General features: G+C 42.5%; 94 protein-coding genes, 12 tRNA genes, 3 rRNA genes, 3 pseudogenes and 1 other annotated feature (2 of these 113 cut by a window edge). Of the genes and pseudogenes, 68 read left to right on the top strand and 44 right to left on the bottom strand.

Features of this window, described 5'->3' with window-relative positions; genetic code table 11:
* The 5 genes in view from hemW to BDD26_RS05700 are tightly spaced (at most 33 nt apart) and all read right to left on the bottom strand, a layout consistent with a single transcriptional unit that may run on beyond the window.
* On the bottom strand, positions 1–15 hold the start of the coding sequence (gene hemW, locus BDD26_RS05680) for a radical SAM family heme chaperone HemW (RefSeq protein WP_115825808.1). Its footprint begins 1,116 nt before the window's first position; only the first 15 of its 1,131 coding nucleotides appear in the window; its start codon is at positions 13–15; its stop codon lies beyond the left edge, outside the window.
* Complete coding sequence (locus BDD26_RS05685) at positions 8–601, bottom strand: XTP/dITP diphosphatase (protein ID WP_038263322.1); 594 nt, start codon at positions 599–601, stop codon at positions 8–10. The genes hemW and BDD26_RS05685 overlap by 8 nt, the downstream gene beginning before the upstream one ends.
* A gap of 28 nt (positions 602–629) precedes the next feature.
* Positions 630–1,193 carry a YggT family protein gene (locus tag BDD26_RS05690; protein ID WP_038263320.1) on the bottom strand — a complete coding sequence of 188 codons (564 nt, stop codon included), beginning with the start codon at positions 1,191–1,193 and terminating at the stop codon, positions 630–632.
* Between the two features lie 33 nt (positions 1,194–1,226).
* A complete protein-coding gene (gene proC, locus BDD26_RS05695) occupies positions 1,227–2,048 on the bottom strand; it encodes a pyrroline-5-carboxylate reductase (protein ID WP_115825809.1) in 822 nt (273 codons plus the stop codon).
* A 26-nt stretch (positions 2,049–2,074) separates the two neighbouring features.
* The gene (locus BDD26_RS05700) at positions 2,075–2,791 is read right to left on the bottom strand and encodes a YggS family pyridoxal phosphate-dependent enzyme (RefSeq protein ID WP_115825810.1); all 717 of its coding nucleotides are present in this window, start codon (positions 2,789–2,791) and stop codon (positions 2,075–2,077) included.
* A 22-nt stretch (positions 2,792–2,813) separates the two neighbouring features.
* Between BDD26_RS05700 and BDD26_RS05705 the strand changes: the two genes are divergently transcribed.
* Entirely contained in the window at positions 2,814–3,830 is a 1,017-nt protein-coding gene (locus BDD26_RS05705; protein ID WP_038263313.1) for a type IV pilus twitching motility protein PilT, read from the top strand.
* Between the two features lie 54 nt (positions 3,831–3,884).
* Here BDD26_RS05705 and ruvX read toward each other — a convergent pair whose 3' ends face one another.
* The 4 genes from ruvX to rsmE all read right to left on the bottom strand — a co-directional run bounded on the left by ruvX (position 3,885) and on the right by rsmE (position 6,697).
* A complete protein-coding gene (ruvX, locus tag BDD26_RS05710) occupies positions 3,885–4,307 on the bottom strand; it encodes a Holliday junction resolvase RuvX (RefSeq protein ID WP_038263311.1) in 423 nt (140 codons plus the stop codon).
* On the bottom strand, positions 4,307–4,870 hold the full coding sequence (locus tag BDD26_RS05715; protein WP_038263309.1) for a YqgE/AlgH family protein: 564 nt from the start codon (positions 4,868–4,870) through the stop codon (positions 4,307–4,309). The genes ruvX and BDD26_RS05715 overlap by 1 nt, the downstream gene beginning before the upstream one ends.
* A 126-nt stretch (positions 4,871–4,996) precedes the next feature.
* A complete protein-coding gene (gshB, locus tag BDD26_RS05720) occupies positions 4,997–5,956 on the bottom strand; it encodes a glutathione synthase (protein WP_038263307.1) in 960 nt (319 codons plus the stop codon).
* A gap of 9 nt (positions 5,957–5,965) precedes the next feature.
* Positions 5,966–6,697 carry a 16S rRNA (uracil(1498)-N(3))-methyltransferase gene (gene rsmE / locus BDD26_RS05725; RefSeq protein WP_115825811.1) on the bottom strand — a complete coding sequence of 244 codons (732 nt, stop codon included), beginning with the start codon at positions 6,695–6,697 and terminating at the stop codon, positions 5,966–5,968.
* A 358-nt stretch (positions 6,698–7,055) separates the two neighbouring features.
* Between rsmE and BDD26_RS05730 the strand changes: the two genes are divergently transcribed.
* Positions 7,056–7,586 (top strand): prepilin peptidase, encoded by a 531-nt coding sequence (locus BDD26_RS05730; RefSeq protein WP_244922669.1) that lies wholly within the window; start codon positions 7,056–7,058, stop codon positions 7,584–7,586.
* Between the two features lie 328 nt (positions 7,587–7,914).
* Here the strand turns inward: BDD26_RS05730 and BDD26_RS05735 are convergent, their stop codons facing one another.
* The 4 genes and pseudogenes from BDD26_RS05735 to BDD26_RS05750 form a co-directional block, all read right to left on the bottom strand.
* A complete protein-coding gene (locus tag BDD26_RS05735) occupies positions 7,915–8,808 on the bottom strand; it encodes a DMT family transporter (RefSeq protein WP_115825812.1) in 894 nt (297 codons plus the stop codon).
* 270 nt (positions 8,809–9,078) lie between these two features.
* Positions 9,079–9,618, bottom strand: a pseudogene (locus BDD26_RS20785) (DUF6024 family protein); the annotation flags it as partial.
* Positions 9,619–9,724: 106 nt separating this feature from the next.
* The gene (locus BDD26_RS05745) at positions 9,725–10,075 is read right to left on the bottom strand and encodes an NUDIX hydrolase (protein WP_115825814.1); all 351 of its coding nucleotides are present in this window, start codon (positions 10,073–10,075) and stop codon (positions 9,725–9,727) included.
* A gap of 26 nt (positions 10,076–10,101) precedes the next feature.
* Positions 10,102–10,785: a hypothetical protein gene (locus BDD26_RS05750; protein WP_038263294.1), complete on the bottom strand. Its 684-nt coding sequence runs from the start codon at positions 10,783–10,785 to the stop codon at positions 10,102–10,104.
* 503 nt (positions 10,786–11,288) lie between these two features.
* On the opposite strand from BDD26_RS05750, the gene BDD26_RS05755 reads away from it, so the two are divergent.
* Positions 11,289–12,155 carry a LysR family transcriptional regulator gene (locus BDD26_RS05755; RefSeq protein ID WP_072022006.1) on the top strand — a complete coding sequence of 289 codons (867 nt, stop codon included), beginning with the start codon at positions 11,289–11,291 and terminating at the stop codon, positions 12,153–12,155.
* A 949-nt stretch (positions 12,156–13,104) separates the two neighbouring features.
* On the opposite strand, the gene BDD26_RS05760 is transcribed toward BDD26_RS05755, so the two are convergent.
* Positions 13,105–13,935, bottom strand: a complete 831-nt coding sequence (locus BDD26_RS05760; RefSeq protein ID WP_425330437.1) for an MBL fold metallo-hydrolase — start codon at positions 13,933–13,935, stop codon at positions 13,105–13,107.
* A 194-nt stretch (positions 13,936–14,129) separates the two neighbouring features.
* On the opposite strand from BDD26_RS05760, the pseudogene BDD26_RS05765 reads away from it, so the two are divergent.
* Positions 14,130–15,044 (top strand): annotated as a pseudogene (locus BDD26_RS05765) (LysR family transcriptional regulator).
* Here the strand turns inward: BDD26_RS05765 and BDD26_RS05770 are convergent.
* A complete protein-coding gene (locus BDD26_RS05770) occupies positions 15,027–15,956 on the bottom strand; it encodes a LysR family transcriptional regulator (protein WP_115825816.1) in 930 nt (309 codons plus the stop codon). The pseudogene BDD26_RS05765 and the gene BDD26_RS05770 sit on opposite strands and share 18 nt — an antisense overlap.
* A 120-nt stretch (positions 15,957–16,076) precedes the next feature.
* On the opposite strand from BDD26_RS05770, the gene lysA reads away from it, so the two are divergent.
* Entirely contained in the window at positions 16,077–17,360 is a 1,284-nt protein-coding gene (gene lysA / locus BDD26_RS05775) for a diaminopimelate decarboxylase (protein ID WP_244922670.1), read from the top strand.
* A 65-nt stretch (positions 17,361–17,425) separates the two neighbouring features.
* On the opposite strand, the gene fadE is transcribed toward lysA, so the two are convergent.
* On the bottom strand, positions 17,426–19,873 hold the full coding sequence (fadE, locus tag BDD26_RS05780) for an acyl-CoA dehydrogenase FadE (RefSeq protein ID WP_038263281.1): 2,448 nt from the start codon (positions 19,871–19,873) through the stop codon (positions 17,426–17,428).
* Between the two features lie 258 nt (positions 19,874–20,131).
* On the opposite strand from fadE, the gene lpcA reads away from it, so the two are divergent.
* Both lpcA and BDD26_RS05790 read left to right on the top strand, forming a co-directional pair.
* Positions 20,132–20,713: a D-sedoheptulose 7-phosphate isomerase gene (lpcA, locus tag BDD26_RS05785; protein ID WP_038263280.1), complete on the top strand. Its 582-nt coding sequence runs from the start codon at positions 20,132–20,134 to the stop codon at positions 20,711–20,713.
* 34 nt (positions 20,714–20,747) lie between these two features.
* Entirely contained in the window at positions 20,748–21,515 is a 768-nt protein-coding gene (locus tag BDD26_RS05790; protein WP_038263278.1) for a class II glutamine amidotransferase, read from the top strand.
* Here BDD26_RS05790 and BDD26_RS05795 read toward each other — a convergent pair.
* On the bottom strand, positions 21,486–22,226 hold the full coding sequence (locus BDD26_RS05795; protein ID WP_170140379.1) for a L,D-transpeptidase family protein: 741 nt from the start codon (positions 22,224–22,226) through the stop codon (positions 21,486–21,488). The genes BDD26_RS05790 and BDD26_RS05795 overlap by 30 nt on opposite strands.
* Positions 22,227–22,657: 431 nt before the next feature.
* Between BDD26_RS05795 and BDD26_RS05800 the strand changes: the two genes are divergently transcribed.
* The 8 genes from BDD26_RS05800 to nqrM all read left to right on the top strand — a co-directional run bounded on the left by BDD26_RS05800 (position 22,658) and on the right by nqrM (position 29,889).
* Positions 22,658–24,001, top strand: a complete 1,344-nt coding sequence (locus BDD26_RS05800) for a Na(+)-translocating NADH-quinone reductase subunit A (protein WP_115825818.1) — start codon at positions 22,658–22,660, stop codon at positions 23,999–24,001.
* A gap of 3 nt (positions 24,002–24,004) precedes the next feature.
* Positions 24,005–25,243, top strand: a complete 1,239-nt coding sequence (locus BDD26_RS05805; RefSeq protein WP_115825819.1) for an NADH:ubiquinone reductase (Na(+)-transporting) subunit B — start codon at positions 24,005–24,007, stop codon at positions 25,241–25,243.
* Entirely contained in the window at positions 25,236–26,030 is a 795-nt protein-coding gene (locus BDD26_RS05810; RefSeq protein WP_115825820.1) for a Na(+)-translocating NADH-quinone reductase subunit C, read from the top strand. The genes BDD26_RS05805 and BDD26_RS05810 overlap by 8 nt, the downstream gene beginning before the upstream one ends.
* Positions 26,023–26,652: an NADH:ubiquinone reductase (Na(+)-transporting) subunit D gene (locus BDD26_RS05815; RefSeq protein WP_038263262.1), complete on the top strand. Its 630-nt coding sequence runs from the start codon at positions 26,023–26,025 to the stop codon at positions 26,650–26,652. The genes BDD26_RS05810 and BDD26_RS05815 overlap by 8 nt, the downstream gene beginning before the upstream one ends.
* Positions 26,653–26,660: 8 nt before the next feature.
* A complete protein-coding gene (gene nqrE / locus BDD26_RS05820; RefSeq protein WP_038263259.1) occupies positions 26,661–27,257 on the top strand; it encodes an NADH:ubiquinone reductase (Na(+)-transporting) subunit E in 597 nt (198 codons plus the stop codon).
* Positions 27,258–27,272: 15 nt separating this feature from the next.
* Positions 27,273–28,499, top strand: coding sequence for an NADH:ubiquinone reductase (Na(+)-transporting) subunit F (gene nqrF / locus BDD26_RS05825; protein ID WP_115825821.1), 1,227 nt, complete (start codon positions 27,273–27,275; stop codon positions 28,497–28,499).
* Positions 28,500–28,601: 102 nt separating this feature from the next.
* Positions 28,602–29,624 (top strand): FAD:protein FMN transferase, encoded by a 1,023-nt coding sequence (locus BDD26_RS05830; protein ID WP_115825822.1) that lies wholly within the window; start codon positions 28,602–28,604, stop codon positions 29,622–29,624.
* Between the two features lie 40 nt (positions 29,625–29,664).
* A complete protein-coding gene (nqrM, locus tag BDD26_RS05835) occupies positions 29,665–29,889 on the top strand; it encodes a (Na+)-NQR maturation NqrM (protein ID WP_038263252.1) in 225 nt (74 codons plus the stop codon).
* A gap of 96 nt (positions 29,890–29,985) precedes the next feature.
* Here the strand turns inward: nqrM and BDD26_RS05840 are convergent, their stop codons facing one another.
* Entirely contained in the window at positions 29,986–30,501 is a 516-nt protein-coding gene (locus BDD26_RS05840) for a sigma-70 family RNA polymerase sigma factor (protein WP_038263250.1), read from the bottom strand.
* 131 nt (positions 30,502–30,632) lie between these two features.
* A complete protein-coding gene (locus tag BDD26_RS05845) occupies positions 30,633–32,948 on the bottom strand; it encodes a TonB-dependent hemoglobin/transferrin/lactoferrin family receptor (protein ID WP_244922671.1) in 2,316 nt (771 codons plus the stop codon).
* 233 nt (positions 32,949–33,181) lie between these two features.
* Here BDD26_RS05845 and BDD26_RS05850 point away from each other — a divergent pair, with 233 nt between their 5' ends.
* Complete coding sequence (locus BDD26_RS05850) at positions 33,182–33,703, top strand: YtxH domain-containing protein (protein WP_115825824.1); 522 nt, start codon at positions 33,182–33,184, stop codon at positions 33,701–33,703.
* A gap of 197 nt (positions 33,704–33,900) precedes the next feature.
* Positions 33,901–34,338 carry a GNAT family N-acetyltransferase gene (locus tag BDD26_RS05855; RefSeq protein WP_038263245.1) on the top strand — a complete coding sequence of 146 codons (438 nt, stop codon included), beginning with the start codon at positions 33,901–33,903 and terminating at the stop codon, positions 34,336–34,338.
* 154 nt (positions 34,339–34,492) lie between these two features.
* Here BDD26_RS05855 and betA read toward each other — a convergent pair whose 3' ends face one another.
* From betA to betI, 3 genes are read right to left on the bottom strand one after another with little or no spacing between them, the layout of a single operon-like run.
* Positions 34,493–36,178: a choline dehydrogenase gene (gene betA, locus BDD26_RS05860; protein ID WP_115825825.1), complete on the bottom strand. Its 1,686-nt coding sequence runs from the start codon at positions 36,176–36,178 to the stop codon at positions 34,493–34,495.
* A 29-nt stretch (positions 36,179–36,207) separates the two neighbouring features.
* Positions 36,208–37,686: a betaine-aldehyde dehydrogenase gene (gene betB, locus BDD26_RS05865; protein WP_115825826.1), complete on the bottom strand. Its 1,479-nt coding sequence runs from the start codon at positions 37,684–37,686 to the stop codon at positions 36,208–36,210.
* A 35-nt stretch (positions 37,687–37,721) separates the two neighbouring features.
* Entirely contained in the window at positions 37,722–38,303 is a 582-nt protein-coding gene (gene betI / locus BDD26_RS05870) for a transcriptional regulator BetI (RefSeq protein WP_038263238.1), read from the bottom strand.
* Positions 38,304–38,511: 208 nt separating this feature from the next.
* Here betI and BDD26_RS05875 point away from each other — a divergent pair, with 208 nt between their 5' ends.
* A complete protein-coding gene (locus BDD26_RS05875) occupies positions 38,512–40,554 on the top strand; it encodes a choline transporter (protein ID WP_115825827.1) in 2,043 nt (680 codons plus the stop codon).
* Between the two features lie 169 nt (positions 40,555–40,723).
* Positions 40,724–41,779 (top strand): DNA polymerase IV, encoded by a 1,056-nt coding sequence (gene dinB / locus BDD26_RS05880; protein ID WP_115825828.1) that lies wholly within the window; start codon positions 40,724–40,726, stop codon positions 41,777–41,779.
* Positions 41,780–41,849: 70 nt separating this feature from the next.
* On the opposite strand, the gene pepD is transcribed toward dinB, so the two are convergent.
* Positions 41,850–43,310 carry a beta-Ala-His dipeptidase gene (gene pepD, locus BDD26_RS05885; protein WP_115825829.1) on the bottom strand — a complete coding sequence of 487 codons (1,461 nt, stop codon included), beginning with the start codon at positions 43,308–43,310 and terminating at the stop codon, positions 41,850–41,852.
* Positions 43,311–43,571: 261 nt separating this feature from the next.
* Here pepD and gpt point away from each other — a divergent pair, with 261 nt between their 5' ends.
* From gpt to luxS, 25 genes are all read left to right on the top strand, one after another.
* Positions 43,572–44,027, top strand: a complete 456-nt coding sequence (gene gpt / locus BDD26_RS05890) for a xanthine phosphoribosyltransferase (protein WP_038263228.1) — start codon at positions 43,572–43,574, stop codon at positions 44,025–44,027.
* Positions 44,028–44,207: 180 nt separating this feature from the next.
* A complete protein-coding gene (gene frsA, locus BDD26_RS05895; RefSeq protein WP_115825830.1) occupies positions 44,208–45,455 on the top strand; it encodes an esterase FrsA in 1,248 nt (415 codons plus the stop codon).
* A gap of 73 nt (positions 45,456–45,528) precedes the next feature.
* Positions 45,529–45,918: a sigma factor-binding protein Crl gene (gene crl, locus BDD26_RS05900; protein WP_038263221.1), complete on the top strand. Its 390-nt coding sequence runs from the start codon at positions 45,529–45,531 to the stop codon at positions 45,916–45,918.
* Between the two features lie 235 nt (positions 45,919–46,153).
* The gene (gene proB, locus BDD26_RS05905; RefSeq protein ID WP_115825831.1) at positions 46,154–47,257 is read left to right on the top strand and encodes a glutamate 5-kinase; all 1,104 of its coding nucleotides are present in this window, start codon (positions 46,154–46,156) and stop codon (positions 47,255–47,257) included.
* Between the two features lie 10 nt (positions 47,258–47,267).
* Positions 47,268–48,521, top strand: coding sequence for a glutamate-5-semialdehyde dehydrogenase (proA, locus tag BDD26_RS05910; protein ID WP_115825832.1), 1,254 nt, complete (start codon positions 47,268–47,270; stop codon positions 48,519–48,521).
* A gap of 179 nt (positions 48,522–48,700) precedes the next feature.
* Positions 48,701–49,231, top strand: coding sequence for a shikimate kinase AroL (aroL, locus tag BDD26_RS05915; RefSeq protein WP_038263211.1), 531 nt, complete (start codon positions 48,701–48,703; stop codon positions 49,229–49,231).
* Between the two features lie 144 nt (positions 49,232–49,375).
* Entirely contained in the window at positions 49,376–51,523 is a 2,148-nt protein-coding gene (aas, locus tag BDD26_RS05920) for a bifunctional acyl-ACP--phospholipid O-acyltransferase/long-chain-fatty-acid--ACP ligase (RefSeq protein ID WP_038263353.1), read from the top strand.
* Positions 51,524–51,527: 4 nt separating this feature from the next.
* Entirely contained in the window at positions 51,528–52,724 is a 1,197-nt protein-coding gene (lplT, locus tag BDD26_RS05925; protein WP_115825833.1) for a lysophospholipid transporter LplT, read from the top strand.
* Between the two features lie 25 nt (positions 52,725–52,749).
* Positions 52,750–53,253: a nicotinamide-nucleotide amidase gene (pncC, locus tag BDD26_RS05930; RefSeq protein WP_038263205.1), complete on the top strand. Its 504-nt coding sequence runs from the start codon at positions 52,750–52,752 to the stop codon at positions 53,251–53,253.
* 124 nt (positions 53,254–53,377) lie between these two features.
* Positions 53,378–54,454, top strand: a complete 1,077-nt coding sequence (recA, locus tag BDD26_RS05935) for a recombinase RecA (protein ID WP_115825834.1) — start codon at positions 53,378–53,380, stop codon at positions 54,452–54,454.
* Between the two features lie 314 nt (positions 54,455–54,768).
* Positions 54,769–57,396 (top strand): alanine--tRNA ligase, encoded by a 2,628-nt coding sequence (gene alaS, locus BDD26_RS05940; protein ID WP_115827502.1) that lies wholly within the window; start codon positions 54,769–54,771, stop codon positions 57,394–57,396.
* 247 nt (positions 57,397–57,643) lie between these two features.
* A complete protein-coding gene (gene csrA / locus BDD26_RS05945; RefSeq protein ID WP_010845367.1) occupies positions 57,644–57,829 on the top strand; it encodes a carbon storage regulator CsrA in 186 nt (61 codons plus the stop codon).
* Between the two features lie 445 nt (positions 57,830–58,274).
* A tRNA-Ser gene (locus tag BDD26_RS05950) sits at positions 58,275–58,367 on the top strand.
* A 9-nt stretch (positions 58,368–58,376) separates the two neighbouring features.
* Positions 58,377–58,453: transfer RNA gene (locus BDD26_RS05955), tRNA-Arg, on the top strand.
* Between the two features lie 87 nt (positions 58,454–58,540).
* A tRNA-Arg gene (locus BDD26_RS05960) sits at positions 58,541–58,617 on the top strand.
* A gap of 87 nt (positions 58,618–58,704) precedes the next feature.
* Positions 58,705–58,781, top strand: a tRNA-Arg gene (locus tag BDD26_RS05965).
* A gap of 87 nt (positions 58,782–58,868) precedes the next feature.
* Positions 58,869–58,945, top strand: a tRNA-Arg gene (locus tag BDD26_RS05970).
* A gap of 87 nt (positions 58,946–59,032) precedes the next feature.
* Positions 59,033–59,109: transfer RNA gene (locus BDD26_RS05975), tRNA-Arg, on the top strand.
* A gap of 87 nt (positions 59,110–59,196) precedes the next feature.
* Positions 59,197–59,273: transfer RNA gene (locus BDD26_RS05980), tRNA-Arg, on the top strand.
* Positions 59,274–59,360: 87 nt separating this feature from the next.
* A tRNA-Arg gene (locus BDD26_RS05985) sits at positions 59,361–59,437 on the top strand.
* Positions 59,438–59,524: 87 nt separating this feature from the next.
* Positions 59,525–59,601: transfer RNA gene (locus tag BDD26_RS05990), tRNA-Arg, on the top strand.
* A gap of 87 nt (positions 59,602–59,688) precedes the next feature.
* Positions 59,689–59,765: transfer RNA gene (locus BDD26_RS05995), tRNA-Arg, on the top strand.
* Between the two features lie 87 nt (positions 59,766–59,852).
* Positions 59,853–59,929: transfer RNA gene (locus tag BDD26_RS06000), tRNA-Arg, on the top strand.
* Between the two features lie 199 nt (positions 59,930–60,128).
* Entirely contained in the window at positions 60,129–61,688 is a 1,560-nt protein-coding gene (gene gshA, locus BDD26_RS06005; protein WP_115825835.1) for a glutamate--cysteine ligase, read from the top strand.
* Positions 61,689–61,859: 171 nt separating this feature from the next.
* Positions 61,860–62,375: an S-ribosylhomocysteine lyase gene (luxS, locus tag BDD26_RS06010; protein WP_038262412.1), complete on the top strand. Its 516-nt coding sequence runs from the start codon at positions 61,860–61,862 to the stop codon at positions 62,373–62,375.
* A gap of 133 nt (positions 62,376–62,508) precedes the next feature.
* Here luxS and BDD26_RS06015 read toward each other — a convergent pair whose 3' ends face one another.
* Together BDD26_RS06015 and BDD26_RS06020 are read right to left on the bottom strand one after the other, a co-directional pair.
* Positions 62,509–63,801, bottom strand: coding sequence for an HlyC/CorC family transporter (locus tag BDD26_RS06015; protein WP_115825836.1), 1,293 nt, complete (start codon positions 63,799–63,801; stop codon positions 62,509–62,511).
* Between the two features lie 54 nt (positions 63,802–63,855).
* Positions 63,856–64,648: pseudogene (locus BDD26_RS06020) on the bottom strand (cytochrome C assembly family protein).
* 215 nt (positions 64,649–64,863) lie between these two features.
* Between BDD26_RS06020 and ffh the strand changes: the two are divergent.
* The 5 genes from ffh to rplS all read left to right on the top strand — a co-directional run bounded on the left by ffh (position 64,864) and on the right by rplS (position 68,383).
* Positions 64,864–66,225, top strand: a complete 1,362-nt coding sequence (ffh, locus tag BDD26_RS06025; protein ID WP_115825837.1) for a signal recognition particle protein — start codon at positions 64,864–64,866, stop codon at positions 66,223–66,225.
* Between the two features lie 137 nt (positions 66,226–66,362).
* Positions 66,363–66,611 carry a 30S ribosomal protein S16 gene (gene rpsP, locus BDD26_RS06030; RefSeq protein WP_010845359.1) on the top strand — a complete coding sequence of 83 codons (249 nt, stop codon included), beginning with the start codon at positions 66,363–66,365 and terminating at the stop codon, positions 66,609–66,611.
* Between the two features lie 18 nt (positions 66,612–66,629).
* Positions 66,630–67,178: a ribosome maturation factor RimM gene (gene rimM / locus BDD26_RS06035; protein ID WP_038262420.1), complete on the top strand. Its 549-nt coding sequence runs from the start codon at positions 66,630–66,632 to the stop codon at positions 67,176–67,178.
* Positions 67,179–67,212: 34 nt separating this feature from the next.
* Positions 67,213–67,965, top strand: coding sequence for a tRNA (guanosine(37)-N1)-methyltransferase TrmD (gene trmD / locus BDD26_RS06040; RefSeq protein WP_038262422.1), 753 nt, complete (start codon positions 67,213–67,215; stop codon positions 67,963–67,965).
* 64 nt (positions 67,966–68,029) lie between these two features.
* Positions 68,030–68,383 carry a 50S ribosomal protein L19 gene (gene rplS, locus BDD26_RS06045; RefSeq protein ID WP_038262425.1) on the top strand — a complete coding sequence of 118 codons (354 nt, stop codon included), beginning with the start codon at positions 68,030–68,032 and terminating at the stop codon, positions 68,381–68,383.
* Positions 68,384–68,520: 137 nt separating this feature from the next.
* Here the strand turns inward: rplS and BDD26_RS06050 are convergent, their stop codons facing one another.
* The gene (locus BDD26_RS06050) at positions 68,521–69,864 is read right to left on the bottom strand and encodes an anaerobic C4-dicarboxylate transporter (protein ID WP_115825838.1); all 1,344 of its coding nucleotides are present in this window, start codon (positions 69,862–69,864) and stop codon (positions 68,521–68,523) included.
* A gap of 498 nt (positions 69,865–70,362) precedes the next feature.
* Here BDD26_RS06050 and BDD26_RS06055 point away from each other — a divergent pair, with 498 nt between their 5' ends.
* Together BDD26_RS06055 and tyrA are read left to right on the top strand one after the other, a co-directional pair.
* Complete coding sequence (locus tag BDD26_RS06055; RefSeq protein WP_115825839.1) at positions 70,363–71,457, top strand: 3-deoxy-7-phosphoheptulonate synthase; 1,095 nt, start codon at positions 70,363–70,365, stop codon at positions 71,455–71,457.
* Between the two features lie 5 nt (positions 71,458–71,462).
* A complete protein-coding gene (gene tyrA, locus BDD26_RS06060; protein ID WP_115825840.1) occupies positions 71,463–72,584 on the top strand; it encodes a bifunctional chorismate mutase/prephenate dehydrogenase in 1,122 nt (373 codons plus the stop codon).
* Positions 72,585–72,635: 51 nt separating this feature from the next.
* Here the strand turns inward: tyrA and pheA are convergent, their stop codons facing one another.
* The 3 genes from pheA to bamD form a co-directional block, all read right to left on the bottom strand.
* Positions 72,636–73,790: a bifunctional chorismate mutase/prephenate dehydratase gene (gene pheA, locus BDD26_RS06065; RefSeq protein WP_038262443.1), complete on the bottom strand. Its 1,155-nt coding sequence runs from the start codon at positions 73,788–73,790 to the stop codon at positions 72,636–72,638.
* A gap of 90 nt (positions 73,791–73,880) precedes the next feature.
* Positions 73,881–74,002 (bottom strand) — a sequence feature (Phe leader region).
* A 198-nt stretch (positions 74,003–74,200) separates the two neighbouring features.
* Positions 74,201–74,533: a ribosome-associated translation inhibitor RaiA gene (gene raiA / locus BDD26_RS06070; protein WP_038265809.1), complete on the bottom strand. Its 333-nt coding sequence runs from the start codon at positions 74,531–74,533 to the stop codon at positions 74,201–74,203.
* A 314-nt stretch (positions 74,534–74,847) separates the two neighbouring features.
* Positions 74,848–75,579, bottom strand: coding sequence for an outer membrane protein assembly factor BamD (bamD, locus tag BDD26_RS06075; protein WP_038265806.1), 732 nt, complete (start codon positions 75,577–75,579; stop codon positions 74,848–74,850).
* Between the two features lie 138 nt (positions 75,580–75,717).
* Here bamD and rluD point away from each other — a divergent pair, with 138 nt between their 5' ends.
* The 11 genes from rluD (at position 75,718) to BDD26_RS06130 (ending at position 93,066) form a co-directional block, all read left to right on the top strand.
* Positions 75,718–76,695: a 23S rRNA pseudouridine(1911/1915/1917) synthase RluD gene (rluD, locus tag BDD26_RS06080; RefSeq protein ID WP_038265803.1), complete on the top strand. Its 978-nt coding sequence runs from the start codon at positions 75,718–75,720 to the stop codon at positions 76,693–76,695.
* 3 nt (positions 76,696–76,698) lie between these two features.
* Positions 76,699–77,430 (top strand): purine nucleoside phosphorylase YfiH, encoded by a 732-nt coding sequence (yfiH, locus tag BDD26_RS06085; protein ID WP_038265799.1) that lies wholly within the window; start codon positions 76,699–76,701, stop codon positions 77,428–77,430.
* A 129-nt stretch (positions 77,431–77,559) separates the two neighbouring features.
* Entirely contained in the window at positions 77,560–80,133 is a 2,574-nt protein-coding gene (gene clpB / locus BDD26_RS06090) for an ATP-dependent chaperone ClpB (protein WP_115825841.1), read from the top strand.
* 537 nt (positions 80,134–80,670) lie between these two features.
* Positions 80,671–82,215: ribosomal RNA gene (locus BDD26_RS06095) — 16S ribosomal RNA — on the top strand.
* Between the two features lie 83 nt (positions 82,216–82,298).
* Positions 82,299–82,374, top strand: a tRNA-Glu gene (locus BDD26_RS06100).
* 189 nt (positions 82,375–82,563) lie between these two features.
* Positions 82,564–85,574 (top strand): 23S ribosomal RNA (locus tag BDD26_RS06105).
* A gap of 96 nt (positions 85,575–85,670) precedes the next feature.
* Positions 85,671–85,786, top strand: a 5S ribosomal RNA gene (gene rrf, locus BDD26_RS06110).
* The 16S, 23S and 5S rRNA genes sit together here with 1 tRNA gene alongside, the layout of an rRNA operon.
* 367 nt (positions 85,787–86,153) lie before the next feature.
* On the top strand, positions 86,154–87,614 hold the full coding sequence (locus BDD26_RS06115; RefSeq protein WP_115825842.1) for a DUF3375 domain-containing protein: 1,461 nt from the start codon (positions 86,154–86,156) through the stop codon (positions 87,612–87,614).
* Positions 87,615–87,645: 31 nt separating this feature from the next.
* Positions 87,646–88,497, top strand: a complete 852-nt coding sequence (locus BDD26_RS06120; protein ID WP_115825843.1) for a DUF4194 domain-containing protein — start codon at positions 87,646–87,648, stop codon at positions 88,495–88,497.
* Positions 88,481–91,855 (top strand): ATP-binding protein, encoded by a 3,375-nt coding sequence (locus tag BDD26_RS06125; protein ID WP_244922672.1) that lies wholly within the window; start codon positions 88,481–88,483, stop codon positions 91,853–91,855. The genes BDD26_RS06120 and BDD26_RS06125 overlap by 17 nt, the downstream gene beginning before the upstream one ends.
* Positions 91,856–91,866: 11 nt before the next feature.
* Positions 91,867–93,066 carry a DUF3322 domain-containing protein gene (locus BDD26_RS06130; protein WP_115825844.1) on the top strand — a complete coding sequence of 400 codons (1,200 nt, stop codon included), beginning with the start codon at positions 91,867–91,869 and terminating at the stop codon, positions 93,064–93,066.
* Positions 93,067–93,105: 39 nt separating this feature from the next.
* Here BDD26_RS06130 and actP read toward each other — a convergent pair whose 3' ends face one another.
* The 3 genes from actP to acs form a co-directional block, all read right to left on the bottom strand.
* A complete protein-coding gene (actP, locus tag BDD26_RS06135) occupies positions 93,106–94,767 on the bottom strand; it encodes a cation/acetate symporter ActP (RefSeq protein WP_115825845.1) in 1,662 nt (553 codons plus the stop codon).
* Positions 94,764–95,075 (bottom strand): DUF485 domain-containing protein, encoded by a 312-nt coding sequence (locus BDD26_RS06140; RefSeq protein WP_038260009.1) that lies wholly within the window; start codon positions 95,073–95,075, stop codon positions 94,764–94,766. Before BDD26_RS06140 ends, actP begins: the two co-directional genes overlap by 4 nt.
* A 181-nt stretch (positions 95,076–95,256) precedes the next feature.
* Positions 95,257–97,212, bottom strand: a complete 1,956-nt coding sequence (gene acs / locus BDD26_RS06145) for an acetate--CoA ligase (protein WP_115825846.1) — start codon at positions 97,210–97,212, stop codon at positions 95,257–95,259.
* 393 nt (positions 97,213–97,605) lie between these two features.
* On the opposite strand from acs, the gene sodA reads away from it, so the two are divergent.
* The 4 genes from sodA to BDD26_RS06165 all read left to right on the top strand — a co-directional run bounded on the left by sodA (position 97,606) and on the right by BDD26_RS06165 (position 100,658).
* Positions 97,606–98,232, top strand: coding sequence for a superoxide dismutase [Mn] (gene sodA, locus BDD26_RS06150; RefSeq protein WP_115825847.1), 627 nt, complete (start codon positions 97,606–97,608; stop codon positions 98,230–98,232).
* Between the two features lie 209 nt (positions 98,233–98,441).
* Complete coding sequence (gene yiiM, locus BDD26_RS06155) at positions 98,442–99,113, top strand: 6-hydroxyaminopurine reductase (RefSeq protein ID WP_115825848.1); 672 nt, start codon at positions 98,442–98,444, stop codon at positions 99,111–99,113.
* Between the two features lie 332 nt (positions 99,114–99,445).
* Complete coding sequence (locus BDD26_RS06160) at positions 99,446–100,033, top strand: TcdA/TcdB catalytic glycosyltransferase domain-containing protein (RefSeq protein WP_342353477.1); 588 nt, start codon at positions 99,446–99,448, stop codon at positions 100,031–100,033.
* The gene (locus tag BDD26_RS06165; RefSeq protein WP_147299002.1) at positions 100,008–100,658 is read left to right on the top strand and encodes a hypothetical protein; all 651 of its coding nucleotides are present in this window, start codon (positions 100,008–100,010) and stop codon (positions 100,656–100,658) included. Before BDD26_RS06160 ends, BDD26_RS06165 begins: the two co-directional genes overlap by 26 nt.
* A 102-nt stretch (positions 100,659–100,760) precedes the next feature.
* Here BDD26_RS06165 and trpS read toward each other — a convergent pair whose 3' ends face one another.
* From trpS to pilM, 11 genes are all read right to left on the bottom strand, one after another.
* Positions 100,761–101,795, bottom strand: a complete 1,035-nt coding sequence (trpS, locus tag BDD26_RS06170; protein WP_038260017.1) for a tryptophan--tRNA ligase — start codon at positions 101,793–101,795, stop codon at positions 100,761–100,763.
* A gap of 4 nt (positions 101,796–101,799) precedes the next feature.
* Positions 101,800–102,504 (bottom strand): phosphoglycolate phosphatase, encoded by a 705-nt coding sequence (locus BDD26_RS06175; RefSeq protein ID WP_038260058.1) that lies wholly within the window; start codon positions 102,502–102,504, stop codon positions 101,800–101,802.
* A gap of 14 nt (positions 102,505–102,518) precedes the next feature.
* Positions 102,519–103,193: a ribulose-phosphate 3-epimerase gene (gene rpe / locus BDD26_RS06180; RefSeq protein ID WP_115825851.1), complete on the bottom strand. Its 675-nt coding sequence runs from the start codon at positions 103,191–103,193 to the stop codon at positions 102,519–102,521.
* 57 nt (positions 103,194–103,250) lie between these two features.
* Positions 103,251–104,069, bottom strand: a complete 819-nt coding sequence (gene dam / locus BDD26_RS06185) for an adenine-specific DNA-methyltransferase (RefSeq protein WP_038260021.1) — start codon at positions 104,067–104,069, stop codon at positions 103,251–103,253.
* Between the two features lie 85 nt (positions 104,070–104,154).
* Positions 104,155–105,150: an SPOR domain-containing protein gene (locus BDD26_RS06190; RefSeq protein WP_115825852.1), complete on the bottom strand. Its 996-nt coding sequence runs from the start codon at positions 105,148–105,150 to the stop codon at positions 104,155–104,157.
* Positions 105,151–105,350: 200 nt separating this feature from the next.
* Positions 105,351–106,439 (bottom strand): 3-dehydroquinate synthase, encoded by a 1,089-nt coding sequence (gene aroB, locus BDD26_RS06195; RefSeq protein ID WP_115825853.1) that lies wholly within the window; start codon positions 106,437–106,439, stop codon positions 105,351–105,353.
* 45 nt (positions 106,440–106,484) lie between these two features.
* Positions 106,485–107,006 carry a shikimate kinase AroK gene (aroK, locus tag BDD26_RS06200; protein ID WP_038260059.1) on the bottom strand — a complete coding sequence of 174 codons (522 nt, stop codon included), beginning with the start codon at positions 107,004–107,006 and terminating at the stop codon, positions 106,485–106,487.
* 400 nt (positions 107,007–107,406) lie between these two features.
* Positions 107,407–108,477, bottom strand: coding sequence for a secretin N-terminal domain-containing protein (locus tag BDD26_RS06210; RefSeq protein WP_084766375.1), 1,071 nt, complete (start codon positions 108,475–108,477; stop codon positions 107,407–107,409).
* The gene (locus BDD26_RS06215) at positions 108,477–109,019 is read right to left on the bottom strand and encodes a hypothetical protein (protein ID WP_038260029.1); all 543 of its coding nucleotides are present in this window, start codon (positions 109,017–109,019) and stop codon (positions 108,477–108,479) included. The genes BDD26_RS06210 and BDD26_RS06215 overlap by 1 nt, the downstream gene beginning before the upstream one ends.
* The gene (locus tag BDD26_RS06220; protein WP_115825855.1) at positions 109,009–109,563 is read right to left on the bottom strand and encodes a PilN domain-containing protein; all 555 of its coding nucleotides are present in this window, start codon (positions 109,561–109,563) and stop codon (positions 109,009–109,011) included. The genes BDD26_RS06215 and BDD26_RS06220 overlap by 11 nt, the downstream gene beginning before the upstream one ends.
* Entirely contained in the window at positions 109,560–110,450 is an 891-nt protein-coding gene (gene pilM / locus BDD26_RS06225; protein WP_115825856.1) for a pilus assembly protein PilM, read from the bottom strand. The genes BDD26_RS06220 and pilM overlap by 4 nt, the downstream gene beginning before the upstream one ends.
* 148 nt (positions 110,451–110,598) lie before the next feature.
* Between pilM and mrcA the strand changes: the two genes are divergently transcribed.
* Positions 110,599–113,127: a peptidoglycan glycosyltransferase/peptidoglycan DD-transpeptidase MrcA gene (mrcA, locus tag BDD26_RS06230; RefSeq protein ID WP_115825857.1), complete on the top strand. Its 2,529-nt coding sequence runs from the start codon at positions 110,599–110,601 to the stop codon at positions 113,125–113,127.
* An 857-nt stretch (positions 113,128–113,984) separates the two neighbouring features.
* On the opposite strand, the gene nudE is transcribed toward mrcA, so the two are convergent.
* Positions 113,985–114,536 carry an ADP compounds hydrolase NudE gene (nudE, locus tag BDD26_RS06235; protein ID WP_038260037.1) on the bottom strand — a complete coding sequence of 184 codons (552 nt, stop codon included), beginning with the start codon at positions 114,534–114,536 and terminating at the stop codon, positions 113,985–113,987.
* A gap of 355 nt (positions 114,537–114,891) precedes the next feature.
* Between nudE and BDD26_RS06240 the strand changes: the two genes are divergently transcribed.
* A protein-coding gene (locus BDD26_RS06240) for an IgaA/UmoB family intracellular growth attenuator (protein ID WP_244922673.1) crosses the window boundary here: on the top strand, positions 114,892–115,343 show its 5' end (the start). It continues 1,618 nt past the right edge of the window; the window shows 452 of its 2,070 coding nt (coding positions 1–452); it begins with the start codon at positions 114,892–114,894; the stop codon falls past the right edge of the window.

A 115,343-nucleotide genomic window follows, 5' to 3' on the forward strand; every position in this document is an offset into this window, starting at 1 on the left:
TGGTAATTTAAGCATTACGCATAGCTTCCAACAGCATTTTCAAGGCTTGCCCACGATGTGAAACAGCACTTTTTTGCTCACGACTCAGCTCTGCTGCTGTACAGCCAAATTCAGGTACATAAAAAATGGGATCATAACCAAAACCTCCACTTCCGGCAGGCTCCCGGGTGATAACACCAGACCAGCGACCGTGGAAAACCAGGGGAGTTGGATCTTCTGCATGATCTAAATAGACCAGAACGCAATTAAATTGTGCCTGACGTTGTTCGTCAGGTACATCGCGCATAGCTTCCAGCAGTTTTTCCAGATTATCTTGGTCGGAGGCATCAGCTCCCGCATAACGGGCTGAGTAGATGCCCGGAGCACCACCTAACGCATTGACTGACAGCCCTGAATCGTCAGCAATGGCGGGTAAACCTGTGACAGCCGCAGCATGACGAGCTTTGATGATGGCATTTTCAATAAAGGTCAGACCCGTTTCATCTGCCGAGTCCACGCCTAATTCAGTTTGGGCTACGATATCCAAACCAAAGTCAGCCAGCAAACCAGCCAGTTCACGTACTTTGCCTGCATTTCCCGTAGCGAGAACAACTTTCTGCATTGTTATTATCCAATTAATTTATTATTTATTAACCAATTAGGGCCGGAACTAACCACGCCAAAACATCATAACGAAGAGCGTTTAGCGCATACAGGATCAATATAACAATCATGGCTGAGAAATCGATCCCCCCCATTGCAGGGATAATCCGACGGATCGGCGCCATCAGTGGTTCTGTCAGTTGGAACAGAACATAATCAACAGGATTACGTCCCTGGCTGATCCAACTCAATAATGCGCGGGCGATGACAAGCCAAAATACCAATTTTCCGGCGGCGGTAAGCAGTTCGATTAGCCCGAGCAGGAATATCATGGCAGAAGGCAGTAAGAATTGTCCTGCTGCTAACCAGAAAGGGAGTAACATTTTGATAAGGACAAGCAAGTAAGCTAAAACAACTGAGGCTGTATCAATGGGGCCAATAGCGGGAATAACTCTGCGCAATGGGCGCACTACAGGTTGGGTAATTTTGACGATAAATTGTGAGAATGGATTATAAAAATCGCAACGTGCCCACTGCATCCAGACCCGAAGCAGTAAAACTGCGGTGTATAAGTCCAGAACCGTAAAAAAGAGAAAGTTTAAGAATTGCATGTAGCAGCCCTGATTAAATTACATTTGATTGATTTAAAATAATTTTTCCATTTCCTGCGCCCGGCGGATTGCTCCTTGCATGGCTTGGGATACAATTTCCGGCAGATTGCTTTCGTAAAAAATACGTAATGCTTCAGCGGTTGTCCCCCCTTTAGATGTTACCTGTTCGCGCAGGAGAGAAAAAGGAAGTTCTGTCTGTGATTCAGCAAGTTTAGCTGAACCAATGGCCGTTTGCAGGACAAGTTCTCTGGCTGTCTGGCTGTCAAAGCCCAGACGTTCAGCTTCCTGCTGCATCGATTCCATAAACAGGAAGAAATAAGCCGGGGCACTTCCTGCAACCGCAATAATATTGTTGATACGATCCTCATCCTCAACCCAGCAGATTTTACCGACACTATTCATCAATGATTCAGCAAATTGGCGATCAGACTCGTTGACCTGTTCAGGAGCGAACATTCCGCTGATCCCTTGCCCAATCAGAGCAGGGGTATTTGGCATGATACGGATAATATTGAGATTATCTTGCAGAAATGAGTAAAAGCGGGAAACAGGAATACCGGCAGCAATGGAAAGAACGAGTTTTTGGTCGAGATTTACCTGTGAACGCAAGGGGCCACAAACTTCTTTCATCATTTGAGGTTTAACTGCTAACACAATAACATCTGCCTCTTGAGCATAGCGAATATTGTCACTTTGGCTGTTAATACCATATTTTTCAGCCAAAACATCACGACGAGTCGTACTTGGTGAGCAGACAGTGATAAGTTCGGCAGGATAACCTTTTTTGACCAATCCGGCGATGATGGCATGAGCCATATTTCCAGCACCGACAAAAGTGATTTTTTTATTTTCCATGAATAATCACCTCGAATATTATCTGGTTAATTTTGTTCAGTTAATTTGGCAGAGCTATATTGGCGGGCACCGAAAATTGCTGTTCCAATACGTACTAAAGTTGAGCCACAAGCGATAGCTGCTTCCATATCATCAGTCATTCCCATAGAAAGTGTATCTATTTGTGAATATTGTGCCTTTAATTTAATAAATGCTTGTTCCATTTGGCGAAAAACGTCTGTTTGTCGTTCAAAATCACTTTCTGGGGCAGGGATAGCCATCAAACCACGCAATACCAGATTAGGCAGGGAATTAATAATTGCTGCCAGTTCCTCCAGTTCTCCCAAAAGAATACCTGACTTACTGTTTTCCCCGCTGATATTAATTTGGATCAGGACATTCAGTGGGGCCATATTTTCAGGTCGTTGTTCGCTCAAGCGCCGGGCAATTTTCAAACGGTCAACCGTATGACACCAGTCAAAATGTTCGGCTACCAGACGGCTTTTATTAGACTGCAAAGGACCGATAAAGTGCCACACTAAATCGTCGTGGTTAGCAAGCTGTTGAATTTTTTCAACACCTTCCTGAACGTAATTCTCACCAAATTCCCGTTGGCCTGTAGCTATAGCTTCTGTGATGGCTTCCACAGGTTTGGTTTTACTGACTGCAAGTAACGTAATTTCTTCTGGAGAACGTCCGCATTTTTGAGCAGCAAAGATGATGTGGTTCCTGACATCGTGAAGATTTTGTTCGATATTGTGCATAAGAAACTCAGGAGATTAAAAAATGAATATGGAAAAATTAGTGGCCCTTAGTGTAAAGCATAATGCTTCCGATCTGCATCTTTGTGTCGGTCAAGTGCCAATTTTGCGCATCAATGATATGTTGTATCCGCAAACACAACTATCAGAAATTGATAGTAATTTCATTATGGCATGGAACAAAGCAGTATTGTCCGAAGAACAGCAGCAACAGTTACGGATAGTCGGACATGTCGATTTTGTCGTAGAAATGCCGGATAAACGGCGGCTAAGAGGAAATCTATTCTATCAACAAGATCATATTTCATTGGTGTTACGGTTAATTCCTGATAAGTGCCCGACGTTGGAACAGCTATATGCTCCAGAAATTATTCAGCACCTTATTTTACAGGAAAAAAATAATCTGACAGAAAATGGCTTGATATTAGTGACAGGAGCAACCGGAAGCGGTAAATCGACAACATTGTCAGCAATGATTAATGCTCTCAACAATCACGTCAGAAAACACATCGTCACGTTGGAAGACCCGATAGAATTTGTGCACCATAGCCGGAATTGTTTGATACAGCAAAGGCAAATCGGGAAGGATGTACCAGATTACCAAACTGCATTAAAAGGGGTATTACGGCAAGATCCTGATGTGATCCTGCTTGGAGAATTGCGCGATAAGGAAACGATCCGATTAGCGTTGACAGCTGCTGAAACCGGGCACCTGGTTCTGTCAACGCTACATACTCGCGGAGCAATTCAGGCCATAGATCGTCTGGTGGATGTTTTTTCCGCTGACGAAAAGGGATGGATATGCAGTCAACTGGCGGGTAGTTTAAAGGCGGTCATTGCCCAACAACTTCTTCCTGCTAAAAACGGAGGCAGGGTGGCTATTTATGAAGTTCTGGTCGTCAACCAGGCAGTCAGCCATTTGATCAGGGAAGGAAAAAATCACCAGATAGCAACACTAATGCAGACAGGATCTGCCTGCGGTATGCAAACTTACGAGCAAAGCCGCCAACAACGCAAATCGTCGGGGTTGCTAGTGGAATAATGGCATGATGGAAAATTCATCATGACCAGAATTCACAGTGATCGCTGTTTTTGGCTATGAATACCGTTGCTCAAACCAGCTTTCCAGAATGACGACAGCAGAAGCGGAATCAACTTTGCCTTTATCAAGAGCACGATATCCACCATGATCAAACAAGTTAGATCGTGCTTCTACCGTGGTTAGGCGTTCGTCGTGTAGCTCAACCTGAACGCCAAAACGACCGTGTAAACGGTTAGCAAATTTGCGTGCCTGTGCTGTAACCAGTTGTTCTGTACCATCCATATTGAGTGGCAGACCAACAATGACCAGATCGGGTTGCCATTCTTTGAGGAGCTTTTCAATCATATCCCAATTGGGAGAACCTTCTTTTGCTTTGAAAGAATCTAATGCTCTGGCTGTGCCGGTTATTTCCTGCCCGATAGCTGCACCAATACTACGAGTACCAAAATCGAATGCAATCACTGTGCGGTTTTTCATCAGGCATGTCCTGCTTGTAATGCGAGATTGTAGATATTAATTCCCAGCAAGGATGCGGCTTCACGCCAGCGGTCGGCAACAGGGGTATTGAAGATAATGGAAGCTTCTGCACTGACGGTAAGCCAGCTATTTTCCATAATTTCTTTTTCCAGTTGGCCTTTTTCCCAACTTGAATATCCAAGAGTCATTAAAACATTTTTCGGTTGGCGTGGTGTACCTAGTGCTTCCAGCATATCTTTGGAAGTGGTAATCATCGTTTCATCAGAGATTTGGATGCTGGAACTGAAGCCGGATTGTGGTGTGTGTAAAATAAAACCATGCTCTTCAGACAGTGGTCCGCCAGCCATTACAGGCTTTTTCAGATTGATATTATCGTCTCTGTCTTCGGGGGCGATACCCAACTTTTTCAAGATCCCTTGAATAGAAATCTGAGCTATCGGTTTATTAATAATTAACCCCATTGCCCCGTTTTGATCATGTTCGCAGATATAAACTACAGAACGATTGAAATAAGGATCAGTGAGCGAAGGCATGGCGATGAGAAAATGATGCTGTAGATTCATGTGATTTCTGATAGTTATTTTTACAGTGAGTTATTTTTTTAATGTATGAATAAGTTGGCCCACACAGTATGTGGGCTCACATGATAAATGGCAAATGCTGTCAGGAAATGGAAGCTATTTAACCGATTATACTGTCTGTTTTTCCAATCGTTTTTCAATCGCATCCATTAACATGCCTGTAACCGAGATTTCAGGGAAAGCGGCTTCTATTTCACGTACACAAGTTGGGCTGGTAACGTTGATTTCAGTCAAACGGTCACCAATGATATCAAGCCCAACGAAAATTAATCCTTTCGCTTTTAAGACAGGAGCGACGGCGCGTGCGATAGCCCGGTCACTTTCTGACAGTGGACGAGCTTCTCCACGCCCGCCTGCTGCAAGGTTACCACGGGTCTCACCCTGAGCGGGGATACGGGCAAGGCAATAAGGCACAGGCTCGCCATCAACAACCAGTACTCGTTTATCTCCATCCTTAATGGCTGGCAGAAAATTTTGTGCCATACAGAAGCGGCTGCCATGTTCAGTCAGGGTTTCAATAATCACACCGATGTTCGGATCATCTTGCTTCAGGCGAAAAATGGAAGCACCACCCATACCGTCCAGTGGTTTAAAAATAACATCACCATGTTTTTGGTGAAATTCACGCAGAGTTTTTGCGTTGCGAGTTACCAGAGTATCTGGTGTCAATTCAGGGAACCATGCGGTAAACAGTTTTTCATTACAGTCACGCAGGCTCTGTGGTTTATTGACGATCAGGCTGCCCTTGGCTTCAGCTCTTTCCAGAATATAAGTGGCGTAGATATACTCAGTATCAAAAGGAGGGTCTTTGCGCATCAGGATAACATGCAGTGTATCGAGGGCAATATCCTGTTCGCTGCCAAACTGATACCATTGTTGAGGGTTCTCTTCCACTGTAAGCAAACGGGTTCGTGCACGACCTTCTCCCTGATGCAGATAGAGGTCATTCATCTCCATGTAATGGATTTCCCATCCGCGTTTCTGTGCTTCTAGCAGCATGGCAAAACTAGTGTCTTTCTTAATTTTGATGGATGAGATTGGATCCATCACTATACCGAGCTTGATCATTCTTTCTCCTTAACCCAGATCACCAAAACGCACTTGTAAAGCTGTAATTGCAGTGAGTGCCGCAGTCTCTGTCCGCAGGACGCGAGGGCCTAACAGGATATCAGTAAATTGGTGATTTGCCGTCATTTCTATTTCTTCGGCGGACAATCCCCCTTCTGGGCCAATCAACAGACGAACTTTTTTCACTGGCAATGGCAGTGTATTGATACTTTGGCTGGCTCGAGGATGTAAATTTAATTTTAGGCTGCTATCGTTTTCTGCACACCATGTTTCGAGTGACATAACTGGACGGATTTCAGGGATCTGATTGCGTCCGCATTGCTCACAGGCAGAAATTGCGATTTTTCTCCATTGTTGTAATTTTTTTTCCAGCCTTTCTGCATCCAGTTTCATACCACAGCGTTCAGAAAGTAATGGCGTAATAGTATTAACGCCTAATTCAACGGATTTTTGAATTGTGAATTCCATTTTTTCACCACGGGACATGACTTGCCCCAGATGCAGATCCAATGGTGATTCGCGGTTAGACAATTTGCCTTCAAGGATGCGCACTTTGACTGCTTTTTTACTGGCTTCAGTAATTTCTGCATCAAAAATCTGATTACTACCATCAAAGAGTTGCAACTGTTGTCCATTACTCATTCTGAGCACACGGCCAACATGATTGGCTGCATCATCACTCAGGTTGATTATGGTTCCTACAATGAGTGACTCAGGATGATAGATGCGGGGAATTCGCATATTTTTTCTTTCCTTCTTTTTTCCGGACAGTTCCTTTCCAGATAGTTCAGATATAGCCTAGCGCTATAGCATAAAGTTGATTTATCGCCATGATAAATGAGCGCTGATTGCATGATCAAGCTATCTCTCAGACTAAAAGAAACCTGAGGTACAGTTGCGAGCTGGCTCGCAGATTTATTGCATCATGACTGTTTTAATGCGTTTTTCATTGCCAATAACCTGAACGGGAATTTAATATTCACCGTGTTCTGATTAATATCAGAAAATAAATAAGGAATATCGTGTGCCTTGTGGATTTCAAAGTGTAGCCCAAAAGCTGCAATTTGAAAGACGTCGGGGATAACAGGGATGTTATTTTATGGAAACTATATTGAACATTCTCATGGATGAGAAAAATGAATGGCCCAATAATTTAGTCAGTATAAATGAAATAATCATTTTATTTTTCTGCATTGTTTTGTTTTTCTTAGCAGTTATCGATATAAAAACTTATCAGCTACCAGATATTTTCACTCAACCTTTATTATGGCTTGGATTGGTACTTAATAGTAATAATGATGTAGTTCCAATAAAGAGTGCGATATATGGCGCCATATCAGGGTATTTATTTTTATGGGTATTATATTGGTTTTGTTGGTATATGTTGAAGAAAGAGGGGATAGGTTACGGTGATTTAAAGTTGACTGCCGCAATTGGTGCATGGATTGGTGTAGAAATGATACCCGTGTTGATGTTATTGGCTTCATTATCTGGTCTATTAGGGTTTGTTATGATTTGGCTAAAAAGAAAAAACTATCCTGAATTTATCGCTTTTGGGCCTTATCTCTGTTTTTCTGCCATACTCTTGATAGTTTTTAATTTGCATAGAAACAGTGTGATTCAACTTTAATAACATTAGATAGTTATCACAAAAAAGAAAATATGCAACATTTTTATGTTTGTTACTGTAGTGGTATATAGGAACAGTTATGGTTGCCGAATGCCAGGGATCTTTTTACAGGACAGTCTATTGAACTTGATTGATGTTAGATAAATTATATGGATACTGACTCAATTCGAGTTGATGTTCATATAAGTTATTTAAAATATAAATAATATTACAAAATTGTAGATAACTTCCTTACTTCTCGCGGCGCGTGGAGTAAGGAATTTCCAAAAATTGAGTGTATCACTATGATGAAAACCTATTTAATTCCTGCTATTATGTTAAAATTAACTTATTTTTTTGCTATTTCTGACTGTAATATTCGGATGGAATGTATACTATTCGCAATTAAGGCAGTCAGAATAATACCACCACCTATAAGTGTATAAATATTTGGGCGGTCGCCAAAAACAAGCCATATCCAAATTGGGCCAAATACTGTTTCTAGTAGAAGGAAAAAACCAAGATGAGAAGAAGGTATTAATTTTGAAGACTTAGCAATCAAAGTTAGAGCCAAGAATACAATGACAGAACCTTCTATTAAAATTAGGAAAAAATTGAATAATGAAATATCAAAATTAATATCAAAGTAAAGATATAACAGTATAAAAGAAAATATTGCGCCAATGGAAGGTGTTAAAGATAAATCCTGTTTACTAACGCGTCCAACAACGAAAGCAGCAGCCATAGACATCGCTGTTAATAAAGCGCTAATATCCCCGAATGATACTGAAAAATCAGCACTAGAGCCAGACATTACAATAGTTACTCCAGCTATCGAAATAACGAACGCCAATATTGTCATACGGTTTACAACTTCTTTAGTGACAAACCATGAAAGTATCGCAGCCCAAAGTGGAGCGGTACTGATTATAAATAGCATATTTGCGATAGACGTTGTCATTGCTGAAACAGGAAATAATATTGCTGATAAACCATAAAAAAAAGAGGCCAGAAAAAAATCCTTACCATATTTTTGGGTTTTTTTACTTTTATTTTTTCTTTTAAGTAAAGAAAAAAATATAATAATTATCATGGGAAGGGACATAGAAAAAGAGCGCCAAAATGCAATTTGCTCTGGGGTAAAGTTTATGGCTCGTATAAGTACGGTATCGAAACTTAGAATGGTTCCACCTAAAAGAGCAAATAGATAACCTGTTTTGGCTATATGATTTATATTGTTCATAATAACTCTTTGATATATTTAATTAATTTAAAATTACAATTTACTGATGCTGAATTTATTGTTCCACTCTTATAGCAACTGAATCTGTAAATCATTGCTCCTATTTTTTTCATAGTTATAACAGATTTTTTATTGCAAGGTGATTTATCTAAATCAAAATTAGACTGTAAAATAATAAATGGAGTTTTAGATTGCAAAGGTGTAATGCATTTAAATCCTAATTTCTCTAACTCATTTGCCTCTTTATTCGTTAAATCGAAATAAGCAATGTTAAAAAAGCTTAGGATCGTCTATGAATCTATTCAGAGCATCATTATATGATCTGAGATCAACCGTGCCAGATTCAGATATTTTGGCAATATTAGATATTTCGGGATAATGATCTTTATTTTGAATGCAAAGAACCCCTATTCCTGCCTGAATAGCCAAGTGTTTATGTAATGGAAAAAACACTATCTTAGAGGAAATGGCTGCTTTGTGATGCCATATAGTACCTATTGACTGAGCTGCGTCTAAAACGAAGTCAGCATTTTTTAGTGAACAAACTACCCCGGTCTGAGGGTCAATATGTGTTAATAGAGGTATGGAGTATGGAAAATAACTAGTTGTGATATTATCATATAGTTTATAGCAACCTTCTTCAATGGATATAGAAACCGAATGCCTGTTTAACCCATAGATGACATTCAGTAAACAGTGAGTACTATTATTCAGCAAAAATATTTCTTCGTGTTCTAAACACAGATGTTTTCTGAGGTTTTGTTTTATTTCTTTTCTGATTGTGCTTAACTGTTTATAGTAGTTGTTATCACTGTTATTTTTGAAAACTAAACTCTGAAATTTTTGAGTTTATCGACGAATCATCTAGATAATTCATTATTCTATCAAACCAATATTTTTGAGCTTGGGAATGATGCTATTTTTTAAAAACGCTTCCTATTTGTATTTTTTCTGCTTCTTTTGATGTAATCCATTTTACATCAATTATTTCTGAACATGGAAAAGGCTCCCCGATTATATCGATCAACCATGAATTAATTTCTATTGATTCCCCTTCAAAAGCCGATTTTGCGTAGTCGATACTAAAATGAGTAGGATTGGTAAATGTGACTCCAATTTCTTCCTGAATCTCACGGATCAAACATTCAATTTGAGTCTCATTTTCTTCAATTTTACCGCCTGGCGATATGTACATGGAGGTTTTATGTTTCCTGACTACAAGTAATTTTTTATTGTTGATAATTATTGCCGCACATTTTCTGATCATAAAACCTCTGTTAGATCTAAGTTATTTTATAGATGATTTTGGGCTGTATTGGTTACGATACCACCAGTAAGAAACTCAATGATATCTCTGCATTTGGCTTCTTTTCTCTTTAGGTAATTGAGAATTGTTTCATCAGAAGCTGTAGTGAAGCTATCTGCGAAAATCGAAATACCTTCCAGAGATTTAGTGGAGATACCTGCTTGCAATAAGCGGTATTTTACATCCTCCTGTGATTTAGCAAATTCATATATAGGGCTATTGTATTCAATCCCGTATTCTTTCATAAATGCCACAAAATATTCTTTCGCTATTAGCCGCTGCTCAGGAAAATCTTTTTGATAATGAGTAATACCATCATTAATAATTTTTATTCCATTTCTCATACAATAGTCAATAACGTGTGCATGAATTGCAATCTTTTCACCGAGAAGTACCAAATTTTTTTTATCTTTTAATATGTCTTCTTCTAAATTTTCAATTGCCAGAGTTCGGAAAGAGCCACTTATATCTTCAATATTATGTCTGATTACGAGTTCACCAAATCTATCTTGCAGCTCTTGTACTCGATGCTTAAGAATTCCCCGGTGTAGTGAACAGCCGCTGCTGGCGGTGAATAAATGAACAGGAATATTTTGTAACATAAGATGTACTGCGACCAGAGTGCTATCTCGTCCACCTGTAAACATGACCAGTTGAGCTTGTATATTCATTTTTTATTCCTTATTTTTTTCATTGTTATATAGTTTTATAAAAAGAATCTGCTGTAATGGATTTATCTTAATCGTCTGGGATATTAAATTTATTAACAGATGAATAAAAAAAGTATTTCAATAATATTTCCCATGATTATGGAATAGTTAAATTATTCTTTTACTGTTTTTTATTAATATGTGTACATTAAATGTTTCACCCAATGACCCTTATCCTTCTAAGCTTAAAAATGAAATATTCTGAATGGTTTTTAATTTAATAGATTATGTTTGTGAAATGTTAAACATGGGGAATTTTATTGTAAGGAGCATAACTCTATCCTTAAATAGTTATTCAATTTTGTAATTACAAAATTGCTAACACGACTATTAATATTCTTTTTAATTGTCTTTTTCTATTTTAATAATGTTCATAGAACAATATGAAATAATCTTATTCTGCTTGATTATAGATATCAATCTTATTATACTAAACTCATCGTTTAGATAATCTAGACTATATTATGAGAAAAATTCCTCCGCTAAATGCGCTTAAGATTTTTGATATTGCAGCTAGATACAAGAGTTTCTCTAGTGCAGCCTCAGAAAACCATATGACAAAAGGTGCTATTAGCCAGCAAATAAAAGTATTGGAAAATTGGTTCGAATTTGAGTTATTCAATAGGACAGCCAACGGTATTGAGCTGACAGATAACGGCTCTAATTTAATGAAAACATGCAATCTGGCTTTTTCTATTATTGAAAGGCAATGTGAAGACTTAAAAAGAAAAAGTAATTACCGCAACGAGATAATTATTGGCTGTTCCAGTAGCTTACTAAGCTACTGGTTTTTACCCAAGCTATATGGTTTTTTTAGTGCTGATAAAAAATTCACTCTAAATTATAATTCTCAAGCATCATTTCAAAGCATTATAAATGGAGAAGTTGATTTCTTTATATCAGGAGAAAAAATATCTAATTATAGTTTTATTGACTATGAATTACTATATAAGGATGAAATTGGTTTAGTCTGTTCTGTGGAGTACAAAAAGAAAATATTTAATAATGACTTCGAAGAAATAACATTACTTCATTCTAAAAGTAGGTATTCAGCTTGGAATGAATGGTGCTGTTTATCTAATATTATACTTAATGTGTCAAATGAGATAATATTTGATAAGTTATCTTTAGCTTTGGATGCAGCTAAATTAAATTTGGGTGTAACTATTGCACCTAAATTTGTAGTCGAAAATGATATTGATAAAGGTTTATTGTACGCCCCATTTGGTTTTTTGAATTGTAGTTCAGGAACTTATTTATATACTAGAAATAATCTTTCCAATGATAAAAAAACAATTATTAATGAAATAATCAGTAAAGTGAAAGGTTAACCGTTGTTTAAAACAATCCGATTGTAAATATTCCTAATAAAAATATGAAGAAGTTCATGTTTAAATAAATTCTCAAGATACGACATGTTTATGCTTGCGACAGTAGTGGTATGCAGGGGTGATTATGGTTGCTGAATGCAAAGAATTTTTCTGCCGGGTAATTTATTAAACTTGATTGATACCAATAACAGATAGTGGGGAAATAAAAAGTGGCGGAGAGAGCAAGATTTGAACCTGGTGTACGCATTCCGCACATGGTAGATGTTAAAAGCATCTAATGTACTCAACTGCTTTTTGCATACGATGGATGTTAAAAGCATCCAGTAGGCTTGGGCAGCTTATCCTGCATAACACGCTAGACGTTGGAAGCATCTAGTGGGTGTAGGCAGCTCATCTTGCATGCGCTAGACGTTGGAAGCATCTAGTTGGCTTTAAGCAGGTCACCTTGCATAACCTAGATGTTAAAAGCATCTAATTATCTTAGGCTGTTTGCTTATCTCTCCGCCGACACCAAATTTAAAAAAAGTGAGATTTTTATTCAAGCGGATTTATTTAATTATGGCCTATTGATCACAACTTAAATTCATTAATTATTTTAGATCTTAAAAGGGAGGTAAATATCATATTAATTAAGACGATTTTATGTTTATCTAATGGTTTTTTTGTTATTTTTTTCTATTATCTTGTTAAGTTTTGTGTGAAGGTTAATATAAAGCATTAAAGTGGTTTTTGGAACAAATGTTATCACTAATTTGTTCTGATACTTTATTTTTTGTTAGAACAGTTGGGCTGAATGGTTGAGAGAGTTTATTTTATTCGTTAGTCTTTTAAGTTTTATAATTGTAGTGTGAGATATTTTGAGTCTTATGTTGGATGAAAGTACTTATTCAAAAAATGTCTATCCTAATAAAATATGGGTGCTACTTTTCGTAACACCCATATTTTTAATTTATTGAGGCCACTTCATTTCGCCTTTTAACACTTTGGCACTTAATTCAAGACTGGATTCATCAGCAAGATTTGGGTAATGTTTTTTCATTGCTGAAATTAATGCTTCTGAATCTTTTGCTTTTGGTAATTCTTTTTCCAGTGTTGTCAGATAATTTTGGGTAAAATTTACTGATTCCAATGTCATTGATGAATTCCCCAGATAATGACCGGGAACCACAGTTTCAGGTTTCAAGCTTTTGATTCGCTCTAATGTCTGCATCCAGTGCTGGCGTGATGATTTAGTCTGAGTATCAGCAATCCATACATGGATGTTGTCAGAAACAGTTACACCTCCAACAACCGCTTTTAATTTCGGGATCCATACAAAAGTACGGTCTGCGGCAGGGCCATCTAAGCCTTCAACAATCAGTTTCTCACCATCTACGGTAAAGGTATTTCCTTTCAATGGCTCAGGCACAATAATTTTCTTGGGTGCTTGATCTTGTAGGATGCCTCCCCAATAGATCAGTTTACCATCTTTGGTTTCTTTGATAGCTTTAATCGTTTCAGGTGAGGCGATCACTTTGGCATCAGGGAAAGCTTCAGTGATCACATCAAGGCCGAAATAAAAATCAGGGTCAGATTGGCTGATGTAGATTGTTGTCAGTTTTTTACCGGTCTTCTGGATCATTTTGACCAGTTCTTGAGCGTCGCTTTTTTTGAATTGTGCATCGATCAGTACAACTTCATGTTTGCCACTGATGATTTCAGAAGAGACCGGGAAAATGCCGGCTTCGCCCGGATTGTAGACATCTAACTTAAGATCGGCAGCTTGAGCGAATGTCCCCATTCCCAGAGAGAGTGTTGCAGCCAGAACAGTATTTCGTATTGTTTTATGAGCCATAATCGAATTCCTATATACAAAAATGCTTATTTGCTTGAGTGACTCGTATAATAGATTGCATATTTCGATTTAAAAATCCCATAACTGGCAATTATTTGTTGCATATATCGAGCTAATCAACTTGGAGATACAGAGACAAGATGGACAGGATCACCGCAGCACAGGTTTTTGTCACAATTGTTGAACAGGGCAGTTTGAGTGCAGCAGCAGATCGGCTTGATATGTCACGGGCAATGGTGTCACGTTATCTATCTGAAATGGAAAGATGGGCAGAAGTTCGTCTTCTGCATCGCACAACGCGCAATATAAGTCTGACTTCAGCGGGAGAGCAGGCTTATCAGCGTAGTCTTAAATTAATGAAGTTAGCGGAAGCGATGCCGGCTCAGCAATCGGCAGAGGCTCATACCCTGAAAGGACTATTAAGGGTAGGTTGTTCTTAATCGTTGGGAGTCAGTGCGCTGTCTGTGGCGATTCCTGAATTTATGCGGAAGTATCCTCAGGTTGCTGTTAATCTGCAAGTCAATAATAAAGTCATTAAATTGGTTGAAGAACGCATTGATTTGGCAATCCGCATTACCAATAATCTGGAGCCGAATTTGATTGCTCGTCCGCTATCGACTTGTCATTCTGTTGTTTGTGCTGCTCCTTCTTATTTAGATGGAAAAATAATCCCGCAAAAACCCGCCGATCTGGCAGAACATAATTGTTTGACATATAACTTTTTTGGCAAAAGCTTATGGCTGTTCGAAAAACAGCATCAGCAGTATTCAGTTCCTGTCAACGGTACGTTAAGTGCCAATGAATCAACGGTGCTTATGGAAGCCACCTTGCAGGGAGCCGGTATCGCTATGCAACCCTATTATTCCGTCTCACCTTACTTAAAATCCGGCCAGTTGATTGAGCTATTACCTGATTATCAACCTCAGGCAATGGGAATTTACGGTATTTATGTCAGCCGTCAAAATATGCCCGCCACTTTACGGGCATTGTTGGATTTTCTGGTTGAATGGTTTGCATCTTCTCCCCACTGGCAACAATTAATGTTGAAAAGCTAATGCTAATTTTTGTGGAAATAGCTCAGCCTGCTGTTTTAGATGAGTAATAAATATTGCGACGGGCTCTGAAGATGGGCGATGAATAGGTTTAATTAAGCTGACTGTGAACGGAATTTCGATACTGAATGGTCGTATGCAGAGCCCGGTATTTTTATCCAGATAATCCAGTGCTGTCAGTGGGTTGACAATCGATATACCAATACCTTCCCTGATCATGGCACATACTGATGCCGCACTGTGAGTTTCCATGATCATTTTGCGTGAGACCTGGTGCTTGTTAAATATCGCATCAATCAGTTGTCTGTAGCTATCTGTAATAGAAAGGCTGATAAACGGCTGTCCATGAAAATCTTCTGGTTCTAGTCGCGATTTTTGCGTGAGTGGGTGGTTGGCAGGCAAAACACAAACTTCATTCAATGTCATCAACGTCTCACGTTCGGTTCCTGCGGGTATCTGCATGTGTTCAGTCAAACCGAGATCGTAGCGTTGTGCTGAAAGCCATTCTTCCAGTAGTGGAGATTCTTGTGGAATGATTGTCAGTTGCGCATCAGGGTAGGATTGGATAAAGCTATGACAGGCTTTAGGCAGTAAGGATTGGGAGAATACTGGCAAACAGGTAATGGATAATTGGGCATATTCAAACTGGCGGATACAATCTGCCGTATTGAGTATTCTTTCCAGCCCGTAATAGGAACGCTGTACCTCTTCAAATAGTCTTATTCCTTGTGCCGTTGGGAATAAACGTCCTTTTATCCTATCGAACAACTTAAATTTCAGTAATTGTTCAAAGCGTGCCAGTTCACGGCTCACCGTTGGTTGTGAGGTTTTCAATAAAATCGCTGCATCAGTCAGATTCTTGGTGGTCATGACTGCATGAAAAATCTCTATATGTCGCCATGAACAGACGTGCATAACCGTCCCCCCTTTTTATAACGATATCGTAGATGAATAGATGATAGTAAAAAGGATATTTTTATTCCTGTCTTATTGGTGTCAATAATGAAGCATTTGCTGACTTATGAGAAAACTCCAATGACAAAACTAACTCTTACCGTTTCTTTAGGTAATAATTTTACACCAGAGAACCTCTTTAGCCTGCCCGCTGTTTATGGAACACCATTGTGGATCTATGACAGCGCTATCATTATCAAGCAAATCGAACAGTTAAAACAGTTTGATGTTATTCGTTTTGCACAGAAAGCCTGTTCCAATACTCATATTCTGCGTCTGATGAGAAAACAAGGTGTTAAAGTGGATTCTGTGTCATTAGGAGAAATTGAACGTGCGCTTCATGCCGGATTTCAGCCAGGACGAGATAAATCAGAAATCGTATTCACTGCTGATTTGATTAATGAAGAGACGTTGGATCGTGTAATTGAGTTAGATATACCCGTTAATACAGGCTCTATCGATATGCTGGAGCAGATTGGTCAGCGTCAGTCAGGCCATCCGGTTTGGCTGCGCATCAATCCGGGATTCGGTCATGGTCATAGCCAGAAAACCAATACCGGGGGTGAAAATAGTAAACATGGGATCTGGTTTCAGGATTTGCCTTTAGCTGTTGAGAAAGTTCGCCAATATAAACTGAACTTAGTGGGTTTGCATATGCATATTGGTTCAGGGGTTGATTACCAACATCTTGCTAATGTCTGTGATGCTATGGTGGAACAGGTTGTATTGTGCGGGGTGGATATTCAGGCCATTTCAGCAGGAGGAGGGTTATCCATCCCCTATAAAATTGGTGAAGAAGTTGTAGATACTGACCATTATTACAGTTTATGGCATGAAGCACGCCAACGTATTGAGCAGCATTTGGGGCATCAGATTGAGCTGGAAATTGAACCCGGCCGTTTTTTGGTTGCTGAAGCCGGGATTTTGATGGCAGAAGTACGGGCGGTAAAGTCTATGGGAAGTCGCCATTATGTGCTGGCAGATGCAGGTTTCAATGACTTGATGCGGCCAGCAATGTATGGCAGTTATCACCATATTTCTGTGTTATCTGGAAATAAGCAAAAGAGTGAAAGTGAGAGCAGTGAGAGGGCAAACTTACAGGAAACGTTGGTGGCAGGGCCATTATGTGAATCGGGAGATGTCTTTACTCAGTTGGAAGGGGGGGAGGTTATTCCCCGTATGTTGCCTGATGTTTATGTCGGGGATTATCTGATTTTCCATGATACCGGTGCTTACGGTGCATCTATGTCCTCAAATTATAATAGTCGGCCTCTGATCCCTGAAGTATTGTTGGTTGATGGTGAACCTCGTTTAATTCGACGTCGGCAGACAATACAAGAATTGTTGTCACTGGAAGAAACGTAAAAATATGGGGGCATAAAGCCCCCATATTTTTTTCATTACTTATTATTATCTGTACCATTCCAGCATCAGGCTGCTTCAGTCTGTTGCTGATTTTTAGACTTTTTTGTTGCATCGGGGACAGCAAATGCATCTGCTTCGAATTCATCAACATTGATTGAACGCAGTCTGCTGACTTCTGCACGTTTCAGGATATCAGCTTCTTCCTTAGTGATCTTATTATCCGCTAATGCTTTTTCAGCCAACTGATCCAGACGTGTGAAACTCAGGTTTTTACCTGCTTCACGGCTCAGACGAGCGTGAACAGGTTCTGCGGCAATAATGTCATGCAGTGCTTCTTCCAATAATCCATGAGGATTATGCTCACTTGGTGTCAGGTATTGCCCACGCCCAATCCGGTCACGAGTTGCGGATGGTGTTTGTAGTATCTGTGCCAGTTTGTGATCCAATTTATCGGATGGTGCAATATGTGAGCGACCTAACGGGAAGATGATAACTCGCATTAAACCGGCAACCAGACGATTTGGGAAGTTACGTAGCAAATCGCTCAGGGCTTGTTCTGCCTGATACAAGGCATCCTCTACAGCCCATTGAACCAGTGGTAAATCTTCTTTCTGGCGACCTTCATCTTCGTAACGTTTTAAGGTCGCTGTTGCCAGGAAAAGTTGACTCAGAATATCTCCTAAACGGGCAGAGATGCGTTCACGACGTTTCAAACTGCCGCCCAATATCCCCATGGAAACATCAGACATTAAGGCAAGGTTTGCACTCAGTCGATTGATGTGCTGATAGTAACGGCGCGTTGCATCATTGACTGGGGCATTGCTGGTCCTGCCATTGGTAATACCTAGCCACAGGCTGCGCAATGTATTACTGGCAACGTGTCCTAAGTGACCGAACAATGCTTTATCAAACGCTTTGACATCATTGTCTTCTGCTGCGGCTATTTCAGCCAGGACATAAGGATGGCAGCGGATTGCACCTTGACCAAAGATAATCATGCTACGGGTCAGAATGTTCGCACCTTCTACGGTAATAGCGATAGGTGCACCTTGATAACCACGAGCCAGGAAGTTGGATGGACCGAGACAGATACCTTTACCACCAGCAATATCCATCGCATCAATAATGGAACGCTGTCCTCTGTGGGTACAGTGATATTTCACGATAGCAGACAGAACGGCAGGTTTTTCGCCCAGCATAATGCCGCTTGTGATCATTGTTGCCGCAGCATCCATCAGGTAAGAGTTACCCGCGATGCGGGCCAGTGGCTCTTCAATACCTTCCATTTTGCCGATAGGCAGTTTGAATTGACGGCGAATATAAGAGTAAGCACCGATAGCCATAGCTGCGCTTTTCAAGCCGCCGGTTGCATTGGATGGCAGGGTAATACCACGACCAACAGACAGACACTCAACCAGCATACGCCAGCCTTGTCCTGCCATTTTGGTTCCACCAATGATGTAATCGATGGGAACGAAAATATCTTTACCGCGGGTTGGACCATTCTGGAATGGAATATTCAGAGGGAAATGACGATGACCGATTTCAACACCTGGGGTATTTGTTGGGATCAGGGCACAGGTTATACCCAGTGATTCAGTCTCACCCAATAAGTGATCCGGGTCATACAGTTTGAATGCCAGGCCCAATACAGTTGCGATAGGAGCAAGAGTAATATAACGCTTGTTCCAGTTCAGGCGCATACCGAGTACTTGTTCGCCTTGCCATTCGCCCATACAGACGACACCAGTATCAGGAATTGCCCCTGCATCTGAACCCGCTTCCGGGCTGGTCAAAGCAAAACAAGGGATCTCCTCACCACGGGCGAGGCCGGGAAGATAACGTTTTTTCTGCTCATCTGTACCGTAGTGTTGCAACAGTTCTCCGGGTCCCAATGAGTTAGGTACACCAACAGTTATCGCCAGAATACCGGAGACACCTGCCAGTTTTTGCAGAACTTGTGATTGAGCGTAAGCTGAGAATTCCAGACCGCCGTATTCTTTTTTGATGATCATGGCAAAGAAACGGTGTTCTTTCAGATAGACCCACAGCTCTGGAGGTAAATCAGCTAATTCATGGCTGATTTGGAAATCATTTGCCATACGGCAGGCTTCTTCCACGGGGCCATTGATGAATGCTTGTTCTTCAGCGGTTAACTGTGGTTTTGGATAGTTATGTAATTTATTCCAGTCAGGGTTACCGCGGAACAGATCACCTTCCCACCATGTTGTACCAGCATCAATCGCTTCTTTCTCTGTACTGGACATACTTGGCATAACCTTGCGGAATGCTTTCAAACCAGGCGCAGAGAATAGAGAGATACGAGTTGGAGTGAAGACAAGAGGGAACAGGATAATAGCGAGTGGTAACAGCAACCAATAGCTCCAAAGGCCCGTAACCCCCATGATGAATGTATAGGCAATAAGCAGTAAGCTGCTGGCAGTCAGGCTGACTTTGCGGTAACAAAGCCCTCCAATCAAGACTAAAAACAAAATAATGCTGAGGACGGTCATAGTAAAACTCCTGTAAATCTCAGGTTGAGTCGTCAGAGGTCTGACCTGTTGTGATGTCCTTCTCTTTTAGATGAGAAAGAGACAATTATCAATATTTTTACATCTTAATTACAATGTGGCTCACAAAGTCATTGAAGTTTTTGGTGGGGGAATTTCTTAGCCATGTGATGGTATCTTCTTTCAGGGGGTGGAATCCGTTACACTGGGTAACTGTTATTATTAATCTCGCAGACCTTTCCTTTCAGGAGTATGAGTCCCATGTATCAAGATCTGATCCGCAGTGAGTTATCCGAAGCCGCAGAGACGCTGGCTAATTTCCTCAACGATAATACAAATATTGAGGCCATTCAAAAAGCGGCCGTTTTGTTGGCTGATTCATTTAAGGCAGGAGGAAAAGTGCTTTCGTGTGGTAATGGAGGTTCACACTGTGATGCTATGCATTTTGCGGAAGAGTTGACAGGCCGTTATCGCGAAAATCGTCCGGGATATCCTGGTATCGCTATTTCTGATCCTAGCCATTTATCCTGTGTTAGCAATGACTTTGGCTATGATTATGTGTTTTCCCGTTATATTGAGGCCGTTGGTCAGAAGGGGGATGTCTTGCTCGGAATTTCGACTTCGGGCAATTCCGGTAATATTATTAAGGCAATTGAAGCTGCCCGCACAAAAGGAATGAAAGTCATTACGCTGACTGGCAAAGATGGCGGCAAAATGGCAGGAACCGCAGATGTTGAAATTCGTGTGCCGCATTTTGGTTATGCAGATCGCATCCAGGAAATTCATATCAAAGTGATCCATATTTTGATTCAGTTGATTGAAAAAGAAATGGTAAGAGTCTGATTACAGATTGTCAGGTGCAGGTTAGAGGTAGGCAATGTGTGAATTACTTGGCATGAATGCCAATGTACCAACGGATATCGTTTTCAGTTTGAGTGGTCTGATCCAACGTGGCGGGAATACCGGCCCTCACAGGGACGGTTGGGGAATTACTTTCTATGAAGGGCTGGGCTACCGAACTTTCAAAGATCATCAACCCTGTTATCATTCACCTGTTGCCCGCTTTATTCAGGGTTATCCGATCAAATCAGAGGCCATTATTGCCCATATCCGTCAGGCCAACCGTGGCAATGTATCTCTGGTCAATACCCATCCATTTACACGTGAATTGTGGGGCAGACACTGGACTTACGCTCATAATGGTCAATTGAAAGGATACCGTAATCTGAAAACGGGAAATTATCGTCCGGTTGGTGAAACTGACAGTGAGCGGGCATTTTGTTGGATATTGTACCAATTATCAATCAGATATCCGAAGCGGCCTGCTAACTGGTCTGCGGTGTTCCGTTTTATTGCATCATTGGCAGATGAACTCAGGGAAAAAGGGGTGTTCAATATGCTGTTATCTGACGGGAAATTTATGATGGCCTATTGTTCGACACAATTGCATTGGATTACCCGTCGGTCACCTTTCGGTAAGGCAACATTGCTCGATCAGGATATTGAAATTGATTTTCAGCAACATACCCATCCTGATGATGTGGTATCAGTGATCGCAACTCAGCCTTTAACACATAACGAAGCCTGGAATAAAATTGAGCCGGGAAGCTATGCTTTATTTCACCTCGGTGAACGCATGCTCTGATTGATTTTGCCGAACAGGTGGAGGTGCCACGCTAACAATATATTGCCCTCTGATAACATTGACAGTAGCGGGTGTGCCGTTTTTGACAAAATATTCATAGGCAGGTTGTAACTGTTCCCAAAATGGGTAATTAGCATTATTGTGATGGCGTCTCATATTTGATGGCGTCATCCTGAAAGGGTAAATATTAATCTTGATTTCACGTTGTCCATGATGAAGTGCCCTTTCCACATATCGATATATCTCATCCATATAACGATTAGTCATGGCATAGCAGCCAATGGATTTACATTCACCATGGATCATTAAATTCTTACCAGAATAACCTCGGTATTTATCAAATTCGTTAGGAAAGCCCAAATTAATGGCCCGGTAATAGCTGCTATCCGGCTTTAACTGTTTAAGGTTGATGTGGTAAAAACCTTCCGGGCTTTTGAAATCACCGGTCAATGTCTTGGGGCCAAGACCACCGGAGTAATTGCAAACAGGATATTGTCGGGTTAGTTGATAATGCCCGGTGCTGTTTTTGGTGTAGAGTTCAAGAACTTTTTCTTCTTTGAATATTTGAATGAAGATCTCAGAGCCGAGCTGTTTTAATGGAGAGTGTTCACTTAATGAATTATTCCTTAATAATGCGCCTTTAGCCAGAGTAAAAATTGGCATATTGGTAAGAAGTAAGATGAGTGAGAAATAAATAAATTTTTCTTTCATAACATCGCTACCTAAAAGTTAATAAATTAATGAAATACTGAGTTTAAGGTTATCAGGTCATGGCAATATGCTGAGTAAATATAACCGCAATATTTGGCTCCCATAAAATAATCGATTGCGCAAAAAGCACTCCTTTGTCGGGAAAAATGAGGCTTAGGCTCGGCTTTATCGAGCAGTTAACAGTTCAGCAGAGAAATTATTTTTATTTGCTTGAGCTAAATCACTTGATTAGTCAGACAGTATTTGGGGGAAATGTTAGAATTGTTGTCGGCGAAACTTAAGAAAATATTGTAACGATTATCGGCATGAATGATTTGAGACATATGCCGCTCAACGTGTTTTTTTATTACTGAAGTCGCTGCATTATCCCAGGGGAATTCCGCAGGATGATCTGTAGCATATGATTTAACTGATAAACTTGTGCAAATCTTATGATTAAAATTAAAAAAGGACTCGACCTCCCGATAGCAGGAGCGCCTGCCCAAGTTATAGAAGATGGTCCGACGATTCGCCATGTCGCCTTATTGGGCGAGGAATATGTTGGAATGCGTCCTTCTATGCTGGTTAAGGAAGGTGAGCATGTTAAAAAAGGGCAAATTCTTTTTGAAGATAAAAAGAATCCAGGGGTAGTTTTTACCAGTCCCGCAAGTGGGAAAATTGTTACCATTGGACGCGGAGAGCGTCGTGTACTGCAATCTGTTGTGATTGAAATTAGTGGTGATGAACAAATCACATTTGATCGTTATGATCGTGCTGAACTTGCTGGTCTGACTCGTGAACAGGTAGAAAAAAACCTGCTCGCATCAGGGCTGTGGGCGGCATTGCGTACACGTCCTTTCAGTCGTTCACCTGTCCCCGGTTCCACACCAAAGGCAATCTTTGTCACGGCAATAGATACACAGCCACTGGCTGCTGATCCATCTGTCGTTATTGCGGCACAGGAAGAGGCCTTTGTTGATGGGCTGAATATTCTGTCAAAACTGACAGAAGGAAAAATCCACGTCTGCCATGGCGCTGGAAATATTCCAAATGCAGGGAACAACTCTCAAATTACTTACAACCAATTTGTCGGTCCACATCCGGCAGGGCTGGTTGGAACACATATTCATTTCATTGAACCAGTCAGCGCCCAAAAAACAGTATGGCACTTGGGATATCAGGATGTTATCGCTATCGGTAAGTTATTCACAACCGGTGAACTGTATACTGATCGCGTAATCTCTCTGGCAGGGCCGCAGGTTAAATCACCACGTCTGGTTCGTTCCTGTCTGGGTGCTGATTTGCTGGAGTTGACGCAAGGTCAGTTGAAAGAAGGTGAGAACCGTATCATTTCCGGTTCTGTACTTTGTGGTATGAAATCAGATGACGTTCATCATTATCTGGGACGTTTCCACACTTTGGTCTCTGTTCTGGCTGAAGGGCGTGAAAAAGAACTGTTTGGCTGGATTGCTCCGGGAGTTAATAAATTCTCCATTACCCGTACTACCATCGGTCACTTCCTGAAAAAGAAACGTTTTGCTTTTTCAACCACGACAAATGGCGGAGAGCGCTCTATGGTGCCAATCGGCAACTATGAGCGGGTGATGCCGTTGGACATTATGGCTACTCATCTGCTTCGTGACTTGCTGGCGGGAGACACTGACAGCGCTCAGGCACTGGGTTGTCTGGAGTTGGATGAAGAAGATTTGGCACTGTGTACTTATGTTTGCCCAGGTAAATATGAGTATGGTCCGGTACTGCGTGAAGTGCTGACTAAGATTGAGCAGGAAGGGTAATTCATGGGCCTGAAAAATTTATTTGAGAAAGTAGAACACCACTTTGAGGCCGGTGGCAAGCTGGAAAAGTATTATCCTCTCTATGAGGCAGTAAGCACCGTCTTTTACACTCCGGGAACAGTGACAAAGGGAACCGCCCACGTCCGTGATGCCATCGATCTCAAGCGTATGATGATTCTGGTATGGATGTCAGTTTTTCCGGCCATGTTCTGGGGAATGTATAATGTAGGGAATCAGGCGATACCTGCATTGACTCATCTATACAGTGGAGAGGCATTACAACAGGTTCTGACTTCTGACTGGCATTATATATTGGCCCAGTATCTTGGCGCATCACTGACACCGGATGCAGGGTGGGGCAGTAAAATGCTGCTAGGGGCAACCTATTTTCTGCCAATTTATGCTGTCGTTTTTGTGGTTGGTGGCTTTTGGGAAATCTTATTTGCCATTATCCGCAAACATGAAATCAACGAAGGCTTCTTTGTCAGCTCTATTCTGTTCGCACTGATTGTTCCGCCAACACTGCCATTGTGGCAGGCGGCACTGGGGATTACTTTTGGTGTCGTAGTTGCAAAAGAAATCTTTGGTGGTACAGGTCGTAACTTCCTTAACCCGGCTCTGGCGGGGCGTGCTTTCTTGTTTTTTGCTTATCCTGCCCAAATTTCAGGTGATTTGGTCTGGACTGCGGCTGACGGTTTTTCCGGGGCAACTCCTCTGTCTCAATGGGCGAATGCGGGCCAGCATGCTCTGATGAACACCATCACAGGCCAGCCTGTTACATGGATGGATGCATTCCTTGGTAATATCCCCGGCTCAATTGGTGAAGTTTCTACTCTGATGATTTTCATCGGTGGTGCCATCATTCTGTTTGCCCGTATTGCTTCGTGGCGTATCGTTGCAGGTGTCATGATCGGCATGATTGCAATGTCCTACCTGTTTAATGCGATTGGTTCAGAGACTAACCCAATGTTCGCCATGCCATGGTATTGGCATATGGTTCTGGGTGGCTTTGCTTTCGGTATGATCTTTATGGCAACAGATCCAGTATCTGCTGCATTTACGGATAAAGGAAAATGGGCATACGGCATTCTGATTGGGGTGATGTGTATCCTGATCCGTGTCGTAAACCCTGCTTACCCAGAAGGGATGATGTTGGCGATTCTGTTCGCTAACCTGTTCGCGCCACTGTTCGATTATCTGGTCGTACAGGCCAATATTAAGCGGAGAAAAGCCCGTGGCTAATGATAAACCAAAAAATAATGACAGCATCGGCAGAACGTTTCTTGTTGTTTTTGTGCTGTGCCTGGTATGCTCAATTGTCGTTGCGGGTTCAGCCGTAGGTTTGAAAGCACAGCAACAAGAACAAAAACTGTTGGATAAACAGCGTAATATTCTGGATGTTGCTGGTTTGCTGAAACCAGACATGACAACAGCAGAAATCAAAGCCACTTATAACAGCCGTATTCAGCCAAGATTGCTTGATTTGAAAACAGCAACATTCGAAAAAAGTGATGGCAATTTTGATCTGAATAATGCCCTGCGCAGTAATGAAACCAGCATAGCTTTATCTCCAGAACAGGATCTGGCGAAAATCCGTCGTCGTGCTGATATGGCAGAAATCTATCTGGTTAAAGATGAACATGGCAAAACTACTGAGTTGGTATTACCGATATATGGCTCAGGCCTGTGGTCAATGATGTATGCCTTTATTTCCATTGATGTGGATGGCGTAACATCTCGCGGTATTACGTACTACTCTCACGGCGAAACACCGGGATTGGGTGGTGAAGTTGATAACCCGCAATGGCGTAAGCAATGGGTTGGCAAAAAACTTTATAACCCGGAAGGTGCTCCGGCGCTCAAAATCGTTCGTGGTGGCGCGGGTAATAATCCTTATGGTGTGGATGGTTTGTCTGGCGCGACTCTGACTTCCAATGGTGTTCAGCATATGTTTGATTTCTGGTTGGGTGATAATGGCTTTGGCCCGTTCCTGAAAAAAGTACGCGAGGGAGCCTTGAAAGATGGCTGATAGTAAAGAGATAAAACGCGTCCTTCTTGGGCCGCTGTTTGATAATAACCCAATTGCATTACAGGTTTTGGGTGTGTGTTCAGCATTGGCTGTAACAACCAAACTGGAAACTGCATTGGTGATGACGCTTGCTGTGACACTGGTAACAGCATTTTCTAACTTTTTCATTTCGTTGATTCGTAATTACATTCCGGGCAGTGTGCGGATCATTGTACAGATGGCGATTATTGCCTCGTTGGTTATTGTGGTAGATCAGATTTTGCGGGCATATGCCTATGAAATCTCGAAACAGTTATCTGTGTTTGTCGGCCTTATCATCACTAACTGTATCGTAATGGGACGTGCAGAAGCCTATGCCATGAAATCTCCTCCAGTAGAGAGTTTCATGGATGGTATCGGTAATGGTTTAGGCTATGGTGTCATCCTGTTACTGGTGGGCTTTTTGCGTGAGCTGATTGGCTCAGGAAAACTGTTGGGTATTACTGTGATGGAATCCATCAAAAATGGGGGTTGGTATCAGCCTAACGGTCTGTTCCTGCTGGCACCAAGTGCATTCTTCATCATTGGTATGCTGATTTGGGGTCTGCGGACTCTTAAACCTGAGCAGGTTGATAAGGAGTAACAGACAACATGGAACATTATATCAGTTTATTTGTCCGTGCCGTCTTTATCGAGAATATGGCGTTATCCTTCTTTCTCGGTATGTGTACTTTTCTGGCGGTGTCTAAAAACGTCAAAACTGCTTTTGGTCTGGGCGTTGCTGTAACGGTTGTTTTGGGAATTTCTGTTCCTGCCAATAACCTTGTTTACAATCTGGTACTCCGTGATGGAGCCCTGATTGATGGGGTTGATCTGAGTTTCCTGAACTTCATTACCTTTATTGGTGTGATCGCTGCACTGGTGCAGATTCTGGAAATGATCCTTGATCGTTACGTTCCTGCACTTTACAACGCGCTGGGGATTTTCCTGCCGTTGATTACGGTGAACTGTGCGATTTTCGGTGGTGTTTCTTTCATGGCACAGCGTGACTATAACTTTGGCGAATCCATCGTATATGGATTCGGTTCAGGTATGGGCTGGATGCTGGCAATTGTTCTGATGGCTGCTATTCGTGAAAAAATGAAATATGCGGATGTTCCGGCAGGTTTGAAAGGACTGGGGATCACCTTTATTACCACCGGATTGATGGCATTGGGCTTTATGTCCTTCTCCGGCGTGCAGCTCTAAAGGAGAGAATAATTCATGGATATAATCATTCTAGGCGTAGTAATGTTTACCCTGATTGTGTTGGCGCTGACGGCAATGATTTTGTTCGCAAAATCGAAGTTAGTGAACACCGGGGATATTAAAGTTGAAGTCAACGGCGATGAGGAGAAAAGTTTTACAGCTCCCGCTGGTGACAAGTTGTTGGGTATGCTTGCCAATCAGGGCATTTTCGTTTCTTCAGCTTGTGGCGGCGGTGGCTCTTGTGGTCAGTGCCGTGTGAAGATCAGAGAAGGCGGTGGTGACATCCTGCCTACAGAGCTGTCTCACATTAACAAGCGTGAAGCGAAAGAAGGCTGCCGTCTGGCATGCCAGGTTAATGTTAAGCAAGATCTGAAAATTGAACTGCCGGAAGAGATCTTCGGTGTTAAGAAATGGGAATGTGAAGTTATCTCTAACGATAACAAAGCGACTTTCATTAAGGAATTAAAACTGAAAATACCTGATGGGGAAGTTGTACCATTCCGTGCAGGTGGTTACATTCAGATTGAATGTCCTCCACATATTGCCCGTTATGCTGATTTTGATGTACCGCAGGAATATCGTGAAGATTGGGATAAATTTAATTTGTTCCGCTATGTTTCTGAAGTCAATGAGCCGACAGTTCGTGCATACTCAATGGCAAACTATCCGGAAGAGCATGGCATCATTATGCTGAACGTACGTATTGCCACACCTCCGCCAAGAAACCCTGATGTGACACCGGGTATCATGTCTTCTTACATCTGGTCATTAAAAGCCGGTGATAAAGTGACAATTTCCGGCCCATTCGGTGAATTCTTCGCGAAGGATACTGATGCTGAAATGGTATTCATCGGTGGTGGTGCAGGTATGGCACCAATGCGTTCCCACATTTTCGATCAGCTCAATCGTCTGAGTACCAAGCGTAAGATCTCTTTCTGGTATGGTGCCCGCTCCAGGCGTGAAATGTTCTATACCGAAGATTTCGACCAACTGGCGGCAGAAAATGAAAACTTCACCTGGCATGTTGCGCTGTCTGATGCCTTGCCGGAAGATAACTGGGATGGTTATACAGGTTTTATTCACAATGTCCTGTATGAAAATTATCTGAAAGACCACCCGGCACCAGAAGATTGTGAATTCTACATGTGTGGGCCTCCGGTCATGAACGCTGCGGTCATTAAGATGCTGAAAGACCTTGGTGTAGAAGATGAAAACATCATGCTGGATGATTTCGGCGGCTGATGATTTTAATCAGATAATGACGGTAACACTTTGATTTAACGACAGGCTTTAACGATAAGCGCCCACATTTAGTGGGCGCTGACGATTCAGAAAGAGTAAGTTATGTTGAGTAAAAAAATTATTAACTGGGGTGTATTGATGCTGATGACCGTGCTGTTATCAGCATGTGGTGGCCCAGAACAACAGAACCTGAGTGGGCAAACGATGGGAACGTATTACTCCATCAAGTATATCGCTGATTTGTCAGGACCTTCCCCGGAAAAACTGCAAAAAGAAATTGATCGTTTATTGGAAGAAGTAAACGACCAGATGTCCACTTACCGGCCAAATTCTGAATTGAGTCGTTTTAATCAAAGTCGTGAAGTGAATAAACCTTTTCCGGTATCCGCAGCTACAGCGAAAGTGGTTAAGGAAGCTATCCGTATTAATCAATTGACGGATGGTGCTTTAGATGTGACCGTTGGGCCATTAGTAAATCTGTGGGGATTTGGGCCAGAAGGACGAGTGACTAAAGCGCCAACAGATGAAGAATTGGCAACACGTCGTGCGTGGATTGGGATCGATAAATTATCTGTTGAAGGTAATAATCTGATTAAATCCATTCCTGAATTATATGTTGATCTTTCCTCGATTGCTAAAGGCTACGGCGTTGATGTGGTCGCGGAATATCTGGCTTCCCAGAATATCAGGGATTACATGGTTGATATTGGCGGTGAAGTTCGCACATCAGGTAACAACGGTAAGGGTACTGCGTGGCGAATTGCGATTGAAAAGCCATCCGATAGTGGAATGACGCAAAGTGCTCAGGAAATTATTGAACCGGGTGAGATGGCTGTCGCGACATCGGGTGATTACCGCAACTATTTTGAACAGAATGGTGTGCGTTATTCTCACACCATTGATCCCAAAACAGGTAACCCAATCAGGCATAATCTGGTTTCGATTACAGTTATTGCACCGACCTGTATGAGTGCAGATGGTTTTTCTACTGGTATAGATGTGTTAGGGCCAGTTAAGGGAATGGAATTAGCTGAAAAACTGAACATTCCGGTCTTTATGATAGTCAAAACTAAAGAGGGTTTTGAAGAACATTACAGCCCGGCCTTTAAGCAGTATTTTCAATAAAATAAATAAGTTACAACAGAAAAAATAAGAGGAAAAGGTTATGGAAGTTTTTATCGCAGCCTTTATCTTTTTCCTGCTGGCTTTTGCGGGGATGGCATTGGGCTATATCTTTAAGCGCAAAAGTATTCAGGGAAGCTGTGGAGGTTTAGGGAGCATTGGTGTTGAAAAAGTCTGTGATTGTCCCGAACCTTGTGATGCGCGTAAAAAACGTATGGCAAGAGAAGCCGCCCGTTATGCGCAACTGGAGAAAAACCGCATTCTTTGATGATGTTCTTCTTGTGAAAAAACAGTCACCAGTTAAAAAAATAGCGTCTTAAGGATAGCCCGCTGTGAGACAAAACAGCGGGTTTTTATCTGCTTCTTACGGGATATTAAAAGGATGACACTTCCTGTGAGCAAGTTGTAAGTAGCTTTTTACCGAGCTGGTTGAAACATCCAGATCTGCTGCCACATCTTTATAGCGCATTCCTTGTAGCCGTGTTAGCAGGAATGCCTGTCTGACTTTTTCCGGCAGTTCATTAAGAGTTTTGTTTATCTTTTCTAATTGTTCTAACAACAAAAGCCGGTATTCTGATGGGGATGACGTGTTTTTCGGTACTGTACTGACATACTCCAGATAATTATCTTCAAGTTTTTTCCGGCGGTAGTAATTAGCGATAGTCCTGCGGGCAATTGTCATCAAAAAAGCTCTGGGATGACGAACATCAGCAAGATCTGAAGATTGGATCAATTTGATGAAAATATCATGGGTGAGATCTTCTGCATGGTGTGAATAAACACAATTTTGTTTGATCCAGTTACATAACCATTTGTGGTGTTCGCAGTAGAGTTGCAGGGCTATTTCATTGTGCCCGAATGTGCTTTTTTGCACAGCCATGTAGTATTGCCTGATGAGTTAGATTGAAAATGATAATGATTATTATTTTTATTTAATGAAAGTCAACGGGACTTGTAGTGATAATCCTCTTAATTTTTAAGGGGATTATCAGTTGAATGGTTAAGTGTCAGTCAGAATTGCTGTGAAATACTGAGTTTGTAATTGCGACCAATACCAGAAACGTCTTCTCCTAAGTATGGATAGTAATCACGGTTGAACAGGTTATCTACAGTGATCCGGGCTTCAAAGCCTTTCATAAGAGGCGGGCGCCAGCTTGCAAACAGTCCGTGCAGGGCATAGCCTTTGCTTTTTGGCAGTGACCAATGCCATACTTTTGGATCGCCATCGACAGGTGAACGGTCTTGCTTACGGACAAAATCACCTTTCCAGCCCATCACCATCTGCCACTGTGGAATTTTGAACCCCAGCATAGCATGTGCAGATCTTGGCGGAATTTCAGCAATCCAGGTTTTATGTCCTATCCACGGATCGCGCATGGATGCATCACGCTGGCCACGTATAGTGGAGAAAGAGAATTTTCCAAACAGATTGTTGCTGTCATAGAAGGTCTCTATTTCCAGGCCTTCTATAGTATAACTTGGTAGATTGCGATAATTTGCTAATGGTTTTTCACATGAGTCACTCGAACCACTTTTTATGTGTGCTGTGCAATAAATCCCACGTCTTTTGAAGATTTCATCTTTACCACGATTACGGAATAAGGTCGTACGGATTTGTAGGCTGTCATTTTCAAACATCAGATTATCGTAATCGAGAATGGCACCAAGTCGTATCCCTGTCATTCTTTCAACCTTAAGATTACGGCTGGAGCCAGGAAGACTGGTTATTGCTGACTGAACTTCATACTGTTCATCTACCAGTGGGGCTCTCCATGTGCGGCTGATATCTCCAAATAATGAAAGATTTTTACTGGCTTTCCACATTATGCCCAAATGAGGTGTCCAGCCAGTATAAGTCACACTGTTATAGTCATGATTGACTTCAGGTGATTTGTTGTTAAAGCGAGGTGCCTTATTTTCTTCCCCACTATTTTTAACATGATCATAGCGAACTCCTGGTGTAACTGTGATGTTCCCAAGTTTCAAGGAATCCTGCATATATACGCTGTAAGTGTATTGATCACCAGCTGGCATATAGTAAGGTTGGTAATAGCCGTAATTATACTCAGCTTTATTTTTATTACCCTTATCGAACATTAACACGTTGCGTTGATTCTTATGCCAACGGGCTCCCGCTATTAATTCATGTTCGATTATACCTGTTGAGAACACGCTATTATTATTGGCGTCAACCAAATTGTCTGTGTAATCAGCCCAGCTTTTATTACCCATTAACCCACTGAAAGAGGATGAGGATGAAGCATTCTCAGGGCGACTATCGTTTTGCTTGGTTTTGGAATAAGCATAGGTGAGTGTTAAATTTATCCATGGATTGTCTTCCGGTGCGATATTCCATTTGGCGGAATAGTTTTGATCGATTTGATCACGGAAGACCAGTTTTCTTTTCCAGGCACCATCCCAGCCATATTGTTTGACTTCAGCATCAGATGGAACTTTCATTTTATCCCGTTTAGCTGCCCAGGGTTGCCAGCCATCCGATTCAGAGCGCATAGCGGACAAGCTCACCGTATGTGTATCACTGGGATAAAAGTTGGTTTTCAATAAATAAGATGTTTGGTTGTTTTGTGAAAATTCAAAACGTGTACCATCAGGACGCTTGATATTATGACCATCGCGTTTGCTGACATATAGCAATCCATCAGCATAGCCGTTGGGATCTCTGCCGTATAATGCAATGCTGTTGATCCATTGTCTGTCATTGGTGTGGTAACTTTGTTTAATAAAGCCACCCCAATCCTCATCAGGGCGTAGTAAATCACTGGCATCTTTTGTCACAACTTTGACAGAGCCACCAAATCCACCGTTGCCATTCAATAAGTTGTGTGGCCCTTTATCCACATCAATACGTTTGATTAATTCAGGTTCAATAAAAATAGAACCCTGACGATATTTTTCGAATCCTTTTGGCGCATCATCCAGTGTGATTTTGACATCTTCTGATTCTCCCATTCCCCAGATATTTAATGTTTGTCCACCGGGGCGCGGTGAACCTGACATTGAAACGCCGGGAAGCTGCTCAAGCAATTGAGCAATATTATCCGCCTGAGTCCGATCGATATCTTCCTTTTTGAGTGCAGAACTACCCGCACTGGTACTATTACGTGTACTTCCTGTAACCGAAAGAGTCGATAGTTGTATTACCTTATTTTTCTTTTCTGATTTCCGTTCTGAGGGGTTTTCAGTTGCTAAAACCTGGCTGGAAAAGATAGCACCCAACATCAGCGTACCTGAGAATGTACCGCTTAAAATTTTTCGGATAAGGATCGCAATTGGGCGTTTTTCTAAATATTGACTATTATTTGCCATAAATTTCCCGAAATGTGTCTGTATTAAATATTGCATTGCTATAAGTCACCCAGGAAATCAAATCGGGCAAATAAAAATGAGAATTATTTTTATTTGTATGGTTTTTGTCGATATGATTTTATTGGCATGATTTTATTGGCATAGTTTGCTGCAAAGTGCTTATGGGATGTTGTGGCATAACAACCAGGACACTCATTCGCAAGGTCATTTCCGTAATTTCAAGGGGTTAGTCAATGAAGAAGATTCTTAGTACGCTGTTCTTGGTAGGAATTGTGGCATTTATTGCAGGCTGTGATGACGCTTCCAAAAAAGCGGAGGATTCAACCCATCAAACTGAAGATAATACATCTCAAATGAAAACGGATACTGAGCAGAAAAACTCAGAAGTGACGGATAATGAAAAAGAAAAATCACAGGACATGAAAGACAATGCTACGGGTGGAAAGCGTGAGTCGGTAGATAAATCCAAGGAAAAACAGGGTAATATAAACCATTCTACTCATGATGCGGTAAGTCAAACGCCGTCTTCCAAGACGGCTGATATAAAGGGCAATGTGACAAAATCCCTAAATGATGCAGCGGATAAGATGACAGCCAAAGCGGGGGAGATACAACAACAGGCCACGGATAAAATTAATCAGTTTGCAGATGAAGTAAAGTCGAAGTCGAAAGAAATAAAATCTGATACCGATAAAAAAACGGATGATTTAATCAACAGCCTTAAAGGTGATAATAGTAAAAAAGAGGAAGGTTAATTTATCAATTTGATATCTTATCTGTGTATGATGGTTTTAGTATTAGAAGGGTGATCTGAAAATGATTGCCCTTATTTTTTTACATATAATTTTTTTCATAATTCGTAAGAATAGCTTTCTATTCCTCTGGCTTGACTTACTTATCTATTTAAAAGTAGGTTAGGGTTTACTTTGCAAATCACACTCAGGACATAATAATGCAGATAAAATACAGTATAGGAAGACAGAATCCCGAGTTAATTCAGCAGGCATTTGACATTCGCAGACAGGTATTTACGGATGAACAGGGGTTTGCGGCTGATATTGATATCGATGGGTATGATGATATTGCCCTGCATGTAGTGACATATGACGATGAAAAGCCAATCGCAGTCTTAAGGGCAATCACCAGTGACAATAATATGCTTAAAGTCGGTCGTGTTGCGGTATTAAAGAAATATCGCGGTCGGGGAATTGGTCATAAAGTTATGGAATTTATTGAAGATTATGGTCGCAAAAATAATATTGCGGCCATCGGATTATCTTCTCAATATCATGCGAAACCGTTTTATGAAAGCCTCGGTTATCAAGCCCGTGGAGAGATTTATTTGGAAGATGGAGCAGAACATATTTTTATGATTTTGGATTTAGCGTAATCAAACACGAAAAAAACGAAAGTGAACTGCTCTTAAACCAGGCAGTAATTATTACTATTTGAAATATCAATACGGGAAAAGTGACTATGCAAATTTTAGCAATATATTCCAATTTTCCCGTACTGATGATTTATTCCGTTTTTATTAATCTGAGTTATTGATAATTTTTGTTCGTCAATTGACGCGCAGGAGCGTCATTGGCAACATAATATTTCACCTGACAGCGAGGCAGGGGAGCATGTCCCCGGATCTTGTCAGCAATTTTCTCTGCCATCATGATAGTGGTGGCATTCAAATTACCGGTAATAATTTCCGGCATAATAGATGCATCAATAACACGCAGGTTTTCAACACCATGCACTCGTCCTTGACCATCAACAACAGCCATTTCATCAAATCCCATCTTACAACTACAGGATGGGTGAAAAGCCGTTTCGGCACGCTCCCGAATAAAGGCATCCAACTGCTCATCTGTCTGGATATCAGCTCCGGGGCTTATTTCCCGACCACAATAAGGCGCAAGTGCGGGTTGTGCCATGATTTCCCGTGTGATGCGAATGGCATCGCGGAATTCCTGCCAGTCCTGTTCTGTAGACATATAGTTGAATAAGATACTTGGGTGCTGGTGCGGATCACGTGATTTTATTTTCACCCGGCCTCTGCTTGGGGAACGCATTGAGCCAACATGGGCCTGAAAGCCATGTGCATTAACTGCATTACTGCCGTTGTAGTTAATGGCAACAGGTAAGAAGTGATACTGAATATTGGGCCAGGCAAATTTTTCACTGGTGCGGATAAAACCACCGGCCTCAAAATGATTGCTGGCACCAATACCAGTCCCTGTCAATAACCATTCAGCCCCAATCATCGGTTGGTTATACCATTTCACCGAAGGATAGAGAGAAACAGGTTTGAGGCACTCATATTGCAGGTACATTTCAAGATGATCCTGAAGATTTTGTCCTGCACCGGGCAAAATATGTATCGCAGGAATACCAAATTCTTGCAATACATCTTCAGGGCCAATGCCTGAACGCTGCAAAATTTGCGGGGAAGCGATGGCTCCGGCACAGAGCAAAACTTCTTTGCGTGCTGTAGCCTGTGCCAGGGCTGAACTATTACCTTGGTAGAAATCGACACCAACGGCAGTTTTACCCTCAAATTTGATGGTGTCTGTCAGTGCATGCGTAATAATGGTCAGGTTAGATCTGGATGTAGTTTGATCCAGATAACCGCGAGCAGTGCTGGAGCGGCGGCCTCTGGGCGTGACAGTACGATCCATTGGGCCAAAACCTTCTTGCTGGTAGCCATTCAGGTCGTCAGTACTTGGATAGCCGGCCTGGATACCCGCTTCTACCATCGCATGAAAAAGCTCATTATTGCCTGCTTTGGGGGTGGTAACGCTGACAGGGCCATCTCCGCCATGATAATTATTCGGGCCAATATCCCGTGATTCTGCTTTGCGGAAATAAGGCAGACAATCGAGATACGTCCAGTCTTCCAGACCAGGTTGTTTTGCCCAATTATCAAAGTCCATCGCATTGCCACGGATATAGCACATACCATTGATCAATGACGATCCCCCTAATCCCTTACCCCGTCCACATTCCATGCGACGGTTATTCATGTAGGGTTCGTGATCGGTTTCATACGCCCAGTTGTAACGGGTTCCCTGCAAGGGATATGCCAGCGCTGCTGGCATTTGAGTACGAAAGTCGAATCGGTAATCTGGCCCACCTGCTTCCAGCAACAGGACAGTAACATTCGGATCTTCCGTTAAACGAGTTGCAAGCACATTACCCGCTGAACCAGCACCGATAATAATGTAGTCAAATACCATTGTTATCTCTCCTGTTTCAGTCGTGTCGGTTAAAATAGGGATGCGAAATTTCCTAGTTCAACCTGTATTGATTTAATCTGTGTATAGTGTTGTAGAGTAACCAGCCCATTTTCGCGTCCGACACCGGAATGTTTGTAGCCACCAACTGGCATAACTGCCGGTGATTCTCCCCATGTGTTGATCCAGCAAATTCCGGCTTCTAATTGGTGGATAACACGGTGAGCACGGGATAAATCTTTCGTCACGACTCCTGCGGCAAGGCCGTAATCTGTGTTATTAGCACGAGCAATGACCTCATCTTCTGTTTCGTAGGTCAGAATACACATTACCGGGCCGAAAATTTCTTCCTGGGTAATCAGCATGTCATCGGTACAGTCGGTAAATACGGTTGGTGCAACAAATGCCCCGTTCGCCAGATCACCTTCCATTAAGCGTTTGCCACCATATAGCAGACGGGCACCGGCATTTTTGCCGCTTTCTATGTAGTGTAAGACAGATTCCATATGCGGGAAGCTTACCAATGGGCCAAAATTGGTATTCGGATCAAGCGGTGAGCCAATGCGGATCCGTTTGACACGCTCCATGATTTTATTTTCAAAATGGGGAGCCAGTGCCTTCGGGATAAAAACGCGTGTACCGTTGGTACAGACCTGACCTGAGCTGAAAAAGTTTGCCATCATGGCGATATCGGCAGCCCGATCCAGATTGGCATCATCGAAAATGATCAACGGAGATTTACCACCCAGTTCCATGGTGACTTCTTTCAGTGTTGAGCCGGATGCGTCAGCCATCACTTTCTTGCCGGTAACAATTCCGCCGGTAAAGGACATTTTAGCGATTTTCGGATGGACAGCCAGATAGTGGCCTACTTCATGCCCCATGCCTGTCAGGACGTTAAATACTCCGTCAGGTAAACCTGCTTCAGTATAAATTTCAGCGAGCTTCAGGGTGGTGAGGGAAGTCACTTCACTGGGTTTGAAAATCATGGCATTACCGGCCGCCAGCGCTGGTGCTGATTTCCACAATGCAATTTGGATTGGATAGTTCCATGCACCAATGCCTGCCACGACGCCTAGTGGTTCACGGCGTGTATAGATGAAAGAGGATTCACGTAATGGAATTTGCTGACCTTCAATCGCAGGGATCAGACCGGCATAATATTCCAGAACATCGGCACCGGAAAGGATATCAATTATCTGAGTCTCAGAAAGCGGTTTGCCGGTATCCAGTGTTTCGAGTTCGGACAATTCATCATTGCGCTCACGGAGAATATCTGCCGCTTTAAGTAAGATCCGTGAACGCTCTGCCGCAGTCATTGCTGCCCAGATTTTCTGTCCTTTTTGGGCACTTTCCACAGCCAGCTCAACGTCTTGTTCAGTTGCAGCCTGCAATTGAGCAATGACTTCACCATTGGCTGGATTGATTGCATCAAAAGTGTTTCTGTCAGGGGTGGCGCTATCAACATAAGCACCGTGTATATAAAGCTTCTGTAAACCAAAACGGGTCATAGAGTCTCCTTAGGTCAGAATTCAGGGTACACAGGTTATCTGAGTTTCTGCTCGATATAATCGATGGTGACAGTGAAGGCACTTTCTATATCAAAGGGCTTGCTGCTTAAGGCACTTCTCAGCCAGATACCGTCAATCAGAGCTGCCAGCCCTTGTGCTGCCAGTTGTGCTTCTCTTTTGGGCAGAGCCCTTCTGAATTCAACACAAATATTAGAATACAAGCGACGTTCGTTTACTTGTTGTAATCGGTACAAATTGGGCTGGTGCATGCTGCTGGCCCAAAAAGCCAGCCAGGTTTTCATGGCCGCACCATTGATTTGACTGGTGTCAAAATTTCCTTCAACGATGGCTGTTAGCCTTTGAGCCGGAGTGGCATTGTCGAGTAGCCGTAACCGTCGTGCTACAGCCATTTTGAGTTGATGCAATAGATGCCGCATAGCTGCTTCAAGTAATCTGTTCTTATCTTTGAAATAGTGACTGATAATACCGTTAGAAACCCCGGCTTTTCTGGCTATCTGTGCAATACTTGCTTCCTGCATTCCAACTTCATTGATGACCGCTAATGTGGCATCAATGAGTTGTTGTTTTCTTATCGACTGTATTCCAATTTTGGGCATGACCTTACGCTCAGAAAATCAATGATTCGGCCGCTATTAAACTTTTTTTTAATTGAATGTTCAATCAAAATTAAATATGTTTTATTACAATATTTTCACAAAATGGAATTGGGATTATTGAGAATGAGTTAAATTTTTATTTATTATTCATATAATTATTAGAATTATTCTTTTTCATTTTTCTTTTCATTAATTTCAGGAACTGCCTATGAACACACAAGACAGTCCAAAAAACACTCAGAAGGATACACTGAACTCTGTCGTTTTTTTTATCTCAGCAGTATTAATTATTGTCTTTTCTCTTTTCACGTTTTTCTTTACGGATGCAACGAGTATCTGGATAAAAAGTACGCTGAATTGGGTATCTAAAACATTTGGCTGGTACTATCTGCTTGCTGCAACGCTTTATATTGTCTTTGTCATATTTGTTGCAGCTTCCCGTTTTGGTTCTATCAAACTAGGGCCGGAACAGTCTAAGCCCGAATTCAGTTTGCTGAGTTGGGCGGCAATGTTGTTTGCTGCCGGGATAGGTATTGATTTGATGTTTTTCTCAGTAGCTGAACCGGTTACACAATATATGCGTCCACCTGCGGGGGAAGGAGAAACGATTGAAGCAGCCCGTCAGGCGATGGTGTGGACATTGTTCCACTATGGCCTGACGGGCTGGTCGATGTATGCTCTGATGGGGATTGCACTGGGCTATTTCAGTTATCGTTACAACTTGCCATTAACTATCCGTTCAGCGCTCTATCCTATTTTTGGCAATCGTATCAAAGGGCCTATCGGTCATACTGTGGATATCGCTGCGGTGATAGGGACGATTTTCGGTATCGCAACGACATTGGGAATTGGTGTGGTGCAGCTAAATTACGGTTTAAAAGTGCTTTTCGGGTTGCCACAGGGCTTGGGTGTTCAGGCAGGATTAATACTGCTGTCGGTGATCGTAGCAACGGTATCTGTCACCTCTGGTGTGAACAAAGGCATTCGATTTTTGTCCGAATTGAATGTGTTACTGGCATTAGGGTTGATTCTATTTATCCTGTTTGTGGGAGATACAGAATTTTTGCTTAATGGACTGGTGCAGAATGTTGGTGACTACATCAGCCGTTTTATGAGCATGACACTCAATAGTTTCGCATTTGAACGCCCGACCGAATGGATGAATAACTGGACACTGTTTTTCTGGGCATGGTGGGTTGCCTGGTCACCGTTTGTTGGATTATTCCTCGCGCGTATTTCCCGTGGCCGAACGATTCGTCAGTTCGTAATGGGAACTCTGGTTATTCCATTTGTTTTTACGCTGCTTTGGTTATCCATTTTTGGTAACAGTGCGTTATATGAAATTCTTCACGGTAATCGGCAGTTAGCCGAAACAGTATTGATCCATCCAGAGCGAGGTTTTTATAACCTGCTGGCACTTTATCCGGCTTTCACTTTTAGTGCTTCCGTTGCCACTATCACCGGGTTGTTATTTTATGTCACATCGGCCGATTCGGGATCGTTGGTTTTAGGCAATTTTACGTCTAACCTCAGTGATATTAATAATGACGCACCAAACTGGCTGCGAATATTCTGGTCTGTGGCAATTGGTGTGCTGACGTTGGGCATATTGATGACGGATGGTATCTCGGCGTTACAAAACACCACGGTAATTATGGGCTTACCATTTAGTTTTGTGATCTTCTTTATTATGGCGGGGTTGTATAAATCGTTGCGGGTGGAGGACTTCCGTAAGGCCAGTGCATTACAGAATACATCTCCGACATTGGTGCATGACAACGGTTCTTTGAACTGGAAGCAGCGCCTGAGCCGTATGATGCATTTTCCGGGAACGAAAAGTACCCAACGTATGTTGGATATAGTGTGTCGTCCTGCGATGCAGGAAGTTGCAAAAGAGCTGGAATTACGCGGTGCGAAAGTGCAGTTTAGCGCACTGCCTTCGGAGGAAGATAAGCGCCTTAGCCCGCTTGAACTGATTGTTGATTTGGGGGAAGAACAGAATTTTATTTATCAGATATGGCCGCAGCGTTATTCCGTGCCCGGATTTACCTATCGTGCAAGACTGGGTAAGTCCTATTACTTCCGGTTGGAAACCTTTCTGATGGAAGGTACTCAGGGTAATGATTTAATGGGCTACACAAAAGAACAGATAATCAGCGACATTCTTGATCACTATGAAAAACATCTGAATTTTATTCATTTGAACCGTGAAGCTCCGGGACAGACTTTGATTTTCCCAAGTGGAGCATAAACCGGAAATGGTCTGCAATATGTGCCTTGCATAGCACTTTGTTTATCTGGTTAATAACCAGAACACTGCCTGGCATCATGCTTAATTCAAAGGTAAATAGTTAAAAAAAGTAGCGCATTATGATTTTTATCTGTATGTTTATACAGTTTCTTTGTCGTGGAGAGATCAGGTGCGCAAGATTATTCATATTGATATGGACTGTTTTTTTGCTGCTATTGAAATGCGGGATAATCCATCACTTCGCGATATTCCTGTTGCTGTTGGTGGCAGCGCTGACAGGCGAGGTGTTATCAGTACAGCGAATTATCCTGCCCGCCGTTTCGGCGTACACAGCGCTATGTCTACCTCAATGGCTTTGAAACTTTGTCCTCAATTGAAAGTGATTTCAGGACGAATGGCATTCTATAAAGACGTTTCTCAACATATCCGCCAGATTTTTTCCCGTTATACCGAACTGATTGAACCGCTTTCTTTGGATGAAGCTTATCTGGATGTAACGGATTGCCAATATTGTCATGGCTCCGCTACGTTAATTGCTAAAGAGATTCGTCAGGTAATTTTTGAGGAGTTGCAACTAACTGCTTCGGCAGGTGTTGCACCCGTTAAATTTCTGGCCAAAATTGCATCAGATATCAATAAACCCAATGGTCAGTATGTGATTGCTCCTGAACAAGTTGAAGAGTTTGTGAAATCGTTACCATTACACAAAATTCCCGGCGTGGGAAAAGTAACTGCTAATCGATTATCAGATATGGGTTTGGAAACCTGTGTGGATGTGCAACGCTATGACAAGTTAGAGTTAATAAAAAAATTGGGGAAATTTGGCTTAGTACTTTGGCAGCGTTGCCATGGTATTGATGAGCGTTTAATCAAACCTGAGTGCTTACGTAAGTCTGTTGGTGTAGAAAAAACACTGGCGCAGGATATTCATGATTGGCGTGATTGTGCCGAATTGATTGAACAACTTTACCCTGAACTGGAAAAGCGGTTGGGAAAGGTCAAGCCTGATCTCCGTATTGCTCGTCAGGGCATTAAATTAAAATTTGATGATTTTCAACTGACGACACAGGAACATGTTTATCCCCTATTAGATAAGCAGGATCTGCTTCAGATTGCCAGACAGGCCTGGGAAATTCGCAGAGAAGGCCGGGGTGTCCGGTTAGTTGGCCTGCATGTGACATTACAGAATCCACAACTGGAACGGCAGTTATTGTTGGAATGGTAATGCTGCTTGTTATGGGGGAAAGCGTGTAAGAAAGAATATTCCCCTGCTTATGAGCAGGGGAATGCCGGCATTACTCTTTTACCGGGATTGATTTCAGAATGGCAGTCAGCAATTGCCAATACTGACCAACACTCTTGATGTGAACCCTTTCATCAGGTGAATGCGCGCCACGAATGGTTGGGCCAATAGAGACCATATCCATATCTGGATACGGTTTTTTAAACAACCCACATTCCAGACCGGCGTGGATCACCATAATATTCGGAGTGTTGTCGAACAGTTGGTGATAAGTTTCGCGGACTAAATGCATAACCGGAGAATTGGCATCCGGTTGCCAGCCAGGATAACCACCACTTGCTGTTGTTTCTGCACCGGACAGTTTTGCCAGAGAATTCAGCATCCCGACAACATAAGCTTTACCACTTTCAATTAATGAACGGATCAGACAGATAATTTCCACTCTGTCTGCTTCCATATTAACGACACCTACGTTCAGGGATGTTTCTACGACACCTTTAGCGACATCGCTCATACGGATAACACCGTTAGGCATGGTGTTTAACATAGAGATAAAACGAGACTGGCAGTCTGCTGTCAATGCTGGTGATGAAGTTTCAATTTCGTCCAATATGAGAGTCAAATTCGCTTCAGCAACCGCATATTCATTTTTCAATGTTTCCAGAAAATCATCTTTTAACTGATGTAGCTTTTGGCGCTGTTCTATTGGCACGGCAATGATAGTAGAGCCTTCACGAGGAATTGCGTTGCGCAGTGTTCCTCCCTGAAAATGAATCAGTTTCAGGTCAAGTTCTTCTGTATATGTGGCGAGGAAACGAGCCAGTAATTTGTTAGCGTTACCTAATCCTAAGTGGATATCACCACCGGAATGACCGCCTTTTAAACCTTTCAGCGTTAGTTGCAGAGTTTGATAGTTTGCTGGCAGAGACTCGCGGGAGAGTGTTATCGTTGAGACAAAATCAATACCACCCGCACAACCCATATAGATTTCGCCTTCTTCTTCTGAATCAGTATTTATCAGAATATCAGCTTGCAACCAGCCGGGTTGAAGACCGAATGCACCATCCATGCCTGCTTCTTCAGTCATGGTCAGTAAAACTTCCAGCGGGCCGTGTTTAACAGATTCATCTGCCAGCACTGCCAAGGCGGAAGCCATACCAATACCATTATCTGCCCCTAATGTTGTACCTTCAGCCGTTATCCAGTCACCATCAATGTAAGGACGGATGGGATCTTTCGTAAAATCGTGTTGTGTATCATTATTTTTTTGAGGAACCATATCAAGATGAGCTTGAAGTACAACCGCCTTGCGGTTTTCCATACCTTTTGTGGCCGGTTTTCTGATCAGGATATTACCGACTTCATCGCGCTCAACATGGAAATTTCTGTTTTTGGCCCATTCAACGATATGAGAGGCCAGTTCTTCTTCATGATAGGATGGGTGTGGAATGGAGCAAATTTTAGCAAAAATATCCCATAATGGCTGAGGGGATAGTGTTGATAATTCGGACACGTCAGATCTCCTGTAACTGCATCTTGATGAAATGGGAAGTATATAATGTTTGACATATCGGGGGCTTTTATCATCTTGAGCTGCCCAGTGTCTATGCTCTTGCCCGAGAATACCATTTTCTTGTGAATATTGCGCAATCAGGATCAGGATGTTCCTTGTTTTTGCTGGTTTTTGCTCGCCTAAGTCACTATAATCTCGCGCAACCTTTATTCCGCAACAAACTCTTTTCTGAGATTTTCTTAGTTTCCAGGATCAAATTTTATGAGCGAAAAATATGTCGTAACGTGGGATATGTTGCAAATACATGCCCGTAAGCTGGCACAACGTTTACTTCCCGTAGAGCAATGGAAAGGCATTATTGCTGTAAGTCGCGGCGGGCTTGTACCTGGAGCATTATTGGCGCGTGAACTGGGGATCCGCCATGTGGATACAGTTTGTATTTCCAGCTATGATCATGATAATCAGCGTGAGTTGAAGGTATTGAAAAAAGCCGAAGGGGATGGAGAAGGTTTTATCATCGTTGATGATTTGGTTGATACCGGGGGCACTGCTCAGGCAATCCGTGAGATGTATCCGAAAGCGCACTTTGTGACGATTTTTGCTAAACCTGCTGGCCGCCCGTTAGTGGATGATTATTTGGTTGATATTCCCCAAAACACATGGATTGAACAGCCATGGGATATGGGCGTGATGTTTATCCCACCTATTTGTGAGTAATAATTATACTATATCCCTCGTCTTTCAAGTTGCCCTTTAATTGGTTGCGCTATTCTTCATAGCTTCCCCCAGTCATATAGCTACCTACCTATGCGTCTGGGGATTTTTCTCTTGCTACTGCAATGCAACTCGAAATCTATTGGGTACTTTTGTGATAAGCAGTAATAAATTTCTTTTGCCATGACTAAACAGAACCTTTCAGAATCGCTGTTTAAACCTCAGGTTAAACATCCGGAAACTTCCACACTGGTAAAATACGGTTGTCCACAAGCGACTAATACCAGTAATAAAATGCTTAGTGGAGAGCGCCGGGAATGCTGGTATCGCATGATTAACTGGCTCGCTTGGATCTGGAGAGGGATCAATCCGCTGGAAATTCAAGATGTTCTCAGCAGGATTGCGGTGACAAATGCTGAACGTAGTCATGACCATTTATTGGACACAGTGGTTGGCTATCGTAAAGGGAACTGGGCATTCGAATGGTCACAACAGGCTATGTGCTGGCAGCAGAAAGCACAGCATGCTGGACAGGGATCTGAAGCCAGTGAGTGTTGGTTAAAAGCTTCAATGTTATACAGCATTGCTGCGTATCCCCATCTGCGTGGTGACGAATTGGCAGATCAGGCAGTTGCCCTGGCAAATAAAGCTTATGAAAATGCAGCACATTTCTCTGATTATCAGCTGAAAAAACTGAAATTTCAGTTAGAAGAAGGTAAAACCGTTACTGGTTTATTGCATATTCCTTCTGGTATTCAGGGGCCGTGCCCGACAATACTCGTTTGTGCCAGTCTTGATAGTCTGCAAAGTGATTGTTGGCGATTGTTCCGGGAACATTTCTCACCGCTAGGTTTTGCAATGCTGACGGTGGATATGCCTTCTGTAGGTTATTCAGCCAAGTTTACATTGACACAGGATACTTGCGCTCTTCATCAACAAGTACTGCAACAATTAAAGACTGTTCCGTGGATTGACCATACAAGAGTGGGAATTTTTGGTTTTCGTTTTGGCGCCAATATTGCTGTTCGTCTTGCATATCTGGAACCTCATCTTATTAAGGGAGTGGCTGTGGTCAGCCCGGTTGTTCATGAACTACTGCATGATGAAAAGTTACAGCAGAAAATTCCGTCAATGTACAAAGATGTACTTGCCAGTCGTCTGGGTGTTTACCATGTTGATGAGGCTGCTCTGCGTTCAGAACTGAGCTGTTATTCCTTGAAAAATCAAGGGCTACTGGGGCGTCGCTGTTCTGTGCCAATGTTTTCGGTATATTGGAAAGATGATATTTTCAGTCCAGGAGAAGACTCAAAACTTATTGCTAGATCATCAATGGATGGTTCCTTATTGGCAATTCCGTCAAGGCCTGTCTACAGCGGTTTCAGTAGGGCATTACACGAATCAAGTGTATGGTTGAAAGATAAAGTTGACTAAACTTAAATTTAATAGTTGAAATTTTTTAATCATTTGATACAAATGTGCTTCTGTTTATAAAGGAGACCTTTGTATGACTGTACCCGCAAGTTATTCCAGAAATAAGTTGTTAAAGAGTTTTTCTGCATTAGGACCCTACTTACGTGAACTAAAATGCCAAAATGATTACTTCTTTTTTGATTGTCTGGCTGTCTGCGTGAGTGCAAAAGCAGCACCAGAAAAACGGGAGTTCTGGGGATGGTGGTTAGAATTGGAATTACAGGAAAAAGGGTTTGTTTATAACTATCAGGTAGGTCTGTTTGATAAACACGGTGAGTGGCAACCAATGAGTATCAAAAAAGAAGCTGATCTTAAGCATCTTGAATCAACATTACAGGCATTTCACAAACGGCTGTCCGTTTCTCTTGATACCTTCAAACTGACGCTGATCCCGTCCGACAACACTGTCACTCCCCAGATTTAAATTTTGGCGTAAATTTGTTTTATATCCGATAAATTTTAAGTTGTATCAGGATAATAAATGAATGGAATCAATAAGAAGGCAACTTAATGAATTAAGGGTATAAATCAACTTTTATTTGGATTTTGCGTTATGCCAGTTGGCATGACGCTTCTCTCCTGCTAAAACTGGGCTCTGTTTTTTTTAAATTTATTGTGTCTTATTTATTTTTTAAATGAATGGTAATGGCAGGAATATGATGAATGACAGTCAAACATTAGTTGTGAAACTGGGGACGAGTGTACTGACTGGTGGTTCTCGTCGTTTAAATCGTGCTCATATGGTGGAGTTGGTTCGGCAATGCGCGCAGCAACATGAGAAAGGTCACCGTATTATTATTGTGACTTCCGGTGCAATTGCAGCGGGTCGGGAACATCTTGGTTATCCGGAACTGCCGGCGACAATTGCTTCAAAACAGTTGCTTGCTGCTGTAGGGCAAAGCCGGTTGATCCAATTATGGGAGCAGCTTTTCTCCATTTATGGTATTCATGTCGGCCAAATGTTGTTAACCCGAGCAGATCTGGAAGATCGTGAACGTTTCCTGAATGCAAGGGATACACTTCATGCACTACTTGATAACCAGATTATCCCTATTATTAATGAAAATGATGCAGTTGCAACAGCAGAGATAAAAGTGGGTGATAATGATAACCTTTCTGCTTTGGCGGCAATTCTGGGTAGTGCGGATAAATTGTTACTTCTGACAGACATCGAAGGGCTATATACTGCCGATCCCCGTCATAATCCTGATGCGGAACTTATTCGTGAAGTGCATGATATCAGTGATGAACTCAAAATGATGGCCGGAGACAGCGTTTCAGGTCTTGGAACCGGTGGTATGGCAACAAAACTTCAGGCCGCAGGTGTTGCAGGGCGTGCCGGAATTGATGTGATTATTGCTGCGGGTAATAGAGCTAATGTCGTTGCTGATGTGATTGAGGACAAATCGGTTGGTACACATTTCCATGGCTTGACCAGTCCGGTGGAAAATCGTAAGCGCTGGATCTTCGGTGCACCTTCTGCGGGAGAAATCATTGTTGATGATGGCGCAGAATCCGCCATTCTTGAGAAAGGCAGCTCTTTACTGCCGAAAGGGATCAGAAGTGTTGCAGGTGACTTTTCCCGTGGTGAAGTTGTCCGCATCTGTAGCTTATCCGGCAAGAAGTTAGCCCATGGTGTATGCCGTTACAACAGTGATGCTTTACGCCTGATTGCAGGTCACCATTCACAGAAAATCTGCCAGATATTGGGTTATGAATATGGTGCAGTTGCTGTGCACCGTGATGATATGATCGTAAGTTAAGGATTCCACCATGCTAGAGCAGATGGGAAAAGCAGCCAAAGCAGCATCATGGCAACTGGCTCAATTGAGTACCAGTCAGAAAAATCAGGCGTTGAGTCATATTGCTGATTTACTTGAGCAGGAAACAGAAGAGATCCTTGTTGCTAATCAGCAGGATATGGAACAAGCCCGTCAACAGGGTATGAATGAGGCATTGCTTGATCGGTTATTGCTGACTCCTGAACGGTTGACAGCGATTGCTAATGATGTGCGTCAGGTTTGTCGCTTGGCTGATCCTGTAGGGCAGGTCATGGATGGACAGCTGCTGGATAATGGGTTGCAACTGAGCCGCCGCCGTGTTCCTCTTGGCGTAATTGGCGTAATTTATGAAGCTCGTCCCAATGTCACTATTGATGTCGCATCATTATGCCTGAAAACAGGGAATGCAGTGATACTACGTGGTGGTAAGGAAACCCATCATACCAATCAGGCAATGGTTAAAGTGATCCAACAGGCATTAGAACAAAGTGGTTTGCCTGCGGCGGCGGTTCAGGCGATTAATAAACCTGATCGTGAACTGGTTGCCGAATTATTGAAAATGGATCGCTATATTGACATGCTGATCCCACGAGGTGGTGCTAGGTTGCACAAACTTTGCCGAGAACAGTCCACTATTCCGGTTATCACTGGAGGAATTGGTGTTTGTCACACGTTTGTCGATGAACATGTGAATTTCGAAAAAGCATTGAAAGTTATCACCAATGCAAAAGTTCAACGCCCAAGTGCCTGTAATGCTTTGGAAACTCTCTTGGTGCATGAGAGGATAGCCGCTGACTTTCTGCCGGCATTAAGTGTCAGAATGAAAGAGCAGGGAGTAACACTGCATGCAGGGACGTCAGCTATGGCATTACTGAAAGATGGCCCGGCAAAAGTTGTTGAAGTGGCAGAAGAAGACTATTGCGATGAATGGCTATCATTGGATATGAATGTGGAAATTGTCAGCGATATTGATAGAGCTATTGAACATATCCGTATTTATGGTACAGCCCATTCGGATGCTATTTTGACAGAGTCTTTACAGCATGCAGACTATTTTATTCGTCATGTGGACTCTTCGGCTGTATATGTAAATGCCAGTATACGTTTTACTGATGGCGGTCAGTTTGGTTTAGGGGCAGAGGTTGCTGTCAGTACCCAGAAACTACACTCCAGAGGTCCAATGGGACTGGATGCATTGACGACTTATAAATGGATCGGTTACGGAGATTACCTTACCCGTCGTTAATGGAAATATTCTGTTTTAGTAATTTTTAAATCAGAACAAGTCACACTTACCAATAAGTGTGGCTTTTAGTGTGGTAAAAATAGTGTGGTAAAAATATATTTTTTACATAAGTGTAAACATTTGGTTACTATACTTTGTATTCAACTTTAATGGTTCAGACCTTCAGGAAAAACAACACAATGAAGCAAACTCTATTTATCGTAGGTGCACGTGGTGCAGGGAAGACGACAATAGGTAATTTGTTGGCTGAAGTGTTAGCGTATAAATTTGTTGACACCGATGAAAATATTCAGATTTCATGTGGGATGACTATTGCTGAACTCGTTGAGCAACGTGGTTGGGACTATTTCAGGAAGTTGGAAAGCCAAACATTAAAAGCTGTCAGCCAGAAAAACCGGGTCATTTCTACAGGGGGTGGAATAGTATTAGCAGCCGAGAATCGGCAGTATATGCGGCAAAATGGCATTGTGATTTATCTGCAAGCCCCAGCGGAAGTTCTGATAGAGCGATTGTCTCATAATCCAGAAAATTCACAGCGCCCTAGTCTGACCGGAAAGTCCATAACGGAAGAAATAGTCGGAGTGTTGGCAGAAAGAGAACCAATATATCGCGAATGTGCCCATTTTATTGTCGATGCTACCCTATCAATAGAAAATATCGCTCTTGATATAAAAAGTTACATTTTGAGGCAATACAAACAGATAATTTGATATATTTTTTTATTTTTACGTTTATTTTTTATATGAGTAATAAATTCTATATCTCAGATCATTTATACCTCTTATAGTATCACTCTGCTTATTACTCACTTTAATTTTATTTAATTATATTGAGATATGGATTGAGATATGGATATGCTCTTAAAGTTTCTACGATTACTTGTGCGCGCGCTTTTTAGAGTTACAGTAGAAGGTGATGACAAGCATCTCAAACACCCCAAATGTATTATTACTCCCAATCATATTTCCTTTTTGGATGGTCTTTTGGTTGGGCTTTTCCTGCCAGTGAAACCCGTATTTGCCATTTATTCTAATATTGCGACACGGAGCTTTCTCAAATTTATTAAACCCTATGCGGATGTTGTGCCCTTGGATCCAACGAACCCGATGGCAATCAGAACGCTGGTCAAAGAGATCGATAATGGGCGGCCTATCGTAATTTTCCCTGAAGGCCGGATCACGGTAACGGGCTCTCTGATGAAAGTTTATGATGGTGCAGCGTTCATTGCAGCCAAGTCAGATGCCAAAGTCGTGCCTATCCGTATTGATGGTGCAGAACAAAGTATCTTCGGGCGTTTGAAAGGTGTTATGAAACTTCATTGGTTCCCCAAAATTACCATCAAGATTTTACCTGCCATAGATTTTCCGATGCCTGAAGCACCTGATTCGTCAATGCGTCGCCGTTTGGCGGGAGAAAAACTGCATGCTGTTATGATGGATGTGAGAATGCAGACACGTCCGAAAGAGACGTTATTCAGTGCTTACCTGACAGCTCAAAAGCGTTTTGGTCGTTTTAAACCCTGTATTGAAGATATCGCACTGAAAGAAGATAGTTATCACACACTATTGAAAAAAATATTGGCAGTCAGTCGGATCTTAGAACGTTTTACTCAGGAAGGTGAAAGAGTAGGATTTTTACTGCCTAATGCTACTGTTATGGCGACTGCTATATACGGTGCATCACTGAGAGGACGGGTTCCGGCCTTGTTGAATTATACGGCGGGAAGCAGTGGTGTTAAAAATGCCATACAGGCGGCGACAATCAAAACCATTGTGACTTCTCGTCAATTTCTGGAAAAAGGGCAGTTAACCAATTTGCCTGAGCAGGTAACAGAAGTGAATTGGGTCTATCTTGAAGATCTGAAAGATACCATCACACGGGATGATAAGTTTTGGATACTCTGGCATTTAATTTTCCCGACCAAAGCTATTCTGCCTTCACAGAAACCAGAAGATGATGCGCTGATCCTGTTTACTTCAGGTTCTGAAGGTGTACCAAAAGGGGTTGTGCATAGTCATGCCAGTTTATTGGCTAATGTTGAACAAATTAAAACGATTGCAGACTTTACTCCACAGGATCGTTTTATGTCATCTTTGCCCCTGTTTCATGCCTTTGGGCTGACAGTCGGGTTATTTACCCCTTTGATGACGGGAAGTCGTGTATTCCTTTACCCAAATCCCCTGCATTATCGTGTTATCCCTGAAGTAGTCTATGATCAAAACTGTACTGTTCTGTTCGGAACCTCAACTTTTCTGGGTCACTATGCCCGTTTTGCCCACCCTTATGATTTTTCCCGCTTGCGCTATGTCGTTGCAGGTGCAGAAAAACTGTCAGAAAACACCAAACGTATTTGGCAGGATAAATTTGGTATCCGTATTCTGGAAGGTTACGGCGTGACAGAATGCGCTCCCGTTGTGGCAATTAATGTCCCGATGGTTGCCAAAGTAGGTACAGTTGGACGGATTTTGCCGGGTATGGAAGCGCGCTTACTGCCTGTAACGGGCATTGAAGAGGGCGGACGTCTGCAATTACGTGGCCCGAATATCATGAAAGGTTATCTGCGGGTTGAGGCTCCAGATTGTATTGATCCACCCGCAGCAGAAAATATTGAAGGGAATCTAGAGCTTGGTTGGTATGATACAGGCGATATTGTCTCTATTGACGAAGAGGGTTTTTGTACGATTAAAGGGCGCGTGAAGCGTTTTGCCAAATTGGCAGGTGAAATGATTTCTCTTGAAGCTGTAGAGCAAATTGCTTCAAGGATCTCACCGGATGCTCTGCATGCAGCAACGGCCAGAAACGATCATAGTAAAGGTGAAGCTCTGGTGTTGTTCACGACAGATACGGTTCTGAACAGAAATGCGATGTTAGTTGTTGCACGCGAAATTGGAATGCCTGAACTGGCAGTTCCACGAGATATTCGCTACGTGCAGCAATTACCTTTACTTGGTAGTGGCAAACCTGATTTTGTCACGTTAAGAGAAATGGCAGAGCAGGAGTAAGGAAATGAATGGGACTGTGGAGACACAACCATTGTTAAGCCGAGGAATGAAGGCAGTTTTATTATCCCAGTTTCTGTCTGCTTTTGCTGATAATGCACTATTCTTCGCTATATTAGCTCAATTGAAGGCTGAGTCTTATCCGGGATGGAGCCTGCCAGCCCTACAAATTGTTTTCGTGCTGACTTATATTGTGCTTGCCCCTTTTGTGGGGCAAATTGCTGATCGGTTTTCGAAAGGCCGGGTTATGCTCTTTTCCAATGGCATCAAATTACTGGGTGCTGTCAGTATCTGCATTGATATGAACCCTTTTCTGGGATATACCCTTGTGGGAATTGGAGCAGCAGCTTATTCCCCTGCCAAATATGGGATCTTGGGTGAATTGACTGACGGTGGGCGTCTGGTCAAAGCTAATGGCATGATGGAAGCGTCAACAATTGCAGCGATTCTGATTGGTTCTGTAGCAGGTGGCTTTCTTTCTGATTTCAGTCTGTTTCTTGTATTAGGGCTATGCGCTTTCATGTATGGTGCGGCTGTGGTAGCCAATTTCTATATTCCTCGTTTGGCGGCAGCCCGTCAGGGGAAAGGTTGGGATCCCAAAGCAATGCTGGTGGATTTTATTGTTGTTACTTCCGCCCTTTGGCGAAACCCGGAAACCCGTTTCTCTTTAGTTGGAACTAGCCTGTTCTGGGGAGCTGGTGTTACTCTTCGCTTTTTGTTGGTTGCATGGGTGCCTATTGTTCTGGGAATTGACGGAAATACAACGCCAACCTTGATGAATGCAGTCGTTGCGATTGGTATTATTGTGGGAGCGGGTTTGGCTGCAAGGTTTATTACATTGAAAACTGTGCGTCGCTGTATGCCTGCCGGAATTCTGATCGGTGTTATTGTTATCATTTTTGCCATTCAACAATCAATATGGCATTCATACTTAATCCTGATTACGCTTGGTGTGTTTGGTGGTCTCTTCGTCGTGCCATTGAATGCATTGTTGCAGGAACATGGGAAGCATGATATGGGAGCCGGTAAAGCTGTTGCGGTACAGAATCTTGGCGAAAACAGCGCAATGCTGATTATGCTAGGTCTGTACTTAATTTCCATCATGTCAGGAATGTCCGTCATTGCTATAGGTATTGGTTTTGGTATCTTACTTTCTTTAGCAATCGGCGGGTTGTGGATTTGGGATCTGCTTCGGAAAAATTAATTTCTTACAGAGTTAAAGGCGTACTATGGGTGAAAAAATCCTGAATCAGCTTAGTATTGAACTTGGGAAAAGATTACGCCAGAAGCAGTTATCCATAACCTGTGCAGAATCCTGCACAGGGGGATGGATCGCTAAGACGATCACAGATATTGCTGGCAGTTCAGCTTATTTTAATCGTGGTTTCGTGACTTACAGTAATGATGCCAAGCATGAAATGCTGGGAGTATCGCATGTGTCTCTGGCTCAGTTTGGCGCTGTCAGTGAGCAAGTTGTTAAAGAAATGGCTTCAGGGGCGTTGGAAGTCGCTAAAGCAGATTTTGCTATTTCAGTCAGTGGCATAGCAGGGCCAGAAGGTGGCAGCGAAGAGAAACCAATAGGTACAGTCTATTTTGGGTTTGCTGCCCGTGATGGTGAAAATATATATACGAAGTCATATCGTCGGCTTTTTACTGGTGATCGTCACGCTGTACGACTCCAGTCAGTTATTTTTTCTTTAAAAACATTGCTGGAAGAAATCATAAAAAATTAACTTGATGCTGTATGATTATACAGTATAATTGGTTCCAGCACTTTGATTATATAAACGTGGTATCAGAAACAGTTTATCAGCAGTGGGGCAGCCCCTTCACTTCATTGCTTACGAAGGAGTAAACATGGCTAACGATGAAAACAAACAAAAAGCACTAGCAGCGGCACTGGGCCAAATTGAAAAACAATTTGGTAAAGGTTCTATCATGCGCCTGGGCGAAAACCGCTCAATGGATGTTGAGACCATTTCTACTGGCTCATTGTCACTGGATATTGCTTTAGGTGCAGGCGGTTTGCCAATGGGGCGTATTGTTGAAATATACGGGCCTGAATCTTCCGGTAAAACAACGCTAACTCTTCAGGTTATTGCTGCGGCTCAGCGTGAAGGCAGAACATGTGCTTTTATTGATGCTGAGCATGCCCTTGATCCGGTTTATGCCAAAAAATTGGGTGTGGATATTGATAACTTACTGTGTTCTCAGCCTGATACTGGTGAACAAGCATTAGAGATTTGTGATGCTTTGTCACGTTCTGGTGCCGTTGATGTTATTGTGGTTGACTCTGTTGCTGCGTTGACACCAAAAGCAGAAATCGAAGGTGAAATCGGTGATTCACATATGGGGCTGGCGGCTCGTATGATGAGCCAGGCTATGCGTAAGCTGGCAGGAAACCTGAAAAACTCCAATACATTGCTGATCTTTATTAACCAGATCCGTATGAAAATTGGTGTGATGTTTGGTAATCCAGAAACCACAACCGGTGGTAATGCACTTAAATTTTATGCATCTGTTCGTCTGGACATCCGTCGTACTGGCTCTGTAAAAAACAGCGATGAGGTTGTCGGTAGCGAAACTCGTGTGAAGGTAGTCAAGAACAAAGTTGCTGCGCCTTTTAAACAAGCTGAATTCCAAATCCTGTATGGTGAAGGTATTAATACTTATGGTGAGCTTATCGACCTGGGTGTTAAACACAAAATGGTGGAAAAAGCGGGTGCATGGTACAGCTATAACGGCGACAAAATTGGTCAGGGTAAAGCTAATGCTACAATTTACCTGAAAGAGCATCCAGAAGTTGCATCTGAACTGGATAAAAAACTGCGCGAATTACTGTTGAATAATGCAGGTGGGTTCAGTAGTGCTGCTTCTGATTATGTCACTGATTATGTAGACAACGTTGAAGAAGTGAATAACGAAGAGTTCTAATCACTTTTCATTTTGTGATCACAAATTGTTTCCGTCAAAAACCACATCCAGTTTGGGTGTGGTTTTTGTTTTTATGTAGGAATAAACAAGATTGGAAACGATTGCATAGAAACTGGTCTGACAAACAGACTTTCAGAAAATATCCAGACGAATTACAATGCTGAAAAGCGAATGGATTTATATGGGATTTTACTTCTTATGGAAGACACTCTATCTTAACCCTATTTTAATGTGTTCGTGAGTTGAAATGGTGATGAGATATACCACCTCAACCATCCATGATTCTGTTTTTTCAGCTTGATTTCGGGACAATTATGAGCAAAAGCACCGCTGAGATCCGTCAAGCGTTTCTTGACTTTTTTCACACTAAAGGGCACCAAATAGTACCAAGCAGTTCGTTGGTGCCAACCAATGATCCAACATTGTTGTTCACCAACGCGGGAATGAACCAATTCAAAGATGTTTTTCTTGGGTTGGATAAAAGGCCTTATACTCGAGCAACAACGGCTCAGCGCTGTGTTCGTGCTGGTGGCAAGCACAACGATTTAGAAAATGTTGGTTATACTGCTCGTCATCACACTTTCTTTGAAATGTTGGGTAACTTCAGTTTTGGCGATTACTTCAAGCAAGATGCGATCATATACGCTTGGGAATTGCTGACAGGAGCCGAGTGGTTCAATCTGCCAAAAGAGAAATTGTGGGTGACTGTCTATGAGACAGACGATGAAGCCTACGATATCTGGAACAAAGAAGTCGGTGTTCCAGCAGAAAGAATTATTCGCATTGGTGATAATAAAGGTGCTCCTTATGCGTCAGATAACTTCTGGCAAATGGGGGATACAGGCCCTTGTGGTCCTTGCACAGAAATTTTTTACGATCACGGTGAACATATTTGGGGTGGGCCTCCAGGTAGTCCGGAAGAAGACGGTGACAGATATATTGAAATCTGGAATATCGTTTTTATGCAGTTTAACCGTCATGCAGACGGTACAATGGAATCTCTGCCAAAACCTTCCGTTGATACTGGCATGGGCTTGGAGCGTCTGGCTGCGGTACTGCAGCATGTGAATTCCAACTATGAAATTGATGCGTTCCGTGATCTGATCGCTGCTGTAGCAGAAGTGACGGGTGTAACCGATCTCACCAACAAATCCTTACGTGTTATTGCTGACCATATCCGTTCATGCTCATTCCTGATTTGCGATGGTGTTATTCCATCAAATGAGAACCGGGGTTATGTGCTTCGTCGTATCATTCGTCGTGCTATTCGTCATGGCAATATGTTGGGAGCTAAAGAGACGTTCTTTTACAAGTTGGTTGCTCCATTGATCAAAATTATGGGGGCAGCAGGTGAAGAGCTGCAACGTCAACAGTCATTGGTTGAGCAGGTATTAAAAACAGAAGAAGAGCAATTTGCCCGTACTTTGGAACGTGGCCTGCAATTACTGGATGAAGAGCTGGCGCAACTGTCTGGTGATACCTTAGATGGTGAAACTGCTTTCCGCTTATATGACACCTATGGCTTCCCTCTTGACTTGACAGCGGATGTTTGTCGTGAACGCAATATCAAGGTTGATGAAGCGGGCTTTGAGACTACAATGGATAGTCAGCGTCGTCGTGCTCGTGAATCCAGTGGTTTTGGTACTGATTACAATGAAGTGATCAAAGTTGATAGCCACAGCGATTTTTCTGGTTATGAACGTCACTCTCAGAAGGCGGCTGTAACCGCGATTTATTGCCACGGCGAGCCAGTTAAGCAACTTCATGCTGGTGAAGAAGCGATCATCATACTTGATAAAACAGCTTTCTATGCTGAATCTGGCGGACAAGTCGGGGATACAGGTAAGCTCTCCTGTGGTGAAAGTACATTTGAAGTTGTTGATACCCAAAAATATGGTCAGGCAATTGGTCATATTGGTAAATTGACAAATGGTAGCCTGAGCGTTAATGGTACAGTTGATGCTGAAGTTGATGCAGTGCGCAGAGATACAATTCGTTTGAACCATTCTGCTACTCACTTATTACATGCAGCATTGCGTCAAATTCTGGGAGAGCATGTTTCTCAGAAAGGTTCTTTGGTAAATGATAAGTATCTGCGTTTTGACTTCTCCCATTTTGAAGCGATGAAGCCAGAACAAATTCGTCAAGTAGAAAATCTGGTAAATGGAGAAATTCGCAAAAATTTACCAATTGTTACAGAAATAATGGACTTGGAAGCAGCAAAAGCCAAGGGTGCTATGGCACTATTTGGTGAAAAGTATGATGAGCAAGTGCGTGTATTGAGCATGGGAGATTTTTCTACTGAGTTGTGTGGTGGAACTCATGCAAGTCGTACCGGTGATATCGGGCTGTTCCGTATTATCAGTGAATCAGGCACAGCCGCTGGGGTTCGCCGTATCGAAGCAGTTACAGGGCAAACTGCACTGAATTCTGTGTATCAACAGACTGAATTATTGCAAGATATAGCTCATTTGGTGAAGGGGGATATCAGCAGTCTGAGTGAGAAGGTGAAAACGACGCTGGATAGAACGAAACAATTGGAAAAAGAGTTGCAACAGTTGAAATCTCAGCAGGCAGCTCAAGAAAGCTCTTCTTTAGCTAACCAAGCGAAAGATATCCAGGGTATTCGTCTATTGGTGACACAGTTGGGTGATGTTGAACCCAAAATGCTCAGAACGATGGTTGATGATCTGAAAAATCAATTAGGATCAGCAATTATTGTGCTTTCTACTGTGACTGGTGATAAAGTCTCCCTAATTGTTGGTATAACAAAGGATTTGACTGCTAGAATGAAAGCGGGTGATTTAATCTCTTTTGTTGCCCAGCAAGTTGGAGGTAAAGGAGGAGGACGTCCTGATCTGGCTCAGGCTGGTGGGACAGATGTAGCAGCTCTTCCTTCTGCATTAGCTAGCGTAGAAGAGTGGGTAACATTGCGGTTGTAGTTAATATTGCCGTGATAGTAGTGGCACCATGAAACTATCTTTTTATGGTGCCAAATGTTTTTTGTTGTGAAATTGTTGAAACGTTAGGCACATACTTATATTTTAGCTATCCTATAGATATGGGAAATGTGTTCAAAACTGCTTATACTTTAAGTAGATATCATAGCTTTACGTTTTCACGGTGTTTGATGGATAATAGCGGGGAAACCTAGAGACCCGACTCTTTTAAATTTTCAAGGAGCAAAGAATGCTTATTCTGACTCGTCGAGTTGGTGAAACGCTCATGATAGGCGATGAGGTAACAGTTACAGTACTGGGGGTTAAAGGCAACCAAGTTCGAATTGGTGTGAATGCACCCAAGGAAGTTTCTGTTCACCGTGAAGAAATTTATCAACGGATTCAGGCAGAGAAGTCTCAGCCTACAACTTTTTAATTCAAGAATGGCGTCCATGCTTTTTTTAAACTTGGGCGCTACTCTAATTCCTCCTTTTTTATGAACCACACGGTTTATCTTTTTTTGTTACCTTAATTCTATTTTCTCACATCTTTTTATTTTCTATCTGTTGAAAAGACATCATTCATGATGCCATAGCAGTAAATAATTTTTTCCATCAATTTTTACGCATCTTAGGGGATTTCACTGTCGATAAAACAAGCTTTTAGATGTTAATCCCATCATTATGTGCGCAAAGTATTCAAACGGAAAAAAGTTACGAAAAATTGTTTGACTTATCAGGCTGGGAAAGTAATATGTGCGCCATCGCAACGACGACGAGCTTTAAGAAAAGCTTCTGAGTAAGTCTCAGAAGTAAAGATTCAAAAAGTTCTGAGGTGAAAGCTTCAGGTCTAGAGCTTAAGTCAAGAGTTTTAAAGCGTATGGTGAGGTGGCCGAGAGGCTGAAGGCGCTCCCCTGCTAAGGGAGTATGTGGTTAAGAGCTGCATCGAGGGTTCGAATCCCTCCCTCACCGCCATTTTACAACGCATCCGTAGCTCAGCTGGATAGAGTACTCGGCTACGAACCGAGCGGTCGGAGGTTCGAATCCTCCCGGATGCGCCACTTTAAACACCGCGATTTATCAGGTATCTCAATTCTGAAAAGTTAGGCAGTCAGCAGCGCCTGAACAGAACATAGAAAACCGACAACGCATCCGTAGCTCAGCTGGATAGAGTACTCGGCTACGAACCGAGCGGTCGGAGGTTCGAATCCTCCCGGATGCGCCACTTTAAACACCGCGATTTATCAGGTATCTCAATTCTGAAAAGTTAGGCAGTCAGCAGCGCCTGAACAGAACATAGAAAACCGACAACGCATCCGTAGCTCAGCTGGATAGAGTACTCGGCTACGAACCGAGCGGTCGGAGGTTCGAATCCTCCCGGATGCGCCACTTTAAACACCGCGATTTATCAGGTATCTCAATTCTGAAAAGTTAGGCAGTCAGCAGCGCCTGAACAGAACATAGAAAACCGACAACGCATCCGTAGCTCAGCTGGATAGAGTACTCGGCTACGAACCGAGCGGTCGGAGGTTCGAATCCTCCCGGATGCGCCACTTTAAACACCGCGATTTATCAGGTATCTCAATTCTGAAAAGTTAGGCAGTCAGCAGCGCCTGAACAGAACATAGAAAACCGACAACGCATCCGTAGCTCAGCTGGATAGAGTACTCGGCTACGAACCGAGCGGTCGGAGGTTCGAATCCTCCCGGATGCGCCACTTTAATCACCCTGATTTATCAGGTGTCTCAATTCTGAAAAGCCAGGCAGTCAGCAGCGCCTGAACAGAAGATAGAAAACTGACAACGCATCCGTAGCTCAGCTGGATAGAGTACTCGGCTACGAACCGAGCGGTCGGAGGTTCGAATCCTCCCGGATGCGCCATTTTAATCACCCTGATTTATCAGGTATCTCAATTCTGAAAAGCCAGGCAGTCAGCAGCGCCTGAACAGAAGATAGAAAACTGACAACGCATCCGTAGCTCAGCTGGATAGAGTACTCGGCTACGAACCGAGCGGTCGGAGGTTCGAATCCTCCCGGATGCGCCACTTTAAACACCGCGATTTATCAGGTATCTCAATTCTGAAAAGTTAGGCAGTCAGCAGCGCCTGAACAGAACATAGAAAACCGACAACGCATCCGTAGCTCAGCTGGATAGAGTACTCGGCTACGAACCGAGCGGTCGGAGGTTCGAATCCTCCCGGATGCGCCACTTTAATCACCCTGATTTATCAGGTATCTTAATTCTGAAAAGCCAGGCAGTCAGCAGCGCCTGAACAGAAGATAGAAAACTGACAACGCATCCGTAGCTCAGCTGGATAGAGTACTCGGCTACGAACCGAGCGGTCGGAGGTTCGAATCCTCCCGGATGCGCCAATTTAAACACCGCGATTTATCAGGTATCTCAATTCTGAAAAGTTAGGCAGTCAGCAGCGCCTGAACAGAAGATAGAAAACTGACAACGCATCCGTAGCTCAGCTGGATAGAGTACTCGGCTACGAACCGAGCGGTCGGAGGTTCGAATCCTCCCGGATGCGCCATTCTGAGTAAACCCCTGTCTTAATAAGACAGGGGTTTTTCATTTTTACTCTGTTATACATTATATTTTTTTTACTATTCAACGTTTATAGTTTGTTCAATAACATATCATCAGGACTATGTAATCAGCGACAACTTGACTTGTTTGATATAAAGTAAACGCTCAGTAATAATCTTCTTAAAACTCCACGGGAGGTCAAATTGATCCCGGATGTATCAAAAGCATTGTCATGGTTAGAGGCAAACCCTACCGTTTTAGATGGTATTTGTCGCGGTATTGAACGTGAAACTTTGCGTGTTACTCCAGATGGTCATTTAGCTATGACAAAGCATCCAGAACCACTTGGTGCTTCCTTAACACATAAATGGATTACAACCGATTTTGCTGAATCTTTATTGGAGTTTATTACTCCTGTTGATAGTGATATAAAAAGGTCCCTTGATTTTCTTAAAGATTTACATCGATATACTGCGAAAAATCTGATAAATGAGAAAACCTGGCCTCTGAGTATGCCATGCTTCATTGATAAGGAAGAAGACATCACTCTGGCGCAATATGGCAAGTCCAATATAGGGCGCTTTAAAACCCTGTATAGAGAGGGATTGAAAAATCGTTATGGTGCATTAATGCAAACTATCTCTGGCGTGCACTATAATTTTTCATTGCCGATAAGTTTCTGGCAGGCGTGGTTAGGTGTAAAAGATGCTGAAAGTGGAAGAGAACAAATTTCGGACGGATATTTTAAACTGATCCGTAATTATTACCGATTTGGTTGGGTAATCCCTTATTTGTTTGGTGCATCCCCGGCGATTTGCTCCTCATTTTTACGTGGAAGAGATACTACGCTATTCTTTGAACAGACCGAAAAAGGAACTTGTTACTTACCTTATGCGACTTCTTTGAGGATGAGTGATTTGGGGTATACCAACAAATCACAGAGTGATCTGAATATTACTTTCAACAGTCTTCATACGTATGTTACGGGTTTGAAGAAAGCAATTCATAAGCCATCAGCAGAATTTGCAGCTCTGGGGCTTAAAAAAGAAGGTAAATACCTACAGCTCAATACCAATGTCCTTCAAATAGAAAATGAACTATATGCACCGATACGTCCTAAACGGGTAACTGGAGAAGGGGAATCACCTTCTGATGCTTTACTTCGTGGTGGTGTAGAATATATAGAAGTTCGTTCTCTGGACATAAACCCGTTTACAGCGATTGGTGTTGATGAAACACAGCTCCGTTTTCTCGATCTATTTTTGATATGGTGTGCTGTAGCGGATTCACCTGAAATGAGCGATGAAGAGTTGGACTGTTGTCGTAAAAACTGGCATAAGGTGATCCTGGAAGGACGCAGACCAAACTTGGATATTGGTATTGGCTGTGGAGCGAAACAGCAGCCGCTGAAGATAGTTGGACAAGAGTTATTCGCAGATTTAGAGCGTGTCGCTGAAGTTTTGGATAGCTGCTCTGGAACGCAGTATCAGTCAGTTTGTAGAGAGTTGGTTGGTATGTTTGAGGATCCATCATTAACATTTTCAGCCCGTGTATTAGATCGAATGAAAACTCAAGGGATTGTTGGTTTTGGAATAGAACTGGCAAACAAGTATTATCTGGAACTGGTTAATGAGCCGTATAGTATATTGAATGATGAGCGTTTTTCTATGGAACGTGAAGTTTCGGTAGAACGGCAACATGATCTGGAACGACAAGACAGCGTGAGTTTCGAAGATTATCTAAAATTACATGCTGAGTCTTAAAAAAGAAAAATGGCCACCATTTGGTGGCCGAAACCAAATAAAGTCTCTTAGAAAAATAAGGATGATAACAATTTTGCGCGTCTTCATATATTAAGACCAACCGCAAATAAAAAGGTTTCATCAATTTGAAAAAATTTTTGCAAAAAATCTGATGCCTGAGGAGGTAGGATCATGCCTTTATTGGACAGTTTTACAGTTGACCATACCCGTATGTCTGCGCCGGCCGTTAGAGTTGCCAAGACGATGAAAACACCCCATGGTGATACTATCACGGTATTTGACTTACGCTTTTGTATTCCTAACAAAGAGGTCATGCCGGAAAGGGGAATTCATACACTTGAACATTTATTCGCTGGTTTTATGCGTAATCATCTGAATGGTGATGGTGTTGAAATTATCGACATCTCTCCAATGGGATGTCGTACTGGTTTTTACATGAGCTTGATTGGTGCACCAGCTGAACCTAGAGTAGCGGAAGCTTGGAAAGCTGCTATGGCTGATGTACTGAAAGTTCAGGATCAGAAGCAAATCCCTGAGTTGAACATTTATCAATGTGGTACGTATCAGATGCACTCTCTGCAAGAAGCACAGGATATCGCTCGCCACATTCTTGATGCAGATGTTCGTATTAACCAAAATGATGAACTGGCTTTACCGGAAGAAAAACTGGTTGAGCTACAAGTGTAGTAGAACGGTGCTAATTTGTTGTAATGTTGTTTTTAAAAAGCATTTTTTTGAGAAACTATAACTGATATTGCATACGCTATACTGGCCGTAAAAATTTTGTTTTACGGCCAGATCTGCAACCTTGAGTTATTCTTCACTGGATTTTAATACTTTTCTCTTTTTCCTGTTTCATCGGAATTACACGTACCTTTTTAATAACATTGTCATTCACAGAAAGAATTTCAAAATTATACTCATTAATTTGTACCTGAACATTCAACTCGGGGATCTCGCCCAACTCTTCCAGGATCATACCATTCATTGTTCTTGGTCCGTCAGCAGGTAATGTCCAGCCAAATGCTTTGTTTAATTCACGAATATTGGCGGTGCCGTCAACTAAAACAGTGCCATCACTTTGTGGTAAGACTTCTTCTGCCAGAGTAGGAGACATAGAAGTGGTAAATTCTCCGACAATTTCTTCCAGAATATCTTCTACAGTGACTAATCCCTGAATATCCCCATATTCATCAACGATTAAGCCTGCTTTTTCTTTATTACGTTGGAAGTTAACTAACTGGGTATTCAATGGGGTACTAACGGGAATGAAGTAAATTTTATCTGCTGCTCTGATCAGGTTCTTTTTCGTGAATTCCTTTTTCTCCATCATAAGACGATAGGCTTCACGTACTCGTAACATACCAATGGCATCATCCAGAGAATTCCGGTACAACACTATCCTGCCGTGTGGTGAATGAGTCAACTGCCGTATAACGGATTTCCAGTCACCGTTAATATCAATACCAACAATCTCGTTACGGGGCACCATGATGTCGCCAACGGTGACTTTCTCAAGATCCAGTATTGAGATAAGCATATCCTGATTGCGGCGAGAGAGATTGGTGTTTGATTCGTTCACAATCGTCCGAAGCTCATCTTTACTAACCGCGTCATTGCGAATGTTGGAAACTTTGATCCCCAGACAACGCATAAACAGCAAAGTAATCTTGTTAAATGCCCAAACGAGAGGCAGCATGATCTTTTGTAAAGGTCGCAGCAGGAAGCTGCTTGGAAATGCAATTTTTTCCGGGTAGAGAGCTGCGATCGTCTTGGGCATAACTTCAGCAAAAACCAGGATCACGAAGGTCAGTATACCGGTTGCAATCGCAACCCCTGCATCACCATAAAGGCGCATTCCTACAATGGTAGCCAATGAAGATGCCAAGATATTGACAAGGTTATTGCCGATCAGAATCAGGCTGATTAGCCTGTCAGGATGGCTGAGTAGTGATTCGACTCTCCGCGCGGAACTGCTACCTTGTTTTGCCAAATGGCGTAAGCGATAACGGTTTATTGTCATCATGCCAGTTTCTGAGGCAGAAAAGTAGGCAGAAATGATCACCATGATGACAAGAATAATAATTAATGTGCCTGTTGAGACATGCTCCAAAGCAGAATTCCTTCCTAATGTTTATATAAGCTGGCTACAGCGATTGTTTACTGCTTAATAAATCAAGAATTCCTGTAATAACCGATTGCCGAAAAAAGCAAGCGTCAGGATAAATGCACCAATCAGATTGAACCAAATGACACGTTTACCGCGCCACCCTTCATGATAATGTCCCCACAGTAGGATGACGTAGATAAACCATGCAATGATAGACAAAACCGATTTATGGATATTTTCTTTATTGAAAATATCATCCATATACATGATGCCTGTACATAACGTCAATGTTAGTAAGATTACGCCAACTTGGGTAATGCGAAACATTTTGCGTTCAATGGTCATTAGTGGAGGCATGCCAGAAGAAAGAGTAAATTTTTTCTTTTTCAGTCGGTGATCCAGCCAGCCAACTTGCAATGCATAAAGTGCGGCAATAAGTAAAGTGGCATACCCAAGTAGTGCTAGCCCAATATGTATAAATAGCCCGATACTCTTCTCAAGATGTGTAATGAATTCTCCGGGCACCATGCTGGCCAGAATCAAATTTATCATGGCAAAACTGTAAATAATGGGCAGTAAAAACCACGCACGGCCACGAAAGGCAACAATAGTCATAATGATACAGATGAGTAAACTAACAATAGAACCTAAATTCAATAGAGTCAGGTTTTGGCCACTGCTGACATGAAAAACCTGATACTTTAAGGTTATCGCATGGTTGATCAGTGCAACAGTTGCGAAAAATAGAGCCAGTTTTTTGATAGCTGTTTTGTTGCCGTAATAAGCCCGGCACGATAAGCGTCAGGCTAATGAGATAAGCAAGTAAAGCAATGATTGAAAATACCTGCATAAAGTTTTTCGTTTTCGCAATAGTGTTAGAAAAAGTGTCAGAGTTAATAGTGCTAAAGTTAACTCAAAACTCAAGTATACCGTCAGCAGAGATAGCCTCCAACCGTTGTTAGCTATACTTGGGAATCTCTTTGCAGAGATTACATCATCATCGTGTTATAATCCGCTAAATTTGCCTTACAGGTAGACCCACTTGTAGATATCTGAGCTGAGACAATGTTTGATAATTTAACTGACAGACTATCGCGCACATTGCGCAATATCAGCGGTCGTGGACGGCTGACTGAAGACAATATTAAAGATACGCTGCGTGAAGTTCGCATGGCTTTACTTGAAGCAGATGTTGCATTGCCTGTAGTGCGTGATTTCATTTCAAGAGTCAAAGAAAGCGCGGTAGGGCACGAAGTTAACAAAAGTCTAACTCCTGGACAAGAATTCGTCAAAATTGTTCAAAATGAACTGGTGAAAGCGATGGGAGAGGTAAACAGCGAGCTAAATCTTGCTGTACAACCTCCCGCAGTGGTTCTTATGGCAGGTTTGCAAGGTGCTGGTAAAACAACCAGCGTTGCAAAATTGGGTAAGCTGCTAAAAGAAAAAAACAAGAAAAAAGTCCTGGTGGTTTCTGCTGACGTATACCGTCCAGCAGCAATCAAACAGCTTGAAACGTTATCTGAAACCGTCGGAATTGATTTTTTCCCATCAGACCTGCAAGAAAAACCAGTTGATATTGTCAACAAAGCAATCCAACACGCTAAGCTGAAATTCTACGATGTGCTTTTGATCGATACCGCAGGACGCCTGCATGTCGATGAAGCTATGATGGATGAAATTAAAGAAGTTCACGCTGCGGTTAATCCTATCGAAACATTGTTTGTTGTTGATGCAATGACAGGGCAGGATGCTGCGAATACGGCAAAAGCATTTAATGAAGCACTGCCATTAACAGGGGTTATTCTGACCAAAGTAGATGGTGATGCTCGTGGTGGTGCCGCTCTTTCTATTCGACATATCACAGGCAAGCCAATTAAATTCCTTGGTGTCGGTGAAAAAACTGATGCCTTGGAGCCTTTCCATCCTGATCGTATTGCATCCCGGATCCTGGGAATGGGAGATGTGCTTTCACTGATTGAAGAGATTGAAAGTAAGGTTGACCGTACTCAAGCGGAAAAGCTGGCATCAAAACTGAAGAAAGGGGATGGTTTTGATTTAAATGATTTTCTCGAACAGCTTAAACAAATGCGCAATATGGGTGGCATGACAAGCATGTTGAGCAAAATGCCAGGTATGTCCCAGATCCCTGATGCTGTTAAATCTCAAATGGATGACAAAATTCTGGTTAAAATGGAAGCCATCATTAACTCAATGACCCGCAAAGAGCGTGAGAAACCAGAAATTATCAAAGGATCACGCAAACGTCGTATCGCAACGGGTTCTGGCACACAGGTGCAGGATGTTAACCGTTTACTGAAACAGTTTGATGAAATGCAGCGCATGATGAAAAAGATGAAGAAAGGTGGCCTGGCAAAAATGATGCGTGGCATGAAAGGCATGCTGCCACCTGGGATTATGGGGCGATAATCAACAAAATTTCGAAATAAAATGCTCTTTGGATTGCTTTTTGCGCCAAAGTGAGTAAAATTTTCGGGCTTTTTAATGGACAGCCGGACTCCATTCCTCGATGGAGTCTGGTTGTTTTGCTAACTAATGAGGATGTTATGGTAACAATTCGTTTAGCTCGTGGCGGCGCAAAAAAGCGTCCGTTTTATCAAGTAGTAGTGACTGACAGCCGCAATGCGCGTGATGGTCGTTTTATTGAGCGCGTTGGTTTCTTCAACCCTATTGCATCAGGGAATGCTGAAGCTCTGCGTTTAGATCTGGACCGTATCGAACACTGGGTTGGTCTGGGTGCATCTGTGTCTGATCGTGTTGCTGCACTGATCAAAGACGCTAAAAAAGCAGCTTAATCTGTCGCGGTGGTAACAATGAGCAGACAATCTGGCCTGGAGCACCCTGTTGATCCAATCGTGTTGGGGAAACTGGGGTCAGCGTATGGCATACGTGGTTGGCTCAGAGTTTTTTCTTCCACCGAACAAGCCGAAGACATTTTTGAATATCAACCGTGGTTTATCCAGCGTGCTGGTCAATGGCAACACATTGAGCTGGAAACGTGGAAATGCCACAATCAGGATATGATCATCAAGATCAAAGGCGTTGATGATCGGGAAGCTGCGAATTTGCTCACTAACTGTGAATTAGTGGTGGATTCATCTAAATTACCAGAACTGGAAGCCGGTGATTATTACTGGAAAGACCTTATGGGATGTCAGGTAATTAATACGGCAGGTTACAACCTTGGAACCGTCCAAGATATGATGGAAACAGGGTCTAACGATGTCATGGTAATAAAGGCAAACCTGAAAGATGCATTCGGTATCAAGGAGCGGTTAGTTCCGTTTCTTGATGGGCAGGTTATCAAGAAAGTTGATCTCGCTACTAAAACTATTGAAGTAGATTGGGATCCTGGTTTTTAATCTCCGGTAAAACGGTTTAGGAGTGGGACGCTGTATGTGGATAGGGGTGATTAGCCTGTTTCCTGAAATGTTCCGCGCAATAACCGATTACGGGGTAACTGGTCGGGCAGTGAAAAATGGCCTGCTTAGTATCGACTGCTGGAGTCCGAGGGATTTTACCTACGACAGGCATCGTACTGTAGATGATCGCCCTTATGGTGGTGGTCCAGGCATGCTGATGATGGTGCAACCATTAAGGGAAGCCATCCATGCAGCCAAAGCTGCGGCAGGTGTTGGTGCAAAGGTGATTTATCTATCACCTCAAGGGCGCAAACTTGATCAACAGGGAGTTTGTGAACTGGCGGCAAACAAGAAATTAATTCTGGTTTGCGGTCGTTATGAAGGTATTGATGAGCGTGTCATCCAAACCGAAATTGATGAAGAATGGTCTATTGGTGATTACGTTCTCAGTGGGGGAGAAATCCCGGCTATGGCAATGATTGATTCTATATCCCGGTTTATTCCCGGAGTATTGGGTCGTCAGGCATCGGCAGAGGAAGACTCGTTTGCTGATGGGCTGTTGGATTGTCCGCATTATACCCGCCCTGAAGTGTTGGATGAGATGGAAGTTCCACCTGTTTTACTATCAGGAAACCATGCCGAAATAAATCGCTGGCGTATGAAACAATCGCTTGGCCGCACTTGGTTAAGAAGGCCCGAACTTCTAGAAAGCCTAGCTCTGACTGACGAGCAAAGGATGTTGCTGGCTGAATTCCAACGGGAATATCAGGATCAGGCGACGAATTAATCCAGACATATCCTATGAAGGAATGTCTTTGATATATCAGTTTACCTAGGGTAAGAGAGTTATTATGAGCAACATTATTAAACAAATTGAACAAGAGCAGATGAAGCAAGACGTACCTTCATTCCGTCCGGGTGACACCGTGGAAGTTAAGGTATGGGTCGTTGAAGGTTCTAAAAAGCGTCTGCAGACATTCGAGGGCGTGGTTATCGCGATTCGTAACCGCGGTCTGCACTCTGCATTCACTGTTCGTAAGATTTCTAACGGCGAAGGTGTTGAGCGTGTATTCCAGACTCACTCCCCAGTCGTAGACAGCATCAACGTTAAACGTCGTGGTGCTGTTCGCAGAGCTAAACTGTACTACCTGCGTGAGCGTTCTGGTAAGGCGGCTCGTATTAAAGAGCGTCTGAACGCTAAATAATACGCTTTCGCTACATCCGAAAGTTATCGTTGAAGGCCGGAATTTTCCGGCCTTTTTACTATCTGGTTTTTTGCAGAAAAATAAATAGCCCATAATCAGCGAGCTATTTTTGTAAGCTTATGAGCATACAGAGCAGATTACACAAAGGTACTCACTAAAATATACCCCACAGCACAAGCGCTACTGACACTAATCAAGCCCGGAACAAGGAAACTATGGTTGATGATAAATTTTCCTATCCTTGTTGTCCCGGAGCGGTCAAACCCAATACATGCCAAATCACTGGGGTAGGTAGGTAAAACAAAATAGCCGTAGGCTGCCGGGAAGAATGCGATTAAAAGTTTAGGATCAACATCAAGTTGTAATCCCATTGGCGCGATTGCAGTTAAAGCTGCTGCTTGGCTGTTGACCAACTTTGATACCAGGAACAATACTAACGCATAAGTCCAGGGGCTTGCTTGTACGATATCTTCTAATACCAGCTTCAGTTCGCCTAAATGGGTGTGGAAAAACGTATCACTCATCCATGCCACGCCAAAGACCGAGAAGATCGCAACCATTCCTGCTTTAAACACGGCACTATTGGCGATTTCACTGGTTTTGACTTTACATGTCATCAAAATAATAGAACCCGCAATTAACATCATCATCTGGATAACCAGGTTCATGGAAAGCGGTTTTAATTCTCCTTTGATTTCAAAAGAAGGGCGTAATTCTGTAAATGCACCAAACAATACTACCACGGCAATTGCGGCGAAGAAGATCCAGGTTGCTCTGTAAGCTTGTTTAGGAAATACCTGATCTAATAAGGTTTCTGAACTGCCATAGATAAACTCACGTTGTTTGGGATCTTTAATTTTCTCTTGGAATTCTTCATCCTTATCCAAATCTTTGCCACGACGCAAGCTCCATAGTGCAGCAAGTATTACTCCTGTCAGTGATGCAGGAATTGAAACTGCCAGAATTTCTAAAATTCCGTAAGTATGCCCAATACCATGACTGGCAGCAATAATTGACACTAAAGAAACAACGGCAACAGAAACGGGGGAAGCTGTGATTGCCATCTGAGAGGCAACAGAAGCAACAGCCATTGGGCGTTCGGGGCGGATCCCTTTTTTTAAGGCAATATCACCGATGATTGGGAACATGGTATAGACTACATGACCAGTACCACAGAGGAAAGTTAACATCCATGTCGTCAATGGAGCCAGGATAGTAATATGTTGCGGATGGCGGCGTAGAAGACGTTCAGCACATTGCATCATGACGTTTAGCCCGCCGGCAGTTTGCAACACGGATGCACAACCGATAACTGCAAGAATAGTGAGCATCACATCAACTGGGGGCTTACCTGGTTCCAATCCAAAAACAAATGTCAGTATAAAAAGTCCGATACCACTGATCAGCCCCAATCCCATGCCTGCATAACGCGTACCTATCAATAAGCATATAATTATTATGGCAAATTGCAGCGTTATCATATCTGTCCTTAATAAATGAGTAAGAAATAAAAGCTGATAACTCAGCCGTTTTAAGCAGTGTTATTCAACTATTCTTTATAAGTGTTGTTTTATAGTTTCAATCCAACACAAAAAAACACATATTAATATTATGACAATCCAAATAAAAAAATGGGATTGAGATCTTATTTTTACTACATGATTTTTAAAGTAATTTATCTTTATTATAAATAAATCATGAATAGTAAATAAAATATTTCTATTATGAGTGGGATTGTAAAATTTCATGATGCAATTGTTAATATTAATGATATCTAATATATTTATTGTGAAAATTAAAATATATTGAAATTATCAATATATATTGATTTTAATTATGAAATCAATATTGTGTAAAAATAACTTTACATTATCGTAAAAAAATATAAACAATTGGATTGTAATCTTTACGAGGAATGGTATGTTATCTGCCGGACACTAAAAACAACGTTAAACAGATAAACAAAGCAGGTATGAAAAATGATCATGCAAAAAGATGCGCTTAATAACATTCATATTCTTGATGAACAGATTCTTATTACACCAGAAGAGCTGAAGCAAAAATATCCATTGAGTAGCAGTGATCTGCATGCCATTACAAGCGCGCGTAATACTATTGCTAATATCATCCATCACAATGATCCTCGCTTATTGGTAGTATGCGGCCCGTGTTCTATTCATGATGTAGATGCTGCCCTTGATTATGCTCGTTGCTTGAAATCACTTTCTGCCGAACTAAGTGATTGTCTGTATATTGTTATGCGTGTCTATTTTGAAAAACCCCGCACCACAGTTGGTTGGAAAGGTTTAATTAGTGATCCTTATATGGATGGATCGTTTGATATGGATGCCGGGTTACATATCGCCCGCCGTTTATTACTGAACTTAGTGGAAATGGGATTGCCATTGGCAAATGAAGCTCTTGATCCTAATAACCCTCAATATTTGGGCGATCTTTTCAGCTGGTCAGCAATCGGAGCAAGAACAACAGAATCCCAGACTCATCGTGAGATGGCCTCAGGGTTATCTGTATCAGTAGGTTTTAAAAATGGCACTGATGGCAATTTAAATACTGCCATTAATGCCATGAAAGCCGCTGCTATGCCACATCGCTTTATGGGAATAAATCAGTCAGGTCAAGTTTGTCTGCTACAAACTCAGGGAAATCCGAATGGTCATGTAATCCTGCGTGGTGGCGCAGAACCTAATTACAGCCCTGAACATGTGTGTGACTGCGAAAATCAAATGATTGAGGCGGGTTTGGTGCCATCACTGATGATTGATTGTAGTCATGGGAATTCTAATAAAGATTTTCGTCGCCAAAGCGTCGTAGTCGATTCTGTTGCTGAACAGATTATGGGCGGAAATCAATCTATTATTGGTATTATGTTGGAAAGCCATATTAATGAAGGGAATCAGTCTTCAGAATTACCTCGTTCTGAAATGCGATATGGGGTTTCAGTAACTGATGCTTGTATCAGTTGGCAAATGACTGAACAGTTATTAAGAAAGTTACATCGGCAAATCAAACCTCATTTGTCAAAACGTAACATAATGATGCAACAGGCAGGATAATCGATATGGCAGCAGAACTATCGCAATTGCGGGAGCAAATTGATGAGGTCGATAAAGCTCTACTGAGCTTACTGGCTAAGCGTATGGCTCTGGTAGCAGAAGTGGGGGAAATTAAGAGTCAATTTGGCTTACCGATTTATGCACCTGAACGGGAGGCCCGTATGTTGGCTTCTCGCCGTCAAGAAGCAGAAACATTGGGGATCTCTCCGGACTTAATTGAAGACATTCTGCGCCGTATTATGCGGGAATCTTATGTCAGTGAAAATGATAAGGGGTTTAAAAAGCTAAACCTTCAAATGGGGCCTATCGTTATTGTTGGTGGTTCTGGGAAGATGGGGAGGTTATTTAATCGTTTGCTGACTTTGTCCGGTTATGAAGTCCGGATCCTTGAGGCAGATGATTGGGATCAGGCTGAACACATATTAGCTGAGGCTGGTATGGTCATTGTCAGTGTACCTATTCATTTAACTGAAGCAATTATCCACCGTTTACCACCTTTGCCAGAACAATGTATTTTGGTGGATTTGGCTTCTATTAAGCAGAAACCACTTCAGGCTATGCTTGATGTGCATAAAGGGCCAGTTTTGGGATTACACCCGATGTTTGGGCCTGATGTGGGAAGTTTTGCTAAGCAGGTTGTTGTTTACTGTGATGGATGCCAACCAGAATCATATCAATGGTTTTTGGAGCAAATATCGGTGTGGGGGGCACGATTACATAAAATCAGTGCGGAACAGCATGATAAAAATATGAGTTTTATTCAGGCATTACGTCACTTCACTACGTTTTCTTATGGCCGACATCTTGCGCAAGAAAATGTCGACTTGCAGCAATTGTTATCACTGTCTTCACCTATTTATCGGTTGGAGCTCGCTATGGTTGGACGATTATTTGCACAAGATCCGCAGTTATATGCTGATATTATTATGTCCAGTCCTGAAAATATTGAGGTGATCCGTCGTTATCACCAGAGCTTCGGACAAGCTTTGGAATTACTGGAGAATAAGGACAAAACAGCATTCATTATGAGTTTTAATCAAGTGAGTGAATGGTTTGGTGATGAGGCCATTCGATTTATGAAAGAAAGTAGAACACTTTTACGGCAAGCCAATGATAGCCGGGTATAATAGCTTGAATATAGGGAAAGGAGACCGGATGTTGCCATCCGGTTTTCTATCTCAGAATGGATCAACTGGGATCACGTTTTCTGAAGGATAGCACCCCAATATTTTCAAGAAGCGAGTAATTTCAGATAGTTCCTTAAGCGCTTGTTGCATTTTCACAGAGCGTAAATTGGCCTGAACATCAATATAAAACATCTCTTCCCACGGCTTACCGTTTATTGGGCGTGACTCCAATTTACTCATAATAATATTGTGTCTTTTCAGGATAATGAGTGCATCGACCAGAGCACCTGCTTGTTGTCTTGTGTACATAATAAAAGTTGTTTTAGCGGGAACCTGATCTGATACTTCAATAGGTTTTTGGGCGACAACAATAAACCGCGTACTGTTATTTTGTTGGTTTGCCAGATTATTTTCTAAAACTTGTAGACCATAAAGCGCTCCTCCGGCTTCACTTCCCAACGCTGCTACTTCTGGGGAATCCAATTCGGTTACTTTCTGCATAGCAGCAGCTGTACTTTCACAATAGACAATATTCCAGTGTGGAAATTGATTGAGGTATTGGCTGCATTGTTGGAAAGGTTGGGAGTGGCTGTATACCGTCTTTATTTTCGAAGTATCACTTTTTTTAGCGACCAGTAAACAGTGGTTGATAGGTAGAGTGATCTCCCCGACCAAAGACAGTGGGGTGTGTTGTAATAGATCATAAACATCATTGATTGCTCCGGTACTGGTATTTTCGAGAGGCAGAATACCGTAATCCGCTTGGCCAAGTTCCACTAATGAAAAGATATCTGCAAATTTGTGGCAGCTACATTCAATTAATTGATTGAAATGGCGTGCTGAAAATTGGCGAGCGGCAAGGTGAGAATAAGAGCCTCTGGGACCAAGAAAGGTAATCCGAGCAGTATCATAAGGTGTTTGGTTCAGATACTGTTGTAACAATGCTTGTTGTGTTAATACAGAATCTTCAATGATCATTTGGAACAAGCGGGTAATATAAAATCCGTCTAACCCACGAGATTTACCTTTATCAATTAACACATCCAGGAGTTCCCGTTCGCGGTTTTTATCTCGTATCGGGCGGTGATCGAGAAGTTTGGTTTGGGCAATGTTACCGGCCAATTGTCGGCGTCTTGCGAGTAGATCCAGTAAATCCGCATCAATATCACTAATTTCTTGACGAAGGTTAATTAAATCTCGTTCCATAGTGTATTCCTGACATTTTTATTATAAAAATAACTTTTATCTTTCAAATTACAGTCTTAAGTCTATTAGGTATATAAGCTGTGGCCTATAAAATAAAAAACCTCCCATCGGTAGGGAGGTTTTTCTGTTCGTCTTCTTTTTATTTTTAAAACGAAAAACCTCCTCATGGGAAGGCAAAAAAGAAAAAGGAGAAAAACAAGTTAGCAATCATATCGTCTGTTTGTATCTTATTTTTTGCAGAGTGAATAGTGTTCTTTAATTAACTTATTTGGTGAGGTATGTCAACATACCCGTTGTTTTTTTAGGTTGCAGTTTTATTAGTTGTATCTTGAAATCCATTGGGTATGGAAGGGGAGTTAGAGTCAGTGAAAACGCGCTCATTGAGCGCGCCAGGAAAATAAAAGTGGTAGTTATATCTCTAAATTAAGATTGGACTCTTTCACACTATGATCTGCTCGGCGAGCTTCTCCTTTATGCTGAACTTTATTGAGTTGGCGTTCTAATTTTGTCAGCAACTCATTGATAGCTGTATACATATCTTCATGTTTGGCACTGGCAACTAATGTACCATTTGGTGTGCCGATTGTGGCATCAACCAAGAATCCTTGGGGTTCTTTTGAAAGAACAATATGTGGATTGATTAAATTAACTTGCCATTTATTCAACTTGTTTAGACGGTCTTCTACATGGCTGCGAATTGCGGGGGTAATTTCCATTTGTTTGCTGGTAATGTTTACTAACATATAGTTACCTCTTGATGTTACTCCGTCTTCGATGGTTTCAGCATAACGCTCTTTTGTGGAAAAAGAATGATCTAAATCACTTTTATTAGGAGATTTAGGAGTGGATTGGTGAAACTGTGATTCATAATGAAGATATGGGTAATACTTGTTGCTAAGAGAGGCGTTATGCGTCATTATCGATCAGTTATGGTATTATCAACTCAATTAACAATTCCAAAATGTAAATTGGTTTCATTGGGTAATGATACTAAAAAAAACAGCAGCCATATATATAACTGCTGTTTTTGTTTTGTGTTTGATGCTTTTTTGAAACTCTATACCGGATTAGCCGCAATTAATGCTGCGACTTTATCTGCTTCGGTTTTAAGCCCTAATGCCTTATATGCTTTCTCCATGTAAGGTAGAGATTCTTTGGTCGAATGAGTATCGGGATAATCACGTAACATTTGTTCTGCACGATTGACAACCGCCACATAAGCACCGCGTTTAGTATAATATTGCACAACTGCAAGCTCATGTTTAGCTAAACGCTCTTTGAGGAAAATTAAACGCTTATAAGCATCTGTAGCATATTGACTGTTAGGATAGTAGCGCACCAACTGTTTGAAATCGCGGAAAGCCGCTCTGGCATTTTCAGGATCACGGTCTGAACGGTCAATCCCCAAAAAATCCTGCAAGAGGTTATCATCCATCGCTTGTAACACCAGAGCCCGCATATACAGTACGTAGTCAATATTAGGATGGGTTGGATTCAGACGCATGAAACGTTCAGCAGATGCAAGCGCGAGAGGGAATTCTGCTGATTTATAATAAGAATAGATCAAGTCAAGCTGAACCTGTTGAGAATACGGCCCGAAAGGATAGCGGTTATCAAGGGATTCCAATTGCTTAATAGCCAATTTATAGTTACCGTTTTGTAGTTTTTCCTGCCCATTTGAATAAATTTGAGATGGCGGGATATCAGGAACAGCATCTTTGTTGCTGGAGCATCCAGATAAAACTAGGCTCAATGTGGCCGAAGCCACCAGATATTTCATGCGAATCATCACGTGTTGATTACCCTCTGATTGTTTTCTGGGAGACTATCCGTGAAGCTCCCGGCAAAAGATAGAGTTACAATAGCACACTATTTTAAATGAAACGGCCTCGCCGTCAAAACTCAACGTAAAATATAGAAATTATATATGGCACAACAAATACGACTTAATACAACAGTCGCTGAATCTCAGCTTGGTCAACGTTTAGATCAAGCTCTGGCTGAATTATTCCCTGATTATTCAAGATCACGTATAAAAGAGTGGATTTTGCATGGCAAAGTTCAGGTTAACGGCAAATTGATTAATAAGCCAAAAGAAAAAGTACTGGGCGGCGAAGAAATTTCCATTGATGCTATTATTGAAGAGGATACTCGTTGGGAGCCACAAAATATTGAACTGAATGTTGTCTATGAAGATGACGATATTCTGGTCATTAATAAACCACGTGACTTGGTTGTACATCCTGGTGCTGGGAATCCTGATGGTACGATATTAAATGCTCTGCTATATCGTTATCCTGAAATTGCAGATGTTCCCCGTGCAGGCATCGTGCATCGTCTTGATAAAGACACTACGGGTCTGATGGTTGTCGCAAAAACAGTACCAGCGCAGACTCGTTTGGTGGAATCCCTGCAATTGCGTGAAATTACCCGTGAATATGAGGCTATCGCTTTGGGACATATGACTGCGGGTGGAACAGTAGAAGAGCCAATATCCCGTCACCCAACAAAACGGACGCATATGGCTGTTCATCCAATGGGCAAACCAGCAGTGACTCACTACCGAATCATGGAGCATTTCCGGGCACATACCCGTTTGCGTCTGCGTCTGGAGACAGGAAGAACACACCAAATCCGTGTGCATATGTCCCATATTAAACATCCATTGGTTGGTGATCCGTTATATGGCGGTCGGCCTCGTCCTCTGAAAGGGGCTTCTGAAGAATTTCGCGAAGTGATGCGCAACTTTGATCGCCAAGCATTGCATGCCACTATGTTACGTCTTTATCATCCGATAACAGGTATTGAAATGGAATGGCACGCAGCGTTACCGGATGACATGGTTAGACTTATTGATGTAATGAAGGCAGATGCTGAAACTTTCAAAGACGAGATGGATTGGTAGGTAATGACACCACTAATTTTTCCTGACTGGGCACAACCTGAAAACGTTGGTGCATGTAGTACAACCCGGACGGGAGGTATCAGCCTGCCTCCTTATGATAGCCTGAATTTAGGCGGCCACGTTGGGGATGCCCCTGAATGTGTGGAGAGGAACAGGGAACTCTTGGTTGAATATGCTCACCTGCCGCAGCAACCTATCTGGTTGGAGCAGGTACACGGAACGCGTGTCATCAGATTGGATGATCAATTAGTGGAAGATAATCAGGCTGATGCTGTTTACACAAATAGAACTGGGCAGGTTTGTGCTGTAATGACAGCGGATTGTTTGCCTGTGCTTTTTTGTTCCAGTAATGGAGATGAGGTTGCAGCAGCTCATGCAGGCTGGCGTGGATTATGTGCCGGAGTGCTGGAAAATACAGTAGCTCAATTCAGTGCAAAACCTGACATGATCTATGCATGGATGGGGCCAGCTATTGGCCCTGAAAAATTTGAAGTAGGGCGCGAAGTAATGGACGCCTTTATAGCAACCGATCCTAATCTGGAACAAGCCTTTACACCTTATGGTGTTAAATTTTTGGCAAATATCTACTTACTGGCTAGATTAAAGTTGCAGTCTATTGGAATAAATGAAGTTTTTGGGGGCTCTGTTTGTACGGTTTCCGAGGAGAAGAACTTTTTTTCTTATCGTCGTGATGGTATCACCGGACGTATGGCAACTTTAATCTGGTTGAGATAACCTATCTCGCAGGACGATCTTTGGTGCATAGCAAAAAGTCTCCAATTAACTTTTCAGAATACCTTGAATATTTAAGGTATGACCTTATCTAATCTCCAGTAGCAAATTCTGACTAGTATTGGAGGTGTTATGCGTCTGGATCGTCTTACCAATAAATTCCAGCTTGCTCTCGCTGATGCCCAATCTCTCGCATTAGGGCGTGATAATCAATTCATTGAACCTGTCCACTTGATGAGCACATTGCTTAACCAGGAGGGAGGCTCTGTTCGTCCTTTACTGATGTCCGCAGGGATTGATACGGGTAACTTGAATGATCGGCTTAACTTGGCTTTGGATAAATTTCCGAAAGTGGAAGGTAGTGGCGGTGATGTACAGGTATCCAATGAGTTAGGACGTTATTTAAACCTGTGCGACAAGCTTGCTCAAAAAGCAGGTGATAATTTCATCTCTTCTGAACTCTTTGTTCTTGCAGCGCTAGAAGAGCGTGGCACATTAAGTGACATATTGAAAGCCGCGGGAGCAACTAAAGATAAAATCACTAAGGCCATAGAAAAGATGCGTGGTGGTGAAAAAGTAAATGACCAAGGTGCCGAAGATCAACGTCAGGCACTGAAAAAATACACAATTGATCTAACTGAACGGGCTGAACAAGGTAAATTAGATCCCGTGATAGGACGTGACGAAGAGATCCGTCGAACAATTCAGGTATTACAACGTCGAACCAAGAATAACCCTGTGCTAATCGGTGAACCTGGGGTTGGGAAAACAGCTATCGTTGAAGGGCTGGCACAACGTATTGTTAATGGTGAAGTTCCTGAAGGACTGAAAAACAAACGTGTACTGTCTCTTGATATGGGCGCATTGTTGGCGGGGGCTAAATACCGTGGCGAATTTGAAGAACGTCTGAAAGGTGTTTTGAATGATCTCGCTAAACAGGAAGGTTCGGTCATTCTGTTCATTGATGAATTACATACGATGGTAGGTGCAGGTAAAGCTGATGGTGCTATGGACGCTGGCAACATGCTGAAACCCGCACTAGCACGAGGTGAATTGCACTGTGTTGGTGCGACAACATCAGATGAATATCGTCAGTATATTGAGAAAGATGCAGCTTTAGAACGCCGCTTCCAGAAAGTTTATGTTGCGGAGCCTACTGTTGAGGACACCATTGCTATTTTACGTGGCCTTAAAGAGCGTTATGAGTTGCACCACCATGTTCAAATAACTGATCCAGCAATTGTTGCTGCGGCGACATTATCTCATCGTTATATTTCTGATCGTATGTTACCTGACAAAGCGATTGACTTAATTGATGAAGCTGGAGCTAGTCTACGTATGCAGATGGATTCTAAGCCAGAGGCATTAGATCGTCTGGAACGTCGAATTATTCAGTTAAAACTTGAACAGCAGGCTTTAAAAAAAGAATCGGATGATGCCAGTAAAAAGCGTTTGGATATGTTGAATGAAGAGCTGGTGGAAAAAGAACGGGAATATTCTGAGCTGGAAGAAGAGTGGAAAGCAGAAAAAGCCGAGCTTACCGGTACTCAAAACATTAAGGCTGAATTAGAAAATGCACGTATTGAGTTAGAAAAAGCCCGTCGTAGCGGTGACTTGGCAAAAATGTCAGAAATTCAATACGGAAAAATTCCTGAGTTGGAAAAACGGCTTACTGCTGCGACTACAGCAGAAAGTCATCCAATGAGACTGCTGCGTAATAAAGTTACTGATGCTGAAATTGCTGAAATTCTTGCTCGCTGGACGGGAATCCCTGTATCCAGAATGTTGGAAAGTGAAAAAGATAAATTATTGCGTATGGAACATGAATTACACAAACGTGTAATTGGGCAAAATGAGGCCGTTGATGCTGTGTCGAATGCAATTCGCCGTAGCCGCGCTGGTTTATCTGATCCAAACCGCCCGATAGGTTCTTTCATGTTCTTAGGGCCAACAGGGGTTGGTAAAACTGAGCTGTGTAAGGCATTGGCTAATTTCCTGTTTGATAGTGACGATGCAATGGTACGTATCGACATGTCTGAATTTATGGAAAAGCACGCTGTTTCAAGGTTAGTGGGTGCTCCTCCCGGATATGTTGGGTATGAAGAAGGAGGGTATCTGACAGAAGCAGTGCGTCGTCGCCCTTACTCTGTCATTTTATTAGATGAAGTTGAAAAAGCTCATCCGGATGTTTTCAATATCTTGCTACAAGTCTTGGATGATGGTCGCTTGACTGATGGTCAAGGAAGAACAGTAGATTTTCGTAATACCGTTGTAATTATGACCTCTAACTTAGGTTCAGACATGATTCAGGAACATTTTGGTGCACTGGATTATGTAGGAATGAAAGATATGGTGATGGAGATAGTTGGCCGCCATTTCAGACCTGAGTTCATTAACCGAGTTGATGAAGTTGTGGTATTCCATCCACTAGGAAAAGAACATTTGAAATCTATTGCGAATATCCAATTGCAGCGTCTATATAAACGTTTGGAAGAGCGTGGCTATCAAGTCACAATGACTCTATCCGCTTTGGAAAAACTGAGTGACGCTGGTTTTGATCCTGTATATGGAGCGCGCCCATTAAAACGGGCTATCCAGCAAGAGATTGAAAATCCGCTGGCTCAGCAGATCCTTTCAGGGAAATTGATGCCAGGTAAATTGGTCACATTAGATTTGGAAAATGATCATATTATTGCAAGGCAATAACGTTTTTTACTCAATTCACTTTGTGATATTCTATAGGTGGTTATTTTTATAGACAATTATTGAATAGTAATGCCGTTAAGCAATATAAAAAATCTTACAAAAATAAAAGAGAGGTGAAAAAATCACCTCTCTTTCATTTATTAGGTCAAAAATATATCTAAAAAGCTTATTCTGAGTGATAAATAGTCGATTGAATTGTTTTTTTTAAAATAATTGTTGTCAGTATCGCAAAAGTCCCTATAATGCGCCTCCGTTGTCACGATGAACACACAAATGAATCGGCGTGACAAGAGCTGAAAGTCATGAAAATAAAGGCTTGACACGCTGAGAGGAAGGCGTAACATACACCACCTCAGGCAAGAAGAGAGATTACTTCTGCCAACGCTCTTTAACAAATTAATCAGACAATCTGTGTGGGCACTCGCAGGACACGATCAAACGCCGCAAGGCGAAAAAGATTCAAGTCTTGAAGAGTGACTGAAACAGTTAATTCATTGCGATACTGAACAGTGAAATTCTTTGAGCATCAAACACTTTTAATTGAAGAGTTTGATCATGGCTCAGATTGAACGCTGGCGGCAGGCCTAACACATGCAAGTCGGGCGGTAACAGGAAAGGGCTTTTGCATTTTTGCTGACGAGCGGCGGACGGGTGAGTAATGTCTGGGGATCTGCCCGGTAGAGGGGGATAACCACTGGAAATGGTGGCTAATACCGCATAACCTCTTTGGAGCAAAGTGGGGGACCTTCGGGCCTCACGCTATCGGATGAACCCAGATGGGATTAGCTAGTAGGTGGGGTAAGGGCTCACCTAGGCGACGATCCCTAGCTGGTCTGAGAGGATGACCAGCCACACTGGGACTGAGACACGGCCCAGACTCCTACGGGAGGCAGCAGTGGGGAATATTGCACAATGGGCGCAAGCCTGATGCAGCCATGCCGCGTGTATGAAGAAGGCCTTCGGGTTGTAAAGTACTTTCAGCGGGGAGGAAGGCGTGAGTCTGAACAGGGCTCACGATTGACGTTACCCGCAGAAGAAGCACCGGCTAACTCCGTGCCAGCAGCCGCGGTAATACGGAGGGTGCAAGCGTTAATCGGAATTACTGGGCGTAAAGCGCACGCAGGCGGCCAATTAAGTTAGATGTGAAATCCCCGGGCTTAACCCGGGAACGGCATCTAAGACTGGTTGGCTGGAGTCTCGTAGAGGGGGGTAGAATTCCACGTGTAGCGGTGAAATGCGTAGAGATGTGGAGGAATACCGGTGGCGAAGGCGGCCCCCTGGACGAAGACTGACGCTCAGGTGCGAAAGCGTGGGGAGCAAACAGGATTAGATACCCTGGTAGTCCACGCCGTAAACGATGTCGATTTGGAGGTTGTGCCCTTGAGGTGTGGCTTCCGGAGCTAACGCGTTAAATCGACCGCCTGGGGAGTACGGTCGCAAGATTAAAACTCAAATGAATTGACGGGGGCCCGCACAAGCGGTGGAGCATGTGGTTTAATTCGATGCAACGCGAAGAACCTTACCTACTCTTGACATCCACGGAATTTGGCAGAGATGCTGAAGTGCCTTCGGGAACCGTGAGACAGGTGCTGCATGGCTGTCGTCAGCTCGTGTTGTGAAATGTTGGGTTAAGTCCCGCAACGAGCGCAACCCTTATCCTTTGTTGCCAGCACATTATGGTGGGAACTCAAGGGAGACTGCCGGTGATAAACCGGAGGAAGGTGGGGATGACGTCAAGTCATCATGGCCCAGACGAGTAGGGCTACACACGTGCTACAATGGCGGATACAAAGAGAAGCGACCTCGCGAGAGCAAGCGGAACTCATAAAGTCTGTCGTAGTCCGGATTGGAGTCTGCAACTCGACTCCATGAAGTCGGAATCGCTAGTAATCGTAGATCAGCATGCTACGGTGAATACGTTCCCGGGCCTTGTACACACCGCCCGTCACACCATGGGAGTGGGTGGCAAAAGAAGTCGGTAGCTTAACCTGCGGGAGGGCGCTGACCACTTTGTGACTCATGACTGGGGTGAAGTCGTAACAAGGTAACCGTAGGGGAACCTGCGGTTGGATCACCTCCTTAACCAAATGATGGTAAGCTTGTGAGTGTTCACACAGATTGTCTGATGACTGTAAGACGAGCAAGCGTCTGCGAAGAGACTGACTGTCCCCTTCGTCTAGAGGCCTAGGACACCGCCCTTTCACGGCGGTAACAGGGGTTCGAATCCCCTAGGGGACGCCACTTTGCTCAGGCCCCGGGTGAAAGCCGGTGCCAACCGATATTGTTAAGCGTGACTTGCGAGTCAGTTTAGCAATATTTGCTCTTTAACAATCTGGAACAAGCTGAAAATTTGAAACCATCAATAGGGTCCTTGACGATATTGATGCGTCTCTCAACATACTCCAATTCGAAGACACCTTCGGGTTGTGAGGTTAAGCGACTAAGCGTACACGGTGGATGCCTAGGCAGTCAGAGGCGATGAAGGACGTGCTAATCTGCGAAAAGCGCCGGTGAGCTGATATGAAGCCCTATCAGCCGGCGATGTCCGAATGGGGAAACCCAGTGCAATCCGTTGCACTATCATTCACTGAATCCATAGGTGAATGAGGCGAACCGGGGGAACTGAAACATCTCAGTACCCCGAGGAAAAGAAATCAACCGAGATTCCCCCAGTAGCGGCGAGCGAACGGGGAGCAGCCCAGAGCCATCAACAATATCAGCGCCAGGAGAACGGTCTGGAAAGGCCGGCAGTAAAGGGTGACAGCCCCGTATCCGAAGGCGCCGGTATTGCGAGCTCGAAGAGTAGGGCGGGACACGTGGTATCCTGTCTGAAGATGGGGGGACCATCCTCCAAGGCTAAATACTCCTGACTGACCGATAGTGAACCAGTACCGTGAGGGAAAGGCGAAAAGAACCCCGGCGAGGGGAGTGAAAGAGAACCTGAAACCGTGTACGTACAAGCAGTGGGAGCCCCACCACTAAGCCAGTGGTGAACTCCGCAACGCATCTTTTGTCTGATGCCGGTTGGCGAAGCGACGCGCCGCCCAACCGACAAAATCAGGCAAAGGGGGCTTAGTGGTGGGGTGACTGCGTACCTTTTGTATAATGGGTCAGCGACTTATATTCTGTAGCAAGGTTAACCGTATAGGGGAGCCGCAGGGAAACCGAGTCTTAACAGGGCGTTCAGTTGCAGGGTATAGACCCGAAACCCGGTGAGCTAGCCATGGGCAGGTTGAAGGTTGGGTAACACTAACTGGAGGACCGAACCGACTAATGTTGAAAAATTAGCGGATGACTTGTGGCTGGGGGTGAAAGGCCAATCAAACCGGGAGATAGCTGGTTCTCCCCGAAAGCTATTTAGGTAGCGCCTCGTGAATTCATCTCCGGGGGTAGAGCACTGTTTCGGCTAGGGGGTCATCCCGACTTACCAACCCGATGCAAACTGCGAATACCGGAGAATGTTATCACGGGAGACACACGGCGGGTGCTAACGTCCGTCGTGGAGAGGGAAACAACCCAGACCGCCAGCTAAGGTCCCCAAGTCATGGTTAAGTGGGAAACGAAGTGGGAAGGGCTCAGACAGCCAGGATGTTGGCTTAGAAGCAGCCATCATTTAAAGAAAGCGTAATAGCTCACTGGTCGAGTCGGCCTGCGCGGAAGATGTAACGGGGCTAAACCATGCACCGAAGCTGCGGCAGCGATATAAATATATTGTTGGGTAGGGGAGCGTTCTGTAAGCCGGTGAAGGTGGGTCGTGAGGCCTGCTGGAGGTATCAGAAGTGCGAATGCTGACATAAGTAACGATAAAGCGGGTGAAAAACCCGCTCGCCGGAAGACCAAGGGTTCCTGTCCAACGTTAATCGGGGCAGGGTGAGTCGACCCCTAAGGCGAGGCCGAAAGGCGTAGTCGATGGGAAACAGGTTAATAGTCCTGTACTCGGTGTTACTGCGAAGGGGGGACGGAGAAGGCTAGGCCGGCCGGGCGACGGTTTGTCCCGGTTGAAGCGTGTAGGTGGGGTGACCTGGCAAATCCGGTCATCCATAACACTGAGGCGTGATAACGAGCCACTACGGTGGTGAAGTGGTTGATGCCCTGCTTCCAGGAAAAGCCTCTAAGCATCAGGTAACATTGAATCGTACCCCAAACCGACACAGGTGGTCAGGTAGAGAATACTCAGGCGCTTGAGAGAACTCGGGTGAAGGAACTAGGCAAAATGGTGCCGTAACTTCGGGAGAAGGCACGCTGGCATTAAGTGAAGGGCCGTGCGCCCGGAGCTGAAGCCAGTCGCAGAGACCAGCTGGCTGCAACTGTTTAATAAAAACACAGCACTGTGCCAACACGAAAGTGGACGTATACGGTGTGACGCCTGCCCGGTGCTGGAAGGTTAATTGATGGGGTTAGCGGCAACGCGACGCTCCTGATCGAAGCCCCAGTAAACGGCGGCCGTAACTATAACGGTCCTAAGGTAGCGAAATTCCTTGTCGGGTAAGTTCCGACCTGCACGAATGGCGTAATGATGGCCAGGCTGTCTCCACCCGAGACTCAGTGAAATTGAACTCGCTGTGAAGATGCAGTGTACCCGCGGCAAGACGGAAAGACCCCGTGAACCTTTACTATAGCTTGACACTGAACATGGAGCCTTGATGTGTAGGATAGGTGGGAGGCTTTGAAGTGTGGACGCCAGTCTGCATGGAGCCATCCTTGAAATACCACCCTTGAATGTTTGATGTTCTAACGTGGACCCGTTATCCGGGTTGCGGACAGTGTCTGGTGGGTAGTTTGACTGGGGCGGTCTCCTCCCAAAGCGTAACGGAGGAGCACGAAGGTTGGCTAATCACGGTCGGACATCGTGAGGTTAGTGCAAAGGCATAAGCCAGCTTGACTGCGAGCGTGACGGCGCGAGCAGGTACGAAAGTAGGTCTTAGTGATCCGGTGGTTCTGTATGGAAGGGCCATCGCTCAACGGATAAAAGGTACTCCGGGGATAACAGGCTGATACCGCCCAAGAGTTCATATCGACGGCGGTGTTTGGCACCTCGATGTCGGCTCATCACATCCTGGGGCTGAAGTAGGTCCCAAGGGTACGGCTGTTCGCCGTTTAAAGTGGTACGCGAGCTGGGTTTAGAACGTCGTGAGACAGTTCGGTCCCTATCTGCCGTGGGCGCTGGAAGATTGAAAGGGGCTGCTCCTAGTACGAGAGGACCGGAGTGGACGCACCACTGGTGTTCGGGTTGTCATGCCAATGGCATTGCCCGGTAGCTACGTGCGGCAGAGATAACCGCTGAAAGCATCTAAGCGGGAAACTTGCCTTAAGATGAGTCTTCCCTTGTCCCAGAGAGGACACATAAGGAACGTTCGAGACGAGGACGTGGATAGGCCGGGTGTGTAAGCGTAGCGATACGTTGAGCTAACCGGTACTAATGCTCCGAGAGGCTTAACCTGACAACACCGAAGGTGTTTTGGGGCCAAGAGACGAAAACAGTTTCAGAGAAAGACAGAGACAGTCATCAGCTTGTTCAGGATTGAATACAGGATTTGTCTGGCGGCAATAGCGCGGTGGTCCCACCTGACCCCATGCCGAACTCAGCAGTGAAACGCCGGCGCGCCGATGGTAGTGTGGGGTCTCCCCATGTGAGAGTAGGGCACTGCCAGACATTCATTTAGTCAGAAAAGCCATCCGTCACCGGATGGCTTTTTTGCGTTTACCCAACGTCACTGGGCAAATGATATACCCTTCCTTATTTTTATGGGCACTGCTGTGGTCTATATTTCCTTTATCTGTCCTATCTTAGTTAATTCATCTGTTTGTCGCTGATTTACTGACATTTAATTGCTTTAGTAGCTTTGCTAACATCAGTTATTAAATTCAGAATTTGCTCTTCAACAGTGAATTAAGTTCTTTGTTGTCCAATTTTGTGGTAAAAACGGATGTATATTTTAGATACAATATATTTGTTAATCTTATGATCTGTGTTCTTACGATCGGTTATGATTGTATGTCACTGAATAGAAGGATAAACATTGAATTTTCGAGGGTTACAAGCAAAATACAGTCGTCTTTTTCGGGATAATGAAGCCTGGAAACTATTAAGAGCTGATAATGCACCGTACATTTTAGCTTTTTTAAGCGATTTGTTTTCTGAAAACAGTGAAGTTCCCTTCAGTCAGGCTCGAATATCACTTGATGAAGAATTAATTCGTTTCCGGGAATTGGATATTTGGAAAACAGAAAGATCAGCAGGCAATTATCTTAATAAATGGATTAAAGAAGGCTGGCTGAGGGAAATGGATGATGTCCTGACCAAAACGGATGCCAGTGAAATTGCTGTTCGTTTTGTCCAGGAACTTGATGAACATAATTCAGGAACAACAGCATCTCATTTGAGAATTGTTCAGGATGCAGTTAGGGATTTTGCAGTGGCAATTAACTCAAATGTTAATGAACGTATCACGCTTTTAAAATCCAGAATATCAGAAATACAAAGAGAAATTGATGCATTGCATTCTGGTGTTGTTACTGAATTAACTGTAGCGGAACAAAGAGAAAGGATCCGTGAAATCTATCACTTGGCATCAATCTTAACCGGGGATTTTCGCCGTGTTGAAGATGAAGTCCGTCGATTAGATCAAGACATTCGAATTCAAATTATTGAAGAAGATTCCACAAAAGGAAATATTCTTCTTTCCGTGTTAGAGAAAGAAAATTTATTATCCCAAACTGACGCAGGTAGCGCATTTGAAAGCTTTTTTCTTTTGCTATGTGATCAGCATAGAACAACAGAATTGCGGGAACAGCTTCATAGTATTTTAAGTCGCCCGGTTGCAAAGCATTTAACTGCTCATCAGCAACAGTTTCTTAATCGATTGATGAGAGAACTGAATCGAGAGAGTGAAAGAGTTTTTCAGATCAGACGCCGAATAGAAGAAAGCTTACGTGCTTATATAGAAAGTGGTTATGCTCAGGAGAATAGGGCAGTAGAGAGATTACTTAATCGATTGGAAAAACTGGCTGTTGAACTGAAAAACGCAGGATGTAACTTACAAACAGAAACAACCCTATCACTGCCTACCGGGACAGCGACAATAAACTCTCCTGACAGTATGCAACTCAAGTTACCTGATGAAAAACTCAATACTTCTGGTGTTGAAGAAAATCTAAACTCTAAGGTGCCAAGCACGCAAATGTTGGATTGTCTTGACACAGTTCAAGTCAGGTTAATTGCTGAAAAGATCCTGATTACATTAAAAAAATATGGGCCAATGACGATAGCTTCTATTGTGGTTCATAATCCTATTAGTACAGGACTGGAAGAATTAGTTGCCTATTTGAGAGTAGCAAAATCGATTGGTGTAGTGTCATTAGAAGAAAACGAATCAGTAGAGATTAAGGATAAACAGGGTGTTCATTTGCGGGCATCTATTCCAACTTTTATTTTGAGTGCCGATTTATTTCCTGACAATTTAGATGAGTTAGTCCTTTAAATTATCTGGCTAGAAAGTGGGGGGATGAACTATGGATGAATATAAGAAAGAAACCGGTTTTTTTGATCAGTTAATAAAAAATCATACACAGTCAGAGCGTTCCTCTAATACTCCTGACACAGAGTTAAATGCAGACTTTTCATTTGAAGAAGTGCTTCCTGATGATCATATATTGAGAGAAGATAACCGCCATTCTGATATATTGAATGATACGGTGAATAATAAAGGCATGCCTGTTGAAGTTCGTCAGGTATTAGTCACTTTATTGCGTCATGGTGTCATATTGTCTTCGCAAAAAATAAAACTTTTTGCATCTCTTTGTCGCTATCAAAATGATATTCGTGAATATTTATCAGAAATTTATTTGAAATTAATTCTGGATGAGAGAGCAGGGGTTGCGTTTATTGCAAATATTAATGATGAAGAAGACAAAAAATCTTTGGGGATGGATGATGATGAAGAGACATTGTCTATCATTAGCCGGAGAACGCTTTCTCTATATGACACTTTGCTGTTGTTGGTGCTTCGAAAACATTATCAAGATCGGGAATCTTCGGGTGAACAAAAAATTATCATCGATATAGAACGGATTGAATCCAATCTGACTCCATTTCTGCCATTAACCAATAGCACCAAATCTGATCGCAAAAAACTCAATGGTGCCCTGAACAAAATGGTGAATAAAAAAATATTGAGTTCGGTACGAGGAAGTGATGATCGTTTTGAAATTACACCAATCATTCGTTATGTCGTTAATGCTGAGTTTCTCGAAAAAATGCTTGCAGATTATCTCAACATGGCAAATGAAAAAGGTATAACTTCCGGCAAAAAGAGTAGTGGTATAAATGATGATGGTGAAACAGGGCATGACTATGTTAACTAACTCATTAATGCATACGAACCAAATCAGATTGGCTGAACTTTCCGTATATAACTGGGGTTCATTCAATGGATTGCACACCGCGCGGATTGATGAGGTGGGAACATTAGTTACGGGGGATAATGGTTCAGGAAAATCAACATTTATAGATGGATTGATGGCTTTGCTGCTCCCCGCAGGCAGGGCGACGTTTAACGTTGCAGCAGCACAGGGAGATCGTACTGACCGAACCTTAATTTCCTATATGCGGGGCAGTTTTGGTTCTGCTCATGATGGTGCTGGCACAAGAGTTAGAAGTAAACGTGAATCTGCCGTAGTGACCGGACTCAGAGCATTATATCGGAGTGATGACGGTACAGAAATCACACTGGCAGCACTTTTCTGGAACAGTAAATCAACTAATTCCCTGTCAGATGTGACACGGGTTTACGCCATTGCCAGAAGAAACCTGACACTGAAAGAGGTTCTTGATGCATTTGGTGAAGGTAATGTGCGGGCACTCAAACAGTGGCTCCGTACTGATCCTGCCATAACATGTTGCGATGACCGATTCTCTGAATATCAGGAGTTATACCGAAAGCTCTTGTATATGGATAATAAAAACGCCCCGGCATTGCTTTCACGGGCATTGGGTTTGAAAAAAATTGATGATCTGACAGAGTTAATTCGTGAATTGGTTCTTGAACCCAGTACCGTTAAGGATGATGCCAGAAAGATAGTGGGAGAATTTTCCGATCTCGTTGCTATACACAGCCAACTTGTAGATGCCAGAGCACAAAGGGATCATCTGGCTAAATTACCAGAGCTGAATGCTAGTCTGGAGAAATCAATAAAAGATTTGGAAAATCTGACAACAGAGAAAAATGAATTGCCTGCCTATTTGGGGGAAATTTTTGCACAATTGTGGAATGAAAAAATCATTGAGATTGAAGCACAATTGCAAAATATTCATCAGCAAATAGAGCAGGCTGAGATACAAGAGAGGGATACTCATGGGTTGGTCGAACGGAGACACGAAGAATATCTCCAGCTTGGTGGTACTAAAATAGAGTCACTTCGCAAAGAGATTCAGCATACTAAAGATCAATTAAAAAGGATTATTCGGGAATCCTCACAATATCAGGACAATGTTAAGGCGCTTGACCTTCCTTCCACGCTGGAACATACCGTATTTGTTCAGAACCAATCTACTGTTGCAAGCAGGTCTGCCAATATTCAGGCAGAGCAGGAAGAATATGAGCAACAATTCGGTGCTATCAGTGGAGAATTCAGCCAGTTACAGGGGAAAATAAAGCATATTTCTCAGGAAATCAGTGAGATAGAGTCAAGGCCTAACTCTAATATTGATGTGAGATATCAGCAGCTTCGGGATGAATTGGTTAATTCCCTTGAATTAAACAAAGATGACTGCATTTTTATTGGGGAATTAATTGATGTTCAGGAGCATGAAAAGGCGTGGCAGGGGGCAATAGAAAGAGCCCTGGGAGGGCTGCGTACAACGCTTGCTATTCCACAGCACTGCTACCCAATGGTGACACACTGGTTGAATGCCCGTCATACTGGCTTGCACGTGAGAGTCCAGGTTGTCAATGATATTCAGGATAATGTTGTCGAGTTTAAGCCGAATGGGTATTTAAGAAAATTAGTGTGGCGGGAACATCTTTATCGGGAATGGCTCAAACATTACCTTCTGCGCTTTGATCTGCAATGTGTCGATAATACGGAAGAGTTAGACAAGACACGGTATTCAATGACGCAGCAAGGATTAATGCACATGGATAAAGGGCGTTTTGAGAAAAAAGATCAGCACCGGATCGATGATAGGAGACGCTGGTATTTAGGTTTTTCAAATAAATCGCGTTTAGCCATCCTTAATCATGACAAAAATAATTTCATACAGCAATTATCAGCAATTGAAAAGCGGGTCAAAGAAGCACGAGAGGCATTAAATTCCATTGTTAATACCAAAATATTATTGGAAAAAGTGCAGAATTATCGATGGGATGATATCAATGCACCTTACTGGCATGACAAGCTTTTAACTCTGGAAAAAGATCTGGAAGTACTGGAACAATCCAGTGATTCACTTGAAAAAGCGATGGAACGCTGGAAATTAGCGAAAGAACAGTTATTCCAGATCCAGTCAATGTTAAAAGGGCTTAACGAACAATCGGGGGCGGTTAACTCAACATTAAATGTGGCTAAAGGGGAATTGAGAAAAGCGCAGGCCAAAGCGTCGAAGGGGATATCCGATACCACGCGGCAGTGGTTAACCACACGAGTGGGTAAGCTGTATGCGGATGTATTGGATCGGGAATCAGAATTGGTTTCTCAGATTGAAGAAAAACTGGAATACCAACTGGAAAGTAGCCGCAACAATAAAAACCGGGCGGAAAAATCCTCTGTCAGCATAATGGCTTCATTTAGATCCCATGAAAAGTGGCAAATTTATGCGGTGGACTGGCCAACTGATATTAGCAGCTTGCCTGACTACCTTAATCATCTGCAACAGTTGGAAAGTGAAGGCTTGCCGAATCTTGCAGATAAATTTATTGAACGATTAAATAAACATGCTACCCAGTCAATGGCAACTATTAAAACGAAACTTGAATCTGAGCGAGAAGATATTCTTGAGCGAATAGATATTATCAATCAGGTATTAAAGCGTACAGAATTTCGTTCAGGTACTCATTTGAGGCTGGGAAGTAAAAGGGAAAAATACCCACATGTTCAGGAATTTGATCGGCTTTTACTAAAAGTATTGAGTAAAGTGACAAGCGATGATCATGAAGAGCGGTTCCGTGAACTCTCTAATGTGGTTTTTATTCTTGATAAAGCCAGCGCTTCCGGGACATTCACCACATTGGAAAGCCTGCGATTGCTTGATCCTCGTTATCAGATAGCATTTTATGCCGAAGAGATTGATGCTACGACAGGTGAGGTTCGTGACGTACTGGAATCATCCAGTGGTAAATCGGGAGGAGAAAAAGAATCTTTTGCTGCCACGATTGTAGCTGCGAGTTTAGCGTATGTATTAACCCCGGATGGTTATGACAGGCCAGTTTATTGCACCGTTTTTTTGGATGAAGCTTTTTCAAATACTGCGGAGCCTGTGAGCCGGCGTGTACTTCGTGTATTCCGGGAACTCTATATTCACGTTAATTTGATTACCCCCTATAAAAACCTGAACTTAGCAAGAGAATCAGCACGTTCTTTACTAATTGCCGAACGCAATCAGGAAAATCATGACAGCCACCTTTGTGAAGTTACCTGGGAAGAAATTGATAGGATCATGGATGAGGAAAAAAGAAACAAACTAGAAGCTGAAATGCATGAATTTGGCATTAAGATTGAAAACTGACATGTAAAAATATGCAAAAAACACCACATACATATTCCTGGGGATTATTACCCACGCAGGTGAAAGAAATAGTCAGAAAAAGGGAATGGAATAACCTGTCTTCCTTAAAGGCACGTCTATTGGGAGCTAAACCATTTCCCATTCGTATTGGCTTAAAACCCCCCAGCGGTGCTTTTGCATTATCGGATTTGACACATTTTCAGCGAGTAGTCAGTGAATGGAAATCATTTCCCCACCAAGAAATGGTGTGGTGGTCGAGTAAAAAATTTCGTGAATTATCTGAGCAAGTTATTCCAATTTTGGTTGTGATTGAATCCATGCAACAGCTGATAAAGTTTTTAGGTAGGGACGCCATCCGCCGAAGTGTGATATGGGAAAGAAATATGAGACCCTTTCTACACATTGATGAAGTCCTTTATCCGGCATTAGTCAAAAATATCGATATCGTAGAAAAAATTACGTTGAAAGAAGCGGAGTTACTGGCGAAATTACTTCCACAATTAAAACAAGGGCTGGGGAAAGGGCAGTATCTACGGGCGCTGCCTATAATTGGTATTGATACCAAATTTTTGGAGAGTCATCTGCTCTTGTTGGAGGAACTTGTTGATACACTTCATGGCGGTGCAGTTTCTGAGGTTGGCGGGTTGGTGGATTGGCTGGGATGCCAGACAAATCCTAAAGGCTGGCTGACAATCAGGCCACTTTGTCCTCATGTTATTAATGCGCTGGGAGGGTTACCTATCCTCCAATTACCTTATGAATTACTGAAACAGTATGAATTACCGGCATCAAATATCCTGGTGGTGGAAAACCTGCAATCAGGTTTAGCATTGCCTGATATGCCGGATACGGTGGCCGTTATTGGGGGCGGGAAAAATATTGCCTGGATGGATGCCTTATGGTTGAAGAAAAAACATGTCGGATACTGGGGAGATATTGATACATGGGGGCTAACCACCTTAAGTGACGCCAGAGGAAAATGTACCAGATTAGAATCAATAATGATGGATATTAACACTGTTAAAATCCATGAAGATAGGATGGGGATTGAAGATACACCAACTCAAATTGTTCCTGACTTTCTTAGTGAAGGAGAAACTAATTTGTTTAATGGTCTGATTTCTGGTCACTTTCAATCTTCTCGTCTGGAACAAGAGCGTTTGTCATCGGATTACATTAAACATCAGCTTTCTGTTTGGTTAACAAAATAGAACCTGCCCAAAAGGGCAGGAGAAGTTCAGTATTTAATGCTAATGTACATTTCCCTGCTCAATACCAATTCCTGTCTGTGAACGCAGAAATTGCTTACGGAACATTTCTCTTTCCAGTTGACCTTGTTCTGATGTATCTGTGATGGAGAAAAGCCATGCACCGGCAAATGCTACAATCATAGAAAATAGGGCTGGATATTCATAAGGATAAATTGGTTTTTCATGGCCAAGAATACTAACCCAGATTGTTGGGCCAAGGATCATTAATACGACGGCTATCATTAATCCTAGCCATCCACCAACCAAAGCGCCACGTGTTGTCAGCCTGCTCCAGTACATCGACAATAAAATAATTGGGAAATTACAACTTGCTGCAATGGAGAAAGCCAGACCGACCATAAAAGCAATATTTTGTTTTTCGAACAAAATGCCTAATCCAATAGCGATAATTCCCAGGAAGACTACAGTCATTTTGGAGATTTTTAACTCATCCTGTTCATTGGCTTGCCCCCGTTTAATCACATTAGCATAGAGATCATGAGAAACTGCTGAGGCACCAGCCAATGTTAGCCCTGCTACAACAGCTAAAATCGTGGCAAAAGCGACAGCAGAAATAAAACCGAGGAAAAAATCACCGCCAACCGCATTTGCAAGATGGACTGCGGCCATATTAGTTCCACCAATTAATGTTCCGGTTGGATCTTTAAATGCAGCATTGGGGCTGACCAACAGTATTGCACCGAATCCAATGATAAAGGTTAGGATGTAGAAATAACCGATAAAACCGGTGGCATAGAAAACACTTTTGCGAGCTTCTTTAGCATCATTAACGGTAAAAAATCGCATGATGATATGCGGTAAGCCAGCAGTACCAAACATTAACGCTAGCCCTAAAGAGAGCGCAGATACAGGATCAGAAACTAATCCACCTGGACTCATAATATCCTGCCCGTGTGAATGTACGGCAATAGCTTCTTTAAACAAGGTATTAAAATTGAAATTCACGGTTTTCATAACCATCAAAGCCATAAATGTTGCTCCAGCCAACAATAAAATTGCTTTGATAATCTGAACCCACGTCGTTGCCAGCATGCCACCAAACAGTACATACAGAACCATTAGAATACCAACTAAAACAACAGCGATGTGGTAATTCAGCCCGAATAGTAGTTCGATGAGTTTTCCGGCTCCAACCATTTGTGCAATCAGATATAACGCAACAACAACCAGAGATCCCATTGCAGACAAAGTACGGATAGGACGCTGTTTTAGTCGATAAGAAGCGACATCAGCAAATGTGTAACGTCCCAGATTTCTCAACCGTTCAGCGATCAGGAACAAAATAATTGGCCAGCCAACAAGGAAGCCGATGGAATAAATCAGGCCATCATAACCGGAGGTATAAACCAATGCGGAAATCCCCAAAAAAGAGGCTGCTGACATATAGTCCCCGGCAATGGCCATACCATTTTGAAAACCCGTGATCCGCCCTCCGGCAGTATAGTAATCTGAACGAGAAATTGTTCGTTTTGATGCCCAATAAGTAATGTAAAGCGTGAACCCAACGAACAACAGAAACATGATAATGGCCTGAATATTCAAAGGTTGTTTTTCTACATTACCTGAAAGGGCGTCTGCCTGGGCTAAAATAGGATAGGGGGAAGAAAATAGCAGTATTATTGAAAGGAGAAGCTTTTTCATTTTCCCGCCTCCTTGAGAATAGCAGATGTCAGGCGATCAAATTCACCATTCGCTCTGACAACATAAATCCCTGTTAATATGAAAGAAATAAAAATAATACCGATACCAACAGGAATACCACGTGTTACGCTGGAGCCTTCATAGAGAGGTGTGCCAAGCCATTCGGGGGCAAAGGCAATGAGAAAAATAAAACCAACATAAAGCATTAACATAATGATGGACAACAACCAGGCAAAACGTCCGCGCTTCTCAACTAATTCCCTGAAGCGAGGATTATTCTCAACCTCTTGATAAATATCGGCATTCATCAGAGTTTCTCCTTTTAAAAGTTAAAGGACGTACCTTAAGCCACATTAAGGGTTATAAAATACGGAGCAGCCGTATTCGGAGGAATTCATGACTACTTATCACGTCCCTGAGCAGTTCTGCACTTTTGATAATACGTCACCAAGCCGCTCTACAGCGGCATGGATGTTTTTACTGCATATGCTAAGGCATAGACATGGACTGCTTTTCTTCCAGTAGTTTTTCGACAACGCCAGGATCGGCTAAAGTGGACGTATCTCCTAAGTTACTGGTATCACCGGAAGCGATTTTGCGCAAAATTCGTCGCATAATCTTTCCTGAACGCGTTTTGGGCAGAGAATCTGTCCAGTGAAGAATATCAGGGGTTGCAATTGGGCCGATTTCTTTGCGTACCCAATTTTTGACATCGCTATACAGCTCAGGAGAAGGTTCTTCACCGTGAATTAATGTGACATAAGCGTAAATAGCTTGTCCTTTGATATGGTGAGGGATCCCAACAACGGCTGCTTCAGCGATTTTAGGGTGAGCTACCAGAGCCGACTCAATCTCTGCAGTACCTAATCGATGGCCTGAAATATTCAGCACATCATCAACGCGGCCAGTAATCCAGTAATAGCCGTCTTCATCACGTCTGGCACCATCCCCACTGAAATATGCCCCTTTGAAAGTAGAAAAATATGTTTGCTCAAACCGATCATGATCGCCAAACAGCGTCCTGGCTTGTCCCGGCCATGAATCTGTAATAACAAGATTCCCCTCGCATTCACCACTCAGAATGTCACCTGAGTTATCTACTAATGCAGGGCTAATGCCGAAGAATGGCAGAGTAGCTGATCCTGCTTTGAGATCTGTTGCTCCAGGTAATGGTGTGATCATGAAGCCACCCGTTTCCGTTTGCCACCATGTATCGACAATAGGGCATTTACTGTTACCTATTTTTTTGTAATACCATTCCCAGGCTTCTGGGTTGATGGGTTCGCCTACAGATCCCATGATGCGCAATGATGTACGTTTGGTCCCTTCAATAGCTTTATCCCCTTCGGCCATTAATGCACGGATAACAGTTGGTGCGGTATAGAGGATATTCACCTGGTGTTTATCGACAACCTGGCTGAGGCGATTCACATCAGGATAGTTCGGTACACCTTCAAACATCACGGATGTTGCACCACAAGATAGCGGGCCATACAACAGATAACTGTGACCTGTTACCCAACCGATATCGGCTGTACACCAATAAACTTCACCAGGACGGTAATCAAACGTATATTTGAACGTCAGAGACGCGTAGACCAGATAACCGCCGGTGGTATGCAGAACACCTTTGGGTTTACCTGTAGAGCCGGAAGTATAAAGAATAAATAGCGGATCTTCTGCATTCATCTCTTCGGCCGGACAGTCTGCATTCATCCCGTCAGTTAATTCATGCCACCATAAATCACGTTCGGTCTGCCAGCTTGTTGCATTATCTGTACGTTTGAAAACAACAACATTGGTAACACTGGTCACGGCTGGATTGTTCAGTGCTTCATCAACATTTTTTTTCAGTGGAACAGTTCGCCCGGCTCGTATGCCTTCATTAGCAGTAATAATTAACCTGGCATTTGAATCGACAACCCGACCAGAAATTGCATCAGGAGAAAAACCACCGAAAATCACAGAGTGAATTGCGCCAATCCGGGCACAGGCCAGCATGGCAACGGCCGCTTCCGGCACCATTGGCATATAGATAGCGACGACATCACCTTTTTTAATCCCAAGTTTTTTCAATGCATTAGCGAATTGACAGACATCGTGATATAGCTCTTGATACGTCACATGTCTGGATTCAGCGGGATTATCTCCTTCCCAGATAATGGCAGTCTGATCACCACGCTCTTGTAAATGACGGTCGAGGCAGTTAGCACTCAGATTCAGTGTCCCATCTTCAAACCAGCGGATGCTGATGTGTCCGGGGTCGAAAGAGCTGTTTTTAACCTTTGTATAAGGTCTTATCCAATCCAGTATCTTACCTTTCTCACTCCAGAACCCTTCAGGATCTTGTAGTGACCATTGGTAGTCTTGCATATATTGTTGCTTGTTTATCAGGGCTGTTTCTGCGATGTCAGCAGGAATAGGATGCTTGATTATTTGAGTCATATTTTTATCTCCTTGCAATTGTTAATACTATGTCAAAACAAGGTTAACTAAAGTGTAAGAAGAATTTTTGTTTCTTTTTTGCGCGGAAGATCACGCATTGGAAAGAATGAATTTCATGAGATGATCATTTAGTGCGGCGTATTTGTGAAAAATTGACTATCATTAATAATTTTATATTTTGAATAAATATACTAACTAATGGATTTTATTCAGTTATTTCATCTAAGAAATGCCTGGACGGCGAAAGAGAAAGGAAACCATAGTTATAACATGGAATTGATAATCATTTTCATTATTGCTTAATTCACTATAATAATCTTGCAGTTCACAAGGTGTGAGCCTCATACCCAATAAATAAAAGGTGTGTATATTTTAAACAACTGGAGATATGACATGAGCCATTCACTACCTTCTCTACCATATTCTTATGACGCGCTAGAGCCGCATTTCGATGAACAAACGATGATAATTCATCACACCAAACACCATCAAGCCTACGTTACAAATACCAATATTGCATTAGAATCCTGTCCAGAACTGGCCTGTCTGGAGATTGATGAACTCATTCAGTGCCTTGATAAAGTTCCTGCTGATAAACGTACTTTCATGCGTAATAATGCAGGAGGCCATTCAAACCATAGTATGTTCTGGAAGGGTCTAAAATTAGACACAACTTTATCTGGTGCCTTAAAAGCAGCGATAGAATGCGATTTTGGTAGCGTTGATGCTTTCAAAGAAAAATTTGAACAAGCAGCCGCAACTCGTTTTGGCTCTGGATGGGCCTGGTTAGTATTAAAAGAAGATGGCAAACTTGAAGTTGTTTCTACTGCAAATCAGGATAGCCCGTTGATGGGTGAAGAGATTTCTGGTACTTCTGGTTATCCTATTTTGGGATTGGATGTGTGGGAACATGCTTATTATCTGAAGTATCAAAACCGTCGTCCCGACTATATTAAGGCATTTTGGCATGTCGTAAATTGGGAAGAAGCGGCAAAACGTTACGAAGAAAAAATGGAATAAGTTCTAAAAATCCCTCTCTTAATAATGCTGATCACTGCGGTGGTCAGCATTTTTATTGCTCTTAATCTTAGCTATCATTTGGCATCTTTCCCGTTTAAAATGATGAATTCCTGAATTCTATTTAGAGAAAATCATATTTTGCGGGCAAGGTTTGCCGCGTTTATTTGGTCAGGATAATATTTATATTAGTCTATTGAGGAGAAATAGAAATGTATTACCCACAGGTGTACAGAGGCAAAATAACATCTTCCGAAAAGTGGGGTTTCAGTGCAATCAACAAACTGTTGGTGAATGGCCGCTTACAGCTTACCTCTCTTGGTCTGGAAGGTGATGAACAGGCAGAGACTCGTTTTCATGGCGGTCCTGATCGTGCGCTTTGTCATTATCCTATGGAACATTACCTCTTTTGGAAAAGGCAATTTCCTGAATTAGTGGAATTATTTGTATCTCCCTTATTTGGTGAAAATATATCAACGGAGGGTATGACAGAAGAGAATGTTTATATTGGGGATATTCTCCAATGGGGTGAGGCAATTGTTCAGGTGACACAGCCCCGCTCTCCTTGCTACAAACTTAATTTTATTACTGGAATTGCGAATTTTGCGGCCATGATGCAAGATAAAGGGTATTGTGGCTGGTTATATCGGGTCATCTCTTCAGGTTTTGTCAGTGCTGCTGAACCACTAAAATTACTAAGTCGAAATAGTGATGTTTCTGTTAAGGATGCTATTTCCATTGCTTTCCATAGCTCATTTGATGGAGAGCAATACCAACGTCTAATGGGGGCAGCAGGGTTATCTGCTAGCTGGAATCTGACGATGCAAAAGCGGATATTGCATGGAAAAATAGAGGATTTCAATCGTCGTTTATTTGGAAAATAATTTATTTACTGATATTTATTTTAATTAAAAAATATGTTGTATTCTTGTAGTGGACGATAACAATAATTTTGTTATCGTTATACTTATTTTTCTATTTTTTTAAATTATTACATTTTTCTTTTATATAAAATTAATTTATCAATAACCTATATTAAAATATTTGTTGATAAAATCAGATTATTATTAATTTGTTTATGATTAAAGGTTAAAAATACTGGTATTTTTTAATATGATATTTATCAAAAAATAAGTATTCGTATTATTAGAGTATGATCTATGTGTAGATTATTTAAACTATAGAAGTATAGGTAACTATAAATATTAATTATGTAATTAAGAGGTGGTTTATGAGTGTACCAAAGAAAATTCATTATTTTTGGGCGGGTAATAAAATATCAGAAGAAAATTTACAGAATATTATTGCTATGAAAGTGGAAAACCCTGGTTTCAACCTTAATTTATGGGTAAATAATAAATCATTAATCAAAGAAACTTTTGATTCTCTCTTAAATAAGTTGAGCTTAGGTGAAGTTTTTGGATATGAATTTGATAAGGTACAGAGAGAATATTTTGAATCAAAAGATAGATCTCTAATAAAACAAAATGGTTTTTTTATTAGAGATATAAGAGAGGCTTTTAAATCATTAGATGAGATTTTTCCTATTTTGGAATCGATGTTTTATCGTAATATTAATGGATATTATCATAATTATGCATTGGCTAGTGATATTGCACGTCTTGTCATTTTATATACAGAAGGAGGAATTTATCTGGATGTTGACGTTAAAGTGAAAGGTATCCGTTTTAATAAAGAAACCCGTTTTGATAATATTAATAAAGAGGCTAAATTTAAAAATATTAATGCACCATCAGGAATGGCTTTCGGTGATGCGAGTGGAAAAGCATGGAAAAAAAAATAGTTGTCTTGAAGGGAATGCTATTCTTGCAGCACCTGCTAAATCAATTATAGTTTTTAAAATATTAAATATTATTAATGATAAAATAAAAGATAATCTCAAGCAAAAATATGTTGATATAAATAAAAAAATACCGAATCCAAATAGGATTACACCACATCATATAATTAAACCAATTCATCCAAAGCACATGATTCAACTAAAAAACTTTGCTAATCCGGGGCAACCAATTAGTTCTCTTGATAAAAATAATAAAATTGACAGATGGGAAGGTGTAAGTAAAAAATATCCAGATTGGGGAAAAGATACATGGTGTGCATCACGTGTTATTCCTGATTTTCGTTTTGATGCCGCTGTCGGTAATACAGGACCAACAGTATATCAAGAGTATTTAAAAGAAATTAATAGAGAAGGAAAACCTGAAGTTCCTGCACATCTTAGATTTGAAGAAAATGGAACGGAATTTTTTGAAAAAGTTGATGCATACGGAAAGTGGAGGAATACAAGAGAGCCAATGATACAACAGAGGGGATTTCGCTATGATGATACAGAATTCCCTTCTTTATCTAATTTTATTTTGGGAGATGCTGAGATTAGGATGTTACTAAAAAAATTAAAATGGGTTTAAATTCCCCTTTATTTTCAATAAATTGACTACAATCTAAATGAAATTTGTAATTCATATGCCAAAGGGTATCAATACCAACCCTTTGGCATGCATATAAAACTATTACGGATGAGCAATAAATCCAACCGCCTCATAGACCTTATCCAGAGTTGCCTGAGCACGAGCCTGTGCTTTAGCGGCACCTTCTGTCATTATTTGGTTAAGCAGAACTTCATCATTACGGAAATGATGGAAACGCTCTTGTAAACCTGCCAGCATTTCACATACTGCATCTGCAACTGCACCTTTCAGATGGCCGTACATTTTTCCTTCAAATTCAGCTTCCAGTTCAGGAATTGTTTTACCTGTAACGCCAGAAAGTATATCCAACAAATTGGAAACACCGGGTTTGTTTTCCAGATCATAACATACACGAGGTGGCTCTTCGGAATCGGTAACTGCACGTTTAATTTTTTTAGCAACAGATTTTGGATCTTCCATCAGGGCAATCACGTTATTACGGTTATCATCTGACTTTGACATTTTCTTGTTCGGATCTTGCAATGACATCACGCGTGCACCGCCTTTCGGAATGAATGGTTCTGGCACAGTGAAAATGTCACCGTATAAGGCATTAAAGCGCAGTGCTAAATCACGGGTCAGTTCAAGATGCTGTTTTTGGTCAATGCCAACAGGGATCTGATTGGCTTGGTAAAGCAAAATGTCAGAAGCCATCAGGACAGGATATTCAAATAAACCGGCATTAATGTTTTCTGGATAACGGGCTGATTTATCCTTAAATTGGGTCATGCGGCTGAGTTCGCCGAAATAGGTGTAACAGTTTAATACCCAGGCTAGTTGAGTATGTTGTGGAACATGTGACTGAACGAAAATAGTGCTTTTCTTTGGATCAATGCCACAAGCAAGGTAAAGCGCCAGCGTATCTAGTGTGCGTTTTTTCAGTTCTTCGGGATCTTGGCGTACGGTAATAGAATGCTGGTTGACGATACAATAGATACAATCATATTCATCCTGCATTTTAACCCACTGACGTAACGCCCCCATGTAGTTACCGATGGTCAATTCACCGGAGGGTTGTGCGCCGCTGAATACAATGGGTTTCTGTGCGTTTGGTTTCATTGCAGTGGGTTCATTCATTTTATTACGCTTCCTGTAAGTTCAAAGTTGATAGTCCAATTGTTGGGATTAAATCCGAGAAATTGTCCAATACATAATCCGGGTGGCTTAATGCTATAGATTCCCCATAGTTATATCCATAGGTAAAGCCAACACAAGGACAACCTGCTGCTTGTGCAGCCAAAATATCATTACGTGAATCACCAACGAAAAGCAATTCTTCCTTATGTAGACCAAACGTGCCTATTGTCAGATACAGCGGTGCCGGATGCGGTTTTTTCTGTTTAACATCGTCACCGCCTAGCACCAGTGAAAAGTATTCACTGATACCTAATGATTCCAGCAATGGCGCAATAAAAGGTGTTGGCTTGTTAGTGACAATTGCCATCGGCAGGTTATGTTTTGCCAGCTCTGTCAAAGTTTCTTTGACATGAGGAAAGAGTTTGCTGCCTGTTGTGACGGTGGTTTTATAGAATTTATCAAACAGTTCGCGAGTTTCACGGTGTAACTCTGGGGTAAATTCCACCGTTGTCCATTTCAATGCGCGTTCAACCATGATATCTGCGCCATTACCCACCCAAATTGCAACGCGTTCTTTGCCTGCTGCGGGCAGTCCTTTGGCAATCAGTGCCTGATCTAAAGCATCTGCCAGGCCACCGGCACTGTCGACCAGCGTTCCATCCAGATCAAATGCAATGGCCCGAATGTTTTTAACTACATTTTTTTCCATCATGTTGTCTGCCATTATGCTACTGTTGATAATTCACGGCGCATCTCATCAATGACCGTTTTATAGTCAGGTTGACTGAAAATAGCGGAGCCTGCGACGAACATATCCGCCCCGGCCTGAGCTGCTGCGGCAATATTACTGGCTTTGATACCACCATCAACTTCAAGGCGAATATCGTATCCGCTTTCATCAATAAGTTTGCGTACCTGACGCAGTTTGTTCAGGGTTTCTGAAATGAAAGATTGACCGCCGAAACCAGGGTTAACTGACATCAATAAAATGACATCCAGTTTATCCATAACATAATCAAGGTAGCTGAGAGATGTCGCTGGATTGAAAACCAAACCTGCTTTACAACCATGATCTTTAATCAGTTGCAGTGTTCGGTGAACATGCTCGCTCGCTTCGGGATGGAAAGTGATATAGGTTGCACCTGCTTTGGCAAAATCGGGGATAATGCGATCAACAGGTTTTACCATCAGGTGAACATCAATCGGAGCAGTAATACCATAATTGCGCAGAGCCTGACAGACCATTGGGCCAATTGTCAGGTTCGGGACGTAATGGTTATCCATAACGTCAAAGTGCACAACATCAGCACCTGCTGCCAATACCTTTGCGGTATCTTCACCCAGACGGGCAAAATCTGCGGATAAAATGGATGGGGCAATCAGAAAATCTTTCTTCATTATTCTCTTCTCCAATTCATTGTTTATCCCTGTTATTTCAGGGGCAGGAAACCTCAATCACTTCTGGCAGTATAACGCCAAAAGTTCATCAACTTTACTGCGGGCAAGAATATTTCTACTTATTGTCCGGCGGGCTTTAACAATGTAAAGGGAAGCTTGGTGATACCATTCCCGTGTCATCGGCGTGTCATGATTGGATATAAGCACGGGAATATCCTGTTGCGACGAGAGGTTATAGGCGAGCCGTGCTAGATTTTCCTGATCCAGGAGGTTAAAACTATTTGTATGGTAGGCGGTAAAATTTGCCGTTGCTGAAAGAGGAGCATACGGCGGATCGCAATAAATGACTGAGCCTTTTGGCGCTTTAGTTAGAGCGATTCCGTAATGCTGGCAGATAAAAGAGGCTTTCTGGGACTTTTCGGCAAACCAGTACAACTCATCTTCTGGAAAATAAGGTTTTTTATAGCGTCCGAAAGGAACGTTAAACTCGCCCCGTGAGTTATAGCGGCAAAGGCCGTTATAACAGTGGCGGTTAAGATACAGAAACAACACACTACGATAGAATGGATCTTTGCTGCTGTTGAACTCCTCTCTCAGGTGATAGAAGATCTCAGACGTGTTGAACTCTGGTGAAAATAAGGGACGGACATGATCAATAAACTCATCCGCACTGGATTTTACTGTGTTGTACAGGTTGATTAGATCACTGTTTATATCTGATAAGATGTAAGAATCATAATCGGTATTCAGGAATACCGAGCCTGCGCCAACAAATGGCTCAATTAAGCGCTCGCCCTCTGGCAGATGACGTTTAATGTCATCCACCAAAGGGTATTTTCCACCGGCCCATTTTAAGAAAGCGCGTTTTTTTTTCATGCCGTCAAATAAAGTATTCAATAATTTCAGAGCCGCAGATTGTACTCTGTTTAGGACAGCATATCAGCGCCTAATAAAAATAGTTTTATTTTTTCAGATCTTGGTGAACCTGTTGTAGTTTTCTCACCCAAGGTTTTTGAGTCTGAATGTCTGTAGGGAGTGAAGAAATTGCCTTTTTGGCCTCAGAAGCGGAGTTGTAGCTACCGTAGATCAAAATAAACCATGTCTTATCATTACGTTTGGTTTCATAAACCTTGTAATTGGCAAGGTTATTCTTTTTCGCAAAAGCGAGCAAGGTATCAGAGCGGCTAGCGCTACTCAATTGAAGTGTAAATCGATTTGCAGGTACTTTCAGTAAGTCACCCGTTGCATTTGCAACACTCTGCTTATTCGCCTGATGATCGATGATGGCAGGTTTAGCTGTTTCCTTGTGCTGCTTGTCTGTTTTTTCTATTTTGGGAGGTGCAACCTTTTCAGTTTTTTTCTGTTCTACCGATGGTGTTACCGTTTGTTTTACCGGGTTATTTTGTGATGATGACAGATTTTTGTGTGCCGTATTTTTTTGCACGGCACTGTTAATGTTGCTCTGTTGTTGATTTAAAGCATCAGAAATGTCGCCAGGTAACTCTATGCGTTGGTTGTAGCCACCTGTTCCGGTTGTTGCAGGAGCGAGATCTTGACTCGGTGTATTGCTGATTGGTGGCATACCGATTTCGCGCGGATTATTTGTTGACGGTGTCGATGCGGCAGGTTCAGATAGATTTTCCTGCGTACTATTTTGCGCATTAGTTGTTTGTGTGTTAGTAGAAGATGATGGAGAGCCTGACAGATCGATACTTTTCTCGACTGAATTCTGTGATTGCTGTTTTTCATGCTCGGTTGGGGATTTCAGAGCAGAACTGACAGCGATAATCAGCAGTAAAAGCACCAGTATACCGACCCCAATCATCATTTGTTGACGCGATACTGCCAGCTTTGGGCGCTGGTTTTGAGTTCGTGATCGCTGAGGGCGGCGATCAGAAGCATCAGGTTTAAATTCATTTTTTGTTTCTTGCTTATTTTCTGATTTTAATTCGTCCATATGCCCTCCCAACCGAGATAATACTGCCAATTACTATTCTATAGGTTTGGCAGCCTGACCTAACTAAAACCGATAATAAAACTGATAATGTATTATACCCTTTATCTTTCAAGTTGCCTCTTTGTTGGCGGCAACTTGAAAGCTATCAGGTGTATCTATCAATGTAGCTATTTTATAGCAAACAGCCAGAGAATGATGGATCATTCTCTGCAACGCCGAATGGCTTCCAATATAATGTCTGTACTGATATCAGAACGAAGTTCTGCTTCCCCTATCATCTTGGGCAAAACCAGACGAAGTTTACCCGCAGAGACTTTTTTATCACGCATCATATGAGGTAAATAATCTTCAGGGGACATTATTGCCGGGCCGTGAACGGGTAGTTTTGCTCTTTCCAGCAAGTTGATAATGCGTTGTGTATCCTGACTGGAAAATGTTCCAATAAGTTCAGAAGCCCGTGCAGCCATCACCATACCCGCAGCGACAGCCTGACCATGCAGCCAGATGCCATAACCCATTTCCGCTTCAATGGCATGTCCGAAAGTATGGCCGAGATTTAATAAGGACCGCATTCCACTGCGTTCATATTCATCTGTTGCGACGACAAATGCCTTCAATTCACAGCAACGACGGATACAGTAAGCCATTGCCTGATGATCAAGAGCCAGTAATTTCTCAATATTGTCTTCAAGCCAGCTAAAAAACTCACCATCCAGAGTCACGCCATATTTGATCACTTCCGCTAAACCTGCATATAACTCTTGAGCTGGCAGGGTATTTAAGCATTTGAGATCAATGATAACGGAGGCTGGCTGGTAAAACGCCCCAATCATGTTTTTGCCAAGGGGATGGTTGACCCCTGTTTTTCCGCCAACGGAAGAGTCAACCTGAGAAAGTAGAGTGGTGGGTATCTGAATGAAACGAGTGCCGCGTTGATAGCTGGCGGCAGCAAATCCCGTCATATCACCGATGACACCACCACCGAGAGCGATAAGCGTTGTGTCACGTCCATGATTATTTTCCAGTAAGGCAGAAAATATATCATTGAGCACAAAAAGTGATTTGTATTGTTCACCGTCAGGCAAGATAACTTCATTTACCCGAAGACCCATACTCTGCAATGTGGATTTCACCTGTTCAAGATACAGGGGGGCCAGTGTTTCATTGGTCACTATCATGACCTGCTGACCAGATTGCAGGGGCTTGAATGCTTCACTGCTGGAAAACAGCCCTTGGGCGATGGTAATCGGATAGCTTCTTTCACCTAACGTAACAATCACTTGTTCCATATCAGCTTTCGCCTTATCGTGTGCTGCGGAGCGAGTCCGCAAAGATCAATTTTTTTCCAATAGCTCAATAATTTGGTTAGCTACAACTTTGGCACTTTGCTCATCTGTACGTATAGTCAGGTCAGCAATTTCCTCATAAAGAGGATTGCGCTCATCAGCCAGATTTTCTAAAACTTCACGTGCTGGTGCATCAACTTGAAGTAAAGGGCGTTTTTTGTCGCGCTGGGTACGAGCTAACTGTTTTTCGATGGTTGTTTCTAAATAGACGACCACACCACGGGCAGACAGACGATTGCGGGTTTCTTTTGATTTAACTGAGCCACCCCCAGTTGCCAATACAATGCCTTGTTTCTCAGTCAGTTCGTTAATTATTTTTTCTTCGCGTTCACGGAAGCCTTCTTCGCCTTCCACATCGAATACCCAGCCCACGTCAGCTCCGGTACGTCGCTCAATTTCTTGATCAGAGTCGTAAAACTCCATATTGAGTTGCTGAGCTAACTGACGACCAATAGTGCTTTTGCCGGCACCCATAGGCCCAACCAGAAAGATATTGCGTTTCTCTGCCATGTTTTTGGTATTACTAAGATATTTGTTAATGATAACCCGCCCCGCCAATCAGATTAGCCGCGGGACCTAAACTGAAACCTCATGAGTGAGAATGTGAGATCAGATAGAAAAATTATCTCAATACATCAGCCTATATTGCAACTATATAAATCTGCACGGACCTGTGAAATTAGGTTCATGCTTTTTCTGGCTGATTATGATCCTATCTGTGTATATTCCGATAGGCTCTTATTGGTGATGAGATACCTGCTCACTCAATTAGGTAAACCTTGTATGCTAAATTACTCTCAGCGTCAAATCCATAAACAGGTCAGACCAAGAAAAATAACCAGCAATATGGCAAAAAAGGCACAGAAACCTTTATCAACTGACTGATAATTATGTGTATATTTTTGTTTGATTAAATATCGTCCAGTTGAGGTGTAATAAAAATTACGAGCTCCCTTCGACTATGCCGTTCTCCTTGCTGGCTAAATAATGATCCCAACAGAGGAATGTCTGATAAGTAAGGAACTTTTTGTGTGCTGGCTCCTTTTTTCTGTTGGAAAATTCCACCCAGAATGAGGGTTTCACCGTTTCTGACGGTAACTTGTGTCATGATTTCCTGTTTATCGATAGCCAGATTTTCATTTCCTCCTTGATTAATAGGAAGGCCGGGCGCATTCTGGCTGATTTTCAACATTAACCGGATTTTTCCTTGCCTTAAAATGTGTGGAGTCACTTCCATGCCCAATACCGCCTCCTTAAATTGAATAGTTGTTTTGTTTTTGTTCTGAACGAGATAAGGGATATCAGAACCTTGTTTGATACTGGCGGGTTGTTGATGTGAAGCGGTCAGACGTGGGCTGGCGATGATATCCAGTTGATTTTCCTGCTCCAGGGCGCTGAGTTCCATTTCTAACAGGTTTGCATGAATGCGGGCAGTGTTCAGTACCAATCGGTGGCTTTGATTTCCTGCGGGTTGATGCAGGTTCAAGCGGTTGAGGCCGAGTGAGCGATTTTGTGGATCGGCTGTGATACCCCAGTGAATACCTAGCTCATGTAATGCTTCTCTGCTGCTCGTGACAATATGGGCTGTGATTTGCACTTGTTGTTGTGGTGTATCCACTTCTTTCAGCCAGTTTTTGATGCGAGTGATAGCATCAAACTTATCTTCTAATATCAAACTATTCGTCAAGTTATCATGTTCCACTTTTCCCCATTTTGTCAGTAAAGCAGGCGTGTTTTTTTGTAATTGCCCTGTTATTTGTCCGGCATCGGCGTATTGCAGAGGAATAACCTGATATTCTATTTCTTGTTCTTCTTGCTCTGTCGGGAAGAACTGAACTTCTTCATCGACGTTATTTTTTGGCGGCTGAAAAGGGTCTCTCACTGTCATTGAATAAGTTGTTTCTTCCGGTTCTATTTCTTCGGCGAAACAGGAAAAAGTCAGGACCAGTAAAGCCAGTAAAGTGAAAGCACAACGATTCATCATTTTTCCTCATAGCCAATATCTTTCAGCACCATACGGACAGTCAGACTATTATCGACAGGTGTGATTGTGAGGTGTTTTATCAGCAAGATAGGTTGTAATTGCTGAATCTCATTGATGAAACGGAGTAATTGCTCATAGGTCAGTGACAATATGATATGCCATAAAACCTGATCGCCTTCCTTGATGCTCTTCCATTCCATGAGTTGACTCCCGGAATTGACCAAAGGCTGGTGAAGTCGTTTAAGTACGGTAGTTTTTAGCGGCGATGAGATATAACCGTTCTGGCCGAGTTCGACTGTTATTTGCTGGATCTGCTGGCGGAGTTCAGTCAGATTAGGTAATTCGGAAAATTGGTTTTGAGATAAGGCAAGATCATTTTTTTGTTCTGTCAGTTTAACTTGAAGGGAATGAATGACATCTTCACTCTTTTGCCAGACAAAAAAACAGAAGCCCAATATAAGAGGAACGATCACCAATTGCTGCAATAAAAATAACTGCCATATGGGGCGAAATAACCACACAAGATAATTATTTCTCATTTCGGTCTCCCATTAACCAGTCTGCATCAATGGTGAATACCTTGAGGTAATCCTCAGATGTGGTGGTCATTTTTTTCAACTGGACATTGATAAGTGAAGTATTACCCGTCAGGTTATCCAGTAAGTTGGAGACATCTTCATAACTTTGGCTGTTGGCTGCAAAAACTAATTGCCCGGTGTCATCACTGAAAGCAGTAAGCCAGCTTTTCTCCGGTAATAAATGAGGAAGTTGGCGAAATAGCTGTAAATATCGTTGATTCTGTTCCATGAATATCTGTTTTTTCCTTAATTGTTGGGTCAACTGATGGTGATGATGAACCGCTTGTTCTGTTTCACTGATAATTTGTTTTAATTGTGCAAGTTGCTGGCTATTTTGGGCAAATTGATCGTGATATTGTTCGATTTTCTGCTGTTGTTGTATTGAGATAAATATGAAAAAAGTCCCCCATAGAATCAATTGCAGGCCAAGAAACAATCCCCATTTCCAGTATTGGCGTTTAAGTTTTGCCTGACGCCAGGGTAAGAAATTAACCTGATACATCATTGGTCATCCGGTCTGAGAGCCAGCCCGGCGGCTATAACGAAAGCATCTGTTTGTGCCGGTAACGGAGGCTGATAATGGCGAAATGCTGCCAGCATATGCCAGACATGAACGGGTTCTTTGGGTACGGTTTGCTGTTTTTCTTTATTGATATCAGTAGATTGTTCGTCACTGTAATAAATGGTGTGGTTTTTGCTCTCTGTTGAAATGGGTAACTGATTAATAACTTGTGTCAGAAATGGATGAGACTGGGTTGAGATCAATCCATAATTAAAAGGGATATTAGCTGGAGCGACCCACAGCCAGTCAGTTATCCGTTTATGGATTAACCAACTGTTATTGGGAATACCGGCAGATTCTGCTGCATAACGTAATGCACAGGGCGCAATATCAATGGCATCAGGGAATAAACCGATTTCTGCGAGCAGTTCAATCCAGAAGTTGAGATCTTTTTGTCGGGTTGCACTGATGCAGATTTGCTGACCATGAACCCGATAATCCAGGGCAAGATCAGTGACAGGAAATTGTTTTTCAGCGTTGGCATGAACAAACCATCCGAGTTCAGGCTCCTGTAATGAGATGTGGTGAGGCAAAGCGATCTGTTTCTGTAAGGTTTGCTGAACAGGTAGTGCCAGCCTTAATTTAATCTTGTTAGGTAATATTTGACGCCATTGCATTAAAATGTGCTGTAATTTTTCAGGGTGCTGTAACCATCCTCCTGAGACAGTGCCGTGTGGGGGGGCTTTTAATAATGGTAACGATATCTCATTAAATAAAGAGTATTGCCAGCAATGACGGAGTTGCCAGCTATTGCGACGTTTAATAGCCGCGATTGCCCGAATGTAATGTTCGTGGATATCCAATCCGATATACCATCTTGATGGGTACATGTCGTGATCTCCTTATCAGTGATTAGTAACACGTTGTTATTAATGAAAGGACATATTCATTGTGTTGTATAGCCTTTATACTATTGCCTTTATACTACGTACTAATCGTTTATAAACTGCCTCATTAACATGGCGTGAGAAATTTCAGGTGAAGTTCATAAAGTATTTTTTGATCCTTGTCGTTGTTTGCATTTTATTGGGAACTGCCTCGATTTTTGGTTTGTACAAATATATCGAGCCACAGTTGCCAGATGTCGCGACTTTAAAGGATGTCCGATTACAGACACCAATGCAGGTGTTCAGTGCTGATGGTGAACTTATTGCCCAATATGGCGAAAAACGTCGTTTGCCGCTGACCTTGTCCGAAATACCTCCTTTAATGGTAAAAGCCTTTATTGCCACGGAAGATAGTCGTTTTTATGAACACCATGGTGTTGATCCGATAGGTATTATCCGTGCGGCCTCAGTTGTGATGACTTCTGGTCATGCTTCTCAGGGGGCAAGTACCATTACTCAACAACTTGCGAGAAACTTTTTCCTCAGTCCCGAAAAGACTTTGATACGTAAGGCTAAAGAAGCGTTTCTGGCGATTAAGGTCGAGCAACTGTTAACCAAGGATGAAATCCTTGAGCTATATCTCAACAAAATCTACCTTGGTTATCGTGCTTATGGTGTCGGTGCCGCAGCACATGTTTATTTTGGTAAGAACGTTAATGAATTGACTTTGGGTGAAATGGCAATGATTGCCGGATTGCCGAAAGCACCTTCTACCTTTAACCCACTTTATTCTCATGAGCGGGCGCTTAATCGCCGCAATGTGGTATTGGGGCGTATGCTGGAGGAGGGATACATCACTCAGCAGCAATATTATCAGGCAAGAAGTGAGAAATTAGTTGCCCGTTACCACACTCCGCAGATTGTTTTTTCTGCTCCTTACCTGACTGAAATGGTAAGGCAGGAAATGATTAACCGTTATGGTGAAGATGCCTATACGGATGGCTATAAGGTCTATACCACGATCACACGCAAACCCCAGCTGGCGGCTGTTGATGCTGTCCGTACCAATGTGATTGATTATGATGTCCGTCATGGTTATCGCGGTGCTCAGGAAGTGTTATGGAAAGCGGGCCAACCGGCATGGAGCCAGTCTCAGATTATCGATAAACTGAAAACTTTGCAGAAATATCACCCCTTATTGCCTGCCGTCGTGACGAGGGCCAACACAACTCAGGCTGAAGCTATTTTGATGGATGGTAGTAAAGTTGAACTGACTATGGCGGGCGTTCGCTGGGCACGTCGATTCAAGACTGACAACCTGCAAGGGCCTGCACCGCAAAGTGTTAATGAAGTCATTCGGGCAGGTGAACAGATTTGGGTCAGAAAAGTTAATAATATCTGGTGGCTGGCTCAATTGCCGGAAGTCAATGCTGCACTGGTTTCCATCAACCCGATGAATGGTGCGATAGAAGCATTGGTCGGTGGATTTAATTTTGAATTGAGTAAATTTAACCGTGTAACTCAATCGTTGCGTCAGGTCGGCTCCAATATCAAACCATTCCTGTATACCGCTGCGATGGATAAAGGTCTGACACTGGCATCGTTGCTTAACGATGCACCTATCAGCCGTTGGGATGCAGGCGCGGGTACTGACTGGCGTCCGAAAAACTCCCCACCAACCTATGATGGCCCGATTCGTCTGCGTCAGGGATTGGGGCAATCCAAGAACGTGGTGATGGTGCGTGCCATGCGTGCAATGGGCGTTGATTATGCCGCTGATTACCTGAAACGCTTTGGCTTGCCAGGTGAAAATGTTGTCCGCACAGAGTCGCTGGCATTGGGGTCTCCTTCTTTCACGCCAATGCAATTAGTACGTGGTTATGCAGTGATGGCGAATGGCGGTTATCTGGTCGATCCTTATTTCATTAACAAAATTGAGAATGATGAAGGGAAAATTCTGTTTGAAGCGAAGCCGAAGATTGCTTGTCCGCAGTGTACCGATATTCCTGTGATCTATGGTGATACCACCCGTTCCATTGAATTATCGGAAGATTCGATTGAAAACGTAGCCCATTCCAATCTTTCTGCCGAGCCAGCTTTACCTCAGCCGGATCTGGAAAGTGTAGCGCCTAATGTGCATACTGATGATCAGCAGTATGCTCCGCATGTTATCAGCACACCGTTGGCGTTTTTGATCCATGACGCTCTGAAAACCAATATCTTTGGTGAGCCGGGCTGGATGGGAACAGGCTGGCGTGCTGCTCGTGATTTGAAGCGCCATGATATTGGTGGCAAAACCGGGACAACCAACAGCTCGAAAGATGCGTGGTTCTCAGGTTATGGGCCAGATATGGTTGCGACGGTCTGGATTGGTTTCGATGAGCACAGTAAAAGTCTGGGGCGTACACCCGCTCTGAAAGGGGAAGGTGGAGCGAAAACGGCGCAGCCAATTTGGGATGATTTCATGAAAATGGCCTTGGAAGGTGTTGCGGAAAAAGTGATGGAACCGCCAGAAGGTATTGTGTCTGTCGCAATTGATCGGGCGACAGGCAAGCTCTCCAATGGTGGGGCAAATACCCGTAAGGAATATTTCATTGAAGGTACGCAGCCGACAGAATATGCCGTACCAGAGGCGGGAACGACAGTGATAGAGAATGGCGAGAGCCGTGAGCTGTTCTGATTGTTTTTAAATACCCGCTTTTTAGGTAGTAAATAGAGATAAAAAGGCTTCGTCAGTTATCTGACGGAGCCTTTAATTATTAAATTTATCAAGTAATTGTTACCCGATATCCACTGAGCAACTACGATTCATTCATTTTATCTTTTACGGCTTTGGTGAATGGTTTGCCGCCATCCACGGTAGTATCGTGAATATGAATGTTGATATCTTTTAACCGCCACACAGGTACAATGGCCGGGAAATAAAATATGTCATCGATCACGCTCTGATCTGGGAACTTCAGTTAAGGAAGAGAGGGCGATTTGCTGTTGAGCACGCAGATAATGTCCGGGATAATTATCATCAAACAGCATGGAATCCAGCGTAAAGCTGATGGATTGTTTTTGATCGATCGGTTTTTTTAATTCGCTATTTGTCAGTCATGAATTCAGCGAGACAGTTTTCTTGATATTCAGACGGCGTTCATTGCGTTGTAACCATGCATTTTCCATATTATTTCTAATAAATGGAAAGAGTGTGTTTCTATAGAAGACTATTAAGATCATGTGTATTAATTTTAAGAATATAATAAATATGTTTATTTATTATTTTTAATAAAGTTAAAGGTTTTTCTAATGTATATTGGGTAACGGTGTTTAATCAATTTTATATAGTCATAAGAAATGGGCATTAAAGATCACGATCTTCAATGCCCTTTCATAATTTTGCTATATCATTAAATTTCTCTATGCCCCTGGGGTTTTGTTTTCTTGCCGCCGCCGCGAAACAACCCGAAATCTATTGGGAATATTCATGTAATTATCAATAACATCCTTTATTGATAATTTTTTTCAATCATACCTGCTGTAAGCGTAGTCTTAACGTTTTTCATTCAGATATCGTTGTGCAAAAAATAAAGCGCTGATGTTTCTGGCTTCGTTAAAATCGGGATGTTCCAATAGTGACATCATATCCGATATCGGCCAGCAAACCTGCACCAGAGGTTCCGGTTCATCTCCTTCCAGATTTTCGGGATAGAGATCTTGCGCAATAACAATGTTCATTTTGCTGGAAAAATAAGAAGGAGCCATAGTCAGTTTTGTCAGTAGTTCAAGCTTTTTTGCGCCTAATCCTACTTCTTCTTTTAACTCACGGTTGGCGGCTTCAAGGATACTTTCCCCCGCATCAATTGCTCCTTTGGGAAAACCTAACTCATATTGCTCAATACCAACGGCGTACTCACGTATCAGGAGTAAATCATCACCAATCACCGGAATGATGAGAACTGCTTCATGATTAGTGGGCTTCATGCGCTCATAAATACGTCTGGCACCATTACTGAATTCAAGATCAACAGACTGGATGTTGAATAGACGAGAATGGGCAATATCACTTATATTCAATATTTTAGGCTTTTTCAGATCAATCATGCTTGCCCCTGGCGGTTGTTGCGCATGAGTTAATTGAAAAATAGTCCATCCAATCAGCTCATGGCGCTTGGGAAATACAATTTTTGTGGTGACATTGGATGTGAATCCAAACTTTGCTTTAATATGGCCGATTATGCTAGTAAATGACAGCGATTATCGCTTGTATGTATTTTTGTTACTATCTTACTCTTGCACAAAAAAGCTTCCTTTTACGAGTGAGTGTGAGAAAATTTATATAACATTTTGTAAATAAAATTAAAAATAGGAAGCGAGAATAGGAATAACCTGATTCTGAGTAACTCTTTAGATTGTTATTTTGTCGGCCTCTGTATTGCTTTATGGGCGTGGAGAAAAAATGAGCTCACTAGTCATTATATTGGCTATTTTTATCGTTAGCCTGACTATAATGGCTTCCTTTCTGACTTTCAGATGGAGGCGTTCTGATAACGCGCATTACTTGTCATTGATGGCTAAAGCAGCTAGCCACAAGCTGAGTGCGGATGAATCTCAAGCTATTGAGTCTTATCTGAAAAATATCCTGCCCAAAATGAAATCAGACAGGGGCTATATGTCCGGCTGTCCGGCGTTGCCGATCAGAAATGATACGGTTTATACCATTAGTCATACCATAACCCGTTTTTCCGCTGCTTCAGAAGAAGCGCAGCATTGGCGCTATTATGTTGATGAAACGGAAATACATTTTCCTGCAATGCTTGAGCCGTTTGTTAATCAGCGGAATACGGTAGATGTTGTTCAAACTTCTTCGATACCACTCGTTATTGCGGTGAATGGTCACTGTCTGACGGA

It is taken from the genome of Xenorhabdus cabanillasii (assembly GCF_003386665.1).
GTDB classification, from domain to species: domain Bacteria; phylum Pseudomonadota; class Gammaproteobacteria; order Enterobacterales; family Enterobacteriaceae; genus Xenorhabdus; species Xenorhabdus cabanillasii.

Bases quoted from the DNA above. Each gene is read 5' to 3' on its own strand.
- BDD26_RS05685 (WP_038263322.1), bottom strand. From the start codon at position 601: ATGCAGAAAGTTGTTCTCGCTACGGGAAATGCAGGCAAAGTACGTGAA.
- BDD26_RS05690 (WP_038263320.1), bottom strand. From the start codon at position 1,193: ATGCAATTCTTAAACTTTCTCTTTTTTACGGTTCTGGACTTATACACC.
- proC (WP_115825809.1), bottom strand. From the start codon at position 2,048: ATGGAAAATAAAAAAATCACTTTTGTCGGTGCTGGAAATATGGCTCAT.
- BDD26_RS05700 (WP_115825810.1), bottom strand. From the start codon at position 2,791: ATGCACAATATCGAACAAAATCTTCACGATGTCAGGAACCACATCATC.
- BDD26_RS05705 (WP_038263313.1), top strand. From the start codon at position 2,814: ATGAATATGGAAAAATTAGTGGCCCTTAGTGTAAAGCATAATGCTTCC.
- ruvX (WP_038263311.1), bottom strand. From the start codon at position 4,307: ATGAAAAACCGCACAGTGATTGCATTCGATTTTGGTACTCGTAGTATT.
- BDD26_RS05715 (WP_038263309.1), bottom strand. From the start codon at position 4,870: ATGAATCTACAGCATCATTTTCTCATCGCCATGCCTTCGCTCACTGAT.
- gshB (WP_038263307.1), bottom strand. From the start codon at position 5,956: ATGATCAAGCTCGGTATAGTGATGGATCCAATCTCATCCATCAAAATT.
- rsmE (WP_115825811.1), bottom strand. From the start codon at position 6,697: ATGCGAATTCCCCGCATCTATCATCCTGAGTCACTCATTGTAGGAACC.
- BDD26_RS05730 (WP_244922669.1), top strand. From the start codon at position 7,056: ATGGAAACTATATTGAACATTCTCATGGATGAGAAAAATGAATGGCCC.
- BDD26_RS05735 (WP_115825812.1), bottom strand. From the start codon at position 8,808: ATGAACAATATAAATCATATAGCCAAAACAGGTTATCTATTTGCTCTT.
- BDD26_RS05745 (WP_115825814.1), bottom strand. From the start codon at position 10,075: ATGATCAGAAAATGTGCGGCAATAATTATCAACAATAAAAAATTACTT.
- BDD26_RS05750 (WP_038263294.1), bottom strand. From the start codon at position 10,785: ATGAATATACAAGCTCAACTGGTCATGTTTACAGGTGGACGAGATAGC.
- BDD26_RS05755 (WP_072022006.1), top strand. From the start codon at position 11,289: ATGAGAAAAATTCCTCCGCTAAATGCGCTTAAGATTTTTGATATTGCA.
- BDD26_RS05760 (WP_425330437.1), bottom strand. From the start codon at position 13,935: ATGGGGACATTCGCTCAAGCTGCCGATCTTAAGTTAGATGTCTACAAT.
- BDD26_RS05770 (WP_115825816.1), bottom strand. From the start codon at position 15,956: ATGCACGTCTGTTCATGGCGACATATAGAGATTTTTCATGCAGTCATG.
- lysA (WP_244922670.1), top strand. From the start codon at position 16,077: ATGACAAAACTAACTCTTACCGTTTCTTTAGGTAATAATTTTACACCA.
- fadE (WP_038263281.1), bottom strand. From the start codon at position 19,873: ATGACCGTCCTCAGCATTATTTTGTTTTTAGTCTTGATTGGAGGGCTT.
- lpcA (WP_038263280.1), top strand. From the start codon at position 20,132: ATGTATCAAGATCTGATCCGCAGTGAGTTATCCGAAGCCGCAGAGACG.
- BDD26_RS05790 (WP_038263278.1), top strand. From the start codon at position 20,748: ATGTGTGAATTACTTGGCATGAATGCCAATGTACCAACGGATATCGTT.
- BDD26_RS05795 (WP_170140379.1), bottom strand. From the start codon at position 22,226: ATGAAAGAAAAATTTATTTATTTCTCACTCATCTTACTTCTTACCAAT.
- BDD26_RS05800 (WP_115825818.1), top strand. From the start codon at position 22,658: ATGATTAAAATTAAAAAAGGACTCGACCTCCCGATAGCAGGAGCGCCT.
- BDD26_RS05805 (WP_115825819.1), top strand. From the start codon at position 24,005: ATGGGCCTGAAAAATTTATTTGAGAAAGTAGAACACCACTTTGAGGCC.
- BDD26_RS05815 (WP_038263262.1), top strand. From the start codon at position 26,023: ATGGCTGATAGTAAAGAGATAAAACGCGTCCTTCTTGGGCCGCTGTTT.
- nqrE (WP_038263259.1), top strand. From the start codon at position 26,661: ATGGAACATTATATCAGTTTATTTGTCCGTGCCGTCTTTATCGAGAAT.
- nqrF (WP_115825821.1), top strand. From the start codon at position 27,273: ATGGATATAATCATTCTAGGCGTAGTAATGTTTACCCTGATTGTGTTG.
- BDD26_RS05830 (WP_115825822.1), top strand. From the start codon at position 28,602: ATGTTGAGTAAAAAAATTATTAACTGGGGTGTATTGATGCTGATGACC.
- nqrM (WP_038263252.1), top strand. From the start codon at position 29,665: ATGGAAGTTTTTATCGCAGCCTTTATCTTTTTCCTGCTGGCTTTTGCG.
- BDD26_RS05840 (WP_038263250.1), bottom strand. From the start codon at position 30,501: ATGGCTGTGCAAAAAAGCACATTCGGGCACAATGAAATAGCCCTGCAA.
- BDD26_RS05845 (WP_244922671.1), bottom strand. From the start codon at position 32,948: ATGGCAAATAATAGTCAATATTTAGAAAAACGCCCAATTGCGATCCTT.
- BDD26_RS05850 (WP_115825824.1), top strand. From the start codon at position 33,182: ATGAAGAAGATTCTTAGTACGCTGTTCTTGGTAGGAATTGTGGCATTT.
- BDD26_RS05855 (WP_038263245.1), top strand. From the start codon at position 33,901: ATGCAGATAAAATACAGTATAGGAAGACAGAATCCCGAGTTAATTCAG.
- betA (WP_115825825.1), bottom strand. From the start codon at position 36,178: ATGGTATTTGACTACATTATTATCGGTGCTGGTTCAGCGGGTAATGTG.
- betB (WP_115825826.1), bottom strand. From the start codon at position 37,686: ATGACCCGTTTTGGTTTACAGAAGCTTTATATACACGGTGCTTATGTT.
- betI (WP_038263238.1), bottom strand. From the start codon at position 38,303: ATGCCCAAAATTGGAATACAGTCGATAAGAAAACAACAACTCATTGAT.
- BDD26_RS05875 (WP_115825827.1), top strand. From the start codon at position 38,512: ATGAACACACAAGACAGTCCAAAAAACACTCAGAAGGATACACTGAAC.
- gpt (WP_038263228.1), top strand. From the start codon at position 43,572: ATGAGCGAAAAATATGTCGTAACGTGGGATATGTTGCAAATACATGCC.
- frsA (WP_115825830.1), top strand. From the start codon at position 44,208: ATGACTAAACAGAACCTTTCAGAATCGCTGTTTAAACCTCAGGTTAAA.
- crl (WP_038263221.1), top strand. From the start codon at position 45,529: ATGACTGTACCCGCAAGTTATTCCAGAAATAAGTTGTTAAAGAGTTTT.
- proB (WP_115825831.1), top strand. From the start codon at position 46,154: ATGAATGACAGTCAAACATTAGTTGTGAAACTGGGGACGAGTGTACTG.
- proA (WP_115825832.1), top strand. From the start codon at position 47,268: ATGCTAGAGCAGATGGGAAAAGCAGCCAAAGCAGCATCATGGCAACTG.
- aroL (WP_038263211.1), top strand. From the start codon at position 48,701: ATGAAGCAAACTCTATTTATCGTAGGTGCACGTGGTGCAGGGAAGACG.
- aas (WP_038263353.1), top strand. From the start codon at position 49,376: ATGCTCTTAAAGTTTCTACGATTACTTGTGCGCGCGCTTTTTAGAGTT.
- lplT (WP_115825833.1), top strand. From the start codon at position 51,528: ATGAATGGGACTGTGGAGACACAACCATTGTTAAGCCGAGGAATGAAG.
- pncC (WP_038263205.1), top strand. From the start codon at position 52,750: ATGGGTGAAAAAATCCTGAATCAGCTTAGTATTGAACTTGGGAAAAGA.
- recA (WP_115825834.1), top strand. From the start codon at position 53,378: ATGGCTAACGATGAAAACAAACAAAAAGCACTAGCAGCGGCACTGGGC.
- alaS (WP_115827502.1), top strand. From the start codon at position 54,769: ATGAGCAAAAGCACCGCTGAGATCCGTCAAGCGTTTCTTGACTTTTTT.
- csrA (WP_010845367.1), top strand. From the start codon at position 57,644: ATGCTTATTCTGACTCGTCGAGTTGGTGAAACGCTCATGATAGGCGAT.
- luxS (WP_038262412.1), top strand. From the start codon at position 61,860: ATGCCTTTATTGGACAGTTTTACAGTTGACCATACCCGTATGTCTGCG.
- ffh (WP_115825837.1), top strand. From the start codon at position 64,864: ATGTTTGATAATTTAACTGACAGACTATCGCGCACATTGCGCAATATC.
- rpsP (WP_010845359.1), top strand. From the start codon at position 66,363: ATGGTAACAATTCGTTTAGCTCGTGGCGGCGCAAAAAAGCGTCCGTTT.
- rimM (WP_038262420.1), top strand. From the start codon at position 66,630: ATGAGCAGACAATCTGGCCTGGAGCACCCTGTTGATCCAATCGTGTTG.
- trmD (WP_038262422.1), top strand. From the start codon at position 67,213: ATGTGGATAGGGGTGATTAGCCTGTTTCCTGAAATGTTCCGCGCAATA.
- rplS (WP_038262425.1), top strand. From the start codon at position 68,030: ATGAGCAACATTATTAAACAAATTGAACAAGAGCAGATGAAGCAAGAC.
- BDD26_RS06050 (WP_115825838.1), bottom strand. From the start codon at position 69,864: ATGATAACGCTGCAATTTGCCATAATAATTATATGCTTATTGATAGGT.
- BDD26_RS06055 (WP_115825839.1), top strand. From the start codon at position 70,363: ATGATCATGCAAAAAGATGCGCTTAATAACATTCATATTCTTGATGAA.
- tyrA (WP_115825840.1), top strand. From the start codon at position 71,463: ATGGCAGCAGAACTATCGCAATTGCGGGAGCAAATTGATGAGGTCGAT.
- pheA (WP_038262443.1), bottom strand. From the start codon at position 73,790: ATGGAACGAGATTTAATTAACCTTCGTCAAGAAATTAGTGATATTGAT.
- raiA (WP_038265809.1), bottom strand. From the start codon at position 74,533: ATGTTAGTAAACATTACCAGCAAACAAATGGAAATTACCCCCGCAATT.
- bamD (WP_038265806.1), bottom strand. From the start codon at position 75,579: ATGATTCGCATGAAATATCTGGTGGCTTCGGCCACATTGAGCCTAGTT.
- rluD (WP_038265803.1), top strand. From the start codon at position 75,718: ATGGCACAACAAATACGACTTAATACAACAGTCGCTGAATCTCAGCTT.
- yfiH (WP_038265799.1), top strand. From the start codon at position 76,699: ATGACACCACTAATTTTTCCTGACTGGGCACAACCTGAAAACGTTGGT.
- clpB (WP_115825841.1), top strand. From the start codon at position 77,560: ATGCGTCTGGATCGTCTTACCAATAAATTCCAGCTTGCTCTCGCTGAT.
- BDD26_RS06120 (WP_115825843.1), top strand. From the start codon at position 87,646: ATGGATGAATATAAGAAAGAAACCGGTTTTTTTGATCAGTTAATAAAA.
- BDD26_RS06125 (WP_244922672.1), top strand. From the start codon at position 88,481: ATGACTATGTTAACTAACTCATTAATGCATACGAACCAAATCAGATTG.
- BDD26_RS06130 (WP_115825844.1), top strand. From the start codon at position 91,867: ATGCAAAAAACACCACATACATATTCCTGGGGATTATTACCCACGCAG.
- actP (WP_115825845.1), bottom strand. From the start codon at position 94,767: ATGAAAAAGCTTCTCCTTTCAATAATACTGCTATTTTCTTCCCCCTAT.
- BDD26_RS06140 (WP_038260009.1), bottom strand. From the start codon at position 95,075: ATGAATGCCGATATTTATCAAGAGGTTGAGAATAATCCTCGCTTCAGG.
- acs (WP_115825846.1), bottom strand. From the start codon at position 97,212: ATGACTCAAATAATCAAGCATCCTATTCCTGCTGACATCGCAGAAACA.
- sodA (WP_115825847.1), top strand. From the start codon at position 97,606: ATGAGCCATTCACTACCTTCTCTACCATATTCTTATGACGCGCTAGAG.
- yiiM (WP_115825848.1), top strand. From the start codon at position 98,442: ATGTATTACCCACAGGTGTACAGAGGCAAAATAACATCTTCCGAAAAG.
- trpS (WP_038260017.1), bottom strand. From the start codon at position 101,795: ATGAATGAACCCACTGCAATGAAACCAAACGCACAGAAACCCATTGTA.
- BDD26_RS06175 (WP_038260058.1), bottom strand. From the start codon at position 102,504: ATGGAAAAAAATGTAGTTAAAAACATTCGGGCCATTGCATTTGATCTG.
- rpe (WP_115825851.1), bottom strand. From the start codon at position 103,193: ATGAAGAAAGATTTTCTGATTGCCCCATCCATTTTATCCGCAGATTTT.
- dam (WP_038260021.1), bottom strand. From the start codon at position 104,069: ATGAAAAAAAAACGCGCTTTCTTAAAATGGGCCGGTGGAAAATACCCT.
- BDD26_RS06190 (WP_115825852.1), bottom strand. From the start codon at position 105,150: ATGGACGAATTAAAATCAGAAAATAAGCAAGAAACAAAAAATGAATTT.
- aroB (WP_115825853.1), bottom strand. From the start codon at position 106,439: ATGGAACAAGTGATTGTTACGTTAGGTGAAAGAAGCTATCCGATTACC.
- aroK (WP_038260059.1), bottom strand. From the start codon at position 107,006: ATGGCAGAGAAACGCAATATCTTTCTGGTTGGGCCTATGGGTGCCGGC.
- BDD26_RS06210 (WP_084766375.1), bottom strand. From the start codon at position 108,477: ATGAATCGTTGTGCTTTCACTTTACTGGCTTTACTGGTCCTGACTTTT.
- BDD26_RS06215 (WP_038260029.1), bottom strand. From the start codon at position 109,019: ATGAGAAATAATTATCTTGTGTGGTTATTTCGCCCCATATGGCAGTTA.
- BDD26_RS06220 (WP_115825855.1), bottom strand. From the start codon at position 109,563: ATGATGTATCAGGTTAATTTCTTACCCTGGCGTCAGGCAAAACTTAAA.
- pilM (WP_115825856.1), bottom strand. From the start codon at position 110,450: ATGTACCCATCAAGATGGTATATCGGATTGGATATCCACGAACATTAC.
- nudE (WP_038260037.1), bottom strand. From the start codon at position 114,536: ATGATTGATCTGAAAAAGCCTAAAATATTGAATATAAGTGATATTGCC.